Origin of the sequence: Amycolatopsis deserti (assembly GCF_014653945.1) — a bacterium.
GTDB lineage: Bacteria > Actinomycetota > Actinomycetes > Mycobacteriales > Pseudonocardiaceae > Amycolatopsis_E > Amycolatopsis_E deserti.
Map to the genome: position 1 here is coordinate 283,357 of NZ_BNAU01000001.1, position 109,222 is coordinate 392,578.

The window sequence follows — 109,222 nt, forward strand, 5'->3', positions numbered from 1 at the left end:
GTCGGCCGGGCCGGACGGGAAGAACCCCAGCGACTGCCGCCCTCGCCGGCCGGGGTAGTCCTGAACGGTGGTCTGGAGCCCGGGATCGATGATCTCCAGAGCGGGAGCGGACCGCCCCGCGGAGCCGCCGGTCACGGCACCTTCACCAGCTCCTGGGCCGCGCACCGGGTCGCCCGCCGCCGTTCGGCTTCGCCCGCGACCGCCGGATCGGCGCACGTCCGCAGGTGATCGGCGACCGCGTACCGGCCCGGTTCGATCTCGTAGTCGTAGCGCCCCTCGAAGACCTGGCGCCGCAGTTCGATCAGCTCGGCCTCGGTGACCGCGGTGAACGTGATGCGATCGCCCGGCTGGATCAGGATCGGGTCGATCCGGTGCGAGCGCGGTTTCGGCACGAGGTCGGAGATCGGCAGCGTCCGGCCGAAGAGCTGGTAGGAGCCGGTCGACTCGATCGGGTGGATGACCAGGCACGGTCCGCCGAGTGCGACCGCGCCCTCCGGGGTCCACCCCCGCGCCGGGTTGTACTTCGGGGCGATGATCTCCGACCGGGGGTCCAACGGCAGGAGCGAGGGGAGGCCCGGGTAGAAGCCGGTGAAGGCGTTCCACCACTCCGTCCGCAGGATGCGGTCGTAGAAGGCTTCCCGGTTCGGCAGCCCGTTGTACCGCACCAGGTAGTCGATGTTGTTGCCGTCCACCACGTTCGGCGCGTCCGGCCGGGTGCTGATCCGGTACCGGTTGACGGCCTCCCGTGAGGCGGAGTCGTCGAAGGCGATGGGCAGCTTCAGCCGCCGGCTCGGCAGGACGATCGAGGCCGGTTCCGGGATGTCGTTGTGCATTTCCTCGAGTGCGGCCACGACGAGGTCCTGGCTGATGGTGCGCGGATCGAAGTAGACCAGGAGCGATCTCAACCCGGGTGCGACCTCGAGCACCCCGCGCACCGGATGGTCGGTCAGGTGCCGCGCGCTGGCGTGGGCGAAGAAGTTGACCCCGAGGTCGACCGGGATCGTGTGGCCGTACTCCACGAGCACCGCGCGGTCACCGGCCGTGCGGTAGGTGACCTTCGGGCGGCCGGCGCGGGGTTCGGCAGTCGTGATGATCGCCGACATCCGAAAACCTCCTCCTCCGCTCGCCGGTTCTCCGCCGGAGTCTTCCCGACCGCGCACTCCCGGTCTGTTCTCCGGTTTGTACATACCGGCGCCCGGTGTTGTCCAGCCCGGCGATTCCGCGTCAGTCCCACCTGGACTTGGCCGTCGTTCAAGCCCCGGCACGGCCGGAGCCGGTTTACGATTCCTCGCCACCACCACACACGGGAGGCGAGGATGCCGCTCACTGTCGAGAACCTTCTGGACCGCCAGGACCTGGATCTGTCCCTGGTCGCCGGTCCGCAGGAGGCCTTGCGCCGAGCGGTCACGTGGGCCCTGATCAGCGAGTTGCCCGACCCGGCGCCCTACATGGACGGCGGCGAACTCGTGCTCACCACCGGATCCCGGCTGGCCCCGGGACTGGCTGAGTGCCGGGAGTACGTCCGGCGGCTGGCCGGGGCGGGCGCCGTCGCGCTCGGGTTCGGGGTGAGCTCGTTCTACCCGGAGGTCCCGGAGGAACTCGTGACCGCCGCCGGGGAGACGGGCCTGCCCCTGCTGTCGGTTCCGCCGGACACCGGCTTCGCCGAGATCAGCCGGGTGGTCGCCGACTTCATCTCCGACGAACGCCGGAAGGAACTCACCTTCGCGGTCGCGGCGCAGCGCGACCTCACGAGGGCTTCGCTGTCCCCGTACGCCGCGCGGGCCATCGTCGAGCGCCTCGCCAAGGCGGTGCGCGGGTGGACGGTGCTGCTGGACGTCGACGGCGCGGTGCGTGCCGGGGTGCCGGCGGGCCGGATGCACGTGCCCCGGCTCCGCATCGAACTGCCGCGGCTGCGGGAGCGGGGAAACTCCTCGAGCCTGAGCATGACCGTCGCCGGTGAAGCCGTCGTCCTGTTGCCGCTCACCGTTCGCGGCCGCATCCGCGGGTTCCTGGCGATCGGCCGCTCCACACCGCTGACCAGCGCCGAACAGAGCATCGTCACCACGGCGGTGTCCCTGCTCTGCGCCGATCTGCACAGTGCGTGGGGCGTGCTGGACAGCGAGCGCCGGCAACGGCTGGCCGTCTTCAAGGCCGCGGTCGAAGGTGACATCCGGCTGGCGGCTTCGATCGGGCAGGCGCTGGGCACCGATCTCCCGGAGGGGGACCTGCGGGTGGCCATCCTCGGCGTGCCGTCGGGGCACGAGCTGGAACTGCTCGAACACGCCGAGGGCGACTACGGGTTGCGGAGCGTCTGCGCGCTGGTGGCGGAGTGGGAGCGCGGACGGGTCGTGGTGCTGATGCCGCCCGCCGAGGGTGACACCCGGACGCTGGAGGCTCTGCTGCGGCGCATCCCGCTCGCGCGGGGAGCGGTGAGCGATCCGACGCCGGCGAAGGAACTCCCCGAGGCGTGGCGGCAGGTCCGATCGGTGTTCAACAGCGCGCCCGGAACGGCGGGCCGGCTCGCCTGCGCCAGTGACGTGGCGACCGCCGGGCTGTTGCGTCACCTGGACACCGACGAGGTCCGTGGCTGGGCATCGGCCCTGCTGGCGCCGCTCACCGAGAAGAACCGCAACTCCAAGGTGGACCTGAGGCACACGCTGCGGACGTTCCTGGCCAACAACGGCCAGTCCGACGCGTCCGCGTCCGCGCTCGGCATCCACCGCCACACCCTCCGGTACCGGATGGGCAAGGTGGCCGAGGCGCTGGGCCGGGAGATCGAGGACCCGACGACGCGGGCCGAGCTCTGGATCGCGCTGCAGCTCGACGACCAGCTCTGACCAGCTCCGATGCCGGCCGGTACTCCCAAGTGGCAGGGCCCGTAGTGGACTTGTCCAAAGTGCGCACTGTCCGCGGGTGCCCGGTTCACCGAGGCTGTTGATCGCAAGACGTTCAACGGTGAACCAGGAGGCGATATGGGCACGTCGCTGCATCCTCCGCAGCTGGTGACCAACTCCCGCACCCTCTACCTCGTGTGGGTGCCCGCGGATCCGGACGCCGTCGCCAAGCTGGTGCCCGAGGGTCTCAGCCCGGCCGGCGACCGGTCCTGCTACATCAACCAGTACGTCGTCGACGGTCCCGACCAGACCTCGGCCGTGGGGCCGGAATCCTTCGGTGCCTACTCCTTGACCTACCTCGGGGTCAACCTGTCCGGTTTGGACACCGAAGCCGGAGTGCCCGGCCGGTGGTGGACCCACTACTACAACAGCTCCGACGTGATGAGCCGGTACGCCCGGGAGCACGGCGTTCCGGCGGGGGAGCCCGGCCACACGACGCTGACGCTCAGTGGTGACACCCTCGTTGCCACCACCCATCTGGACGGCAGGCCGGTCATCCGCACCACCGCGACGGTGACGGTGGGTACGCCCCAGCGGGCCGCCGGGCAACTCCGGTACATCACCCGGCGCGACGGGGAATTCCTCAGCGGGCGCTACGCCTACGTCGCCGATCTGGCCGAACGGTTCGAGGTCCGTTCCTTCGAGTTCCTCGACGAGAACCACCCGACCTACCAGCTGCGGCCGGCGGACCCCCTGCAGGTCACGTTCGGCTTCTACGCGCCCTCCATGACTTTCGTCTACCCCGGCGGCGAAGGGCCGCTGGGATCCGAGCACGGCAGCTGACCCTTCCGGCTGCACCGACAACCCGCAAGGAGCAACAGCATGGCTCTGCTGGAACGCGCGCAGTGGTACGACATCGCGCGCGACACCGAGTGGACACCGCGGTACGTGACCCAGGACGAACTCTTCCCGCCGGAACTGTCCGGCGGCGAGGGACTGCCGGACGAGATCTGGTCGACCTACGACGAGCCCTACAAGATCTCCTACCGGGAGTACGTCGACATCCAGCGGCAGAAGGACGCCGGCGCGTACTCGGTCAAGGCGGCGCTGGAGCGCGCCGACCTGTACCACAAGGCCGACCCCGGCTGGATCTCCATCCTCAAGGAGCACTACGCGGCCGTCGCGCTCGTCGAGTACGGCGCGTCGTTCCAGGAGGCGCGGTTCATCCGCTGGTCGAAGGCGCCGGGCATGCGCAACATGGCCACCTTCGGCATGCTCGACGAGATCCGGCACGGCCAGATCCAGCTCTACTTCCCGCACGAGTACGTGAACAAGGACCGCCAGTTCGAGTGGTCGCACGCGGCGATGTTCACCGACAACTGGGTGACGCTGGGCGCGCGGCACTTCTTCGACGACGTGATGATGACCCGGGACGCACTGTCCACTTCGATCTTCGCCAACTTCTCGTTCGAGACGGGTTTCACCAATCTCCAGTTCATCGGCCTGTCCGGGGACGCGGCCAAGGCGGGGGACTTCACCTTCTCCAAGCTCATCCAGAGCATCCAGTCCGACGAGGCGCGGCACGCGCAACTGGGCACTCCCTTGCTGCAGATGCTGATCGAAAACGGGCAGAAGGACGTCGCCCAGAAGAAGATCGACATCGCGTTCTGGCGGTCCTACCGGCTGTTCACGATCCTGTCCGGCATCCCGATGGACTACTACGTCCCGCTCGAGGTGCGCGAGGCGTCCTTCAAGGAGTTCATGGAGGAGTGGATCGTCACCCAGTTCATGCGGTCGCTGGAGGACCTCGGCCTGTCCAAGCCGTGGTACTGGGACATCTTCCTCCGGGACATCTCCGAGCACCACCACGGTCAGCACCTCGGGACCTACTCCTGGCGGCCCACCCTGTGGTGGAACCCGGCCGCCGGGGTCAGCCCGGAGGAGCGGGACTGGCTGGAGGAGAAGTACCCCGGCTGGAACGACACCTTCGGCAAGGTGTGGGACGTCATGATCGACAACTTCGTCCACGGCCGGACCGACAAGACCGTTCCCGGCACCCTGCCGGTGATCTGCAACGTCTCCCAGCTCCCGATCGTGGGCACGCCGTCGCAGACGTTGCGCGACATCTCGATCGTCCACGAGGGACGCCGCTACCACTTCGCGTCCGAAGTGGACAAGTGGATCTTCGAGGACGACCCGGAGCGCTACCGCCACCACAAGAACCTGGTCGACCGGTTCCTCGGCGGCGACATCCAGCCCGCCGACCTCGGTGGCGTGCTGGAGTACATGGGCCTGGGCACCGTCGGCCCCGGCGGTGACGACGCCCACGGCTTCGCCTGGGTGGACACCTACCGCGAGCAACTCACCAAGGCCGGCTGACCCGGAGGAGAACCAGAATGGCTGTGATCCCACTCGCCGCGCACTTCCACGGCGACTTCGTCATCAAGCTGCTGCCGGTCGACTCGGGCGCCACCATGGACGAGGTCGCCGCCGCGGCGGCCGCCAACTCCGTCGGCATCCACGTCCCGGACCAGCCGGGCCGGACCCTGCGGGTCCGCAAACAGGGCGCGGACGAGGCGTTCCCGCGCACCAGCACGGTCGCCGACTCCGGTCTGGAACCGACCGAATGCGTCGAAATCTACTTCGAGTGAGGAGGACCGGTGAGCGTGACTGATCCCATCATCGATCCGGTCGGCCCGGTCCTCCAGACCGGTGAGGTCGCCAGGGCGGTGGCGGACGCGGCCGTCATCGACAACGCCGGACGGCGGGTCGACGTCCGCGACCGCGGTTCCTACGTGCGGATCGAGGTCGAGGGCGGCGAATGCGTGCTGCGCCGCGCGACCATCGCCGACGAGCTGGGCCGCCCGTTCCGGATGTCCGAGCTCGAACTGATCATGCCGTCCTTCGTCGGGCGGATCGACACCAGCAGCGACGTCTACCGCTTCTACCACGGCCACACCTCGACGCCGGACACCGACCAGAAGGGGGCACGCGCATGAGCGCGCCGCTGAAGCCACTCAAGACCTGGGGCCACCTGGCCGCCCGGCGCCGCAAGCCGAGCGAGTACGAGATCGTCTCCACCAACCTGCTGTGGCACACCCGGGACGCCGAGCAGCCCTGGGACGTCGGGCACACCGGGTTCATGGCGGACTTCTACCGCACGTACCGCAACGGCAGCCCGGTCACCCACCCCGACTGGAACGCCTTCCGCGATCCCGACGAGCTGGTCTACCGCACCTACAACATCCTGCAGGACGGTCAGGAGACCTACGTCGAGGGCCTGCTGGACCAGCACAACGCCGAGGGACACGACAAGGGCCTGTCGCCGGAATGGGTCGCCACCCTGGCGCAGCTGTACACCCCGAGCCGCTACCTGCTGCACACCATCCAGATGGCCAGCGCCTACCTGGTCCACATGGCGCCCGCGAGCACCATCGCCAACTGCGCCGCGTTCCAGACCGCCGACCAATTGCGCTGGTTGTCCACTGTGGCCTACCGGACGGCCGAGCTGAAGCTCGCCCATCCGAACGCGGGGTTCGGCGAGCGGGAACGCGAGCTGTGGGAGGAACTGCCGGCCTGGCAGGGGTTCCGGGAGCTGGTGGAACGCCAGCTGACGACCTTCGACTGGGCGGAAGCGTTCGTCGCGCTGAACGTCGTGGTCAAGCCGGCGGTCGACGAGATCGTCCTGCGGCAGCTCGGGGTGAGCGCCCGCCGGCACGGCGACACCCTGCACGCGCTGCTCACCGAAGCCGCGCTGCGTGACAGCGAGCGGTCCCGCCGCTGGACCGAGGCTCTGGTGCGCCACATGGCCGAAGTGGACGAAAACCTGCCGAAGCTGACGGAATGGGTGGACAAGTGGCAGCCGCTGGCCACCCGGGCGATCCGCGCCTACGGCGCCGAGGTGGCGGAGAACGCGGAAGCGGCGGACAACGCCGTCGGCGCGGTGCGGGCCTTCCAGCGCCAGCTCGGGCTGGGGAACTGAGATCGCGATGAGCACCCCTGCCGAACACCACGTCCTCGTCGACGGGACCGGCGTTCGCTTCTCCTGCACGGAGGGCGATACGCTGCTGCGCGCCGCCCTCCGCGCGGGGGTCGGGCTGAGCTACGAGTGCAACAGCGGGGCCTGCGGCAGTTGCCGGTACGAGCTCGTCGACGGCGAGGTGCGCGACCGGCGTCCGGACGCGCCCGGGCTCAGCCCGCGTGACCGCCGCCGGGGACGGCGGCTGGCTTGCCAGAGCGAGCCGCTCTCGGACTGCGTCGTGCGCGCGGGCAGCCTCGGCGAGGTGACCGCGTACCGGCCCGTCACCCAGACCGCGCGGCTGCGCGCGGTGCGGCCGCTGACCCACGACATGTCCGAGTTCGTGTTCACCGCCGACGAGCACGCCGCGTTCGCGCCCGGCCAGTACGCGATGCTCTACTTCCCCGACGGCCGCGTCGAGCGGGCGTACTCGATGAGCAACCTCGGCAACCGCGACCGGGAATGGAAGTTCGTCGTCAAACGCACCCCGGACGGCCAGGCCACTTCGATCCTGTTCGACAAGCTCGAAGTGGGTTCGGAGGTCGTGCTCGACGGCCCGTACGGTCACGCGTACCTGCGCCCGGAACGCAACCGGGACATCGTGTGCGTGGCGGGCGGCAGCGGGCTGGGCGCGATGATCTCGGTCGTCCTCGGGGCCGCGGCGCTGCCGGACGCGGTGGACCGCACCGCCCACCTGTTCATCGGCGGCCGCCGGGAGGAGGACGTGCACATCCCGGAGGCCGTCCTGGTCGCCCGGCGGCGGTTGCGCGCGCTGCACGTCCACACCGCCGTGTCCGAGGCCGACGGGTGCGACGCGCAGCCGCCGTGCGGCATCCCGCCCTTCCGCGGGTTCGTCCACGAGGCCGTCGTCCGCACCCTGGGTGAGTCGATCACCGGCTTCACCTACTACGCGGCGGGACCGCCGGCGATGACCGACGCGCTCGCGCGGGCCCTGGTGGTCGAGCGCGGCCTGCCCGCGGACCACCTGTACTTCGACCGCTTCTGCTGAGAAAGGAACACCCCCATGGCTTTCGTTCGGGTGTGCAGCCTGGATGACGTCTGGGAGGGCGACATGGAGTCCTTCGAGGTGGGCGACAAGGAGATCCTGGTCGCCCACCTGGACGGCGGCGAGGTCGTCGCGACCCAGGCCATCTGCCCGCACCAGCAGGTCGAACTCGTCGAGGGCGAGCTCGACAAGAAGACCCTGACCTGCAAGAGCCACCTGTGGACGTTCGACCTGGCCACCTGCAAGGGCATCAACCCCGGCCACGCCGAACTCGCGCGCTACCCCGTCAAGCTCGACGGCGACGACATCTACATCGACCCCGACGGCGACACCCCCCGGGTCGCCCACTCCTGACCAGACAAGGAAATCCGACATGGTTGCGATCAACTGCGACATGGGCGAGGCGTACAGCATCTACCGCTGCGGTGACGACGAGGGCATCATGCCCTACATCACGGTGGCGAACGTGGCCTGCGGCTTCCACGCCGCCGACCCGGTCGTCATGCGCAAGACCGTCACCCTCGCCAAGGAGCACTCGGTGAAGGTGGGCGCGCACCCGTCGTTCCCCGACCGGGACGGCTTCGGCCGGCGAGAGATGAAACTGGATCCCGAGGAACTCACCGCCTCGGTGGTGTACCAGGTCGGCGCCCTGAACGGGTTCCTCCAGGCCGAGGGGATGCCGCTGAACCACATCAAGCCGCACGGGGCGCTCTACGGGCTCGCTTCCCGGGACGAATCGGTCGCCACCGCCATCGCCGCGGCGGCGGACGTGTTCGACGTCCCGCTGATGGGCATGGCCAACACGGTGCACGAGAAGGTGTGGGGCCGCCGCCCGCAGGGCTTCATCGCCGAGTACTACACCGACCTGGACTACCGCGACGACGGCTCGCTCATCATCACCCGCGAGCACATCGCCTACGACCCCGCCCTCGCCGCCGAGCGTTCGGTGCGGGCCGTGACCGAGGGCGTCGCCACCTCGGTCACCGGCAAGGACATCCCGATGCGGGCCGACTGCGTCTGCGTGCACTCGGACACGCCCGGCGCGGTCGACCTGGCCAAGAGCGTCTACGAGGCGCTCAAGCCCTATCTCAGCTGATTCCCCAACCCGTCCCCCCCACGAGCGACAGCGAGGTGCTCCCATGACGCGACACGAGGTCCTCTCACCCATCCCCGGGGTCTTCTACCGCAGGCCCGATCCGGACAGCCCGGACTACGTCAAGCCCGGCCAGCAGGTCGCGGCGGGGGAGACGGTGGGACTGGTCGAAGTGATGAAGTCCTTCTACCCGGTCGAGGCCGACGTCGCGGGGACGGTCGTGGAGGTCCCCGCCGCAGCCGAGGCGGTCGTGGACGCCGGGCAGGTTCTCGTCGTCCTCGAGGTCGAGTCGTGAAGCGGCTGCTGATCGCCAACCGCGGCGAGATCGCGGTGCGGATCATCCGGGCGGCGCGGGACCTCGGGGTCGAAACCGTGGCGGTCGCCAGCGACGCCGACACCACGGCGGCGCACGCCCTGCTGGCCGACACGGTGGTGAACATCGGGCCCGCGCCGGCCACGAAGAGCTACCTGGTGCCGGAGGCGATCGTGGCGGCGGCCCGGGACTCCGGTGCGGACGCGGTCCACCCCGGCTACGGGTTCCTCTCCGAACGGGCCGCCTTCGCCGCCGCGGTCGCCGACGCGGGGCTGACGTTCGTCGGGCCCGACGCGGACGTGATCGAGCAGATGGGGGACAAGGTGCGGGCGCGTCAGGTCGCGGCGGCGGCCGGGGTGCCCACCGTGCCCGGCACGCTGGAGGGCGTCGCCCACGTCGGTGACGCCGTCGAGGCGGCCAGGGAGATCGGCTACCCGGTGATGCTGAAGGCGGCCGCCGGCGGCGGTGGCCGCGGTATCCGGGTCGTGGCCGACGAGGCCGAGCTGACCGCCGCTTTCCCCCAGGCCTCCGCGGAGGCGGCCAGCGCGTTCGGGGACGGCCGGATGTACCTGGAGCGGTTCGTCCGGCACGCCCGCCACGTCGAGGTGCAGGTCCTCGGCGACGGCTCGGAGGCGATCCACGTGTTCGAGCGGGAGTGCTCCCTGCAGCGGCGCCGGCAGAAGGTCGTCGAGGAGGCGCCCTCCCCGGGGATCGACGAGCGGATCCGGGCGGAGATGACGGCGGCGGCGGTCCGGCTGTGCCGTCAGGTCGGCTACCGCAGCGCCGGAACCTGCGAGTTCCTGGTCGACGACGAGTCCGGCGAGTTCTTCTTCATCGAGATGAACACCCGGATCCAGGTCGAGCACCCGGTCACCGAGCTGATCACGGGCATCGACCTGGTCGCCGAGCAGCTGCGGATCGCGGCGGGGGAGAAGCTCGGCCTCCGGCAGAGCGACGTGACCGCCCGCGGGCACGCCATCGAGTTCCGCGTGTGCGCGGAGAACCCGGACAAGAACTTCATGCCCGGTCCCGGCCGCATCGGCGACGTCCACCTGCCCGGCGGGCCGTGGGTGCGCACCGACACCTGGCTCAGGCCGGGCAGCCAGGTGTCGCCGTTCTACGACTCGCTGGTGGCGAAGGTCGTGGTGTGGGGGCACGACCGGCCGACCGCGCTGGCGCGGTCGCGGCGGGCGCTGTCCGAACTGGTCGTCGACGGCGTGCCGACCACCACGAGCCTGCTGCTGGAGCTGCTGGACCAGCCGTGGTTCGCCGAGGGCCGGTTCGGCACCGGCACGCTCGAGCAGTGGCTCGTCCAGCGCGCGGCGGGGGTGAGCGCGTGAGCGGCGACGCGGCGCGGTACAGCTGGGGCGGCGACGAGCACATCTTCGTCGAGCTCGCCGAATCGATGAGCCTGCGGGCCAACTTCCGGGCGATGGCCATCACCACCTCGCTGCGTGAGGACCGGCCCGACGGCGTGCTGGAGATCTGCCCGGCCAACGCCTCCTACCAGGTGCGCTACGACCCGGACGTCATCGAACCCCGGGAGCTGCTCGAGCACCTGCGCGACATCGAGAAGAAGGTCGGCGACGCCTCCGACTTCAGCCTCGCCACCCGCGTGGTCGAGATCCCCGTGCTGTACCAGGATCCGTGGACCACCGAGACGCTCCTGCGGTTCCGGGACCGGCACCAGGACCCGGAGGCGACCGACATCGAGTACGCGGCCCGGATCAACGGTCTCGCGGACGCCGCGGAGTTCATCCGGGTGCACTCCGGCTCCCCGTGGTTCACCTCGATGGTCGGGTTCGTCGCCGGGCTGCCGTTCATGTTCCAGATGGTGCCGCGGGAGCGCCAGCTGGTGGTCCCGAAGTACCTGCGGCCCCGCACCGACACTCCGAAGCAGACGGTGGGCCACGGCGGGTGTTTCGGGTGCATCTACTCGGTGCGCGGCGCCGGCGGGTACCAGATGTTCGGTATCACCCCGGCGCCGATCTACGACCCCTCGCAGTCCACCCCGGACTTCGCGGACTTCCTGGTCTTCTTCCGCCCCGGGGACATCGTGCGGTTCGCGCCGGTCGACCGCGACCACTACGACGACCTCGTCCGGGAGGTCGAGCGCGGCACCTTCCGCATCCGCTCGCGGCCGGTGGAGTTCGCGCTGCGGCCGTTCCTGGACGACCCGGACCAGGTCAACACTCGCCTGCTGGAGGTGCTCCGTGCCGATTGAGGTGCGCAAACCCGGCCTGTCCACGACCATCCAGGACACCGGCCGCAGCGGCTACTACGACGTCGGGATCCCGCCGTCCGGCGCGCTCGACCAGTACTCGCTGATGGTCGCCAACCGTCTCGTCGGCAACGACCCCGGAGCCGCCGCCCTGGAATGCGTGTACCTGGGGCCGGAGCTGGTGTTCACCGAGGACGCCGTGGTGGCGGTGGCCGGCGCGGACCTGCCGCCGCGGGTCAACGGCGAAGACCGGCCGCTGTGGGAGGCATTCGCCGTCGAAGCGGGCGATGTCCTCGACTTCGGTTACGTCAAACGCGGAGCGCGCGCCTACCTGGCCGTGGCCGGTGGCATCGACGTGCCGCTCGTGCTCGGCAGCCGCTCGACCTACGGCCTCGGCAAGCTGGGCGGGGTGTCCGGCGGCCCCCTGGTCCCCGGCGACGTCCTGCCCCTCGGCCCGGGCCGGGGGACGCCGGGACGGTCGGTGCCCGAGCAGCTGCGGCCGGCCCTGGGCAAGGAGATCGAGGTCAGGGTCGTGATGGGCCTGTACGACCACGTGCTGACCGAGGCCGGCCGGGCGAACTTCCTCTCGACGACCTGGACCCTCACGCCGGTCGCGGACCGCGTGGGGTTCCGCTACCGCGGCGGCGAGCTGGAGACGGTCGGCCGCACGCCGCCGTTCGGAGCGGGACAGGACCCGTCGAACATCGTCGACGCCCCGTACCCGATCGGATCCATCCAGGTGCCCGGCGGGGTGGAGCCGATCATCCTGCACCGGGACGCCGTCTCCGGCGGCGGCTACATGATGATCGCCACGGTGATCAGCTGCGATCTCGACCTGGTCGCCCAGTCCGCGCCCAACACCCAGACGCGGTTCGTCGAGGTCACCCTCGACGAAGCCCTCGCCGCCCGCCGGGAGTACCGGCAGCGGGCGCACCGCGTCGCCGATCTCCTCGCCTAGAAAGGAAAACACACCATGCCGCACGTCCGCATCGACTGGTTCCCCGGCCGCACCGTGGAGCAGAAACGGGAACTGGCGGAGGTCCTCACCCGGGAGATCTGCCGGATCGGCAAGTGCGCCCCGGACGCGGTGGGCATCGTCTTCACCGACGTGGACACACAGAACTGGGCCCGCGCCGGCAAGCTCTTCTCGGACGGCTGAGCCATGGCGACACTGCGCTCGCACGTCCTGGTCGACGCCGCGCCGGACGCGGTCTGGAAGGTGGTGGCCGACACGGCGAACATCGCGGACTGGTTCCCCGCGATGGCCGCCTCCACCGGCGACGACAGCCGCCGCACCGTCACGTTGCGGGACGGGGCGGTGCTGGAGGAGGTGGTGGTCACGCGGGACCCGGGGTCGCGGAGGTTCCAGTACCGCGTGGTCGGCGGTGACCTGCCGGTGGAGTCGCACCTCGGGACGGTCGACGTCATCGAGGTGCCCGGCGGATCGCTGGTGGTGTACAGCACGGAGATCGAACCCGCGTCGCTGGCGGGAGCCTTCGAGGAGGCGATCTCCGCGGCGGTGGCCGGCCTGCCCGCTTTCCTGCGGTGACCCCGCCGCGCAGGCCGCCCCCGGTGATCGGGCATGCTGTGCTCACCGCGTGACAGATCGGGGAGGACGGCCATGGCCGAGCTGCCGGAGCTCGTGGTGCCGGAGCGGGTCGAGAGCCCGGTCCGGCCGACGGCGCCCTCGACCGGGCTGGGCCGGTGGCTGCTGCAGCACCGCGTCCAGCCGGTGGGCCCGGCAAGCCACGAGCAGCACGCGCGACCGCAGGCGTGGTGGAAGGTCATGTGCCTGACCGGCGTGGACTACTTCTCCACGTTGTCCTATCTGCCCGGTATCGCGGCGCTGGCCGCCGGCGCCCTCTCGCCGCTGGCCACCCTGCTGATCGTCGCGCTGACGCTGCTGGGCATGTTGCCGATGTACCGGCGCGTGGCGAAGGAGAGCCCGCACGGCCAGGGCTCGGTCGCGATGCTGGAGGACCTGCTGCCGTTCTGGCGCGGCAAGCTCTTCGTGCTGGTGCTGCTCGGGTTCGTGGCCACCTCGTGGATCATCACGATCACCCTGTCCTCGGCCGACGCCACCGTGCACGCCCTGGAGAACCCGCACGTCCCGGCGTTCCTGCACGGTCACGAGGTGCTGGTCACCGTCGTGCTGCTGCTGGTCCTGGGCGGGGTGTTCCTGCTCGGGTTCTCCGAGGCGGTCGGGGTCGCCATCCCGCTGGTCGCGGTGTTCCTGCTGCTCAACGCCGTGGTCGTGGCCGCCGGGGTGGCCGAGGTGCTGACCACGCCCGCCGCCCTGGACCGCTGGGTGGACGCGCTCACCTCCGGCGGCGGCGGGATCACCGGGGTGGTCGGCCCGGCGGTCCTGGCGTTCCCGCTGCTGGTGCTGGGCCTGTCCGGGTTCGAGACCGGGGTGAGCATGATGCCGCTGGTCGCCGCCGACGGCGAAACCGCCGGGCAGCGGCTGGCGAACCGGATCCGCAACACCCGCAAGCTGCTCACCACCGCCGCGGTCATCATGTCCGTCTACCTGATCGCGACCAGCTTCGTCACCACCGTGCTCATCCCGCCGGAGCAGTTCGAGGCCGGCGGGCAGGCCAACGGCCGCGCCCTGGCCTACCTGGCCCACGACCTGCTCGGCGAATGGGTCGGCACCGCCTACGACATCAGCAGCATCCTGATCCTGTGGTTCGCCGGCGCCTCGGCGATGGCCGGGCTGATCAACATCGTGCCGCGCTACCTGCCCTCCTACGGCATGGCGCCGGAGTGGACGCGCGCCGTGCGGCCGGTGGTGCTGGTCTACACCGCCATCTGCGTCGTGGTCACGATCATCTTCGGCGCCGACGTCGACGCGCAGGCCGGCGCCTACGCCACCGGCATCCTGGCGATGATGGTCTCCGCGTCGGTGGCGGTGACGATCTCCGCGGTCCGCGCCCGCCGGCGCCGGGCCGCCACCGGGTTCGCGATCCTGACGTTGATCCTGCTCTACGCCCTGGTGGAGAACGTGATCGAGAAGCCGGACGGCCTCACGATCTCCGCGTTCTTCATCCTCGGCATCATCGTGGTGTCGCTGGTGTCGCGCGTCAGCCGGACCACCGAGCTGCGCGTGGAGCACATCGAGTTCGACGACACCGCACGCCGGTTCGTCACCGACTCGATCGCCCACGACGGCGCGCTGACCATCATCGCCAACCGCAGGCAGGCCGGTGACGTCGCCGAGTACCAGGCCAAGGAAAGCGAGCAACGCGGCATGAACCCCGTGCCCGGCTCGGCCGACGTGCTGTTCCTGGAGATCGAGGTCGTCGACCCGTCCGACTTCAGCGACGTGCTGCAGGTGCGCGGCGTCGACATCGGCGGATTCCGGGTGCTGCGCGCGGAAAGCCCCGCCGCCCCCAACGCCATCGCCGCGATCCTGCTGGCCCTGCGGGACACCACCGGCGTCCGCCCGCACTGCCACTTCGAGTGGAGCGAGGGCAACCCGCTGGGCCACCTGTTCCGCTACCTGATCCTCGGCCGCGGCGACACCGCACCCGTCGTCCGGGAGATCATCCGCACCAGCGAACCCGACCCGTCCCGCCGCCCCGGCATCCACGTCGGCGGCTGAGGGCTCGGCGGCCGACGTTCGGGCGAAACCCGGCCGGTTCCGCGCCGTCCGGGAGGGGATGCGGCACCGTCGACGGTCGTGCGGCTCGCGCTGCTCGTCCTCCTCGTGCTGCCCGGCGTGACCGGACGCCTCAATCGCCTCGTCCCGCTGCCGGCGGTCGGCCCGGGGTGATGCCGAGCAGGTCGGCGAATTCCGAGCGGTCGGTGGTGCCCAGTTTGGCGGAAGCGCGGTACAGGTGGCCTTCGATCGTGCGGACGGACACCACCAAGCGGTCGGCGATCTGGCGGTTGGACAGTCCCCGGGCGGCCAGGCTGACGATCTCCCGTTCGCGGTCGGTCAGCGGCAGCGGCCGCGCCGCCACGGCCAGGGCGGGCGTGGTGGCGCCTTCGCAGGCACCGGCCAGTGCGTGTGCCCGCGCGGCCGCGGTGTGGCCGGCACTGCGGCGATCCCCGGCGAGGTGGCGGACCGCGGCTTGGGCGGCGGCGTCGGCGGCGGACAGCAGGTCGCCGGTCTCTTCCAGCGCGAAGGACGCCGCCAGCATCGCGTCGCCGTCGTCGGCGGCGAGTGCGGCGGCGTGCGCGGCGGCGGCCGGCGCGCGGGGACCGGTCACCTGGCCGGCCAACGTGGCGAGCCGGCCGGCCACCGAGCGGTCGCCGAACCGGGCGGCCGTGTGCAGCGCCAGGACGACGTGAGCGAGCTGGCCGCGGCGGCCGGCCAGTTCCGCCGCCTCGTGAGCGAGCTCGATGCCCCGGGTCACGGCGCCATCGGCCGCGGTGACCCAGGCCCGCGCGAGAACCATCTCGGGATCGAGGAAGGCGAGCCCGGGATGCCGGTGGTTGTCCAGGTCGGCCAGCGCCTCGTGAGCACCTTCGACGTCGCCGGCCAGCGCCAGCGCCCGGGTCAACGCGATGAGCGTGGCATACCGCCAGCCGCCGGTGTCGCCGAACCGCTCGATGCCTGCGCGTCCCTCACGCAGCCAGCGCACCGCCGTCCGCACCCGGCCCAGGGCGAGTTCGGTCTCGCCGACCAGGTAGCAGCCGATCTGGGCGCCGATCGGGACGTCCTTGATCTGCGCCCGGCAGTCCAGGGCGATCCGGGAGGCATCGCCGAGATGGCCCGCCAGGCGCAGGCCGGTGATCTGCAACGCGACCAGCGGTAGGCGGAAGTCCGCGCGCTCGGTGGACCGCGTGGCCGCTTCGGCGCCGCGGGCGACGTGCGGGCCCATCTGGTCGGCCCGGCCCGTCACGGCCAGTGCCGCGACCAACCCGCAACACGCCATCAGGACCGCGTCGTCGGTCGCACCGCCGGACCGCAAGACGCTCAGCGCGGCCTGTTCGGCTCGCTCCGGCCGCCCCAGCTGACCGTCGATCATGGCCCGCAGGGCGACGAGCGGCATCCCTGCCCCGGCCGTCACCACCTGCGCCGCCGCCTCGTCGAGGACGACTTCGGCTTGCTCCACGCGAGCGAGCATCCAGGTGAGGAACGTGGCCCGGTTCACCGCTGCCCGCACCAGCTCGGCGTCGTCGCCCGCGAGCCGGGTCAGGGTGGCCAGTTCGGCATCGGCCTCTTCGGCAGGGCCGAGGAAAGCAGTCGAGTTGGCGACGATGGCCTGCGCCGCAAAGCCTCCGCCCGCCACGACCGCCGCCCGGCCGAGCCGGAGCGCGAGCGGCAGGTCACCCAGGTACGACGCCCGCTCGGCAGCGGCGACGAGCAGGCCCGGGTCGGATTCCACATCGGAGTCGAGCGTCAGCACCGCCCGGCGCAGGACGTCGTCCGCCCGGCGAGCACCCGTGTCCGCCAACGCGGTCGCGATCCGGCTTCGCAGACGGCGCGCGCGCAACTGTCCGATCGCGGCCCGCCGCACCTCGCCGTACAGCGGGTGCGCCAGCCGAGCCTGCACGCGCCGCCCGTCGGTCTCGACACTGACGATGCCGCGGTTCTCGGCGTCCTCCACGGCGTCCGGTCCGGTCAGCCCGGTCAGCAGGCCGATGCCCAGCGGCTCGTGCACGGCCAGCACGTCCACCACCTCGCGCACCGCCTCCGACAACGTCCCCAGCCGGGTCGCGACCAGCTCGACCAGTCCGGGGGTGACCCGCGGGGGCTCGGCCAGACGCCACACCCCGCGTTCGCGGCGCAACGCGGCATTCTCGACCGCGCCGTCGACGAGCTGCCGGAGGTAGAGCACGTTGCCCTGGCACATCGCCCACAGCCGGCTCACCGAGGCCTGCTCGACGTGCCCGCCGAGCACGGACTCCAGCAGCGTGGTGACCTCCTGCTCGGACAGGGGCTGAACCTCGAGCCGGTCGAGGTCGCGGTCCTTCCACAACGCTGTCACCGCGTCCGGGGCCGGTTCGCCCGTGCGCACGGTGACCAGCACGGTGGCGGCTCGTCGCAGCACGAGCTGGTGGATCAACGTGGCGGAAAGCTCGTCCAGCAAGTGGGCGTCGTCGACACCGATGAGCACACCGGCCCGGCCGGCGCCGGCCAGCAGCGCGGCGGCGGCGCGAGGCAGCAGCTGCGCCGGTTCGCGTCCGAGGTCGCCGAGCTCGCCGAGCAACCCGCCGAACGCGCCGAGCGGCAACGGCCGCGACGACGAGGTCGCGGTGGCCCACCGGACCGTCATCCCCCGTCGCCCGGCCTCGGCGCGGGCCTCGGCGGCCAACCGGGTCTTGCCCACTCCCGCGGCACCGGCCAGCACCACGCCGCGCGGACCTGAGCGCGACCGCATGGCCGCGGCCACGAAGCGGAGCTCCTCGGCTCTGCCGACCAACGGCCATTCCGCTGCCACGTCGAGATCGTAGAGGCGAAGCCCCTCCCGCGACAGGTGACGGCTCGGCGGACCTCACCCTGGCCCGTCCTCGCCGCCGAGAGCGGCGAGTTTGGCCTCGGCCACCGCGAGCAGGGGACCGACCGCCTCCGGCTCGACGCCCACGCTCTCGGCGATCAGGTGCTCCGGCAAGCCCGCGTCACGCAACCGCAAGGCCAGTGAGTACACCGCGGGCAGCCGTCGCAGAGCCGCTGCCCGTGAATCGTCCGAACCAGACATCCTCCCACCATCGGGGCACCACGCGGCGCGGTCACGAGTAGCGGGCCACTCGTCAACGCCGCCCGCTGTCCGTCGAACGCGGCCGCGATCGAAGTCGAGTAGTCGACTACTCGTGCTGGCACCCGGCCGACGGGAGATCGTGACGAGCCAGGAAGACAACGTGATCAACCCTGGAGGATTCATGAAACGCAAGTCGAAGATCGTCGTCGTCACCGGGGCGGTTCTCGCGCTGACCGCGGGCGGTGTGGCGTGGGCGAGCATTCCCGGCGACGACGGCGTGATCCACGCCTGCTACGCCAAGAACGGGGGCGCGCTGCGCGTCTCCGACACCGGCTCGTGCAAGTCCGGAGAGGTCGCGCTCAACTGGAACAACGTCGGGCCCGCCGGGCTGACGTGGAAGGGCGAATGGGCACCGGGCGCCGCCTACCAGCCGCGCGACGCCGTGCTGTACCAAGGCTCCAGCTACATCGCGATCTTCCCCAGCACCGGCAGCGCGCCGCCGAACAGCAACTGGATGCTGCTCGCCGCGAAGGGGGACAAGGGCGACCAGGGTGAGGCCGGAGCGGTCGGTGCCGCCGGTCCCGCCGGTCCCGCCGGTCCACGGGGCGAGAAGGGCGAGAAGGGTGACCCCGGCACACCGGGCGTGAGCGACGCCTACCAGGCCACCCAGAGCGGCACGACGAACGTCACCACCGCCGACGTGCCGATCGTGTCGCTCAGCCTCCCGGCGGGGAACTACGTGCTCCAGGGCAAGGTTTCGGTGGAACAGGACAACGCGAGCGGCTTCACCTACGGCACCTGCCGCCTGGAGGGCGATGACGGCAAGTTCGACTTCCTCGACGACGACCCCCAGGCCGGCACGGTCAGCTTGGTGACCACACTGGCCGTCACCACGTCCCGGACGGTCACCATCACCTGCACGGTCGCCGGCAGCGGTGTCGATGTCAGCGACGGGCGGATCGTGGCGACCAAGGTGGGCACGTTGCACTGATCCACCTGGCGGCGGGCACCGGCGATCCGGGCGGCGTTCGGTGCGGCGGCGAATGTCGCACTCGCGCACGGTCGGCGGTGACCGCGGGCGCCTGGAGACCACCTAGGATCGGTGGCGCGGCACCGGACCCCCGGGGGAGGAGGGTTGGACAGCGGAAGAGGCCAGGTCGAGGCGGAGTTCGTACGTGCGCTCGGACAGCTCAGCGGCCTGGTGCGGGGCATCGCCCTCGCCGTCCTCAGCGTCTTCGGCGTCCTGTCCACCCCCACGGGCGCTCTGCCGGTGGCCTTCGCCCTGCTGGGGCTCGCGCTGGTCGCCGGCGCCGCGGACTGCTACCACGCGCTGACCGGCAAGGCCCGCGCCCTGGCCTGTGCCCTCACCTGCGGCCGGGCCGTCGCGATCTGCGTGGCGCAGCCCTGGACCGTGGCCGGCCTGTGGGCGCCGAACGTGCTCACGATCACCGGGATCACCGTGCAGTGGCAGTGGCCACCCCGCGTCACGGTGCCCGTCATCACCGGGCTGCTGGCGGTGGAAGCCGCTGTGCTCGGCCTCGGCGAGGCGGCGCCCACGCTGGTCCGGGTCGTGCTGGAGTCGACGCTGGCCCGGCTGGCGTTCGTGCTGTTGCTGCGCGCCACCCGCTGGGGCGAACGAGTGCGGGACCGGCAGGCGGCACTGGAACGGGCCGAGACCCTGGCCCTGGAGCGGCGTCGCCAGGAACGGGAGTACCTCGCGCTGCTGCACGACACGGCGTCGGCGACGTTCCTCATGGTGGCGCTGCACGAAGCCGAACCGGCGGCCGTCGCCGGATACGCGCGGCGTGATCTCGCGCTGCTGACCGGGGAGCGTGGCGGACCGGCGGCGCACGACAGCCTCGTCGACCTCGAACCATCCCTGCGGGGGATCGTGGAGCAGAGCCCGCTCGCGGTCGGGATCGACTGGGAACCGGTGCCGCTGCTGCCGGCGTCCGTCGCCCTCGCGCTGGCCCGCGCGGTGCGCGAAGCGCTGCTCAACGTCGAGCGCCACGCCGGGGTGACCGCGGCGCGCGTCAGCGTCACCCGCGAGCGGCACGGGGCCGTGGTCACCGTCGCCGACGAGGGCGCGGGATTCGACCCGGAGACGGTTCCCGGGCAGCGGCGCGGCATCCCCGGCTCGCTCGTCGGGCGGATGGCGGCGGTGGGCGGCAGCGCGACCGTGACGTCCCGGCCCGGCGCCGGAACCGTGGTGCGGCTGGTGTGGCCGGATGTCTGATCAGGTCCTGCTCGAGCGGGTGCTGGCCGCCATCCGGATCGTGCTGCTCGGCGTCACCGCCGTTCTGCAGACGGCCATGGCCGGACCCGTGCTGTTCGGCAACCGGTCCGGGTACCACCCGGTCTGGCTCGGAGAGGCCGCGTTCGCCGTCCTGGCGCTCGTGATCGCCGTCAGCTCGGGATGGATCCTGCGGGGCCGTCGCGTGCCCGCGGGGGTGGCGCTGCCGGGGGCGGCCGTGGTGCTGGCCGCCGCGGCCGCCGCGGCCACCACCGTGCCCCCCGAGTGGTACCTGCTGCGACAGCACTGGGCGTTCGGCCTCGTCGGCTGGCACCTGCTCGTGCTGCTGCTCGAACGGACCCGGCCGCTGCTGGCGGCCTTCGCGCTGCACGCCGCGCTCGGGGGTGCGCAGTTCCTGCTGGCGGTGCCGCTGGACCGGATCTGGCTCGGCGAGACCGCCATCGCGATCGTCAGCGTGCTCGGTTTCCAGCTCGCGGTCGGGCTGATCGTCCAGCTGGTCACGCGCCGGCTGGGTCAGATGGCCGCGATCGTGGCCGCCCGCGACCGGGCCGCCACCCGGGCCGCGCTCGCGGAGCAATGGGAACACGACCAGCGGACCCGGTTCGCCGGACAGCTCGGCGCCCTCCTGCCGCTGCTGGCGGGGCTCGCGGACCGCACCCTCGACCCGCGCACCGACGACGTGCGGCACCGGTGCGCGCTGGCCGCCGCCCGGCTGCGCCGGCTGTTCGCCGAGAACGACGACGTGCCGGACCCGCTCGTGCACGAGGTCGCCGCCGCCGTCGAAGTCGCCGAGCGGCGGGGCGTGGCCGTGTCCTTCGCCGTCAGCGGGGAGGTCGTACCGGTTCCCACGGCCGTGCGACGCGAGCTCGCCGAACCCGTCCTGACCGCGCTGTCGGCCGCGCGCACCCAGGCCAGGGTGAGCCTGCTGCGCACCGCGGAGGAGGTCCGGCTCGCCGTGCTCGCGGATTTCGCCGTCACCGCCGGGAGCCCGTCACGTTCCCCCCACGTCGAAGTCACGGCTCACACCCACGGGGACCGGACGCGGATGGAGGCGAGATGGCATGTGACGAGCTGACCGCGGTGGTCGTCGACGACCACCCGGCGGTGCGGGCCGGCGTCGCGCACTGGCTGGCCTCGGGCAGCCCGCCGATCAGAACCATCGCGGAGGGCGACGACGTCCGGGTCGCATGGCTCGACGGCGCGGACGCCGACGTGGTCATCCTCGACCTCCACCTCGGCTCCGTGCCCGCGCTCGGCGATCTCCGCCGCCTGGCCGAAGCCGGCCGGCGCGTCGTGGTGTACTCGATGCGCGCCGACGACGAGATCGCGCTGCAGTGCCTCGAGCTCGGCGCGCTGTCCTACCTCACCAAGGCCGAAGGTGCCGAGCACCTCGTCGAGGCGGCCCGCGCGGCCGCCGGCGGCCGGCCGTACACGCCGCCGTCGCTGGCCGGTGCGCTCGCGGGGGACCGATCCGCGAACCGCCCCGCCCTGTCCCCGAGGGAGACCGAGGTGCTCGTCGAGTGGTTCCAGTCGGAGTCGAAGGACTTCGTCGCCCACCGCCTCGGGATCTCCCAGAACACGGTCAACTCGCACCTCGAGCGCATCCGCGTCAAGTACGCGCAGATCGGCCGGGAGGCCCCGACGAAGGCCGCGCTCGTGGCGCGCGCGATCCAGGACGGGCTGATCAGCGTCGACGACCTGTGACGGGTGTGGTGCGAACGGCCCACACCACGTGTCGTCCGCACGGGTTAACGTCCGGGGCGAGGGGGCTCGCCCGACGGGGAGCCGAGGACGTTCAGGGGTGGCCTGTCATGCGGTCGAGGGGTGCGCTGCGGCTGGTCGCCGTGGCCGTGCTGGCGCTGCTGGTGACCTCGTGCGCAGGGGAGGACGAGGAGCCGCAGCGCCCGCGGGCGACGGTCAACCCGGCACTGCCCGCGGCGACCGCGCTCACCGACCTGGCCACTCCGGTCCCGTCGGGCGAGTTCGGCGTGGTCGCGCCGCACAGCACCGGCGACACGCCGCCGGGCAGCGTGCCGGCGATCCGCATCGCGAGCCCCCTCATGAGGATCACCGCGACCGATCCGGCCGCGTTCGTCTACATCGACCGCACGGCCTACCCGGACGGTGACCACGCCGTCCGGTTCGCGGCCTGAGGTCCTTCCACCGCAAGGAGTTCCATGAAGCACGTCCGTTCCGTCCTGCTCGCTGCCCTGGCGGCCCCGGTGCTGTTGACCGCGTGCGGCAGCGACGACGACTCCACGGCCGGCGCCCCGGCGCCGAACCCGGCCAGCGCCACGACCGCGCCCAGCAGCGTGCCGCCGCCGGAGTCGTCCGCACCGGCGACCGCGGCGGCCGGGGGCGCGACGACCGCGCCGGGCACCGAGCTGAAGCTGGGGGAGCGCGCGGTCGTGCCGTTCGAATACGGCAACTCGAAGTCGGGCACCATCGCGATCACCGTCACCGCCATCGAGCGGGGCGACAACGCGGACCTGGCGGCGTTCGGCGACCGAGCCAAGGGCCTCACCCCGTTCTACGTCCGGGCGACCATCGAGAACGTCGGCGGCACCGACCTGTCCTACAGCTCGGTGAGCCTGCGCGGCCTCGGCGCGGACGGGCGGTCGACGGGCGTGATCATCAGCGGTGACACCGACAAGTGCGAGTCCGAAAGCGCCGGCAAGGACTTCACGACCGCCGGCGCGAAGTACCAGACGTGCGTGCTGACCGCCGCCCGGGAAGGCGGCAGCGTGACCGCCGCCGAATTCGACAAGGGCGACGCCTACTCCGGCTCGCCGCTGGTCTGGAAGAGCTGAGCCACCGCCCGGGGCAGCGCGAGTGCCGTTCCGCCGCGGGCCCGCCCGCGCCGACGGCGCGCGCTGCCCCGGGCGCCGGTCCGGGGCAGCCGGGGGACCGGTGCTCCTTCGGTGCCTCCTCGCGCGCGTCGCGGCCGGTCTCGCCGCCCGCGACAGGCATCGCAGGACGGGGCCGGACGCCACAACCGCGCCGCGGTGCGGAGTTCGCGCCGGCACTGGCGCCAGGGCCGGCCGCCACGCGCCGCCCCGAAGACGCGGAGCTCGGTGCGCCGCCGGCCGCAACCGGGACAACGGACCCGCCGGAACGCCCGGCGCACCACGACGGCGGACATGGTTCTCCTCGACGATCGGTTCGGGACGGGTGGTCAGCTGTCGACCGCGACCGCGGCGCGTTCGGTGTTGCGCCGGGTCTTGGTCCACCCGTTGCGGCCGCGCACGAGCCGGGCGAGCGCGCGCCAGGACGTGATGTAGAAGGTGTAGATGTAGAGCGCGTAGGCCAGGCCCATGCCGAGGCCGCGCAGGAAGTTCTTGCTGCGCAGGCACTTCCACTGGTAGATCGGTCCCCACACGACGAACGGCGCGAGACCGAACGTGCCGTAGATGGCGAAGAGGATCCAGCCGCCGTCGGTGAACCAGGCGCCCATCCGGGACGGATCGGTCACGGTCGCTCCCAGGAACACCAGGAACGGGATCGGGTAGATGAGCGAACCCAGCAGCTGCAGCCACGGCTGCGCGAGGTAGTACATCATCTCCGCGGCACCGAAGGTGCTGATGTGCGCGGAGTCCCAGATGCGGCGCAGGTACCGTCCGCACTGCATGGTCCCCTGCCCCCACCGGGTGCGCTGCGTCAGGAAACGCCGCAAGCTGTACAGCGCCTCCTGGGAAACGTGGGTGTCCGCGGTGAACTCGGTGCGCCAGCCCGCGATGAGCAGGTGCACCCCCAGCTCGAAGTCCTCCAGCAGGGAACCGCGCCACGGCTCGAGCTCGGCTCCGCCGATCGAAGCCAGTGCGGACATCCTGGTGAACTGCCCGTTGCCGCCCATGGAGATCGTGCCGGTGTACCGGCGGGAGGTCTGGATCGCCGCGATCGCGGTGCGGAACTCCAGGTCCTGCAACTGAGCCAGTTTCAGGCCGAACATCCGGCCCAGCCGGGACCGCGACGACGGCGGGGTGTCGCGGTTGCTCATCCACACGTCGACCTGGACGGCGCCGACCCGGGGATCGCCGAAGAGGTGGCCGGCCGAGCACACGTCGAGGCAGTCCGGAGCGGGCCGGCCGTCCGCGTCGACCACCACCACGACCACGCGGTCGTAGTCCTCCCGCAGACCTTGGAAGGCGACGAGCTGCGCGTACGCGGCGTTGAGCGCGTCACCCTTGCCGGTGCGGGCGTGGGGCCGCCTGCGGCGCACCATGTGCAGGTTCGGGTCGGCGACACTGTCGCGAACCCGCAGGCCGGTGACGATCTCCGCGGTCCGGTCGTCGGAGTCGTCGTCCACGATCCACACGTGCGCCTGGGGGAAGGTCGACCGCAGGTAGCGGATCGTGTCTCCGATCACCGCCTCCTCGTCCCGGCAGGGGACGAAGAAGTGCCACGTGAACGCCGAGCTGTCCCCGCTGGGGCGGGGCTTTCGGCGTGCGAACGGTACGACGATGACCGCGACGTAGACGAGGAACGCCACGCTCATCATCAGCGCGAACGCCTGGGTGATGCCCAGGACGACCTGGACGGACTCGTCGCTCACGCGGCTCTCCCCCGGCGCAGGCCGATCCAGACGAACAGCACCAGGGCGATCGCGCCGCCGATGACACTGACGAGTGACCCCATCAGGGTGTGTCCCCAGTAGTAGCCCGTGGAGACGCCGAACCAGTCCACCAGACCGACGATGAGCAGCATCCGGAGCTGGTTGACGGCGGCGACGACGAGGGCGAAGACCAGCAGGGACACCAGGAGGCGCCGGGTGTTGGCGGGGCGCAGGTACCCGAGCACGGCGGTCAGCAGGACCAGCGGGACGAGCAGGAACAGCGACGAACACTCCGGCGTCATCTGCAGTCCCAGCGGCTTGTCGCCGCCCAGGCCGAAGTAGACGGTCTGCCGCGCGCCCGCGACGTACACCCCGTCGTCGCCGATCAACCGCAGGATGCCGCCGGTCACCTCGACCTCCAAGGTGCGGTACGCCCGTTCGCACAGCACCAGCACGCCGACGACGGCGAGCATCGCGAGTACGAGCCACCGGACCCGGACACGGCTGGACAACGGGACAGCGTTCGCCGACATCGACCCTCCACAAGAGACCCCCCACGAGCTCGGGTGAGATTACCCAGAGTTCCCAGAGAACTCCTAGGAGTGCTACCCGCCAGGGGGATCTTTCCCGGATTTGTGTGACGCCGGGCGAGCACCGTCGATAGCAAGATCACGAGCCGGCGCGACGCCGACGGGGCGTCCGCGGCCGTGGAAGAAATCGGAGTGTCTCAATGCGAAGAGCAAGACTCGGGCTCGCCGCCGCGATGGCGGCGGGAGTGGTTCTGCTGAGCGCGATTCCCGCGTCGGCGGCTCCCGGGGACGGGTCGGCCTACGGCGCGGACGTCGACGTCTCCCTGCTCGGGCAGCCGGCCGTGCAGGTGGGGCCGCTCGCCGCGGCGTCGACCGAAGGCCCGGCCACCAGCACGCTCGTGGGCATCGACGTGCCCGGGATCGCCAGCAGCGGAACGGTCCAGACCTCGGCCGAGCGGGACGAGACCACGGGTGCGGTGGACAGCAAGGCGACCGTGGAGGACCTGAGCGTCGGCGTCCTCGGCGCGCTCGGCACGATCAAGGCCGACGCCGTGACGGCGGAGTGCCACGCCACCCAGGACGGCAACGCCGGATCGGCGACGCTGGCCGGGTTGAACCTCGGCGTGCTCGGCACGGTCGGTGCGAACCCGGCCGCCAACACGGTCGTCAACGTGGGCGCGCTGGGCGTCAACGTCGCGAGCATCACCTTCAACGAGCAGATCAGCAACCCGGATGGCAGCTTGACGGTCAACGCCATCCATGTCCGGTTGCTCGGTGGGGTCATCGGATCCCTCGGGTCCGGCGACGTCGTCGTGTCCTCCGCGACGTGCGGTCCCGCCGGGCTTCCGGTGCCGCTGGCCTCCGGTGCGGGGATGTGGATCGGGCTCGGCCTGCTGACCGCGATCGGAGTGCCGGCGGGCGTCTGGTTCAGCCGCCGTCGCGCCGACGCGCACGCCGTCTGACGGGCGAGGGCCGATGTACCGGATGCCCGGCGCCGGGATCACCACCGCCGGTGGCACCGCGGGCACCCTCGCCTACACGGGTGCCGACGTCGGCTGGTGGATCGCGCTCGGCGTGATCCTGCTGCTCCTCGGGATCGCGGCGGTCATCGCCGCGACGCGCCGCAGCAGACGGCTCGCCGATTCCCGGAAATGAGGTCCGCGGCCGCCGCCACGCGCGGCGGCCGCGGTCTCCCCACTCGTCAGGAGGATCACATGGACATCATGCTGCTCGCCGGAACCCGCCCGGAAGCCGTGAAGCTGGCGCCGCTCGCGCTGGCACTGACCGGCCATCCCGCCCTGCGTCCCGTCATCGTCCACAGTGGACAACACGACGCCATGGTCGAGCAGGCGCTCGCGCCGTTCGGCCTCCTCGTGGACGAACGGCTGCCGCTTCCGGCGCGTCGCACCGGAACCCAGGCCGAGCTCGTCGCCGGACTGCTGCCCGCCCTGGACGCGGTCCTGCGCGACCGCCGCCCGGCCGCGCTGGTGGTGCAGGGCGACACCACCACGGTGCTGGCCGGCGCGCTCGCCGCGTTCTGGCGCGGAATCCCGGTCGTCCACCTCGAGGCGGGCCTGCGCACGCACGACCTCTCCGCCCCGTTCCCCGAGGAAGGGGTTCGCCAGATGGTCTCGCGGCTGGCGGCGCTGCACCTCGCGCCCACCGAGGCCGCGGTCGCGGCCCTGCGCGGCGAAGGCGTGCCCTCCGATCGGGTCGTCCTGACGGGCAACACGGTCGTGGATGCCGTGGAACACATCACCGCGCGTGCGTGGCCGGCCAAGAACCGAGCCCTCGCGGAGATGGAGCTGAGGTTGCTCGAGGAGGGGCGGCGGCTCGTGCTGGTGACCTCGCACCGCCGGGAGTCCTGGGGACGGCCTTTGCGGCAGGTGCTGTCCGCGGTGACCGACCTGGTGTCGCGGCATCCCGACGTCGAGGTCCTGTTCCCGGCGCACCCCAACCCCGCGGTGCGGCATCACGTCGGCGCGGTGCTCGGCGGGGTGCCCCGCGTGACGGTCACCGGGCCGCTGGAGTACCCGGATCTGATCCGCGCCCTCCGCCTGGCCACCGTCGTGCTCACCGACTCCGGCGGGATCCAGGAGGAGGCACCCAGTTTCGCGACGCCGGTCGTCGTGTTGCGGGACAAGACCGAGCGCCGGGAGGCGGTGGACAGCGGGCACGCCCGGCTCGTGGGGACCCACCCCGCCGCGATCCTCGCGGCCGCCGAAGACGTGCTGTCGGGGCGGTGGCGGCCGGCCGGGTCGGCCAACCCGTACGGGGACGGCAAGGCCGCACTCCGATCCGTGGAAGCGATCGCCGAATTGCTCGCGCTGCCGGCACACGACCCCGTGCTCAGCGAGGCGGAACCCGTGCCCTGACCAGTCCGCTGCGAGAACCGGGAGAACCGATGGGCGCCGATGACGATCCGCTCACCCCTTACCTGACCGCGTGGCGTTCGGCGATCGACAGCGTGCCGTTCCCGGCACCGGTCGACGCCCCGCCGGCGATCATCGACCCGATCTCCGCCATCGGCGAAGACGACCAGGCCGTCGGCCGGTGATTCCCACGGTCCCTCACCGGCGATGGCGCCCTGGGACGGGAGCCCGCCGGCCCGCCGCCGGGGCGGCTGCCGCCGGTCCCGGGGCAGGGGACCGGCGGCAGCCGGGCTCCTACTCGATCCGGGCGATCACCTCGCCCTGCTTGACCACATCCCCCTCCTGCACGAGCAGCCGCAACACGCCCGCGGCCGGGGCCGGCACCTCCACGTCCACCTTGTCGACCGCGACCTCCGCGAGCAGGTCGCCCTCGCCGACTTGGTCGCCGTCGGCGGCGAACCAGGTGGCGAGCACACCTTCGGCGTCGGGCTGGTTGTCGGAGATGTGCGGGAAGGCGATGTCGGTCATGCGTTCACCAGGCCGAGGATCGCCCGGCGGATCCGGTCCGGCGTCGGCAGCACGGCGTACTCCAGCGGGCGGGCGTAGGGGATCGGCACGTCGGGCACCGCGACCCGGGCGGCGGGCGCGCGCAGCAGGCCGGGGTCGCGTTCGGCGACGCGGGCGATGACCTCCCCGGACAGCCCGAACGACAGATAGTCCTCGTCGACGACGAGGAGCCTGCCGGTGCGGGCCACCGACTCCAGGATCGTGTCGGTGTCCAGCGGGACCACGCTGCGCAGGTCCACGACCTCGCAGTCGACGCCCTGCCGCGCGAGCTCCTCGGCCACGTCGAGCGCGTGGTGCACCGACAGCGACAGCGTGACGACGGTGACGTCGCTGCCGGGCCGTACGATGTTCGCTTTCCCGATCGGCACCACGTGGTCCCCGTCGGGCACCGGGCCGACGGACCGGCGGTTCTTGGCCATCCACGGCAGGCCCATGACCCCCTTGTGGAACAGGTAGACCACCGGGTTGTCGTCGCGGATCGCGGCGGTCATCAGGCCTTTGGCGTCGGCGGGGTTGCTGGGCGCGACCACTTTCATCCCGGGCAGGTGCGCGAACGTGCCCCACAGGCACTGCGAGTGCTGGGCGCCGTCGGAGTACCCGCCGCCCACCGCGGCGGTCAGGACCATCGGGACGGTGACGTTGCCGCCGGACTCGAAGTGGATCTTCGCCATGTGGTTGTAGATCTGGTCCATGCACACGCCGAAGAAGTCGACGAACATCAGCTCGACGATCGGCCGCATGCCTTCGACCGCGGCGCCGATGGCCGCGCCGATGAACGCGGTTTCCGAGATGGGCGTGTCCAGCACGCGCCGCGGCCCGAACCTCTCGAGCAGACCGGTGGTGGAGCTGAAGATGCCGCCGTAGGCGCCGACGTCCTCGCCGAGCACGAAGACGTCCTCGTCGCGTTCCATCTCCTGCGCGATGGCCTCGACCATGGCCTTGGCGGTGCTGAGCTTCCGTTGCACGGGGGCGGAGGACGATGCCGAGGCATCCGTGAGCGTCATTGCTGCTTCTCCTCGTCGGTGGTGGGTTCAGGCCTGCGCGAACACGAAGTCCAGGGCGGTGGCCGGGTCGGGTTCCGGGCTGCGCTTGGCGAACGCGACCGCCGCCTCGACGCGGTCGCGGGCCTGCGCGGCGATCGACGACACCGCGGCGTCGTCGAGCACGCCGGCGGCGAGCAGCTCCTTCTCGTAGGTCGGCAGCGGGTCCCGGCCCGGCACTCCCTCCAGGTCGGACCGGTAGCCCTGCGCGTCGCCCTCGAAGTGCCCCGACAGGCGCAGCGTGTGGACCTCGACCAGGCTCGGTCCCTCACCGGCGCGGGCCCGGGCGACCGCCTCGCCCGCGACCGCGTGCACGGCCTCCACCGAGTTGTCCTCGACCCGGTGACCGGGGATGCCGTACCCGGCGGCCCGCAGCGCGTTCGACGTGACGCACGTCGAGGCGCTGCGCGGCACCGAGATGCCCCAGTCGTTGTCCTCCACCACGAACACGACCGGCAGCTTCCACAGCGCCGCCAGGTTGAGCGCTTCGTGGAACGCGCCCTGGTTGGCCGCGCCCTCACCGGTGACGGCGACCGCGACGCGGTCGGTGCCGCGCCGCTGGAAAGCCAGCGCCTGGCCCACGGCCGGCGGATACCCCTCGGCGATGATGCCGGAGCACGAGAAGTGCGTCGCGGGGTCGAACAGGTGCATGTGCCCGCCCCGGCCCCGGCCGAGCCCGTCCACCCGGCCGAAGATCTCGGCGGTCATCTTCTCCAGGTCGACGCCGTGCGCGATGGCGAAGTGGTGGGGCCGGTGGGTCGCGGTGACGGCGTCGTCGGCGCTCAGGTGCGCGCACACCCCGGCGGCGACCGGTTCCTGGCCGGCGGAGAGGTGCATCTCGCCCGGGATGAGCCCGGCGCCGATGTCGAACACGGGTTTCTTGTCCGCGTGGTATTCGCGGAGGATCGTCTCCTCGTAGGTGCGGATCAGGACCATCATGCGGTACAGGCCCAGCCTGTCCTCCGGTTCCATGTGACCTCCCAATCGGTGTGGGAGTCACTGTCGCGGCGTGGCGCGCCGCGGACAACGGTGCGGATTTCAGATGGTGATAAACGCCGGTCTCCGCAGGTCAGGACAGCAGCGCGAAGGCGCGCGACACCCGTCGCGACGCCCGCTGCAGGGCCACCGGCTGCACCGCGGGCAGCCGGCGCGCGGGCAGCGAGATCGCCACCGCGCCGACGACCCCGGGCGCGCGCACCGGCGTGGCCAGACAGGCCGTGCCGAGGAGGTACTCCTCGCGGTCGTTGAAGATCCCGCCGCCCTCGGCCAGCCGCTGCTCGAGCACCCGCGTGTCGGTGATGGTGTGCGGGGTGAGGTCGGCGAGCCGGTACCGCGAGAGGTGGTCGCGCCGTGCCGCGGGGTCCAGGCACGACAGGATGCACTTGCCGAACGCGGTGGCGTGCGCCGCCTCCTGCACACCAACCCACAGGTCCACGGGTGGCAGGTCGGGAGCGTCGACGATGTCGATCAGCTTGATCTCGCCGCCGGAGTACAGCGACAGGTAGGCCGCGCCGCGCACCTCGTCGCGCAGCGCGCGCAGCACGGGCCGGATCTTGGGCAGCAGCGCGTGCAGCGAGTTGTGCCTGCGCAGTGCGCCGACCTGCTCACCCAGCACGTAGCCGTCGTCGAGTTTGCGGAGATAGCCCTCGTGGAGCAGGGTGCGCAGCAGGTGGTACGTGGTCGGCAGCGGGAGCCCGACGCCACGGGCGAGCGCCTTGGCCGTGACCGGCCGTTCGCTCGCGCCGACCGCGTCGAGCAGGTGCAGTGCACGCTGTACGGAACCGATCAGTGTCGGTCCAGCCGCCATCCCGCCTCACCTCCGCCGCCCCGTTGCCGCGCACCCAGGATGCCGGGTCACGCGCGCGGCGGGCAAGGGATCGGGCCCGACCCGGTGACCCCGCACGGCTTGCCACTGGGCGGCAACAGCCGCTTGGCGTCCCCCAGCGGCGCGGGCACTGTGGACCGCGGAACACCGACACCGCAAGGGAGAAACATGCCTCGGGAGACCGTGCGCCTGGATGACGTCGAGCTGGCCTACCGCGTCGAGGGGGATGGGCCGGAACTGGTCGTGCTGGTGCACGGCTGGCCCCAGACGGGGGAGTGCTGGCGTCACGTCGTCGAGCCGCTCAGCCACGGCCGCACCGTCGTCGTCCCGGACCTGCGGGGCTACGGGGCCTCCGGACTGACCGGGACGGGGTACGACAAGCGCGCCACCGCCGCCGATCTCAGCCGCCTGATCCGCCACCTCGGCCACACCTCGGCGCTGGTGATCGGGCACGACCGCGGCGCCAGGGTCGCCCACCGGTGGGCCCTGGACCGTCCGGACGAGGTGGACGCCCTGGTGCTGCTGGACATCCTGCCGACCCGGGTGGTCATGGACACGTTCGACCGCGACTCGGCGAGCGCGATGTGGCACTGGTTCTTCCACCGCAACGCCGATCTCGCCGAGCAGCTGGTCGCCGGCAACGTCGAGGTCTACCTGGGCCACTTCTTCGCCCGGGTGCGCGAAACCGGCGCCGTCGACGAGGAAACGTTCCGCCACTACGTCGACGCCTTCAGCGAACCCGGGCATCTGCGGGCGTCCTTCGCCGACTACCAGGCGGGGTTCACCACGGACCTCGAACTCGACGAGGCCGACCACGCCCGCGGGGTGCGGCTGGCGGCCCCGCTGCTGGTGCTGTGGGGCGCCGAGGGTGGTCTCGCCGGCCGTGACGTGGTGCAGGTCTGGCGAGACCACCACCGCGACCCCTCCGCGGTCACCGGCCACGCCGTCCCGGGCGGGCACTACGTCCCCGAGGAGGCGCCGGCGGAACTCGTGCGGGCCGTGGAGTCCTTCACACGGCGGTGAGGCCGCCGTCGACCAGGATCGCGACCCCGGTGACGTAGGAGGACTCGTCGCTGGCGAGGAACAGCACCGTGTCGGCGACCTCGCGCACCTCCCCGGCCCGTTTCATCGGCACCCCGTCGATCTGCTTGGCCCGCCACACCGGGTCGGCCGAGCCGCGGGAGGTGCGCATCGGCGGCAGCATGCCCGGTGCGACCGCGTTGACCCGGATGCCGTCGGCGGCGTGGTGCACCGCGGCCGTGCGGGTCATCGACTTCACCGCGGCCTTGGACGCGCCGTAACCCAGGTGCACCCCGAGCTGGCCGATCGAGGCCGAGATGGACGACAGGTTGACGATCGAGCCGCCCCCGGTGCGGGCCATGGCGGCGGCGCCGTGCTTGATGCCGAGGAACACGCCCTTCGCGTTGACCAGCATGAGCCGGTCGAAGAACGCGGTGCTGGTGAGGTCGGGGTCGAACGTGCCGCTGATCCCGGCGTTGTTGACCAGCACGTCGAGCCGCCCGAACCGGTCCACGACTTCGTCGACGGTGGCCGCCCACGCGTTCTCGTCGGTGACGTCGAGGTGCACGTAGCAGGCGGTGCCGCCGGCGGCTTGGATCTCCTTGACGGTCGTGGCGCCGTCGTCGTCGACGATGTCGGCGACGATCACCGTCGCGCCCTCGCGGGCGAAGGCTTCGGCGGTGGCCCGGCCCATCCCGCCCGCCGCGCCGGTGATCAGTGCGATCTTGTCCCGCAGTCGCATGGGTGTCCTTTCCTGGTCAGACGCCGACGCCCGCGCGCCGGCGGTCCGGTGTGGACGAGTGCCGTCCCTTGATCGTCACCGCCACGACGCAGAGCGCCGCGGGCAGGAGGAGCGCGAGGAAGACCTGCCGGTAGTGCAGGCCGATCGCGACGAGCACCGTGCCGGCCGCGGCGCCGGCGATGGCGCCGAACCGGGCGATCCCGGTGGCCCAGCTGGTGCCGGTGGCGCGGATCGACGTGGGGTAGAAGGCGGCCGACAGGATGGGGAACCCGGTGCCGACGGTGTTGGTGAACATGCCGAGCACGAAGATCAGGATCCCGAGGACGACCACGTCCTGCGGGGCCAGCGCCACCAGCACGAGCATGACGGCCGCGCAGCCCATCGCGACGGCCACGGTGCGGTGCAGGCCGAAGGAGTCCATGAGCCAGCCGATGCCGAGGTTGCCGATCGTGCCGCCGGCCTGCAGCAGGAGCCCGATCGTCGCGGCGGCGGTCAGCGAGAACCCGACGTCGGTCATCAGGATCGGCAGCCAGCTGTTCATCAGGTACACGATGAAGAACGCGGCGACGAACCCGGCCCAGATGCACAGCGTGCCGGTGCGGAACCGGGGGGCCACCAGCCCGGCGACCGGGACCCGCGCGGCCACGGGCGGTTCGTCGAGCGTGAAGCGGGTGCCGGGCGGGATCTCCTCGGGCACCGCGCGGGCCATCAGCCGGGCCAGTTCGTCGTGGCGGCCGGCGTGGCGGGCGAGGAACTTGGGCGATTCGGGCAGCGCGAGGCCGACCACGACGGCGTAGGCCAGCGGCAGCACCCCGCCGGCGACCAGGGCCCAGTGCCAGCTCGCGACCTGGACGAGCGCGTTGGTGAGGTAACCGGCGACCGCGCCGCCGAGGGTCATGCCGCAGTAGGTCAGCGACATCATCGCGCTGCGCCGCCGCGACGGGGCGAACTCCGACACCAGGGTGGTGGCGTTCGGCAGGGCCGCGCCCAGACCGAACCCGGTCAGCACCCGCAGCACCGAGAACCACAGAACGTTCGTGGCCAGGGCCGTGACCGCGCTCATCACCCCGAAGAACACCAGCGAGGCGATGATCACCCGGCGGCGGCCCAGGCGGTCCGCGAGCGGGCCGGCGACCAGCGAGCCCAGCGCCAGGCCGAGCAGCCCGCTGGTGACGACCGGCCCGAGCTGGGCCTTGGTGATGTGCCAGTCGGCGATGAGCGACGGGCCGAGGTAGCTGACCATCGCGACGTCGATCCCGTCGAGCGTCACCACCCCCAGGCAGAGCAGCAGCACGCGGCGTTGCAGCCGCCCGACCTTGTGCCGGTCGATGACGCCTTGCAGGTCGAGTGTGGGCATGTGTCCTCCGTTGGACAGGCCGGTCAGGCGGGTGGGCGGCCGGTGAGGGCGCCGTCGAGGATGCGGCGCAGAGCGGCTTCGGTGACGGGTGCGGGGTTGGCGTAGGGAGAGGCGAGTGCCTGGTCGATGACGGCGGTCAGGCCGTCCTCGGGGAGCCCGAGGATCTTCAGCGACATTTCGGCGCCGAGGTCCCGCGCGAGGTGGAACAGGTGCCCGGCCGGGTCGGCGGCGCCGAGTGCGGACCGCAGTGCGGCCAGCGCCGCGGGGACGTGCGGCAGGTTGACCGCCAGCACGTGCGGGAGCACGGCGGTGTGCGTTTGCGCGTGCGGCAGGTCGAAGGTGCCGCCCAGGATGTGGCAGAGCTGGTGGTGCAACGACATCGTGGTCGAACCCAGCGCGGCGCCGGCGAGCCAGGCGCCGTAGAGGGCGTCCGCGCGGGCGTCCGGGTTGGACGGTGAGTCGCGCAGCCGGGGGAGCGCGCCCGCCAGCGCACGCACCGATTCGGCCGCGACCAGCGCGGTGACCGGGGAGCAGTCCGGGGCGTAGAGCGCCTCGGCGGAGTGGGCGAGGGCGTTCACGCCGCTGGTGATCGTCAGCGCGGGCGGGAGCGTCACCGTCAGCTCCGGGTCGTAGAGCACGGTGGCGGGCAGCACCTTGGGGTCCCGGCCGGTGGTCTTGCGGCCGTCCTCGCTCACACCCCAGATCGGGGTCATCTCCGACCCGGCGTAGGTCGTCGGCAGGGCGACGATCGGCAGCCCGGTCTCCCGCGCGATCGCCTTGGCCAGGCCGATCGCCGATCCGCCGCCCACGGCGACGCAGCCGTCGGCGCCGGTCTCCCGGGCCCGCGCGACGGCCGCCGCCGCGACCTCGGCGGGCACGTGCATCGCGGCGTGCGGGTGCCGCGCCGCGACCCGGTCGCGCAGCGGCGCGGCGAGTTCCCCGGCGAGTTCGGCCTGCTCCGGGGTGCTGATCACGATCAGGCGGCGCAGGCCGAGCCGCTCGGTCTCCGCGGCGAGCCGGTGCCGCGCGCCCGCGGCGAACACCACCCGGCCGGGACGGGTCTCGTGGACGAAGTCGCGGGTCATGCGCGGACCTTGTCGAGCACGACGTCGAACTCCAGGAGCCGGAACGGGTTGGCGACGCCGAACCGCTCGGCGCGCGCCGGATCGTCCACCTCGGTCACCGGCCGGACCAGCGACTCCTTCACCCCGAACACGGTGTCGGAGTCCAGGTAGGGGCTGCCCTCGACGAAGACGTGCGTGGTGACCGGCACGTGGCCGTCCGCCTCGGCGATGACGTGGATGTGCGCGGGGCGGTTGGGGTGGCGGCCGGTGGCGGCGAGCAGGCGCCCGACCGGGCCGTCGTCGGGGATCGGGTAGTAGCGGGGGACGACCGTGCGCAGCCAGAACCGGCCGTCGCCGTCGGTGGTGAACAGGCCGCGGAGGTTGCGCTCGGGCTGCACGTCCGGCTGCTGGACGTCGTAGAAGCCGGCGCCGTTGGCCTGCCACACGTCGACCCGGGCGCCGGGCAGCGGTGTGCCGTCCGGCGCGGTCACCCGCCCGGCGAACACGCACGGCTCGCCGTTGTGGTCCAGCGAGATGTTCGCGCCCAGCTCCCGCGGCGGCGACTCGACCATGTGGAACGGGCCCAGGACGGTCGTGTCGGTGGCGCCGGCGGGGGTGCGGTGGTTGATCGCGTCGACCAGCATCGACACCCCGAGCACGTCGGAGAGCAGGACGAACTCCTGCCGCGTGGCGTCGCACCGCTGCCCGGTCTCGGTGAGGAAGGCGATGGCCCGCTCCCATTCCGCCTCGGTCGGTTCGACGTCCTTGACGAACGCGTGCAGGTGCGTCACGAGACTCGTCATGATCGCTTTCAGCCGCGGGTCCGGGGTGCCGTCGAAGCTCGCGGCGACCACCTCGGCCGAGGTCTCCTCGGTGAAACCGGTGGTCATCGGGCCTCCTCGAGGTTGGTGTGCCAGGACGGCGCGGGGTAGCCCGCGCGGTCGAGCACGTCGGTGCCCGCGTCGAACGCCAGGCGGGCCGCGTCCGCGGCGGGGAGCGCGTCGAGGTCGTCGGAGAAGACCTCCACCGACACCGGCGCGGTGACGCCGTGCTCGCGCAGGGCGCGCAGCGTGCCGAGCGTGTCCCCGGCGCCCTGCCCGGGAAGCAGCCGGCGGTGCCGCGCCTCCTCGGTCAGGTCGGGCCCCGGCTGGCGCAGGACATCGCACAGCTGGATGGTGACGATCTTCGATGCGGGAATGCCGGTGAGGTCCGGTGGCTGCCCGCCGGAGCGGAACCAGTGCCACAGGTCGAAGGTGATCCCGCCGTTGGGACGGTCCGCGGCGGCGACGACCTGCCACACCTCGCCGAGCGTGCGGACGTGGCTGTAGGGCAGGAATTCGAAGCCGACCAGCACGCCGTGCGCGGCGGCGCGGTCGCACAGCGCCGCGAACGGCTCCACCAGCGCGGGCAGTGGGTGCTCGGCGAACATCGGGACGTTGAGGTGACGCACGCCGATCCGCTCGGCGAGGCGGAACATCGCCTCCTCCGCCGGGTCCACGCCGGCCGCCCAGTCCCAGGTGTGCTCCAGTTCGAAGACCCGCACGCCGTGCCGGTCGAGCAGGTCGCGGACGTCCACATCGGACATGTCCGCACCGAGGTAGTCGCTCACGCGCAGGCCGATGCCGGTGAACCCGGCGGCGGCCGCCGTGGCGACCCGGGTGGGCAGGTCGGCGAACCGCAGGGTGTTCGCGCTGCAGTTGAGGAACATCGAACGCCTTTCAGTGCGGGTCGCCGGGCGTGGCCGAGCCGGCCAGCCACTTGGCGCCCTCGTCGTAGAGCCGCTGAACCGCGTCCCCGGTGAGCCCGGGCAGTCCGGTGCGGACGGTGAAACCGGCCTTGGTCTGCACGTAGCCGAGGTGGCGGTACCCGGCCGGGAAGCGGTCCAGCAGGCCACGGTCCAGCGCGAGCCGGGCGGCCGGGTCGACCGGGTCCAGCCGATCCTTTTCGTAGATGGGCTGGCGCCGCACGATCTTCCACTGCCCGTCCAGCCGGGCGCAGAAGTCGTAGAACCGGCCGGTGCACACCACGTCGACCTCGATCCCGTCGACGCTCGCCCGCTGGTTGATCGTCATCTTCGTCTGGGCCACGGCCCGGTCGTCGGCGACGTCCGCGGTGTGGCCGCCGAGGAAGTGCAGGATGCTGACGCCGCGGTCGAACCCGGCCTTGCTGGCGGCGATGAACTCCGCGGCCGGGCCCTGGAACCAGGTCGCGGTCATCCAGCCCTCGTCCGGGTGCCAGACGGTGGCGAACCGGTCCCAGTCGCCGGCGTCGCGCCACAGCGCCCAGTTGTCGGTCAGCTCCCGCAGGGCGAGCGCGTCTTCACGGTTGATCACCGGTGTGTCCTTCCTGGTGCGTGGTCATGGGATGTGCGGCGCGAGGTGCGTCCCGGCCGTGACGTGCAGGATTTCGCCGGTGATGGCCCCGGCGCGGGCGGAGAGCAGGAACGCCACCGCGTGCGCGATGTCGGCTGGTTCCACGAGCCTGCCCAGCGGTGAGGCGGCAGCGAACCGGCGCGCGTAGGCCTCGACGAACTCCGGGTCGCCCCGCTCCGCGTTCAACGGCGTGCGCATGAAGCTCGGCGCAACGACGTTGACGGTGACCCCGAGCGCGCCGAGTTCCCGGCACGCCGTCCTGGTCAGGCCGACCAGGCCGGCCTTCGACGCGGCGTAGGCGGCGGAGGTGGCGCCTCCGAGCCACACGCGCGAGCCGATCGACACCACCCGGCCGCCGCCGATGCGGCGCCAGTGCGGGATGCAGTGCTTGATCATCAGCGCCGGGCCGGTGAGGTTGACCGCCTGCGTCGCCTGCCAGGTGGCCGGGTCGAGGTCCGCCAGCGTGTGCTGCGGTTCGATGCCGGCGTTGTTGACCAGCGCGTCGATCCTGCCCCACGCCGCGTCGACCTGGCCGACGGCGGCCCGCACGGACTCCTCGTCGGTGACGTCGGCTTCGACGCCCAGCACGTGGGACGGCTCGCCGAGGTGGTCCGCGGCCTCCTTCGCGCCGCGGCGGTCGAGCAGCGCGACGCGGAACCCGTCGCCGAGGAGGACCTCCGAGATGGCCGTGCCGAGCCCGCCGGCGCCGCCGGTCACGATCGCGACGGGCGCGGTCATCCGCGGACCTTCGCGGCGAACCGGGTGATCTCGTCGGCCACGGCCTCCGGCATCGAGAGCATCGGCGAGTGGCCGGCCTCCAGTTCGCTGGTGGAATCGACGCGGGCGGCCATCATCCGCTGCACCTCCGGGGTGCACGCGCGGTCCAGGGTGCACACCACGAAGTGCGACGGCACCGTCCGCCACGCGGCCCGCGACACGATCCCCGACCGGGTGCTGATGTGCTCGGGCGTCAGGCGCCCGGCCGCGCTCGCCGCGTCGGCGGGGGAGCAGTCGTGGTAGAACGCGTGCTTCGCCGTGTCCGCGTCGATGATCAGGTGGTCACCGACCTGGCGGATGTCGTTCACGCCCGCCTGCGAGCCGGCCTCGGCGTCGTTGACCGACGCCACCGATTCGCCCGGTTCCAGGCAGAACGCGCTCACGAACACCATGCCGCGCACGTTCGGCGCGTCGCCGGCCTCGCCCAGCAGCGCGCCGGAGTAGGAGTGCCCGACGAGCACGACGTCGCCCGGGATCCCGGCCAGGACGCCGGCGAGGTGCTCGCAGTGGCCGCGGAAGGTCGGGTCGCCGGGGGCGCGGTCCTGGCCGGGCAGGGTGACGGCCACGCACGGGTGGCCGTCCCGTTCCAGCAGGCCCGCCACGCGGTCCCACGCCCAGCCGCCGTGCCACATCCCGTGCACGAGGACGACGGTCGGTGCTGTTGTCATCGCAGTACCCTTTCCGCCGCGGGGACCACCTGGTCCGCCGCAGTGTTCTTCTTGTCCCGCAGGCAATGGGTGAGCCCGATGCCCGCGACGTAGATGCCGGAGATGACCCAGATCGTGCCCTCGATCCCGAGCGGCCCGGTCAGCCCGGCGACCACCGGCCCCAGGAACTGGCTCACGCCCGCACCCAGGTTGAGGATCGCGACCGCGCCGCCGATGTGCCGCGGCGCCAGCGACGGCAGGATCGCCGACAGTGGCACGAAACCGGCCAGCGCCGCGCCGTACACCACCGCCACGCCGAGCACCGCCCAGAAGTTGGCGCCCACCAGCTCCGGCACGTAGTAGAACGCCGGCACGGTCACGGCGCAGGCCAGGCCGCCGAACCAGGCCACCGTCCGGACCCGGCCGACGCGGTCGGCGACGTAGCCGAACACCGCGTTGGCCAGGACGTTGACCAGCAGCATGGTGCCCCACACCGTCTGCCATTCCGCTGTGGACAGTCCGACGTCCCGCACCATGTGGGTGGTCAGGAACACGACGAACGCGTAGAAGCCGAGCGTGTTGATCACCCGCACGATGCCGCCGATGCCCACTTTCGGGCGGTGCGCGACGATGGTGAACGCGCCGAGCATCGAGCGCAGGCTCGCGCCGAGGTCGGCCGGTTCCCGCCGGCGGGCCCGGACGCCGAGGACCAGGATGATCCCGCCGGCGCCGATGAACACCAGCGACGAGGCGAGTGTGGCGAACTCGCCGATCAGCGGGATCGCCAGGCCCGCGTAGTAGGACCCCAGCACGCCGAGGCCGAGCATGGAGAAGAACCAGTACCAGCCGACGGCCTTGCCCATCACCGCTTCGGGGGTGTCCAGGGCGACCCACACGAGGAAGCCGTAGGCGAACAACGGGTATCCCAGGCCGCGGATGCCGAAGCCGATCAGCATCAGCGTGAAGTCGCCCTGGGCGAGCGCGAACAGGAACGCGATCTCGAACACGACCCAGATGGCGAAACCGGCCAGCATCACCCGGCGGGGGCCGAACGCCTCGGCGAGCGCGCCGGAGAGCCACGCGGCCACGGCGACCACGAACCCGTAGACGCCCCACAGCAGCGAGACCTGGCCGGCGCCGAACCCGCGTTCGTCCAGGAACGGCGACAGGAACCCGGCTTCGATCCCGTCGCCGACCATGAAGAGGGTGAGCGCGACGAAACCCCAGCGCAGGTTCGGGACGATGCCCTGGCGGGCCCAGAAGCCGCTCATCGTCGCGACCGCGCAGTGGCAAGCGGCGCGCTGCCGTCGTGGATGTCGTTCACCGTCGAAACCTCCTCGTTCCGGGCCTGGTGGGTGGTGCTGCCAGCGATCCTCAGGCGCGAACGGCGTTCTCGACCAGTGTTGATTGCCATCCAGTGGCAACGCCGGTTACGGTGGGGACGTGGCCGGCCGCACGAACTCACCCGGGGAAACCGTCTCCCGCCGGCTGCTCACCGTCCTGGACTGCTTCGACGTGGCCCACCCGGCGCTGACGCTGACCGAGATCGCCAAGCGCAGCGGGCTGCCGATCTCCACCGCGCGCCGGCTCATCACCGAACTCCGCGACTGGGGCGGCCTGGAGCGCCTCGCCGACGGCCGGTACCGCATCGGGATGCGCTTGTGGACGATCGGCACGCTGGCGCCGCAGCAGCGCGGTCTGCGGGAGGCGGCGCTGCCGTACATGCACGACCTGTTCCAGGCCACGCAGGAGAACATCCAGCTGACGGTGCTGGAGGGGCACCAGGCGCTGTGCATCGAGAAGATCTCCAGCACCAAGGCGGTGCCGACGCTGACCCAGGTCGGCGGCCGGCTGCCGCTGCACGCGACCGGTATCGGGAAGTGCATCCTGGCGTTTTCCGGCAAGGAGCTGCTGAAGTCCCTCGCCGAGGCCGGCCTGCCCCGGATGACCCCGCACACGATCACCCAGCCCGGACGGCTCGCGACCGCGCTCGCCGAGGTGCGCAAGACCGGCGTCGCCTACTCCTACCAGGAGATGACGCTGGGCGCGGTGTCGGTGGCCGCGCCGATCCTCGCCCTGGACGGCCGGGTGCGCGGGGCGCTCGGCATCGTGGCGCACTCGAGAGCCGCCGTGGAGCGCCTCGCACCCGCCGTCCGCACGGCGGCGCTGGGGATCGCGCGCTCGATCCGCTGAGCGTCAGAACGCGCGCAGCTCGGTGTCGATCGCGGTGAGCAGTTCGGCGTCGTTGGCCAGGGTGGGGTCGATCGCCGCGAGCACACCGCGCGCGGGTTTTTCCGCGCGCGCCAGGGGCACCAGCTCCGCGGCGCGTGCGTCCCGCACCTCGGGGCCGCGCAGGTAGGCCAGCCACGCGGCCAGCCCGGCGACCGCGCTGTGCGGCAGCCGCCCCCGGGCCCGCTCGCGGTGCAGCACCGGGAGGAGCCGGACCGGGATCTTGTGCGAGCCGTCCGCGGCGATCTGGCTCAGCAGGTGCCGGATGCCGGGCGCGGCGAACCGCTTGCGCAGCCGCCGCTGGTAGCCGGTGACCTCGGCGGGGGAGAGCGGCAGGTACGCGGCGGCGGTGTCCCACCAGGACTCCACCAGCCCGCCGAGCGCCGGATCGCCGGCCGCCTCGGCGACGGTGGCGTGCCCGCGGGCGAGCCCGGTGTAGGCGAGCAGCGAGTGCGCGGCGTTGAGGAACCACAGTTTGCGTTGCTGGTACACGCCGATGTCGTCGACGAACCGCGCCCCGGCCCGCTCCCACGCCGGGCGGCCGTGCGGGAAGGACCCGGCGATCAGCCACTCGGTGAAGGGTTCGGTGACCACCGGCGCCAGGTCTCGCAGCCCGGTGAGCTGGTGAACCCGCAACACGTCCCGATCCGTGGTCGCCGGGGTGATGCGGTCCACGACCGTGCTCGCGATGGCGACCTCGTCTTCCACCCACTCGGCGAACGCGGACTCGTCGCACACCTTGCGCAGCACCGCGCGCAGCACGTCCCCGTTGTCGGCGAGGTTGTCGCACGGCACGAGCGTGATCGGGGCGGCGTTGGCGTGGAAGCGCGCCCGCAACCCCGCCACCAGCCGGGACACCGCCGAGTCGGCGCCCGGCTCGGGGACGGTGTAGGCGGCTTCGGTCACCGTGAGCGTGATCAGCGCGACCTCGGGCGAGGCCACGTCCGCCAGCCACTGCCGGGTGTCCGCGCCGGGGTGCGCGCGCGTGATCGAGCCGACCGGTTCCACCCGGTCACCCGCGTCCTCGCGCACGAGCAGGGAGAACACCCCGCCCTGGCGGGTGAGCAGCCGCGGCAGTTCGGTGTTGCGGAACGTGTAGGCGGCGATGCCCCACGTCTCGTCGGCGGCGGTGTACCACGCCTGATGGGCCCGGTGGAACGCGCCGAGTCCCAAGTGGACAGCGCGGACGGGCGCCGGTGCGCCGGCGCGGGCGAGCCCCGGCGTCACAGCCGGAACGCCGTGCGCGGCTGGCGGTCGTTGAGGTCGCGCAGCACGTCGTGGGCGTCGTCCTCGCTGAAGACGTGCTCGGCGACCAGGCTCGCGAGGTGCGCGGCGTCGACCCGGCGCGCGGTGTCGTGGCGGGCCGGGATCGAGCAGAAACTGCGGGTGTCGTCGATGAACCCGGCGCTGCGGTGAAAACCGGCGGTTTCGGTGACGGCGTCCCGGAAGCGGCGCATGGCCCGCGGGGCGTCGAGGAACCACCACGGCGCGCCCAGGTAGACCGTCGGGTAGAAGCCGGCGAGCGGGGCCAGCTCACGCGAGAACACCGTCTCGTCGAGGGTGAACAACACGGTCTGGAACACCGGATGGGTCCCGAACCGCTGCAGCATCGGTTTGAGCGCGTGCGTGAACTCGGCCCGCACCGGGATGTCGTGGCCGGTGTCGGGGCCGAACCGCGCGAAGGTCGGCTCGTGGTGGTTGCGGTCGATGCCGGTGTGCAGCGTGAGCACCATCCCGTCCTCACTGGACATCCGGGCCATCTCGCCGAGCAGGTGCCGCGACAGCAGCCGCGCGTCCCCGGGACCGGCCGTGCCGGCGCGCACCGCGTCGAACAGCCGCGACGCCCGCGCCTCGGGCAGGAACTCTATGCGCGCGTCCGGGGCGCTGTGGTCGGTGGTGGTGGCGCCGTGCCGGCGGAAGAACTCGCGGCGCTGCTCCAGCGCGGCGATCGTGCCGCGGTAGCTGCCGGTGTCGATGCCGCTGGCCTCGGCGAGGCGGTCCAGTGCGGCGGGCCAGCCGGGGTTCGTGGCGTCGAGGTAGCGGTCGGGCCGGAAGGCCGGCACCACGCGGCCACGCCAGGCCGGATCGTCGGCGAGCGCGCGGTGGTGCCGCAGGTCGTCGGCGGGGTCGTCGGTCGTGGCGAGCACGGCGATGTTGAACGACTCGTACAGCTCCCGCGGCCGGAAGCCGGGTTTGGCGAGCCGTTCGGACAGTTCGTCGAACAACGCGTCCGCGGTCGCCTCGGACGGGTGCACCCGCACGCCGAGGACGTCGTGCAGTTCGGCCTCCAGCCACTGGCGGGACGCGGTGCCCAGGAAGAACCGCCAATGCGCGCAGAACGTGCGCCACACCTCGCGCGGCGGGGCCGTGTGCCCGTCCGCGTCGCGCAGGCCCAGGTCACGCAGCGGAACGCCGTGTGCGTGCAGCAGCCTGGTGACGTAGTGGTCGGGGGTGACCAGCAGCTCGGCGGGGTTGTCGAACGGCGTGTCCTGGGCCAGCAGCGCCGGGTCGACATGCCCGTGCGGACTGATCAACGGCAGGTCGCGCACGCTCTCGTACAGCCTGCGCGCGATCGACCGCTCGGCAGGGTCGCTGGGCAGAAGCCGGTCCGGATGGGGTTCGAGTGCGACGCCTGTCGAGCCACGGTGCATTCCCGCAGGCTCTCCGCCGGCGCCGGCCTGGCGCAACTAGTTGCCACCAGTTGCCACCGGCGCGGGTCCGGTCGAGCCGCGGACGACCAGGTGGGCGTCGAAGCTCTGCGCCACCTCGTGCCCGCCGCGCCCGGTGAGCTCGGCGCACAGGGCGTCCACGGCGCAGGCGCCGAGCTTGGCGGCCGGGCCCGCGATCGTGGTCAGCGCGGGCACCGTGAGGTCGGCGCCGAAGATGTCGTCGCAGCCGATCAGGCTGATCTGCTCGGGCACCCGGACCCCGGCCGGCCGCAGGCGTTGCAGCGTGCCGATCGCGACCAGGTCGTTGTAGGCGATCGCGGCCGTCGCGCCGTCGAGGATCAGCGCGTCGGCCGCCTCGTGGCCGCCCCGCTGGGTGGGCGCGAACGGGCCGAGGAAAGCCGCCCGGATGCCGAGCGCGCCGGCCTCCTCCTGCGCGGCGCGCCACCGCCGGCTGTTGACCCACGAGCTGCGCGGCCCGGACAGGTAGGCGATGCGGCGGTGGCCGAGCGCGGCGAGGTGGCGCACGGCCTTGCGCATCCCGCCCGCGGTGTCCACGACCAGGCTCGGCAGGCCGTCGATCTCCCGGTTGACCATCACCAGCGCCCGGTGCTGGGCGAGCTGGCGCACCACGTCGTCGGACAGCCGGGAGGTCGCCAGGATCCCGCCGCTGGTGGCGGCCAGCAGCTGCCGCAGGTTGCGCGCCTCGACCTCGGGCGATTCGTCGCTGTCGGTCAGCGCCAGGGTGAAGTCCCGTTCGATCGCCCGTGCCTGCGCCGCCTTGATCAGCGGCGCGTAGTAGGGGTTGGCGATGTCGGTGACCACCAGCATCAGCGTGCGGCCGCGGCCCGGCGATCCGGCCCGCGCCAGCGGCCGCGGCTGGTAACCGATCGCCCGTGCGGCGGCCCGGACCCGCTCGCGGGTGGCCGCGTTGACCCGCGCCGGGTTGCTGAACGTCCGAGAGACGGTCGACGCGGCGACCCCGCAGTGCCGCGCCACGTCGTAGATGGTGACCCGTCCCTCGTCCACGCCCAGCCCTCCCGGTCGTTGTGGCAACAGCTGGCAACAAATTGTCATGCTACCGGCGGCCTCCTACCTTCGGGCGGTACCTCTTGCCGCCCAGAAGGGAAGCAACGATGCTTCGACCGACCGTCAACACCTGGCGAGATCGCCGCACCCTCAACGGGCTCTGGCGTTTCGCCACCGATCCCGGCGGAGCCGGGCGGGACCAGAAGTGGTGGCAGGCGCCGCTTCCCGGCAGCGTCGAGATGCCGGTTCCGGCCAGCTACAACGACGTGATCCCGGACCCGGCGATCCGCGAGCACGTCGGCGACGTGTGGTACCAGACCGACGTGCCGGTGCCCGCGGGCTGGGCGGGGGAGCGCGTCGTGCTGCGCTTCGACGCCGCGACCCACCGCGCGGTCGTGTGGGTGGACGACGAGCAGGTCGCGGAGCACGAAGGCGGGTACACCCCGTTCGAGGCCGACGTGACCGCTCTGGTGCGGCCGGGGGAGACCAGCCGGGTCACCGTGGTCGTGGACAACCGGCTCAGCTGGGAGTCGATCCCGCCGGGCTACGTCGAGCAGACCGCGGAGGGGCCCCGGCAGCGGTACTACCACGACTTCTTCAACTACGCCGGGCTGCACCGGCCGGTGTGGCTGTACACCACGCCGGTGACGCACGTCAGCGACGTCACCGTCCGGACGGGACTGTCCGGCACGACGGGCACGGTGGACTACGACGTGGCGATCACCGGCGGCGGTGACGTGGAGACGCACGTCGTCCTGCGTGACTCCTCGGGCACCGAGGTCGCGAGCACCACCGGGGCCACCGGCACGCTCACCGTGCCGGACGCGCACCCCTGGCGTCCCGGCGAAGGCTACCTGTACAAAATGGACGTCGAACTGCGGCGGGGCGGTTCGCCCGCCGACCGGTACTCGCTGAACGTCGGGATCCGCACGGTCGCGGTCGACGGCACCCGGTTCCTGATCAACGGGGAACCGTTCTACTTCACCGGTTTCGGCATGCACGAGGACCACGCGGTCCGCGGCAAGGGCCACGACGACGTGTCGATGGTCCACGACTTCGCGCTGCTGGACTGGATCGGCGCCAACTCCTTCCGCACCTCGCACTACCCGTACGCGGAGGAGATCCTCGACTACGCCGACCGCAAGGGCATCGTCGTCATCGACGAAACCGCGGCGGTGGGGCTCAACCTCGGCATCGGCGGCGGCATCCTGCACGGCGCGAAGCAGGCGACGTTCTCCGCCGAGACGGTCTCCGACGCCGCGCAGCGCACGCACCTGCAGGCTATCCGGGAATTGGTCGCCCGGGACAAGAACCACCCCAGCGTCGTGCTGTGGAGCATCGCCAACGAACCCGAATCGCACACCGAAGAGTCCAGGAAGTACTTCGAGCCGCTGTTCACCGAGACGCGCCGGCTGGATCACACCCGGCCGGTCGGCTTCGTGAACATGATGCTGTCGCCGTCGGATGAGTGCCTGGTGACCGACCTGGCCGACGTGGTGATGATCAACCGGTACTTCGGCTGGTACACCCAGACCGGCGACCTGGCCGCGGCCGAGCGCGAACTGGAAGCCGACCTGACCGCGTGGGCGGCCAGGCACCACAAGCCGATTCTCGTCACCGAGTACGGCGCGGACACCGTGGCGGGCCTGCACTCGGTCATCCCGCAGCCGTGGACCGAGGAGTACCAGGCCGAACTGCTGGAGATGTACCACCGGGTGTTCGACCGCGTGGACGCCGTGACCGGCGAGCACGTGTGGAACTTCGCCGACTTCGCCACCTCGGCCGGCGTGTTCCGCGTGGAGGGCAACAAGAAGGGCGTGTTCACCCGCGACCGCAAGCCCAAGGCGGGCGCGTTCACGCTGCGGCGCCGCTGGAGCCGACGATGAAACTGCGCGTGCGACAGCTCTTCGGGTACGCGGCCGGGGATGCCGCCAACAACCTCGCCTTCGCGATGTCGTCGATGTTCCTGCTGCTGTACTACACCGACGTGGCCGGGATCCCGGCCGCCGCGGCCGGCACGATCTTCCTCGTCGTGCGGATCTGGGACGGTTTCGCGGATCTGGCCGCCGGCCGGCTGATCGACCGGACCAGCACGCGGTTCGGGAAGTTCCGGCCCTGGCTGCTGTACGCCTCGGTGCCGCTGCTCCTGCTGAGCGTGGCGACCTTCGCCGTGCCGGACTGGCCGCTGGCGGCCAAGATCGGCTACGCGTACCTGACCTACGCGGCGATGGGCACCGCGTACAGCCTGGTCAACATCCCCTACGGGTCGCTCGCGGCCGCGATGACGCAGGATCCCGTGGAGCGCACGAAGCTCGCCAGTGCCCGTGGGATGGGGGCGGCGGCGACGATGCTGATGCTGATCTTCGTGGTGTCCCCGCAGATCAAGGACTCGGCGAACCTGCAGCGGTCGCTGCTGCTGACCACACTGGCGTTCGTGGCCGTCGGTGCGGCCCTGTACCTGTTCACCTTCGCCACGGCCAGGGAGACCGTGCCGCGCGCCATGGCGAAGGTCGGGCTGAAGGACAGCCTGCGCACGCTGCGTCGGAACAAGCCGCTGGTGATGCTGTGCGTCAGCTCGCTGTTCTTCCTGACCGCGATGGCCTCGATCCAGACGGTCGGCGTGTACTACGCCCGGGACGTGCTGGGCAACCCGAGCTTCTACATCGCGATCTCCGCCCCGCAGCTGGTCCTGATGTTCGTGCTGGCGCCGCTCGTGCCGAAGCTGGTGCGCCGGTTCGGCAAGGTCCCCAGTTACGTCGCCGGGGGTGGGGTGATGGTGGTCGGCGCGCTCGGGGTGTTGTTCGCGCCGGCCTCGGTCCCGTTCGTGTCGCTGGGGTTCTTCCTGCTGATCGGCGCGGGTCTCGGGCTGGTCAACACGCTCATGTGGTCGCTGGAGGCGGACACCGTCGACTACGGCGAGTGGAAGACCGGCGCCCGCACGGAGGGCACGACGTACGCGGTGTTCTCGTTCGTCCGCAAGATCGGCCAGGCGCTCGGCGGCGCCGCGGCCGCGTACACCATCGCCCTCGCCGGGTATGCCGGCGGCGCGCGCGTGCAGAGCGACGGGGCGTTGTGGGGCATCCGCGCGGCCGCCGGCCTGGTGCCGGCCGCCTGCACGGTGATCGCGATCGTGATCATGATCGCCTACCCGTTGACGGAGAAGCGGCTCCGCGAGATCACCGCCGAGGTCGCGGGGCGCCGGAACCAGTTGGTCGAGTCATGAACGGAGAACCAGTGCGTATCGATGGCGCCGAGGTCATTGTCACCAGCCCGGGGCGGAACTTCGTCACGCTGAAGATCACGACCGCGGACGGGGTGGTCGGCTGGGGCGACGCGACGCTCAACGGCAGGGAGCTGTCGGTGGCGAGCTACCTGCGTGACCACGTCGCGCCGTTGCTGATCGGGCGTGACGCCCACCGGATCGAGGACACCTGGCAGTACCTCTACCGGGGCGGTTACTGGCGGCGTGGCCCGGTCACGATGGCCGCGATCGCCGCGGTCGACACGGCGTTGTGGGACATCAAGGCCAAGGTCGCGGGGTTGCCGCTGTACCAGCTCCTCGGTGGTGCCAGCCGGGACCGGTGCCTGGTCTACGGCCACGCCAGCGGGCGCGGGATTCCCGAGCTGTCCGACTCCATTCGCGAGCACCTCGAGCTGGGGTTCCGCGCGATCCGGGTCCAGACCGGTGTGCCCGGCCTGGATTCGGTGTACGGCGTGGCGAGCAGTTCGGCGGCGTCGGTCGGCGGATCCGGCCGGTACGACTACGAACCGGCGCGCCGTGCCGCCTTGCCGGCGGAGGAGTCCTGGGACACGCGGGCGTATCTGCGGCACGTGCCTTCGGTGTTCGAAGCGGTGCGCAACGAGTTCGGCCCCGAGCTGATCCTCCTGCACGACGCGCACCACCGGTTGACGCCCATCCAGGCGGCGCGGCTCGGCAAGTCGCTGGAGCCCTACGACCTGTTCTGGCTGGAGGACGTGACGCCCGCGGAGAACCCCGAGGCGCTGCGCCTGGTCCGCGAGCACACCACGACGCCGCTGGCGATCGGCGAGGTGTTCAACACCGTGTGGGACTATCAGACGCTGATCCGGGAGCAGCTCATCGACTACGTCCGCTCGCCGGTCACGCACGCCGGGGGCATCACGGGGGTGCGCCGGATCATCGACTACGCCGCGATGTACCAGGTGAAGTCCGGCATGCACGGCCCGACCGATGTGTCACCGGTCGGCCTGGCGGCGGCTGTCCACCTTGGACTGGCGGTGCACAACTTCGGGATCCAGGAGTACATGCTGCACAGCCCGGAGACGATGGCGGTGTTCGGCCCGACGTTCGAGTTCGCCGAGGGCGGTCTGCGCCCAGGGGAGGACCCGGGCCTGGGCATCCACTTCGACGAGGACCTCGCGGCGAAGTACCCCTACGAGCCGGCGTACCTGCCGACGAACCGCCTCAGTGACGGCACCGTCCACGACTGGTGACGCGGCCACGGCTGACCCTCTGGTGACGCGGCCACGGCTGGCCCTCTGGTGGGGTGATGGTTGGCCTTCTCGTGGGGCGATGGTTGGCCCTCTCGGGCGGCCACGGCTGGCCCACTGGTGGGGCGATGGTTGGCCCTCTCGGGCGGCCACGGCTGGCCCTCTGGTGGGGCGATGGTTGTCCCTCTCGTAAGACGACGGTTGGCCCTCTCGTCAGGCGTCGAGTGGGCCCTGGTGGGGCGGCGAATGGCCCTCTCGCGCGGCGATGACTGGGCTTCTCGTGGCCGCGGCGCCGCGGCCACCGCTGGCCTCGCCCACCGCTGGTCAGCGGGTTCGCCGCCCTGACGGGCGCGATCGTGCCGCCGCACGGCAGCCGGGGCCGTCTGCCGGCGCACCCTGCGGCCTTCAGCGGCGGACCCGGCCGCCAGTCACCGGCGCACCCGGCCGCCCTCGGCCGCAGGCCCGGCCACCCTCAGCGGCGCACCCTCGACCGCAGGCCGTCCAGCAGCAGTTCCAGTCCCTGTTCGAAATCACCGGCCGAACCCGGCTCCCAGTCGATCGCTCCGGCGCTGGAGGCCTGCAGCGCCGCCTGTTCCTCCGCCGTGTGCCCGAAGACCAGGTGCAGCAACGCGCGCGTGCCCACCTCGACGAGGTCGTCCTCCAGGCCGCCCGCCCGCAGCGCCTCCCGCAGCTGCGTGGCCGGTTCGCTGGCGCCGAGGCCGAACGTGTGCGCCGTCGCGACCACCTCGGCTCCGTCCCGGTAGGCCAGCATCGCGTCGCGCAGTTCGGCGCAGATCTCCACCACCCGCCGGTCCCACTCGGCCGCCCGGCGCTCGCGTCTGCCGCGGTCGAGGATCTCGTCGGCGATCGCGGCCAGCAGCGTCTGCTTGTTCGGCACGTGGTGGTAGAGCGCGCTCGGCTGCAGGCCCAGTTCGGCGGCCAGCCGGCGCATGGTGAGCGATTCCAGCCCGTACTCGTCGAGGACCTCGATCGCGCGCTCGACCACATCGCGCCGGTGGTAGCGCACGCCGACTCCTCCCGTTGACCTGTTCGCCGCGCCCAGTGTACCGTCGGCGCCGCCAACCGAACACCGTTCAGGTTGTAATCGACCAGTCACGCAGAGTCAGGAGAAGTGATGGGCTCCAGGTTCGAGCAGCTCGCCGACGCGGTCCTCGCCGGGGTTCCCGCCGGGCCCGGTGACGCGCTCGCCGTGCTGGGTGCCGACGACGCCGAGGTGCTCTCCCTCGTCGCCGCGGCGGGCAGGCTCCGCCGCGCGCATTTCGGCAACACCGTCAAGGTGAACTACCTGGTGAACCTGAAGTCCGGCCTGTGCCCGGAGAACTGCAACTACTGCTCCCAGGCGCTCGGCTCCGCCGCCCCCATCCTCAAGTACTCCTGGCTGTCCAAAGAGGAGACGCTCAAGCAGGCCTGCGCGGGGATCGCCGGCGGGGCCGCGCGGGTGTGCCTGGTCTCCTCCGGCCGCGGACCGTCCAACCGGGACATCGACCGCGTCACCGAGATGGTCGGGGCGCTGAAGGCGGAACACCCCGAAGTCGAGGTCTGCGCCTGCCTCGGCCTGCTCTCCGACGGGCAGGCCGAACGCCTCGCCGAGGCCGGCGTGGACGCCTACAACCACAACATCAACACCGCCGAGAGCCACCACCACACCATCGTCCAGACCCACACCTACGCCGACCGGGTGGACACCGTGGAGAAGGCGAAGACCGGCGGGCTGTCGCCGTGCTCGGGCCTCATCGCCGGCCTGGGCGAGACCGACGAGCAGCTGGTCGAGGCGCTGTTCGCGCTCAAGGAACTGGACGCCGACTCGATCCCGGTCAACTTCCTGATGCCCTTCGACGGCACCCCGCTGGCGGACACCTGGGAGCTGTCCCCGCTGCGGTGCCTGAAGATCCTGGCGATGGCGCGGTTCGTGTGCCCGGACAAGGAGATCCGCATCGCCGGCGGCCGCGAGATGCACCTGCGCTCGCTGCAGCCGCTCGCGCTGCACGTCGCCAACTCGCTCTTCCTCGGCGACTACCTCACTTCCGAGGGACAGGCGGCGCAGGCCGACCTGGACATGATCCGGGACAACGGGTTCGTCGTGCTGGGGTCCGAAGAGGACCGGGCCCGGACCGAGCCGATCGACCCGGCCATCCGCCGCCGCGGCGCGGGCACCGGCCTCGTCCCCAACGCCTGATGTCCCCGGAGGACCTGCTCGCGTTCGACCGCGGGCACCTGTGGCACCCGTACACGTCGATGACCGATCCGGCGCCGGTGCGGCTGGTCACCGGCGCGTCCGGCAGCCGCATCACCCTCGACGGCGTCGGCGACGTGGTCGACGGGATGGCGTCGTGGTGGTCGGCGATCCACGGCTACCGGCACCCGGTGCTCGACGAGGCGGCGCGCCGCCAGCTGTCGCGGATGTCGCACGTGATGTTCGGCGGCCTCACCCACGAGCCCGCCGTCGAGCTGGCGTCCCGGCTGGTCGACCTGACCCCCGCCGGCCTGGAGCACGTCTTCCTCGCCGATTCCGGGTCGGTGAGCGTCGAGGTGGCGATGAAGATGGCGCTGCAGTACCAGCGCGGCACCGGCCGCCCCGAGCGGACCCGGTTCCTCACCGTCCGCGGCGGCTACCACGGCGACACCTTCGACTGCATGAGCGTGTGCGACCCCGACGGCGGGATGCACGCCATGTGGTCGGGTGTCCTGCCGGAGCAGGTGTTCGGCGCGCGCCCACCCCGGCTCGAATCCGACGTCGCCGCCTGGGCCGCGGATTTCCGCACGCTCGCCGCCGAGCACGCCGACCGGCTGGCCGGGCTGATCGTGGAGCCGCTGCTGCAGGGCGCCGGTGGCATGCACCCCTACCCGGCGAGCTGCCTGGCGGTCTTCCGGGAGGTGGCCGACGAGCACGGGCTGGTGCTGATCTTCGACGAGATCGCCACCGGCTTCGGCCGCACCGGCACGCTGTTCGCCGCCGACGCCGCCGGGGTGGCGCCGGACGTGATGTGCGTGGGCAAGGCCCTCACCGGCGGTTACCTGTCGCTGGCCGCGACCTTGTGCACGAGTGAGGTCGCGAGTGGACTGTCCGCCAGTGATTCCGGTGTGCTCATGCACGGCCCCACGTTCATGGGCAACCCGCTGGCCTGCGCGATCGCGACGGCCAGCCTGGACCTGCTGTCCACTGGGGACTGGCGGGCTGACGTGTGCCGGATCAACACCGGGTTGCAGTCCCTGCACGAGATCGCGGCCGCCGACGTGCGCGTGCTCGGTGCGGTCGGCGTGGTCCAGCTCGACCACCCGGTCGACGTCGACAAGGCGACCGCGGCGGCGCTGGCCGAGGGCGTGTGGCTGCGCCCGTTCCGGGACCTGATCTACACCATGCCGCCCTACGTGTGCACCGACGACGACATCGCCGCGATCTGCCGCGGCATCGCGGCCGCGGCGGCGGTCGCATGAGCTGGGCGGAGTGGTTCGCCGCGCAGCGGTCCGCGCGTGAGGCCGCCGGCCTGCACCGCACGCTGCGCCCGCGGGCGGCCGACGACGACCTCATCGACCTGGCGAACAACGACTACCTGGGACTGAGCGGCCACCCGGCTGTCCGCCGCGCGGCGGCCGAAGCCGCTCTGGTCTGGGGCGCCGGTGCCGGTGCCTCCCGGCTGGTGACCGGCACGACCACCCTGCACGCCGAGCTGGAACGCGAACTGGCCGGCTTCACCGGCCGCGAGGCGGCGCTGGTGTTCTCCACCGGCTACCACGCCAACCTCTCGGCGGTGACCGCGCTGGCCGACCGGGACACCCTCATCGTCTCGGACGCCCACGTGCACGCCTCCCTGATCGACGCCGCGCGCCTGTCCCGGGCCGCGGTCCGGGTGGTCCCGCACAACGACGTCACCGCCGTCCGGGACGCGCTGGCCGCGGCCGGGGGACGGCGAGCGCTCGTGCTGACCGAGTCGATCTTCTCGGTCCTCGGCGACGCCGCACCCCTCGCCGAGCTGGCCGAGACCTGCGCCGACCACGGCGCACTGCTCGTCGTCGACGAGGCGCACGGGCTCGGCGTGGCCGGTGACGGTGGCCGCGGCCTGCTGCACGGCCTCGGCCTGAACGACCACCCGCACGTCGTGATGACCGCGACCCTGTCCAAATCGCTGGGCGCGATGGGCGGGGCGGTCCTCGGCTCCGCCGCGCTGACCGACCACCTCGTCAACCGGGCGCGCCCGTTCATCTTCGACACCGGACTGGCGCCGGCACCCACCGCCGGAGCGTTGGCCGCGCTGCGGATCCTGCGCGGACAGCCCGGCCTGCCGTCCCGGATCCACGAGCGCGGCGCCGAGCTGGCCGACCGGCTGCACGTGCCGCGTTCGGCGGGCGCGGTGCTGTCGGTGCCGATGCCCTCCCCGCAGGTCGCGCTCGCCGCCCAGGCCGGCGCCCTCGCGGCCGGAGTGCGGGTGGGCTGCTTCCGGCCACCGTCGGTGCCCGACGGCGTTTCCCGCTTGCGCATCACAACACACGCCGGGCTGGACGAGGAGAGCTGGGAGCGCGCGATCGGCGTCGTGGCCCGGGTAGCCGAGGAGCACCGGCAACTCGTGTGACGACGGCGCGTTCAGTCCACGAGTGCGCCGGCGGACAGGTTGGCGATCGCCCCGGTCATGGCTCCGGCTCGATCCGACGCCAGGAACGCGGCGGTCTCGGCGATCTCGGACAGCGTCGGCAGCCGCTTCAGCAGCGTTCCCTGCGCCATGGCCCCGTGTTCGAGCATGTCCTCGACCGACTGCCCGGCCGCCGAAGCGGTGTGGCGGAACAGGTCCGCGGTGTAGGAACCCGCGGCCGGCGCGTCGACCACGGCGTGCGGGCGGATGCCGATCACCCGGATGTTGCGCGGTGCCAGCTCCGCGGCCAGAACCCGCGCGAAGGCCTCCTTGCCGGCCGCGCTCACGCTGTGCCCCAGGATGCCGCCCAGCGCCAGTTTGGCGCCCGGCTCGGACAAGGTCAGGATGACGCCGGGCCGCTCGCCGCCCATGTGCCGGGCGACGGCCTTGCTGGTGATGAACAGCGCCCGCAGGAAGCCGTCGACCGGCCGCAGGAACTCCTCCAGCGAGAGGTCCGCCAGCACGGTTCCCTGGTCGTGCATGACGCTCACCGCGTTGAGGGCGATGTCGATTCCGCCGGCCCGCGCCGCGATCGCGCCGGCGTGCTCGTCGACCGCGCGCTGATCGAACACGTCGACCCGCGCGGTCTCGGCGGTTCCGCCCGCGGCGGCGATGTCGCGCGCCACCGCGTCGAGCTTCGCCTGCGTGCGCCCGGCGAGGAAGACCCGGGCGCCTTCCCGGGCGAAGACGCGGGCGATCGCGCCGCCGAGGGCGCCACCGCCGCCGTAGATCACGGCGTTCTTGTCGGGCAGCAGCGATCCGCTCATCGGGGTCCTCCACGGTTCTGGCTCTGGATCTGTTCGGCTATGCGCTTGATGCGGTTCAGCCGCGCATCCCAGGTCTTGCCGACTTCGTTCAGTTGCCGCACGGCGCGGGCGAGCTGCGCCTCGTCGACTTCGTAGCGCCGCTCACGGCCGGTGGGCGTGGCGTGCACGAGTCCCGCGCGATCGAGGACGGCCAGGTGTTTGGTGACCGCCTGGCGCGAGATCGGGAGATGGTCGCTCAGGCTGGTCGGCGTGCCGGCGCCGTGCGCGAGCAGCAGGTCGAGCAGGCGGCGCCGGACCGGGTCGCCGATCGCCGACCAGAGTTCGTCGTCGACGGGCACCGTCATCGCGCCACCACGGTCGGCGCGTAGCTCCGCAGCCGGGGCAGGAACGTGTCCCAGCCGCGCTCGTGGTCGTGGAAGGTCTGTTCGAGCACGGCCGCTTCCCAGCCCTTCTCCCGCCAGCCGCTCTCGGTCAGGCGCAGGATCGTGCCGTCGCCGGAGGGCTCCAGCTCGAAGGTGACCAGGAGCGAGTTGCCCACCCCGGGCAGTTCGCCGTCCGGCGCGATCCACCGGATGGCGAACCGGCGGGGCGGATCCACGTCGACCACCGTGATCGACTCGGCCGCGCCGTGGTGGCCCCAGCTCAGTTCGCCGGCCGCGCCCGGTGCCGGCTCGAACGACGCGTCGTCGGACCACCACCTGCTGATGTGCTCGGGACGGCTCACCACGTCGAACACGATCTCCGGTGCCGCGTCGATGCGGATCTCGCGCTCCAGTTTTCCGAACTCCACGCCGGACCTCCCATAGGCAACCATTGGTTGCGTATGACGCTAGCCCGCGGGTGGCGAATGTGCAACCTTTTGTTGCGGTTCAGCCCAGCCCGTCCAGCAGCAGATCCGCCACCGCCTGCGCGGCCAATGGTGGTCCGCCGGGCGCGACCGAACTGGCCGAGGAGGTCGCCACCAGCATCCGCGCCGCGGCGTGGTGGCGGGGCGTCGGCTCGCGGTGGCCGGTCACCCGCGCCAGATACGCGCTCACCGCCGTGGTGATGGAGTCGTGGATCTCTCGCGCGCGGGTCCGCAGCTCGGGGTGGTGCTCGCTCTCCCGGAACACGATCCGGTGCATCGGCGTCTGCTCGCCCAGCAGGCGCGACAACCGCGTCCACAACTCGACCACGGCGGCGCGCGGATCGGCCGGCGCCGGGGACGGGACCAGATCGGCGAGGGTCCGCGTCGACCGTTCCCGGATCAGCGCCAGCAGCAGCCCTTCCTTCGTGCCGAAGTGGTAGAAGATCAGCCCCTGCGGCACCCCGGCGGCCGTCGCCAGGCGGGCGGTCGACGTGCGGGCGTAGCCGCGCTCGGCGAACAGCTCCTCGGCCGCGGCCAGGATGCGGTCGCGGCCGGAGGAGTGGGGTCCGGTCACGGGGCTCAGAACTCGGTGACGCCGGCGTCGGGGGCCAGCTCGTGGGCGGTGACGTACTTCGATTCGTCCGAGGCCAGGAACAGCACCGTGTCCGCGACGTCCTCGGGCTCGGTGATCGCCACCGGCAGCAGGTTCGTCAGCATCCCGGCCAGCTTCGGGTCCCGCTCGAACCCCTTGGCGAACGCGGCCTGCAGCCCCTCGCCGGTCATCCCGGTGTTCACCCCGGTCGGATGCACGCTGTTGACGCGGATGTCGTGCCGCGCCAGCTCGGTGGCGAACGCCTTCGCCATGCCGCGCACCGCCCACTTGCTCGTCGTGTAGGGCACCAGGAACGGCTGAACCTTCATCCCGGCGGCCGAGCTGATCAGGATGATCGACCCGCCGCCCCGCTCGACCAGGTGCGGCGCGCCGGCCATGACGGTGTTCCACACGCCGCGCACGTTCACGCCGATCGTGTCGTCGAAGATCTCCTCGGTGACGTCGTCCCAGGTCGACGGCACGCAGATCCCGGCGTTGGCGACCACGATGTCCAGCCCGCCCAGCTCCGCGACACCGGCGTCGACGCCCGCGCGCAGCTTCGCCAGGTCCCGCACGTCCGCCTGCACCCGGACCGCCCGCCGCCCGGTCTTCTCCACCAGGCGCACGGTCTCGTCCAGGTCCGCGGGCGTGGGGGAGGCGTAGGTGACGCTGGGCAGCGTGCCGGCGATGTCCACCACGATCACGTCGGCGCCCTCCTGCGCCAGCCGCACCGCGTCCGCCCGGCCCTGACCCCGTGCCGCGCCGGTGATCAACGCGACCTTGCCCGCAACCCGTCCCGCCATCGTCTGAGTCTCCTCGTCTCCCGCGCCGTCGCGGGTCACCGCCGAGACTGCCCCTGAGTGAGTACTCAGTCAAGAGCCTTGACGGGTCCGGGCCGCGATGCCATCCTTCGTCGGCATATCAGAGGCTCTGATGATTGGTGGTTCGATGACGCACCAGCAAGCCCTCTCCGCACAGAGCTCCGGCACCCGCGACGCCCGGCGGGTGGCGGTCGCGAGCTTCGTGGGCACCGCGATCGAGTGGTACGACTTCTTCCTCTACGGCGCGGCCGCCGCGCTCGTCTTCGGGCCGCAGTTCTTCCCCTCCGGCAACCCCGCGGTCAGCCAGCTCGCGTCGCTGACCACGTTCGCCGTCGGGTTCCTGGCGCGGCCGGTCGGCGGGATCGTCGCGGGCCACTTCGGCGACCGGATCGGCCGCAAGCGGATGCTGGTGATCTCACTGCTGATCATGGGCACGGCCACCGTGCTGGTCGGGCTGCTGCCGACCTACGACCAGATCGGCGTGGCCGCGCCGATCCTGCTGGTGGTCCTGCGCCTGGCGCAGGGTGTCGGGGTGGGCGCGGAATGGGGCGGCGCGGCGCTGATGGCCGTCGAGCACGCGCCACCGTCGCGTCGCGGGCTCTACGGCGCCGCGCCGCAGCTCGGTGTCCCGGCGGGCGCGATCGCCGCGAACCTGGTGCTGCTGGTGGCCTCCACGTCCACGCGCGAGGCGTTCGTGGAGTGGGGCTGGCGGCTGGGCTTCCTGGTCAGCTTCGTGCTGGTGATCTTCGGCCTGGTGATCCGCCGCCGCCTCACCGAGAGCCCGTTGTTCGAGGAGGCGGCCCGCAAGCGCCCGGCGCGCGTGCCGCTGCTGGAGGTGCTGCGCGACCACCCGCTGGCCGTGGTGCGGTCGGTGTTCGTGACCGGCGCGTCGACCGCGATGGGCTACATCATCCTCACCTACATCCTGTCCTACGGCACCGCCGAGGTCGGCTACTCGCGCAACGCGCTGCTGGTCGTCGTCATCCTCACCAGCGTGGTGCAGCTCGGCGCGATCTACGGGCTGTCCGGGCTCGCGGACCGCTTCGGGCGGCGGAAGGTGATCGCCGCGGGGGCGATCGCGCAGGCCGTGGCGGCGCTGTTGTTCTTCCTGGTGTTCGACACCGGCGTGTTCGTGCTGGCGCTGGTGGCGTGCGTGGTCGCGGTGATCACGGTGTCGGCCCAGTACGGGCCGCTGCCCGCGCTGCTGTCCGACCAGTTCCCGACCCGGATCCGCTACAGCGGCGTGTCGCTGGGTTACCAGCTGGGCAACGTGGTCGGCGGCGGGCTCGCGCCGGTGGTGGCGACCGCGATCTTCACCGCGTCCGGCAGCTCGCTGCTGGTGGGCGTGTACCTGGCCGGGATGGCCGTGCTGGCACTGGTCGCCGTCGCGCTGACCCCGCGGGGGAACGCGTGATGCGCGGTGCTGCTGGCACTCGTGCTCGCCGGCGAGCGCGGCGACCCGTCTGAGCGGCACGCTGCCGGATGGCGTGACCTGGATCGCGGACGTGCCGGCCGCCCGCGCAGGGGTTTCCTGCGCCGGCCGGCCCGCGGTGGTGAGCGCGTCGATGGACGCGGCGGCCTCGCGCCCGGAGCGGCTGCCGGAGGGGGCCGCCTCGATCGGGGACGCGGCGTTCGTGCGTTACTCGCCGCCGCCGTTCGTCAACGCGCGCTGAGCGTTGGCGTGCGAGGCGAGCATGCCGTAGCCGTCCTCGAGGCCCTGCCGGAAGGCGGCGCGGCTGGTCTCGTCCATGCCGGACAGCATGCGGTCCTCGAGCCGGCGCACCAGCGGGGTGCACTCGTCGAGGACCTGCCGTCCGCGCTCGGTGAGGGTGGCGAGGAGGACCCGGCGGTTGGCCGGGTCCTCCGCACGCTCGATGAGCCCGTACTTCTCCAGCGTGAGGACCATGGTGTGCATGGTCTGCGGCCGGACGAACGAGCGGCGCGCCAGCTGCGCCGACGACAGGCCGTTGCGGTGCCGCAACGCGGTCAGCGCGGTGTACTGCAGGGTGGTCAGCCCGAACGGTCGCAGCGCGTCGTCCATCAGCGAGCGGATCACCAGCTCCAGCCTCTTGACCAGGTACAGGGTCAGCGGGGCGTCGTCGGCGTGGTGTTCGGTCACCACCCCATGCTGCCACGGTCCGGTGTGGACTCCCCGGTCAGCTCGCTCCTGACCTCAGCCGAGGAGTTTGAGCAGCTCAGCGGCGAGCGGGGCCGACGAGGCCGGGTTCTGTCCGGTCACCACGGTGCGGTCCACCACCACGTGTGGCGCGAACGGCTCGCCCGTCTCGACTTTCAGGCCCGCCTCCGTCAGGCGGTCCTGCAGCAGCCAGCGCGCCTTGGCGGCGTTGCCGGCCATCTCCTCCTCGGCGTTGCTGAACGCGGTGATCCGGTACCCGGCGAAGGCGTTGCCGCCCTCGTCGGTGGCGGCCAGCAGCGCGGCCGGGCCGTGGCAGACCACGCCGAGCGGTTTGCCGTCCCGCAGCGCCCGGGTCAGGAGCCGCCCTGAGTCGGCGTCGGCTGCGAGGTCCTCCATCGGGCCGTGGCCGCCGGGCACGTAGACCGCGTCGAAGTCGTCCGGCCGCACGTCGGCCAGCGCGACCGGGTGCGCGAAGGCGGTGGACGCGACCTCGCGAAGCCGGGCGGCGGTCTCGGCGCCCCCGGCGGCTTCGGGGCTGAGGCTGGCCTCGTCGACGGGCGGCACCACACCGCCGGGCGTGGCCACGGTGACCCGGTGCCCGGCCGCGGTGAACGTCTCGAAGGGGACCACGGCCTCCTCGGCCCAGAATCCGGTCGGGTGCTGGGTGCCGTCCGCGAGCGTCCAGCGGTCGGCACCGGTCATCACGAAGAGAATGTTCGCCATGTCTTCGACGGTAGGCGCGCAGCCATCGGAAATCGAATAGAAGTGGCGATCGGTTCCATCGGTTTTCCGATACCTTGGCGGACGTGGACCTGAACCTGTTGCGCACGTTCCTCGCCGTCTACCGGTCGGGCTCGTTCACCGCGGCCGCGCCGCTGCTGGGACTGTCCCAGCCGACGGTGACCGCGCAGGTGCGCGCGCTCGAACAGCAGCTGGGCCGCGCGTTGTTCACCCGCCTCCCGCGCGGTGCCGAGCCGACCCACCTGGCGCACGAGCTGGCGGGACGCGTCGCGGGGCCGGTCGACGCCCTGGCCGCGGTCGCCGGGACGGCCACCGTCCACTCCGGACCGCCGGAGCCGGTGTACCTGGCCGGCCCGGCCGAGCTGCTGTGCGTGCGTGTGATGCCCGCGCTGGCGCCGCTGGTCGCCGGGGGCGTGCGGCTGCGGGTCGCGACCGGGCTGACCGATCCGCTACTCGAGCAGCTGCGGGCCGGCCACCACGACCTGGTGATCTCGACCCGCCGTCCCCGTGGCCGCGCGCTGGTGGCCTACCCGTTGATGGACGAGGACTACGTGCTCGTCGCGGCGCCGCCGGTGGCCGCGCGCGCCGGCGAGGACGTGTGCGGCACGACGGCGGACCTGCCGCTCGTGACCTACGCCGAGGACCTGCCGATCGCGCGCCGGTACTGGCGGGACGTCTTCGGCAAGCGGCTGACCGCCGAGGCGGCGGTGACCATGCCCGACCTGCGCGGGGTGGTGGCCGCGGTGGCCGCCGGCGCCGGGTACAGCGTGCTGCCGCGGTACCTGTGCGCCGCCGAGCTGGCCTCCGGCGCGCTCGTCCCGCTGCACGAGCCGGAGGAGGCGCCGTTCAACACGGTCTTCCTGGTGCAGCGGCCGGGCGCCGGGGCGAATCCCGCGGTCGAGCGCGTGCGGGACCTGCTGCTGCGCGAGGCCCGCACCTGGTAGGTCAGTAGACGATGCCGCGTTCGCGGACCACGTCCCAGGTCTCCAAGGGCAGCTCGGTGAGGGCGAAGACGTCGTCGACCGCGGCGAACCGCGCCCCGGCGCGGGCGTCGACGATCCGCTGGGCGACGGCCGGGTCGATGCCGCAGGTCTCGGCGATGGCCGAGGCCGGGGCGGCGTTGAGGTCGACCAGGCCGCCGTCGTCGTAGTCGCGGGACAGGTCGGGGCGGCCGATGCCCAGCTCGCGTGCCATCGCCGGGTCGTTCGCGGCCAGCTCGCGGGCTTGGCGCCGACGTTCCCGCGCCGCCCGGACGCGCGCCACGGCCGGGTCCTCCTCGGGCCGGGGCGCGGTGCGGGTGCGCCGCAGGAAGAACTGCTGCACCGACGCCGCACCGACGATCGCCAGGATCATCGCCACGCCGATGTTCGCCCGCGTGTTCTCGGCCGGGGTGGGCGTTTCGGTGTAGGGCGGCAGGGTCACCAGGACGAACACCATCAGCGCGAAGTACAGGACGGCCCACAGGTGGATCCGCGGCCGGCGCAGCCGCGCGGCGGCGTGCACGAACGGCACCCACGTGAGCAAGCCGAGCGACAGGATGGTCAGCGGCAGGTACCACCAGCCGGTGAAGTGACGTTGCGTGCGCTGGGTCATGGCAGCCGTCCTTCCGTCATCGCAGCTTCGACGCACGCCCGCGGCGGTCGGTTGCCACCCCGGGTGACGTCGAGGGGATGCGGCAGCCGGATCCCGCTCGCTAGCCGCGGGCGCCGGCTTCTCGACGATGATCCGCCGCGTCGTCACGGTGTAGCGGCCGTGGGTGAGCCTCCCTCGCGCCCACAGCGCTCCGGCGGCAGCGTGCCGGGGCCCTGCTGGCCACCGGTTTCGTCCTCGGCAGCGCGACGGCCCACGCGGCCGCCGAGGACCCGCGCGCCACGCGGTACGACGACGACAACGCCAGCACCTGCGCCGACGCCAAGCTCGCCGGCACCACCCTCACCGCGGACGACTACACCCACACCCGCGGCAAGCTCGACGACGACCAGTACCTCGACATCGTCTCCGTGTCGCCGGACATCACGGTGACCGGCATCGTCGTCAAGGGTGGCCACGCCTTCAACGTCTACGAGCCCGGCAAGCTCGGCCTGTCGACCACCCCGCCGTGGACGGACCTGCGCGCCCCGGTGACCGGCCAGAACGACAACATCCCGCAGCTGAGCCACTGGTTCGTGTGCGGCGTCGAGAAGACGACCACCACCAGCACGACGGTCACCACCACGTCGCGGACCCCGGCCACCACGACCACGGCCACCACGTCGCCGACCTCGGTGGGCACGACCGCGCCGGAGTCCAGCGCCGGCGCCGGCAGCAGCTCCCCGGCCGCCGGCGGCGCCGTCGCGACCACCCCCGAAACCCCGAAGGCCGTCTCGCAGAACGCCGCCAACCTGGCCCACACCGGCTTCGACGGCGGCTGGCTGATCGGTCTCGGCGCGGCCCTCGTGCTCGGCGGTGCGGCGCTGGTGTTCCTGGTGCGCGCCCGCCGCAAGGCCTGACCACCCGCCCGGCAGACTGGTCGCCATGAAGGTGATCGGTCTGCTGGGCGGCATGAGCTGGGAGTCCTCCCTGGAGTACTACCGGCTGGTCAACGAGCGGGTGCGGGCCGCACTGGGTGGTTTCCACTCGGCGCGCACCGTGCTGTACTCGGTCGACTTCGCCGTCATCGAGGCGATGCAGGCCGCCGGGCGCTGGGACGAGGCGGGCGCCGAACTCGCCCGGGCGGCGCGGGCGCTGGAGGCGGCGGGCGCCGACGTCGTCGTGTTGTGCACCAACACCATGCACAAGGTCGCCGGGGCGATCACGGACGCGGTCGCGATCCCGTTGCTGCACCTGGCCGACGCCACCGCCGCCGCGATCACCGCCGCCGGGCTCACCCGCGCCGGCCTGCTCGGCACGCGCTTCACCATGGAACAGCCCTTCTACCGCGACCGCCTCGCCGCGCACGGGCTCGACGTGCTGGTGCCCGGCCCGGCCGACCGCGACCTGGTGCACCGGATCATCTACGACGAGCTGGTGCACGGCGTGGTGCGGGAGGAGTCCCGCGCGGCCTACCGCGGCGTGATCGAACGGCTCGTCGCGGCCGGCGCGGACGGCGTCGTCTACGGCTGCACCGAGATCGAGCTGCTGGTCGGCCCGGCCGACAGCACCGTGCCGACGTTCCCCACCACCCGCCTGCACGCCGAGGCCGCGGCCGACTTCGCGATGGGCGTCCGGCCGCTGCCCGCCGCGCCGGTCAGCTGACCCCCGCGGCCCGCGCCCACTCGGCGATCTGCGTCCGGTTGGCCAGGCCCAGCTTGGTCAGGATGCTGCGCACGTGGCTTTCCACCGTGCGTTCGGAGAGCACCAGCCGCTCGGCGATGGCCCGGTTGGACAGCGCCGCGGCCAGCAGCCCGGCGATCTCCCGTTCCCGCGCGGTCAGCGGATCGGCCGCGCGCAGGCGGTCCAGCAGCTCCGAGGCGCGCCGGACGGCCCCGGGCATCCCCAGGCGGCGCGCTTCCGCCAGGGCTTCGCGCGCCAGCACCGCCGCGCGTGCCGGCTCGACCAGCGCGGCGAGCGCGAGCCGGTTCAGCACGACGTAGGGGCGGGCGCCGGTGCGGGTGTCGATCGCGATGGCCTCGTCGAACCAGCGCCGGGCGTCGGCGTCCCGGCCCAGCAGCGCCGCGGCACGCGCCCGCCAGGCCACGAACGCGTCCGAGCAGAACACCCCCGCCCCGCCGGAGACCACCGGCGGCAGCGTGGCGAGGTGATCGGCCACCAGCGCGGCCATCTCCCGGTCGCCGACCTCGGCCGCGAGCGGGAGCAGCTGGAACGCGGTCGCCGGGTTCTGGGCCAGGAAAGCGCGGTCCACCACGGGCCGGACCGCTTCGTACCGGGCCGCCGCCTCCGCCCGCCGCCCGCGCAGCAGCTCGACCACCGGCCGGGACGCCACCGCGATCGCCAGCGACGGCACCTCGTCGAGCACGTCGTCCCCACCGTCCGGGATGTCGCCGGGATCGCCGGTCACCTGGGCCAGCTGATGCCGGAAGGCGAACGACATCCCCACGGCCGTCCGGTCCTCCGCCAGCTCGGTCGTCGCCACCTCGGTCGCGAGCTCGTCCAGCTCCCGGGCCTGCGCGAACGCCCCGCGGTAGGCCAGCACCGACGCGCGCAGCCGCAGTTCGTGCCAGCGCACCAGCGGCAGCCGGGTGGTGCGGGCGAGTTCGGAGATGGCGGACAGCTCGGCGTCGACCGCGGTCATCGTGCCGGCCTCGAACGCCGCGTCCAGGCGCCACTTGTGCGCCCACAACGCCAGCAGCGGCTGATCGGTGCGGGCGGCGAGGTCGATCGCGAGCGTGGCGAGCCGGAGCCGTTCCGGCAGCGGCAGCTCGATCGGCCACACCTTGAACCGCGCCCGCACCGCGTCCACGAGCGCTTCGGCGTCCCCGCAGGCCTCGGCGAGCGCGAGCGCCTCGGACGCGAGTTTCGTGGCCTCCGCCCTGTTCCCGGTCTCGGCCGCGAGGGACGCCGACTGCGCCAGAAGACGGGACCGCAGCGCGGGATCGGCGTCCGCACCGAGGCGGCCGAGCGCGGTCGCGGCCAGCTCGGCAAGGCCGGGCACCAGATCCGGCGCGGCGATGTCCCGCACGACCAGGGCGGCCGCGGCGGCGAGGTCCGGACGCTCGCGCGCGGCCTCGCGGGCGTGCTCGAACGCCTGGCGGAAGCGGCCCGCCCGGTATTCGGCGGTGGCGAGGTCGATCAGCAGCCCGGGCACGCGGGACACCTCGCCCGCCCGGCGCAGCGCGTCGCACGCGAATCCCAGGAACCGGGCCGCTTCGGCGAAAGCGAGCGACCGCGTGGCCTCCCCGGCCGCGCGCCGGGCCCAGTCCGCGGCCCGGGACAGCGTGGGCCCGTCGGCGGCGGCGCGCAACCAGTGCCCGGCGACCACCCCGGCCAGCGCCGGATCCCGCCGCGCCCGCTCCTCCAGTGCCCGCGCGGCGCGGGCGTGCAGCGACTCGCGGACGCTGGGATCCAGCCCCGCGTAGATCCCGTCACGCACCACGGCGTGCGCGAACCGGCGCAGCCCGGCGCCCACCGGTACCAGCACGCCCGCCCGCACCGCGTGATCCAGTGCCTGCGCCACGTCGTCCACTCCGGACACTCCCGTGAGGACGGTGCTGTCGACCTCCTCGCCCAGCACCGCGGCGATTTCCAGCAGTTCCCGCACCGGAGCGGGGAGCGCGGCGACCGTCGAGCGCACGAGGTGTGCGAGCGGGAGACCGTCGCCGGAACGCGCGATCGCCCGCAGGTACAGGGGATTGCCACCGGAGCGCCGCAGCGCGTGCCGGGCGTCGAGCGGGCACCCGTGGTGCGACAGGAACTCCCGCACCTCGCCCTCGGACAGCGGCGGCAGGGTGATGCCGTGCGCGCCCGGCCGGCCGAGGAGGTCCGGCAGCACCGCGTCGAGGCGCCCGGGCTCGGTGTCCCGGTAGGTGGCCAGCACGGCGAGCCGGGACCGGCGCAGCTCGCCGGACAGGTGCCGCAGCAGCCGCAGCGACGTCTCGTCCGCCCAGTGCAGGTCCTCCAGCACGAGCACCAGGCCGTCCGGCTCGGCGGCGGCGATCAGCGCGTCCGCGGCGGCCGCGACGAACCGGAACCGCGCGGCGAGCAGGTCGCCCGCGTGGTCCGGTTCCGGCACACCCAGGCCGTCCAGGACGCGGCGCCACGGCCACAACGGCGGCGCGCCCGGGTCGTCCACGCAGCGGCCCCAGCGCACCGGCGCCGGGACGTCCGCGGTGGCTTCCTCGCAGAGCCGGGTCTTGCCGATGCCGGCCGGGCCGGCGACGAGCAGCAGTCCACCCGAGCCCGCGGTGGCGTCGCCGAGCAGGCGCGCGATCTCGCCACGCGCCGCGGCGCGCCCGACGAACGGCTCGGTCCCCACCCCAGGAGTATCGCCCGCGCGGAGGTCTGCGTGACGCGAATCAGTGCTGCGGATCGGTGCCGGCACTGATGTGGCGGGGCCGCCGCCGGGCGGACAGTCGTGCGGTCACCACCGTGGGGAAAGGAGAACCCGATGTACGCCACCGTCCACCAGTTCCGGCGAGCGATGCGCGGGGAACGCGAGAAGTGGGGCACCGCCGGCCCCGGCTGCCTCGGCGGATGCGTCCTGGTCCAGGTCGCCGGCATGGCCGGGGTCGTGGTCACCTTCTGGCCGGACCAGGACAGCGCGGCCGCCGCCCGTCCGGAGTGCGAGCAGACCTGGCTCGACTCCCGCGTCTACCGGGTCGAGTTCAGCCTCCACGCGCCGGGCGAGCCGCGGTTCGCGCAGGCGACCTGGTTCGACGGGCCGCGCCGGGAGGAGGTCGCCGACGCCGAGCGGCGCGCCGGGCGCGACCGGATCTGGCCCGCCGTCCGGGACCTGCCCGGGCTCGGCACCTGCTACGTGCTGGCGGGGGAGGACCGGGCGAGCGTGGTGCTGGGTTTCGCCGACAGCGTCGAGACGATCGAGGCCGTGCAGCGGGCCGTGATGACCACCGAGCTGCTGCCCGGCGAGGACGAGGCGCTGCTGCCCGGCCCGGACCGCGTCGACCTGCACCGCGTGCTGTACGCGGACCTGCCCGCGCCGGTGGGTGATCCCCGATGACCGCCGTGCGCAGCGCCAACTGGACCGTCGTGGCCGAGGGCACCACCGCGCGCTTCCGGGTGCGCAACTTCGGGCTGAACCGGGTGACCGGCACGATCCCGGTCCGCGGCGGCGCGGTCCAGGGCACGGCCGTGCGGGCCGAGCTCGACCTGGTGGCGCTGGACACCGGCAACCCGAAGCGCGACGCCGACCTGCGGAAACCGAACCTCCTCGACAGCGCGGCCCGTGCCACGCTCCGCTTCACCGGAACCGCGGTCGACGGCGGGCTCGTCGAAGGCACGCTCGCACTGCGGGGCACGACGTGCCCGATCACCCTGACGGTCCGCCCGGCCCCCGACGACCGCCCCGACGCGCCACACCTGGTGGCGACCGGGGTCCTCGACCGGACGGCGCTGGGAATGCGCGTGCCGCGGTTCGTGATCGGCAGGCACATCGAAGTCACCGTGGACGCCCGGCTCGCGCCGGCTCCCTGAACCAGTTCATCCGGCACGGGTGGTGCGCCCGGATGCGGGCGCACCCCCCGTGACACGCTCGTAGTGCCCGGCATGAGGGTCCTGCGGGTGCGGCGTGCCGCGGATATGTTCCTCGACGCGGATCGTCGCGTGGAGTGGCCTGCGGTGGCGGTGTTGCGTGAGGCGGGCGTGGCGGCGGATGCCGAGCTCACCGCCTGCGGCCGCCTCGGCGGTCATCGCGGCGCCTTCCGTTGCAGGCCTCCCTGTGGCGGCGGGCCGTTCCTCACCGCCGGGGTGACCAGCGGGCGGGCGGCGCCGAGGTCAGGGCTTCGGCGCGGTGCCGCCCAGGTGGGCGGGCAGCCACCAGAGGTCGTCCGGGCCGGCGGGCTTCTCCGGGTACTCCGCCTGGGCCCGGTCGAGCAGCACGCTCATCCGGTCGCGCAGCTCGCGGGTGACGGCGTCGGCGTCGGCGTCCGGGCCGGGGCGCAGCGGCTCGCCCATCAGGATCGAGATTGGCACGTGGCGCTGGGTGAGCCGGCGCGGCCGGCCCTTCGTCCACAGCCGCTGCGAGCCCCACACGGCCATCGGGATCAGCGGCACCCCGGCCTGGGCCGCCATGCGCGCCGCGCCGGACTTGACCTCCTCGACGGTGAACGACGGGCTGATCGTGGCCTCCGGGAAGACGCCCACGACCTCACCGGCGCGCAGCCGGGCGACCGCCTCGTCGTAGGCGCCGCGCCCGGCGGCGCGGTCGACCGGGATGTGCCCCATGCCGCGCATCAGCGGGCCGGAGATCCGGTGGTCGAAGACCTCCTTCTTGGCCATGAACCGCACCAGCCGCTTCGCCGGCTGGGCGCCCAGGCCGCAGAAGATGAAGTCCAGGTAGGACACGTGGTTGCAGGCGATGACCGCGCCACCCCGGGCGGGGATGTGCTCGCTGCCCTCGACGCGCAGTTCCAGGTCGAGAACCCGGAACATGGTCTTCGCGAACAGGACGACGGGTGGGTACACGAGCTCTGCCATCCCGTCAGGTTACGGGACCGTAGGTTACTTCCCCGTAGGGTCGCGATGTGACGTTCGTCCGGTCCCCGGCGGTGGCCCCGGCCGTGCCACCGGGGCCACCGCGGAAGCTCAGGAAACGGCCGCGGCCTTCTTGGCCCGCGCCGCCTCGACGCGCTCGGCGTGGCTCGGCGGGTTGGCCGGCACGTGCGCGGGCCGCTTGGCCTCCATCTCCTTGCGCAGCACCGGGACGACCTCCTCGGCGAGCAGGTCGATCTGCTCCAGCACCGTCTTCAGCGGCAGGCCCGCGTGGTCGAGGAGGAACAGCTGGCGCTGGTAGTCGCCGACGTCCTCGCGCATCGCCGCGTACCGGTCGATCACCTGCTGCGGGCTGCCGACGGTCAGCGGGGTCGTCGCGGTGAAGTCCTCCATCGACGGGCCGTGGCCGTAGACCGGGGCGTTGTCGAAGTACGGGCGGAACTCGTTCCACGCGTCCTGGGAGTTCTTGCGCATGAAGACCTGCCCGCCGAGCCCGACGATCGCGGTGTCGGCCGGGCCGTGGCCGTAGTGCTCGAAGCGCTGCCGGTAGAAGTGGACCATCTTCTTGGTGTGCGACATGGGCCAGAAGATGTTGTTGTGGAAGAAGCCGTCGCCGTAGTAGGCGGCCTGCTCGGCGATCTCCGGGCTGCGGATCGAACCGTGCCAGACGAACGGCGGAACCCCGTCGAGCGGGCGCGGGGTGGCGGTGAAGCCGCGCAGGGGGGTGCGGAAGTTGCCCTCCCAGTCGACGACGTCCTCCTCCCACAGGCGGCGCAGCAGGGCGTAGTTCTCGATCGCCAGCGGGATGCCCTGGCGGATGTCCTGGCCGAACCACGGGTAAACCGGGCCCGTGTTGCCGCGGCCCATCATCAGGTCCATCCGGCCGCCCGAGATGACCTGCAGCATCGCGTAGTCCTCGGCGATCTTCACCGGGTCGTTGGTGGTGATCAGGGTGGTCGAGGTGGACAGGATGATGTTCTCGGTCACGCCGGCCAGGTAGCCGAGCAGGGTCGTGGGGGAGGACGGGACGAACGGCGGGTTGTGGTGCTCGCCGGTGGCGAAGACGTCGAGCCCGGCCTGGTCGGCGTGCTGGGCGATGGTCAGCATCGACCGGACGCGCTGGGTGTCGTCCGGAGTTTCGCCGGTCGTCGGATCCGTGGTCACGTCGCCGACGGAGAAGATCCCGAACTGCATGACAGCCTCCTGCTGATCTGGTGTTCGGCCGGTAAAACGTCTCGCGCGGAAGAATATTCCAGGCAAGATTATCGGCCGGTCCAGCGGCGGTGGGCCTCCGGGTCCACGTTGCCCCCGCACACGATCGTGACCACGTGCCGCCCGGCGAAGCGCTCGCGGTCCTCCAGGATGGCCGCCACACCGAGCGCGGCCGACGGCTCGACGACCAGCCCGGCGTGGTCGAACAGCATCCGCATCCCGGCGATGATCGACGCCTCCTGGACCAGGACGGCGTCGTCGGCGACCTGGCGGAGGTCGTCCAGCACGGCCGGGATGGGGCGCCGCGCGGCGACGCCGTCGGCGATCGTGTTGGTCGACTCGGTGGTGACGACCTGCCCCCGGCGCCACGACAGCGTCATGGCCGGTGCTCCCAGCGGCTGGACGCAGATCACCTCGGCCCCGGGCACACAGTCCTTCACCACGTGCCCCACCCCGGTCGCCATCGCCCCGCCGCCGAGGGCGATCAGCACGGCGTCGAACGGCTCGGCCGCCACCAGTTCCAGGCCGATGGTCGCCGCGCCCTCGCACGTCTCGATGTCCAGGCTGTCCTCGACCAGCCGGATCCCGTCGTGCCGCGCGATGTCCACCGCCCGCTCGCGGGCCAGCTCGAAGTCGCCGTCCACCAGCTCCAGCCGCGCACCCAGGGCGCGGATGCGGTCGAGCTTGGTCGCAGGCGCGAACCGGGACGCCACGACGGTCACGTCGAGCCCCCGGTTGCGGCCGGACCAGGCCAGCGCGTGGCCGAGGTTGCCCGCGCTGGCGCACACCACCGCGCCCGAGCCGAGTGCGCTCGCGATCACCTCGGTGCCGCGGCCCTTGAAGCTGCGCACCGGGTTCGCCGTCTCCAGCTTGACGCTCACCGCGCAGCCGAGGGCGGCCTCCAGCGCCGCGCAGCGATAGAGCGGGGAGTCCAGGAACACCGGGTCGATGACGTCGCGGGCGGCTCGGATCCGGGCCGTGTCCAGGCGCGTGGTCAGCACGCGCGCACCAGGTCGAGCACCACGTCCCGCAACCCGGGGGCCAGCGCGATCGTCGACGCCGAGGACACGGTGTGGTCGCTGCCGTCGGCGTCCAGGACCAGCCCGCCGGCCTCCCGCACCAGCAGCACGCCCGCCATGGTGTCCCACGGCAGGTTCGACAGGATGATCGTCGCGTCGAGGCGGCCGTGCGCGACCCACGCCAGGTCGGCCGCGGCGGTGCCGATCATCCGCACCCGCTCCGCCCGCGCGCCCAGATGTTCCAGCAGCGACAGGCGCAGCCGGTTCTTCGGCCCGGCGTCCTCGCCCACCGCGAAGTCGCCCAGGGAGACCATCGCCTCGGCCAGCGCCGACGCCCCGGACACCCCGATCCGCGTGTCCCCGGCGTGAGCGCCGTGGCCCTCGGCCGCGGTGTAGACGGTGTCCAGGAACGGCAGATCTATCGCCCCCACCACGCTGCGCTCGCCGGACACCAGGGCCAGCGAGATCCCGGTGAGCGGGATGCCGCGGGCGAAGTTCGCGGTGCCGTCGACCGGGTCGAGCACCCACCACAGCGCGCCCCGCTCGCCGCCGCGCTCCTCGCCGACGACGCCGATCTCCGGCGTCTCGCGCCCGAGGAACTCCCGCACCGCCTCCTCGACCGCCAGGTCGATGTCGGTCACCAGGTCGCGTTCGCTCTTCTGGGTGACCGATCGCGGGGCGCGTGAGGTGATGATCCGCCGCCCGATCGCCACCGCCTCGCGCGCCACCGGCAGCAGGCTCAGGTGGTCCACGTCAGGACTCCGCCGCGTCGAAGTTGTCCACCTGCGGCAGGACGTGCCCGAGGCGGTCGCGCTTGGCGGTCAGGTACCGGATGTTGTCCGGGCTCGCCGGCGCCAGCAGCGGCACCCGCGCCGACACGCGGATCCCGTGCGACTCCAGCGCGGCGATCTTGTCCGGGTTGTTGGACATCAGCCGCACCGACCGGACGCCGAGGTGGTGCAGCACGCGCGCGGCGGGGCCGTAGTCGCGCACGTCCACCGGCAGCCCGAGGCTCGTGGCCGAGTCGACCGTGTCCAGCCCCTCGTCCTGCAGGACGTGTGTGCGCACCTTCGCGACCAGGCCGATCCCGCGCCCCTCGTGCCCGCGCAGGTACACCAGCACGCCGCTGCCCTCGCCCACGATCGCGTCCAGTGCCGCGTCCAGCTGTTCCCCGCATTCGCAGCGCACCGCGCCGAACACGTCGCCGGTGAGGCACTCCGAATGCACGCGCACCAGCACGTCGTCGCGCCGCAGCCGGCCGTGGGCGAGCGCCAGGTGCTCGGCGCCGTCGCGGAAGGCCACGCTGCGGAACGTGCCGCGGCGGGTGACCAGTGTCGATTCGGCGATGTCGGCGATGTCCATGGGTTCCCCTCGTCGTCGATCGGGAACTTGCCCTCCCCGGTATACCTGAACCGATGAGTTCGCTGCCGCCCGACACGACCGACGACGTGCGCGACCGCGGGGCCGCGGTGGCGGTGCTGCCCGTCGGAAGCCTCGAACAGCACGGCCCGCACCTGCCCCTGACCACCGACACCGTGATCGCGTGCGCGGTCGCGTCCCGCATCGCCGGGGAGCACGGGTTCCGGCTGCTGCCTCCGGTCACGGTGTCCTGCTCGCACGAGCACGCCGCGTGGCCGGGCACGGTGAGCATCTCGGCCGCCACGCTGATCGCGGTGGTCGAGGACATCGCGTCGTCGCTGCGTGCCGGCGGCGTCGGGAAGCTGGTGCTGGTCAACGGGCACGGCGGCAACCACGTCCTGGCCAACGTCGTGCAGCAGGCCGGCGGCGCGATGGTCCTGTTCCCGACGTACGGCGAGTGGCAGGCGGCGCGCGCGGCGGCGGGGGTGCGGACCTCGAACGACGAGGACATGCACGCCGGCGAGCTGGAGACCTCGATCCTGCTCTGCACCGCCCCGGAGCTGGTCAGGCCCGGGTACGAGACGGCGGACTCGGCACCCGGCGATCTGCGCCACCTCCTCTCACTCGGACTGGCCCCGTACACGAAGTCGGGCGTGGCCGGTCATCCGTCACTGGCTTCGCCGGACAAGGGCCGGGCGGTGCTGGACGCGCTGGCTGACGCGTTCCGGGCGCACCTGCCGGTTCTCGAGCGCTGAGCGCCCGGGTCGTCACGCCGCTCCGATCGCGAGCAGGTCGGTGTGGTGCACCACCACGCGCAGGTCACCCGCGGCGCAGGCGTCGAGCCGGCGCCGGAGGTAGGCCGCGGTGTCCAGCCGCGGCTCCTGCCTGCGTGCGGCGGCGACCCAGCCGCGGAGCCACTGCCCGGTCAGCTCACGCTGGCCGGGGCCGAGCCGCCACGGGCTGGGCGCGTGGTGGACCACCGCGCCGCGCCGTTCGAACGCCCGGGTGGCGACGGCGATCGCGTCCGGGCCGAGCAGGTTCCCGCGCCGCTGGTGGGCGTTGAAGGCGGCGGTGATGTGCGCGTCGAGCGGGTCCGCGGGCGTCAGCTCGACCCGCCCGGCGACCGAGAGCGTCAGCAGCGCCGCACACCCGGCGGCTGCGCAGGCCTCGGCGATCGTGTCCACTTCGGACGCGGTGAGCAGGTCGAGCAGCGCGGAGGCGGTCAGCAGCGCGGTGCCGGTGAGGTCGAGCCCGGTCAGGTCGCCGATGTGGGTCTCGAAGCTCGCGCCGGGGACCGCGGCGCGGGCGAGCAGCCCGGGATCGCGGTCGTGCAGGACCCAGTGCTGCGGAAGGCCCAGGCGGGGCGCGAGCCAGCGGGCCATCGACCCGGTGCCGGAGCCCAGGTCCCGGATGACGAGGGGAGCCGTGTCGCCGGGCGGGGACCCGGCGGCCGGGCGATCCGGGGCACCGCCGGCGAGGCGGCTGTTCAGGTGCTCGCGCGGCTGGGCGGGCGGCTCGGTGCCCGGGTTGGGGCCGCCGAGCTGGGCGCTGCGGTGGTGCCCGGCCGCGCCGCGGCCGCTCGAGTGCTCCCGCGGCGCGGCGAGTGGCTCCGTGGCCTGGCTAGGTGCGCTGGGCGCGCTGTCGGGGCTCTGGGTCGGGCCATGGCCGCTCGGGTGCTCCTGCGGCGCGGCGGGTGGCTCCGTGGCCTGGGTGGGTGCGCTGAGCGGGGCGCCGTCGGGCCTCCGGGCCGCGCCGCGGCCGCGCAAGTGCTCCCGCAGCGGGCCGAGCAGCTCCGTGGCCCGGGCGGCCGCGTCGGCGGGCTCGCGCAGCGCCAGCCACTCCGGGGCGCAGCGGGTCGTCTCCAGGCGGCCGGGCTCGCCGGGGCCGGCGCCGTCCCAGGGGTCCACATTCATCTCACGAAACGCCACCCCGTTCCGGTTCATCCAGGATCCGCTCCATCACCCGCGCGGCGGTCCGCCACGTCACCAGCTCACCCCGCCGCGAGCGGGCCGCCCGGCGCAGCACCGACCGCCACTCCGGCGACGTCAGCCACCTCCGCAACGCCCGGGCCAGCGCATCGACCTCGCCCGGCGGCACGACGATCCCGGGCACGGAACCATCGGCCGCCCGGCCCAGCGCCTCGGTCTCCACCGACGTCAGCACCGGGATCCCACGCGCCAGCGCCTCCGTCACCACCATCCCGTAGGTCTCCGACCGCGACGGCAGCACCAGCAACCCGGCCCGCTCATAAGCCTGCGCCAGCGGCGCCCCCACCAGCGGCCCGGTGATCGTCACGCGACCGGCCAGCCCGCGCCGCGCGACCAGCTCCCGCACCCGCGCGGCGAACGCGGGGGAGCGGCGGACCGGCCCCACCAGCCGGCACGTCCACTCCAGGTCCGCCACCGCGGCCAGCGCCTCGACCAGCACGTCCTGCCCCTTGTGCGGGGTCAGCGACGCCACGCACAGCAGCTCCTCACCCGACGACAGCGGCGCCGGATCCGTGCCCGGCGTGACCACGTGCACCCGCTCCGGCGGCAACCCGTGGTGCCGCACCAGCCGCGACGCCGTCCGCGCGCCCGGGGTCACCACCGCCGACGCCGCGCGCAGCGTCGCCCGCTCCAGCGCGTCCAGCGCGACAGACGCGCCGGTCTCGTCGGCCAGCGGCATGTGCACCAGCACCACCAGCCGCAGCCGCGCGGCGTGCGGCACCACGATCTCCGGCACCCCGCACGCCACGAGCCCGTCGATCACCACCAGCGAGCCCGGCGCGGCCGATCCCAGCGCCCGGTCCAGCGCGGCTCGCGCGGACGCCGACGGGTGCGGCCACGACCCGGCGACCGCGACCTCCCGCACCGGCCGGCCCAGCGCGGCCAGCTCCCGGCTCAACCGCCGGTCGTAGACGTTGCCGCCGCTGGGCAGCTCCGGATCGTCGACGTCACCTGGCAGGATGAAGATCACGGTCGTAGCTCGCCCAGGCGACGTGCGATTCGTGCAGCGTCACGGTGATCCCGGCCAGCCCGCGCGCGCCCTCGCCGAGCGCGCCGTCGTGCACGCGGCCGGCCAGCCGGTCGGCGATCACCTTCGCCAGGAACTCCGTCGAGGTGTTGATCCCGGCGAACTCGGGCACGTCGTCGAGGTTGCGGTAGTTGAGATCGGCCAGCACCGCGCCCAGCTGCTGGGTCGCCAGACCGATGTCGACCACGATGTTGTCGGCGTCCAGCTCGGCGCGGCGGAACGTCGCGTCCACCACGAACGTCGCGCCGTGCAGGCGCTGCGCCGGCCCGAACACCTCGCCGCGGAAGCTGTGGGCGACCATCAGGTGGTCGCGGACGGTGACGCTGAACAAGGCCCCTCCTAGCGGTAGACGACGCGGTGGCACAGCGCGGGGATCTCGCCCGAGGCCAGCCCGCCCATCACCGACGGCAGGTCCTCGAACGCGCACTCGCCGGTGATCAGGATGTCGAACGCCGGGTCGGCGAGCAGCTCCAGCGCGAGCGCGAGCCGGTCGCGCAACGCCCGCCGCGACCGCCGCGCCGGGGCGACCATCCCGACCTGGCTGCTCCGGATCGCCAGCCGCCGCGAGTGGAAGAACTCCCCGAGCGGCACGGCGACGCGCCGGTCGCCGTACCAGCTCAGTTCGACCACCTCACCCTCCGGTGCGAGCAGCTCCAGCGCCCGGGCCAGGCCCGCTTCGGTCGCGGAGGTGTGCACCACCAGGTCGCAGCCGTCCGAGGCGTCCTCCGGCAGCGCGAACTCCACGCCCAGCGCCGAGGCCACTTCTGCCCGCGCCGGGTCCACGTCGACCAGCTGCACCCGCGCCGCCGGGAACCGCGCGAGCAGCGCGGCGACCGCGCACCCGACCATGCCGCCGCCCACCACCGCGACCCGGTCGCCGAGCAGCGGCGCGGCGTCCCACAGCGCGTTCACCGCCGTCTCCACGGTGCCGGCCAGGATCGCCCGCCCGGCGGGCACCGCGTCCGGCACGGGCGTCACCGCGCTCGCCGGGACGACGAACCGCGTCTGGTGCGGGTAGAGCGTGAACACCGTGCGGCCGGCCAGCTCCGGCGGCCCGTCCTCGACGACGCCGACGTTGAGGTAGCCGTACTTCACCGGGCCCGGGAAGGCGCCGTCCTGGAACGGCGCGCGCATCAGGTCGTGCTGACTCGCCGGCACGCCGCCGCGGAAGACGAGCGTCTCGGTGCCCCGGCTGACGCCCGAGAACAGCGTCCGGACCTCGACCTCGTCCGGCCCGCGGGCGGGCAGCGGGACCGGCCGGACCTCACCCGGCCCGGGCGGGTTGAACCAGAACGCCCGTGCGGCACGTGTCATGGGCATACCTCCGGCGAAGGGACGTGGTCTGCGATGATCGTCCGGACCCAGCCTGGCACGATTCCCGCCCGCCAGGAACAGGCCGTCGCGGCGTGCGGCCTGCTCGTGCTGCTGACCGTGCTCGCGATGACCGTCGGCCTGCACCCGATCGGCTGGCTCGCCGCAGCCGCGTACGGCGCGGGCCTGTGGGTGCTGCTCGACGCCGCGCTGCGCCGCGGCGGCCGGTCCGCGCTGGGCCCCGCCGACCGGGTCACGCTGGCCCGCGCGACGCTCGTCGGCGGGGTTGTCGCACTGGTCGTCACCGGCATGTCCGGGCCGGTGCTGGTCGCGACGGCGGCGGTCGCGCTCACGCTGGACGCGGTCGACGGCCCGGTCGCGCGCCGCACCGGGACGGTGTCGCCGCTGGGGGCGCGGTTCGACATGGAGGTCGACGCGTTCCTGATCCTCGTGCTCTGCGTGCCGGTCGCCCTGACGATGGGGCCGTGGGTGCTGCTGGCCGGCGCGATGCGTTACGCGTTCGTGGCGGCCGGGTGGTTCGCGCCGTGGCTGCGCGGAGCGCTGGCGCCGAGCCTGGCGCGCAAGGCGGTCGCGGCCGCGCAGGGCGTCGCGCTGGTCGTGGTGATCGCCGGTGTGCTGCCTCCGCCTGCGGCGGTGGTTGTGGCCGGGGGCGCGCTCGCGGCGCTGGCGTGGTCGTTCGGGCGCGATGTGGGGACGCTGTGGCGCAGCCGGTGACCGTGCGGCGGGTGGCGGCGGACGTGCTCGCGTGCGGGCTCGTCGTCGCCGCGCTCGTCGCACCGGACGACCCGGCGCGGCTGGGGCCCGCGGCGTTCCTGCGGATCCCGGTGGAGGCGCTGGCCGGGGTCGCGCTGGTGCTGGTCCTGCCGGTGCGGGCGCGCCGGATCGTGGCCGCGGTGGCGGGTGCGTTCCTCGGGGTGCTGACCCTGCTCAAGATCGCCGACCTCGGCTTCCGGCAGGCGTTCGACCGCCCGTTCAGCCTGGTGTTCGACTGGAGTTTCGCCGGGCCCGCGCTGAGCCTGCTCGGCGGGGCGGCACGCGTGGCCGTCGTGGCGGGTGCGGTGCTGGCCGTCGTCGCGTTGGTGCTGCTGACGACGTGGGCGGCTGTGCGGCTGGCGCGGGTCGCGGCGGACCACCGCACGGTGTCGGCGCGGGTCGTCGCGGTGCTCGCGGTCGCGTGGATCGCCGCCGCGCTGACCGGGCTACCGCCGGCGTCACGCACGACCGCCGCGCTGGCCTACCGCGAGGTGCGCGCGGTCGCCGCGGACCTGGCCGACCGGCGGGAGTTCGCCGCCCAGATGGCCGCCGACGCCTTCCGCGACACCCCGCCCGATCGAATGCTGACCGCGTTGCGCGGCAAGGACTTCCTGCTCACGTTCGTCGAAAGCTACGGCCGGGTCGCCCTGGACGCCCCCTCGGTGACCGCATTGCTCGACTCCGGGACGGAGCGCCTGCGGGCCGCCGGGTTTAGTGCGCGCAGCGCGTTCTTCACCTCGCCCACCAGCGGCGGCGGCAGCTGGCTGGCACACTCCACAGTGGAATCCGGGCTGTGGGTGGACAACCCGCAGCGCTACCGCACCTTCGCGGGCAGCGACCGGCTGACCCTGTCCGGCGCGTTCGCGCGAGCGGGGTGGCGGACGGTCTCCGTGCAACCGGAGAACAGCGCGGACTGGCCGGAGGGCCGCGTCTACCGGTTCGGGGACATCTACGACAGCCGCAACCTCGGTTACCGCGGCCCGGCCTTCTCCTACGCGGCGATGCCCGACCAGTTCACGCTGTCGGCGTTCCACCGCCTGGAGATGACGCCGGGGCATCCACCGCTGATGGCCGAGATCGACCTGGTGTCCAGCCACTGGCCCTGGGCGCCGCTGCCCCGGCTGGTGGACTGGACCGCCGTCGGCGACGGCTCGTCGTTCGCGCCGACCGGTCCGTCGGTGGACGAGGTGTGGTCGTCGCCGGAGCGGGTGCGAGCCGCGTACGGGGACGCGGTCGAGTACTCGCTGTCCGCGCTCATCTCGTACGCGGAAACCTTCGCCGACGACAACCTGGTGCTCGTCTTCCTGGGCGACCACCAGCCGAACACGTCGGTCACCGGCGAGGGAGCCGGCCGCGAGGTGCCGGTGACGGTGCTGGCACGCGATCCCGCCGTGCTGGCGCGCATCAGCGACTGGGGCTGGCCGGAGGGCCTCCGCCCCACCGAAACCGCCCCGGTCTGGCCGATGAACACCTTCCGCGACCGGTTCCTGACCGCGTTCGGGCCGGAGGTCAGCGCCGGGCTGGCTCCAGGAGCAGGACCGGGATGACGCCCTCGGTCCGCTCCTGCTCCGCGATCACGAGTGGAGTGATTCCCGGATCGCCGGTTCGGCGAGGGTCTCGTGCATGAACTCGGTCAGCCAGTGCTGCGCCGGGGTGCGGGCGTGGCTGTGCCGGGCGTACACCGAGACCTGCGCGGGCTCGATGTGGAACGGCAGCTCCAGCAGCCGCACGCGGTGGTCGGCCGCGAAGACGTCCGCCACCAGCCTCGGCACCATCGCGACCAGTTCGCTGTCCTGCACCAGGTAGGGCAGCGTGGAAAACCGCGTCACCTCCAGCACCACCCGGTCCAGCAGGCCGCGCGCCTCCAGCGCCCGGCGCGGGCCGTGGTGGCCGGTCGGGCCGAACACCGTGATGTGCCGCTCCGCGGTCAGCTCCGCCAGGGACACGGCCGCGCCCCGCAACCGGGGGTGGTTCTCGGCGACCATGCCGACATAGCCCTCCGAAAACAGCGGGATCCGCGCCACCCGCTGCGAGCTGATCAGCGGTGAGGCCACGAACGCGTCGATCTCGCCGCGGCCGAGCTGGTCCACCGCGCTGTCCACGTCCAGCGGCCGCACCGTCAGCGTCACCCCGGGCGCCCGCGACGGCAGCGCCGCCATCAGCCGGGGCAGCAGCGACACCTCGCCCAGGTCCGACAGGCACAGCGTGAACCGCGCGCACGCCGTCGCCGGGTCGAACGAGTGCGCGCCGCTGAGCGTGGACTCGATCTCGGCCAGCGCGTGGTGCAGCGGCGGGTACAGCGCCTGCGCGGTCGTGGTCGGCGCCAGGCCGCCGCCGGTGCGGCGGAACAGCTCGTCGGAGAACCGCCGCCGCAGCTTCTGCAGGCTGTAGCTCACCGTCGGCTGCGTGACGTGCAACGACTCCGCGGTCGCTGTGACGCTGCGCGTCTCGTAGAGCAGCACGAACGTCCGCACCAGGTTGAGGTCGAAGTCGCGCATCATCGATCCTGTCTATGCGGGCGGTCGGCAACATTGATTGGAGCACGACCGGATGATCTGCCACCCTCGGGGCACCCCGTTGTCGAGGAGGACACCGAGCATGCCGACCGTCCGGAAGATCGCCCACGAGTTCCTCGAACGCCGTGGCCTCACCACGATCTTCGGCAATCCCGGCTCGAACGAGCTGCCGTTCCTGGCCGACCTGCCCGCGAGCTTCTCCTACGTGCTCGGTCTGCACGAGGGCGTCGTGGTCGGCATGGCCGACGGGTACGCCCAGGCCACCGGCCGCCCGGTGCTGGTCAACCTGCACGCCGCCGCCGGGTCGGGCAACGCGATGGGCGCCCTCACCAACGCCGTCTACTCCCGCTCGCCGCTGGTGCTGACCGCGGGCCAGCAGGTCCGCTCAGCGATCGGTCTGGAGGCGATGCTCGCCAACGTCGACGCCACCTCCCTGATGCGCCCGCTGGTCGGCTGGTCCGGTGAGCCCAGTTGCCCCGGCGACGTGCCGCGCTCGCTGGCGCAGGCGGTGTTCGAGGCCGAACTGCAGCGCCGCCCGACCTACCTGTCGGTGCCCTACGACGACTGGTCCGCCGAAGCCGAGGACAACCCGGTCCTGGACCGCACCGTGCGCCGCGGCCTGTCGCCGGACAGCGACCAGCTGGACGAGCTCGCCGAGCGCCTGAACGCCGCGCGGAACCCCGTGCTGGTGCTGGGCGGCGACATCGACGCCCTGGGGCTCTTCGACCGCGCGGTCGCCTTCGCCGAGCACTTCGCCTTGCCGGTGTGGGTGGCGCCGTCGCCGCACCGGCTGCCGTTCCCCAACCGGCACCCGCTGTTCCGCGGCGTCCTGCCCGCCGGGATCGGCTCGGTGTCGGCGCGGCTCGACGGGCACGACCTGATCCTGGTGCTGGGCGCGCCGGTGTTCCGCTACCACCAGCACGTGCCCGGCCCGTTCCTGCCCGACGGCGCGGCGCTGGTCCAGGTCACCGACGACCCGGGCGAGGCGGCGCGCGCGCCGATGGGGGAGTCGCTGGTCGCCAGCGCCGGCCCAGTCCTGAACGGCCTGCTCGCCCGGCTGCCCGCGCGCGAGGCGGGGGAGACCGCGTTCGTGCCCAACCCGGAGGCGGCCACCGGCGAGCGGGCCCTGCACCCGGAGCAGGTGTTCGCCGCGCTGCGCGAGACCCAGCCCGCCGACACCGCCTACGTCGTGGAATCCACGTCGACCAACTCCGCCTGGTGGCGGCAGATGGACCTGCGCCGCCCCGGCTCGTACTTCTGGCCCGCCGCGGGCGGTCTCGGGTTCGGCATGCCCGCCGCGGTCGGGGTCGCGATGGGCCTGCCCGGTCGTCCGGTGGTCGGCGTGATCGGCGACGGCTCCGCGAACTACGGCATCACGGCGCTGTGGACCGCGGCCCAGTACCGGGTGCCGGTGACGTTCGTGATCCTGCGCAACGGCACCTACGGCGCGCTGCGCTGGTTCGCGAACCTGCTGGGCACCACGGACGTGCCGGGCACCGAGATCCCCGGCCTGGACTTCACCGCGATCGCCGCCGGCTACGGTGTGCCGGCCACCACGATGTCCGATGTGGACGATCTGCGGGCCCAGCTCAAGACGACCCCGGCCGGGCCGCGCCTGATCCAGGTCGACACCGAACTCACCACTCCCTGATTCCCCCACCCTCCCAAGGAGAACGGCAATGACGACGTCTCCCGCCCGCTCGGTCTGGACGGCGGTGCTGTGCTGGCTGACCGTCCTGCTCGAGGGCTACGACCTGGTCGCGCTCGGCGCCACCATCCCGACGCTGCTCAAGACCGGGCACCTCGGGTTCACCGCGGCCGGCGCGACCGCCGTGGCGACCGTGTCGCTGATCGGCGTCGCGGTGGGCGCCGCGGCGCTCGGCCCGCTGACCGACCGGTTCGGCCGCCGCATCATGCTCATCGGCTCGGTGCTGCTGTTCTCGGTGTTCACGCTGGTGCTGCCGCTGGCGCCGAACGTCGCCACCTTCGGCGTGTTCCGGTTCGTCGCCGGGCTCGGGCTGGGCGCGTGCATGCCGGTCGCGCTGACCGTCATGTCGGAGAACCTGCCCGCGCGGCGCCGGGCCAGCGCGTCCACCTTCACCATGACCGGCTACCACGTCGGCGCGGTGCTCACCTCGCTGCTCGCGCTGGCCGCGGTGGAGAACTGGCACGTGCTGTTCTACGGCGGCGGCATCGCCGGGCTGCTCGTGGTGCCGATCATGTGGTGGCGGCTGCCCGAGTCGGCCGCCTACCTGGAGGCCAAGCAGGACGCCGAGAAGTTCGGCTTCCGTGACCTGCTCGGCCCGAAGTTCCGCCGCATCAGCATCGCCGTGTGGACCGGCTCGTTCATGGGCCTGCTGCTGGTGTACGGGCTGAACACGTGGCTCCCGCAGCTGATGCGCACCGCCGGCTACCCGCTGTCCACGTCGATCACGCTGCTGCTGGTGCTCAACATCGGCGCGGTGATCGGGCTGGTCCTCGCCGGCACCATCGCCGACCGGTTCGGGATCCGGCCGATCGCGCGGATCTGGTTCGGCGCCGGCGCGGTGCTGCTGGCGCTGCTGAGCCTGAAGATCGGCAACTCCTTCGTGCTCAACGGGCTGGTGCTGCTGACCGGGGTGTTCGTGTTCTCGGCGCAGGTGCTGATCTACGGCTACGTCGCGCACGCCTTCCCGGCGCGGGCGCGCGGCACGGCGCTGGGCATGACCTCGGCGATCGGCCGGCTCGGCTCGATCCTGGGCCCGTTCGTCACCGGGGCGCTGGTGACGGCCGGGGTGGCCTACCCGTGGGGCTTCTACTTCTTCGCGGTCGTCGCCGCGCTCGGCCTGGGCGCGATCCTGCTGCTGGGCTCGGGCAAGCGCGAGGCGCCGTCGGCGGCTCCGGCGTCACCGGCGCAGGAAGGGCTCCAGCACTGACAGCAGTTCCGCCGCCCGGTCCAGCGGGATGATGTGCCCGCAGTCTTCGATGAGGTGGCTGGTCAGGTCGTCGGTGACCGGCCGGAGCTGGCGGGCGAGCGCGTCGCCGACCGGGTGCGCGCCGACCGCCAGCGTGGGCACGGTCAGGCGCCGTTCCCGCACGGCCGCCTCGATCTGCCGGGCGCTGCGCGGCAGCTCCCGGTAGTAGGAAAACGCGCGGCGCAGGGCGTCGGACCCGGTGTAGGCGGCGACGACGGCGTCCCGGATTTCGGCCGGGACGCCTCGCCCGCGCGTGCCCGCGGCGAGGAACCAGCCGACGTAGGCGGCCTCGTGACCGGCGAGGACCTCCTCGGCCAGGCCGGGCACCGCGTGGAAGCCGAACCACCACGGCAGCCCGGCGGCGAGGAAGTCCGCCGCGCCGGGCAGGGTGCCCAGCAGCGACTCCATGACGGCCAGGCGGCGGACCCGGTCCGGGTGCCGCAGGGCCAACAGGGTCGCGGGCGGGGTGCCCGCGTCGATGCCGACCACGGCGGCCGTCTCTTCGCCGAGGGCGTCCAGGATGCCTAGCGCGTCATCGGCGAGCGTCCCGGCGTCGTAGCCGTCGGCGGCGTCGCTGCCGGCCCAGCGCATGTCCGGCGCGATCACCCGGTGACGCGCGGCGAGCGCGGGAACGACCTCCTGCCACACGTGCCGGGTGTGCGGGAAGCCGTGCAGCAGCAGGACGGCCGGGCCGTCCCCGGCGGTCGCGACGGTGGTCTCGATGCCGTTGGTGCGGACGCGGTGCAGGTCCACGAGCTCCTCCTGGGGTTACTATTGGTGACCACGTCAACGTAGGTAACCGGCGGTGAGCCGGGAAGACCGCACTTTCGGCACAGGTGGTGAGTTCGAGGTGACCACGTCTCCCCGAGGCGATCTGTTCGATCCGGGCTGCCCGACCCGCGGGCTGCTGGACCGGATCGGCACGAAGTGGACGTCGATGGCGGTGAAGGTCCTCGCCGAGGCGGCGCCGGGGGAGGTGCGCTTCGCCGAACTCCGGCGGCGGATGCCCGGCGTCTCGCAGAAGATGCTGTCCACGACGCTGCGCAGCCTGGTGCGTGACGGCCTGGCCGAGCGGCGGGTCGAGCCGACGGTGCCGCCCAGCGTGCACTACCGGCTCACCCCGCTGGGCCTGTCGCTGGAGGAGGCGCTCGCGGTGGTGCGCGACTGGGCGGAGACGCACATGGCGGAAATCGACCGCGCCGCGTCGGAACACTCTTGAACGCCGTTCGTGCCCGGTTCGTGTCCAGACTGTGGCGAACCTGCCATTCCGCAGGTAGACCCGCCAAAGAGCACCCGGATGCGGGCCCTTGAGGTTGCCCATTCCCGCCCCATCGGTAACGGTAGGTCGACCAATGATTTAGGTTTGACCCGTTCGGGTTACCGCACCGGAAAGGAGGCCGCGCCCCTCGCGAAGGCGCGTGCGTATGTCTGCTGACTCTGAAGCCGAGGCCCGCGCAAGAGTTCCCGAGGAGACCGGTATCGCCGGGCACCTCCCGGACGAGCACGTGCCTCCGGTCGGCGCGGCGGGCGAGCCGCCGCGGACCGATCGCACGGTGTTCGGGGTGGCCGCCGCGCTCGCGCTGGCGATCATCGCCTGGGGGGTCGCCTCGCCGACCAGCCTGGCAGGCGTCGCCGACACCGTGCTCAACGACGCGGTGATCCCGTACGGCGGGTGGGCGTTCGTGCTGGCCGCGAGCGGGTTCGTGGTCTTCGTCGTCGCGCTGGCGGTGAGCCGCTACGGGCGCATCCGCCTGGGCCGCGACGACGAGAAGCCCGAGTTCCGCACCGCCTCGTGGATCGCGATGATGTTCAGCGCCGGCATGGGCATCGGCCTGATGTTCTTCGGCGTGTACGAGCCGGTGTCGCACCTGGCGAGCCCCCCGCCGGGCACCGCGGCCCCCAACTCCGACGAGGCCGTGCACACCGCGATGGCCACGACCCTGTTCCACTGGACCGTCCACCCGTGGGCGATCTACGCGGTCGTCGGGCTCGCCATCGCCTACAGCACCTTCCGCCGCGGCCGCAGCCAGCTGATCAGCTCGGTGTTCGCGCCGCTGCTCGGCAGGCGCCGCACCGAGGGGCCGCTGGGCAAGGCGATCGACGTGATGGCGATCTTCGCGACCCTGTTCGGCTCGGCCGCCTCGCTCGGCCTGGGCGCGCTGCAGGTCGGCGGCGGCATGGCCTCGGTCGGCTGGATCGACAACCCGGGCACCGGTCTGCTGGTCGGGATCATCGCGATCCTCACCGTCGCGTTCATCGCCTCGGCGGTGTCCGGTATCGCCAAGGGCATCCAGTGGCTGTCCAACATCAACATGGTGCTCGCCGCGCTGCTCGCGGTGTTCGTGCTCGTGGTCGGCCCGACCGTGCTGATCCTCAACCTGGTGCCCAGCGCGATCGGCGACTACTTCCGCGAGCTGGCCGAGATGTCCGGCCGCTCCGGGGTCACCGGTGGCGCGGAGATGCAGACCTGGCTGTCCGGCTGGACGGTCTTCTACTGGGCGTGGTGGATTTCCTGGACCCCGTTCGTCGGCATGTTCATCGCCCGCATCTCGCGTGGCCGCACGATCCGCCAGTTCGTCCTCGGCGTCATCGCGGTGCCGAGCGTGGTGAGCCTGGTGTGGTTCGCGATCTTCGGCGGCGCGGCGATCCAGAAGCAACGGTCCGGTGTGGACATCGCGGGCGCGGGCAGTTCCGAGTCCGCCACGTTCACGCTGCTGGAGCACCTGCCGTGGTTCGTGCCGATGGCGATCCTGGTGATGATCCTGGTGTCGATCTTCTTCGTCTCCGGCGCCGACGCCGCGTCCGTGGTGATGGGCACGTTGTCGCAGAAGGGTTCGGTGAACCCGCACCGCAACGCGGTGATCTTCTGGGGTGTGCTGACCGGGGCGGTCGCGGCGGTGATGCTGCTCGTCGGCGGCGAGGACGGGCTGACCGGCCTGCAGAACCTCACCATCCTGGTGGCGGTGCCGTTCGTGGTCGTGATGATCGGGTTGTGCGTGGCGCTGTACCGGGACCTGCGCACCGATCCGCAGGTGATCCGCGAGCGCGAGATGCTGCGCTCGCTGGCCGAGATCCACGAGGAGCGCACCGGCGACGAACGCAGGCGCCGCCGCCTGCGCGCCCGCCGCACCTGACGCGACGCCGGCCACCCGGATTCCCCCGGGTGGCCGGCTTTTTCGTCAGTCGAGGCCCAGCACTTCGAGCGTCCGGGCGGCCATCGCGGCCTCGCCGCGGGCGTTCGGGTGCACGACGACCGGGTTGGTGCCCTGCAGGACCGGTTCGATCCAGCGGACGCCCAGCGCCTGGCACGCGTCGTGGCCTTCGGAGGCCGCCGACATGTCGACGTAGGTCACGCCGGTTTCCCCGGCCGCGCGCTCGACGGCGTCGTTCAGGGTGGCCTGCAGGCTGCGCAGGTAGGGCACATCGCCGGTGGCGACGGGCATCTTGTCGAAGCAGCCGCCGGTGGCGGGCAGGATCCACGGGTAGCCGAGGATCGCGACCTCGGCGTCCGGGGCCTTGTCCCGCACCGCCCGCAGCGCGTTCACCAGCGCCGGGTAGGTCTTGGTCCGGACGGTGTCTTCGAAGCTGGAGCCGTAGGTGTCGCGGCACGGGCTGCCCTGGCCGAGCGTGAGGACGCCGGCCGAGCCGCACGCGAGGATCGCGGAGATGAACACGCCGCTGTCGTTGCCGCCGATGGTCATGGTGACCAGGTCGGCGTCCGCGCCGACGGCGTCCAGCTGCGGCGGCACGCCCGGGTACTGGGCGGTGGTGAAGTGCTTGGTCTCCGCGGCGCCGCAGGTGACGTCGGTGAGGTCCGCGCCGATCTCGGCCGCGAGGACGTGCGGGTAGTTCCGGCTGGAGCGCAGGCACAGCGGTGAGGCGGCCGGATCGGGCGGGAGCACCCCGGAGGCGGCGCTGTAGGAATCGCCCAGCGCCACGTAGTCGAGGGCGTCGGCGTGGGCGGCGGGTGCGGCGACGAGGGTGGCGGCCGCGGTGGCCGCGGCGAGGGTGACGGCGAGACGGCGAGGCATGGCTTCTCCCGGGCGTCGTTGGCGGGTGCCGAATCTACTGACGAGTAGGTAGGTGATCGTCGGGCATCCGCGAAACGCTTGTCAAGGAGGCCAGCCGCGGGAGGCGGGCGGGCGCTCACTCCCCGTCGGAGACCTTCGCGTCGGCGCGGTCGCGGGCCAGGAGGCCGCGCAGGGCGGTGAGGACCTCCTGCGGCGCCTTCTCCATCACGAAGTGCCCGGCGCCGTCGATCAGGGTGAGTTCGGCGTGCGGGATCCCGGCGGCGAGTTCCTCGGCGATCGTGGTGCGCAGGTAGTCGTCGCCGGTGCCCCACACGATCGCCGTCGGGCAGGGGATGCGGCCGAGGCCCTCGGCGAGATCACGGCGGGCGGGGACGCGGTACTCGCTGAAGTAGTGCAGCAGCCAGCGGGCGCCGTCGGTGCCCGACATCCAGCCGAGGTAGTCGTCAAGGGTGTCGGGGTCGATCACGCCCTCGCGCAGCGGCTTGCGCAGGCCCGCGCGGTTGATCGCGGCGACGGGCAGGATCTTGGCGAAGGTGCCGGCGAGCGGGCCGCGGCCGAGCAGGCCCACCAGGTTGAACACGGCGTACCAGGCGGGCACGAAGGTGCGGTGGGCGCGGCTGTTGAGGATCGCCAGCCGCCGCACCCGGGCCGGGAAGCGCTGGGCGAACCCGAGGGCGAGGAAGCCGCCGTAGTCGTGGCCGAAGAGGTTGCACTCGCCGATGCCGAAGGCGTCCAGGACCCGGGCCAGGCGGGCGACCTCGGTGTCGTAGTCGAACCGCAGGTCGGTTCGTCGTTCCGAGGCGCCCCAACCGAGCCAGTCGAGGGCCAGCACGCGGTGGTGCGCGGCGAGCGCGGGGATCTGGTGGCGCCAGGAGCGGTGGTTGGCGGGATAGCCGTGCAGCAGCACGACCGGTTCCGCGGCGGGATCACCGAGATCCCGGTAGGCGAGCCGGGCGCCGTCGACCCGCACCGACCGCATCTCAGCGGGCTGGGACATGGGTCCTCCCGCGTCGGGAACCGCCGGGCTTCCAGGAGATGTCCCGGGCCATGCCTGCCTCCCTAGTTCTTGCAACCGTTACAAGAGTGCGTTCACGGTAGCAGCCGCGGGGAGTTCTTACAACGAATGCAGGAACGCGTAGGGTGGCCGGCATGCCCACCGGGAACGTCAAGGCACGCGATCCGCGCAAGCAGCGCACGATCGACGCCCTGCTCAAGGCCGCGGAACAGGTCTTCGCCCGCCGCCCGGTCGACGAGGTGACGGTCGAGGAGATCGCCGAGCGCGCAGGGGTCGCGGTCGGCTCGATCTACAACAACTTCGGCTCGAAGGCGGGGCTGCACGCCGCGGTGGTCGACCGGGCGCTGGACGTGGACCGCGAGTACATGGACCGCGCCTACACGCCGGACCGCTCGCCGATCGAGCAGCTCGAGGCCGCCGCCGAGCAGTACCTGCGCTTCTACCTGGAGCAGCCGGAGTTCTTCCGGATGCTGGCCTTCCCCGCGCCGCTGGGCAACTACGAGGCCGCGGCCGAGACCGCCGCGCGGCTGGCGCACCGGGTGGACGAACAGAACGCGCGCATGATCGACGCGATCGAACGGGGCATCGCCGACGGGACGATCCGCCCGCTGGACGCGCGCCAGGCGGCGAAGGTGCTGTGGGCGAGCTGGAACGGCGTGATCAGCCTGGCCTGGCGACCGGACGAGCTGCGCGAGGACGAACGGGGGCTGGCGGAACTGCTGGCGCTGGCGGCGGACCTGGTGGGCTGGGGCTTGCGGCGGGTCTAGGCGTCGCGGTGGAGGTCCCGGCGCTGCGGGAGCTGCCGGAAGCCGGCCGAGCGGTAGGTGGCGACCGCGGCGACGTTCGTGCTCGGGGTGCAGACCAGCGCGCTCGACGAGCCCAGCTCGCGGAGTGCGGCCGCCGCGGCGAGGGTGATCGCCCTGCCGTGGCCGTGGTGCCGGTGGTCCCGGTGCACGCCCATCGGCTCCAGCAGCCCGCGCCTGCCGGGGCCGGCCGACCAGACCGCCACCGCAGCCACCGCCGTGCCCTGGTGGTGGGCGAGCAGGCAGCGGGCGTCGGCGAACGGTGCGCCGGCCGCCATCGCGTGCCAGCGCTGCTCGGTGAACGTCGAGCCGTCGAAGGACGCGCGCAGCACGCCGGCCCACACGGGCGCCTGCTCCGGCCCGATTACCTCGATCCGCAGGCCGGGGTCGGCCACCGGCTCGGTGAGGTCGCGGACCAGCGGCGTCCACGCCTCGCCGGCGCGCCAGCCGTCCTCGGCCAGCAGGTCGCGGACCAGCGCACCGGGCGGGGCTTCCAGGGACACCTCGCCCGGCGGCAGGACGCCGTGCGCCAGGTCTTCGGCCAGTTGCCGGGCGAGCTCCTCGTCTCTGAGGGCGTCCGGCGCGACTGTGAGCCGCAGCAGATCCGGTTCGTCGAGCAGCCCGACGGCGACGATCCGCCCGTCCCGGCGCCAGGTCCGGACCGCCGCGGCCGTGGCCTGCGCGCCGGCGCGCCAGAACCAGCCCAGGTCGCCCGGGTGCAGCTGCACCGGCGCGTCGTCGTGCTGCCACTCCCGCAGCGCGGCCACGGCCTCGGCCAGGATGCTCATGCCGCTGATCACACACCACCGGGTCAGGGGAGGGCACCCGGTTTTCCGCCGGCGCGTGGTTAGGCTGCGGCGCATGGACCTCTTCGCCGGGATCGCGGTCAGCGACTTCGCCGCCGCGCGCGAGTGGTACGAGCGGCTGTTCGGCGCGGTTGCCTTCGAGCCGAACGACGTCGAGGCGGTGTGGGAGCTGGCCGAGCACCGCTACGTCTACATCGAGCACCGGCCCGAGCACGCGGGCCACGCGCAGCACACGATCTTCGTGGACGACCTGGACGCGGTGGTCGCCGGGATCGCCGAGCGCGGACTGGAACCGGCCCAGCGGGAAACCTACGACAACGGCGTCCGCAAATTCACCTTCCGCGACGCCGACGGAAACGAAATCGGCTTCGGCGGCGCTCCCGAGGGGTGAGGGCCGGATCGAAGCCTGTTGTGCGGTGTGTTAGTGGCTTCGCGGTCGCCGAGCGCCGTGCCGAAGCCGCCCAGGAGACCGCCGACTGACCCGGCTGGGCGGTCGTCGATCCGGTGCTGCCCGGCGCGACGATGTCCGCCGGGCTGTCGCCCGGTGAACGGGCCTGCCTGCGATGGCCCGCGCTACAGCATCCCGTAGGCGCGGAACAGCCGGTCGTAGATCGCGCGGATCGTCGCCTCCTTGCGGGCGTTGTAGTCCATCACGGTGCCGCCGAAGAGGCGGTGCCGGATCGCCTCCGGGCAGTCCGGCCCGAAACACGTGCAGGTTCGCCCGCGGCCCTCCGCGCCGGCACGTGGTCGTCCTCCGCACACGCGTCGGCGACAGCGACAGATGACGCCCGTCGTGGCCAGCCGATGATTTTCCGATGCGCGAGGCAGTCCCAGCTGTGGAGCAGGATCGGCATGGCCGTCGGCCACCGCCCCGAAGCTAGCAGCCCCAGATCCGGCCTTCCAGCGCGTCACCGGCACCGCCTGGGTCGCCGGCCGCCATGGCGATCGCTGTCATCGCCGCGTCGAAAGCGTCCTCTGTGGACGCCGCGATAGGCCGGAAGCGTTCGGGCAGCGCGGTGACGGCGCGGGCTCGGGCGGCCCGGTCGCTCTTCGTGACGCCGCCGGTGAACATCCGCGGGTACACCTCGGCCACGAACGGCGGCCGCGGCGGGTCGAACGGCCACACCCGGAACCCGGCGGCCGCGAGCCGGTGCAGCGCCCGCATCCCGTGCAGCGAACCGCGGCCCACCTGACCCGCCCCGACGAGCTGGAACACCGACTTCGCCGGATACCCCGCGGCGCGCGCGACCTCCTCGGTGCGCCGGAACTCCTGGCCCGGGCGCAGCCCCGAGTCGGCCTTGCGGGTGCGCCAGAACGGCGGCTCCGGCTCGGCCAGCCACCGCGCCAGGCCGCGCTCCCGCATCACGGGCGTGAGCGCCTCCCCGGCCAGCGCCGCCCACAGCCCGCGCGCGGTCAGCCCGCGCTCCCGCAGGTACCAGGCGGGCAACGAGAACGCGAAGTCCATCCCCACGACGAGATCCGGCGTGGCGGTCGCGATCAGCCAGTCGACGACCTCGTCGCGGGTGCGCCCGTTCTCCAGGCGCACCAGCTCGCCGCCGGCCACCTCGGCCACCCAGATCACCCGCCGCTGCCCGGCCCCGCTCCGCCCGGACCAGTCGACAGCGACGACGCGTCCCATGTCCAGATCGTGGCACGCCGCACCGCGCGCACTCCCAGGTAGGCCAGCAACCCGAACGGCGACAGCAGGATCGTCAGCACCAGGATCGGCGCCAGGAACGCGTGCCGCACACCCCGCTCCCGCGCGTCGAAGTACATCCAGCGGCCGATGAACAGGTCGAAGGCGATCAGGTGCGCCCAGATCGCCGCCGCGCCCCCGGGGGTGCCCAGGAACGCCCGCAGTGTCTCCAGGTCCGGGCGGCTCACCACCGACCACAGCGTGCCGAAGTCGCCGACCGCGAACACGGTGTAGATCGCCAGGGGCGGCAGGACGATCCACGGTGAGGCGATGATCCGCCGTGTCACCGACCACCCCGGCGCGAGGATCATCAGCGCCCAGAACGGCGCGGCCAGGTAGAAGGTGATCTGGAGCAGGCCCGTCGTGCTCACGCGACGCTCACCTCCGCACGCCGGCGCTCGCCGGCCAGCGACCAGGACGCGCCCGCCGCGACGGCGACGACCAGCCCGGCCAGCGCCAGCAACGTCCAGCCGTCGGGGTGGATCAACGGCTGCCCGCGCAGCGCCTGCCAGGTCACCAGCGCGACCACGCCGGCATAGCCGAACCCCGCCACGGCCACCAGCCGCGTCCGCACGACGCCGGACCGCAGGCGGACGAACCGCCGGGCCAGCACGGTCAGCAGCAGCGCGAACAGCGGCAGCACCTGCAGCGCGTGCATGCCGACGAAGTGGGGGATCCGCAGGTCGCCCCCGGTCGTGCTCCACCCGGTGATCGGCATGCCCGGCCCGCCGTCGGCCACGCCCACGCTGTGCGCGCCGACGAAGCCTTCGAACGTGCCGTCCCGCATCGACCGCGCCTGCTCGTCGGTCGGGCCGACCATCAGCGCGCCGAGCCCGATCCCGGCCAGCGACACGACCGCGCCGAGCCGGATCGCCCACCGCGCCGCGGGATCGGCGATCTCCGTGCGCAGCAGCAGGATCGTGAGCACGAGCGTGGCCGTCCACAGCGTCGCGATCGAGACGCCCATGATCGTGAACAGGGTGGCGTCGAACGCGGTCGCGGCGTTGAAGTGGCTCGCCCGGCCGCGGATCACCTGCAGCACGATGATCGCGTACTCGGCCAGCACGATCATGGCGATCGCGGTGGACACGAGGGCGGCCAGGCGCCGTCCCCGGCGCAGGAGCGTGAGCAGCCACGCCCAGGTCACGCAGTACACCGCGATCGAGATCGCGAACTTCAGCGGCTTGAGCCAGATCGGCGCGCCGAGCAGGACCCGGTCGTCGAGCACCAGGCCGGCCAGCGACACCGCGGTCATGTCGGCCATGAGCCCGGCGGTCCACATCATCGGGCGGTGCCAGGCCGAGACCCGGTCGAGCAGGGTTGTCATGGTTTCTCCTCCCAGTCGGATAGCTTCACTATCTACTATGGGAAGCTACGCTATCCATACTGAGGGAGTCCACAGGAAAAACCGGTCAGGGCAGCAGTGCCTCGCCGAGTTCGCGCCAGTACGGCCGCGCCGTCGAGCCCGGCGCGACGCCGATGACCTGCACCGCGACGTGATCCGCGCCCGCCGCCACGTGCCGGCGCAGCTTGTCGACGATGGTGGCGGTGTCGCCCCAGAACACCAGGTCGTCGACGATCCGGTCGCTGCCGCCGCCGGCGAGGTCGTCCTCGGTGTAGCCCAGCCGCCGGAACTTCGCGATGTTGTACGGCGTGGTCAGGTAGGTGTGCAGGTGTTCCCGCGCGACCGCCCGGGCCGTCGCCGGGTCGGTCGCGAACAGCACGGCGTGCTCGACGGCGAGGAACGCGTCCGGGCCGAGGATCTCGCGTGCCTGGGCGGTGTGCTCGACGTTGACGTGGTAGGTCTGCGCGCCCGCGGCCCGGTCGCGCGCGAGCTCCAGCATCTTCGGCCCGTAGGCGGCCAGGATGCGGCGGATCGGGGCCGCGGACTCCCGCGCGTCCAGCTCGTCGAGGTACTCGCGCAGGGCGGCCAGCGGTTTCACGCCCGGGTGGGGCGTGCCGCCGAACCCGAGGCCGAGAACGTGCCGGCCGGGATAGGCATCGGCCAGCAGGGCGGCCGCGCCGTGGGCCGAGGCCGCGGGGTGCGACCAGATCTGCGCGATGCCGTTGAGGACGCGCAGCCGCTCGGTGGCCGCCAGCAGGACGGCGGCCTGTGTGAACGCCTCGCGCCCGCCGACCTCGGGAAACCAGACGGCGCGCCAGCCTTGTTCCTCCAGTTCCCGGACGGACTCGCGCATCACCGCGGCCGGCTGGTGTTCGAAGTCGAACGTGTAGATCCCGAAGGTGCCCAGGTCATTCATGGATCGAAGTATCGCAGATTTTCGATATGACTGGCGAGCGGCCTCCCGTGCGGGGGAGCGGGGGTGTCGCTAGAGGGTCTGGCCGAGCATCGCGACCAGCTCGGCGATGCGCTGCTCGTCGCGCTTGTAGTGGGTCCACTTGCCGACCCGGGTGGCGCGCACCAGGCCGGCGCGCTGCAGCTCGGCCAGGTACGCCGACACCGTCGACTGCGCCAGCCCCGCCTTGGCCTGGATGTGGCTCACGCACACCCCGACCTCGGCCGGATCGGCGATCGCCTGGTCCATCGGGAAGTGCCGCTCGGGCTCGCGCAGCCAGGACAGCAGCTGCAGGCGCACCGGGTTCGACAGCGCCCGCAACGCGCGGACGACGTCGGGGTCCGGGGTGACCGCGGCTTCCGTCATGACGTCCAGGTTATCCGGCGCCACCGTCATCCCGGGCCATCGGGATGGGCCAGGTCGTAGGCGCGGGAGAGCTTCTGGGGGACCACCATCCGCCACGCGTCCACGACGAGCTCGCGGGCCTCGGCCGGCTCCAGCGCGGCGAGCTCGGCGCCGACCCAGTTGAACCGCATGTCCGACGCCGACGGCAGCCGGAACTTGTGCGGCTCACCGGCGACGAGCGCGGCCCGCTCCTCCTTGGGGAACGCGAACTCCATCACCGTCTCGTCGAGGGAGAACGCGACGTAGACGATCTGCCCGACCCGGAACTTCAACCGGCCGCGCACGTAGACCGGATAGGAACGCTCGAGCTGCGAGCCCAGCGCGCGGACATCGTCGAGCACCGCCATCGGCACCTCCCTCACCCGACGACACCAGTGTGCCCCCGATCCGGAACTACGCCGGCGCGGGCGGGTTCCGGCGCGCCTTGATGCGCGCGTGCGGCAGCTCCGGCGCCGGCAGCCGGGACACTGCGCCCCGGTAGCCCTCGACCCGGCCGAACTGCTCGGACTCCGCCTGCCAGGCCTCCCGGTAAGCGGCGATCTCCTCGTGGCTGCGGCCCACGAAGTTCCACCACATCACGATCTCCTCGGCGAACGGCGTGCCGCCGAGCAGGAGGACCCGGGCCGGGCCGCTGCCGTCGTTGACCAGCTCCAGCTCGGCGGCGCCGGGCGCGAGGTAGGCCAGGTCGCCGTTGCCCAGCTTCGTGCCCGCGACGGTGACCCCGCCGAGGTCCTGCAGCACACCGTGCTCGAAGGCCGGGTCGACGTCCAGCACGACGCGCGCGCCGGGGTCGAGGGTCAGTTCGGCGCCGAGCAGGGGCGTGAACGCCGGGACCGGCGAGGTGCTGCCGGCGAGGCTGCCCAGGAAGACGCGCACGGCCGCGCCGGGCAGCTCGACCACCGGGGGCGCGTGGTGGCGGAAGTCCCGCGCGGTGTGCCGGTGCTCGTCCGGCAGCGCGATCCACAGCTGGACGCCGTGCAGCGTCGTGGTGTCCGGTGTGGACACCTCCGAGTGCGCGATGCCGTGCCCGCCGGTCATCAGGTTCAGCTCGCCGGGCCGGACCAGCGCGTGCGTGCCGAGACTGTCCCGGTGCTCGATCTCGCCGCTGAACAGCCAGCTCGCCGTCTGCAACCCGGTGTGCGGGTGCGGCGCGACGTCCATCCCGCCGGTGGCCGTGACGTCCTCGGGGCCGTAGTGGTCGGCGAAGCACCACGCGCCGATCAGCGACCGCTGCCGCTGCGGCAGCGTCCGGCGCACCCGTATCGCGCGCGGCCCGCCCAGCGGGACGTCCCGCGGCGTCAGCACGGTCACGGTGCGCGCCGCCGCGGGACGGTCCCCGCACACCAGCTCGGCGGGGTCCGCCTCGACGTTGCTCATGGCCTCATCCTGCCACCCGCGGCGCTCAGCGGGCGTCGGCGCGGGGACGGCCGGCCGAAAGCGGGAACAGGCCGAGCACGATCATCCCGACGCCCAGGCCCAGGTGCAGCCAGTTGTCGGCGCTGTTCACCGGCACGAAGTTGGCCGCCGAGCCGTGGTCGATGAGCAGGCCGTAGAGCCACAGCGCCAGGTAGACGACCCCGCCGCCGAGGAGGAACGCGCGGGCGCCGCGCGCGGTGCGGGCCAGCACCAGCCCGGCGATGCCGAACAGCAGGTGGACCAGGTTGTGCAGCACGGACACCGCGAACACGCCGAGCAGCAGCGCGCCCGAGTGGTGGCCGGCGAAGCCGAGCCGGTCGTAGTTCGTGGTCAGCCCGGGGATGAACCCGGCGATCCCGACCAGCAGGAACACCACGGCGACGACCGCGGCGAGGATCTGGGTGACGGTGCGGGCGGTGCCCGCGGCGGTGGGGGTGTGCGACATGGTCCGGCCTCCCGGCGGTGGGTTCGCGGGGTGGCTTCCCGGCCGCGCGCGGTCTAACCGTCGGCGAGGGCGCGCAGGCCGGTGTCGAAGGTGCTCAGCGCTGCCCCGACGGCGGCGGCGACGGTGACCTCGAAGATCTCGTCCTCGGTGGCGGGCAGCTTCGCGATGTCCGCGTCGGTGATCCGGTGGGAGGCCTCCCGAACCAGGGCCGTGTAGGGGCGCCACGGTTCGGGTGCGCCGACCTCGGCGGCCAGCCGCAGCGACGGCGGGGTGACGGCCGGCGCCTCGAACACCGCGTGCCGCAGGTTCGCGACCGGCTCGCCGAGGTCGGTGCGGTCGCCGCCGGCCAGGAGGAAGGCCGGGAACCGGTAGCCGAACCGATGCAGCGCACGGGTCCCGGTGTGCAGCTGGTCGCCACGCAGCACGAACCCGAACGCGTTCGCCAGCCGGTTCACGATGTTCCACACCAGATCGACGTGCAGCGCCTCCCGCACGGCCTGCTCCGGCAGTGCCGGACGGGCCGCCTCACCGGTCTGCGTCCGGTCGAGGAACGCGCGAACCCGTGCCAGCTCGGGTCGCGGGTCCACGGGTTCGCCGTCCCCGGCGATGCGGACCAGCTCGGCGTGCGAGTCGAGGCAGAACGGGCAGCGGTGCAGGCGGGCGGTCGTCATCGCGAGGTACTCCCGCTCGGCGGGGGTCCAGAAGGACGGGCCGCGCATCGCGGGGGCGGTGATCGCCAGCAGGGGACGGGCGAAGAAGTCCGGCCGGTACAGCAGGGTCCGGACGATGTCCGGCGCGTCCCGCCCGGTCGCGGCGAAGAACAACCGCGCCCGCAACCGGTGGCCGTGGTCGAGGATGGACAGTCTCATGTGGACTCCGGAGTGTCGAGCCCGGCCAGCCGGGCGGCCAGGAAGCGGCGGTCGGCCGGGTTGGCGGCCAGTTCGTGTGCCCGCCGGTAGGCCGCGGCGGCTTCGGTGGTGCGGCCGAGCCGGCGCAGCAGGTCCGCGCGCGCGGCGTGGAACAGGTGGTAGCGGTCCAGCCCGTCGATGCGGTCCAGCAGCGCCAGCCCGGCCGCCGGCCCGTCGGTCATCGCGACGGCGACCGCGTGGTTGAGCGCCACCACCGGCGACGGCGCGACCCGCAGCAGTTCGGTGTAGAGCGCGGCGATCCGCGGCCAATCGGTGTCTTCGGCCGACGGCGCCTGGGCGTGCAGGGCCGCGATCGCCGCCTGCAGCTGGTACGGGCCGGGCGAGCCGTGTCGCAGCGCGCGGTCCAGCACGCCGACGGCCTCCGCGATCGCGGTGTGGTCCCAGCGGCCGCGGTCCTGGTCGGCCAGCAGGACCACCTCGCCGGTGGGGGAGTGGCGCGCGGCGGTCCGCGAGTCGTGCAGCAGGAGCAGCGCCACCAGCCCGAGTGCTTCCGGCTCGTCCGGCATGAGGGCCGCGACCAGCTTGGCGAGCCGGATCGCCTCGGCCCGCAGCGTGCCCGCGTCCGCGGGCGCGGCGGTGTAGCCCTGCGTGAAGATCAGGTACACCACCGACAGCACGCCGGACAGCCGCTCCGGCAGCAGGTGGTCGGCCGGCACGGCGAAGCTGATCCCGGCGTCGTGGATCTTGCGCTTGGCCCGCACGAGCCGCTGCGCCAGCGTCGCCTCCGGCACCAGGAACATGCGCGCGATCTCCGCCGCGGTCAGCCCGGCCACGGCCTGCAGCGTGAGCGCGACCCGGGCCTCGGGCGCCAGCGCCGGGTGGCAGCAGGTGAAGATCAGGCTCAGCCGCTCGTCGCCGATGGCGAGCAGGCGCTCCTCGCGCGGCTCGCTCATCGGGGGCCACCCGGCGCCGGCCCGCTCCTCCTTCTCCCGGCCCGCCCGGTCGCGCCGCAGCCGGTCGACGGCCCGGTTGCGGGCGGCGGTGAGCAGCCACGCCACCGGATCGGCGGGCACCGTCTCCCGCCAGGCGCGCAACGCCAGCGCGCACGCGTCCTGCAGCGCGTCCTCGGCCAGCTCGAAGTCGCCGAGCACGCGAACCAGCGCGGCGAGCATCCGCGCGCGGTGCTCGCGGTAGACGCGCCCGACCGCGTCAGCCGGCACCGGCGGGCGCGGGGCTGTTGTCGACGCCGGGCACGTGCGCCAGCGGCCGTACCTCGATGGTGCCGGTCTCGGCGAGCGGGCACCGTGCGGCCAGCTCCAGCGCCTCGTCGAGGTCGCGGCAGTCCAGCACGTAGTAGCCGCCGAGGTGTTCGTGGGTCTCCACGAACGGCCCGTCGGTGATCAGGGTGCGCCCGTCGCGCACGGCCACCGTCGTGGCGGTGTGCACGTCCTGCACCGGGTCGCCGGCGACCAGCACCGCGCGCCGCCGCAGCTCGTCGGCGAACGCGTTCACCCTGGCCAGGGCTTCGGCGAAGCCCGGATCCGACGGTTCCGGCCGCTCGCAGTTGTAGATCATCAGCAGGTAGCGCATCCGTCCTCCCGGTCGTCCTCATCCGAAGATGACGAACGGGATGCCCCTGGCTCGACAGCCCGCCGGGAGATTTTCGCCCGGATCCGCGAAAAGCACGAGGGCACGGCCGGCGGCCGTGCCCTCGTCGTCCCGTGCGCTCAGCGCGGGGTGTAGGTGAGGCAGTTGGCGGCGTGACCTCCGGAACCCGGCCCCACGCGGACGCCCGAGGCGGTGCACTCGAGCGACGAGTTGTAGGTGCAGTCGGTGCGCGAGCAGGCGCCGACCTGCGCGACGACCCGGTCCAGGCCGCCCTTGGTGTTCAGCGGCACGAAGGTGCCGCAGTCCGCCGAGCCGTTCTCGCCCATGACGGTGATCGCGAACGCGTGGCATCCGTCGTGGTTGTACGAGCACCCGGTGACGGTGCACTCGGCCACAGCGGGCATCTCGGTGCTGGTGGTCATTACCGCTCCTCACGACAGGTGGTGGGATATCGTTCGGTACCCCGGACAATGCCACCGCCGGGCGGGCGCGGCAATTCGCCGGGATTTAGGTGAGCCTTCCTTGAGGGTGGGGTTTGCGCAGGTGGGAGGGCAGGCGAGAATTGCGGAACGGTGCCCCCGGAAATGATTCCCGCCCCTTCGGGTGATTGTCCGTACCACTCCCGGCCGGCCCGGTCTGGGTCCACTGTGGACGTTCAGCGCGCCGGAGAATTCCCAACCATGATCACCGGGTTCCCGTGTGAAAGATTCTCGGATTTTTCGTCCCCATGATCCGGTTCCTCACGTAGGCTCCTCGCGTTTGTGTTCGCGTCACCGAGGAGTTCGCGTGCGCCCGCGTCACTGGGGTTCGTTGTTGTCCGTCATCGCGGCCGCCGTGGTCGTGGTGTCCGCGCCCGCCGCGGCCCAGCCCGGAGCGGGTCCGGTCGAGCCGAAGGCCACAACGGTGGGGCTCGCGACCGTGCCCGAGGTGGCGCCGGGCGCGCGCGAGGTCCCGGCGCGGGAACCGTTTTCCCTGGCCGGGCTGACCTGGCGGGGCGCGGCGCCGGAGAAGGTGTCGGTGCGGTGGCGGTCGCAGCGTGGCGCGTGGAGCGACTGGCGCGTGGTGGACCGGCAGGACTCGGGCCGCGACGGCGCGGCGGCGCCGGCCACGACCGAGCCGATCTGGACCGGCCCGGCCGACCGGCTGCAGGTGCGCGCCGAACGCGGTGGTGTGCCGGTGACCGGCGAGCTGTCCGCGGTGCTGGTCGACCCGGGGACTTCCCCGGCGGACGCGATGGTGGCGCAGGCGTCGGGGGTGCCGTCGATGCCGGCCGTCGTGACACGCGCGCAGTGGGGCGCCGACGAATCGCTGATGACCTGGACGCCGGAGTACGCGCCCACCGTCAAGGCCGTGACGCTGCACCACACCGACAACAACAACGACTACACCTGCGACCAGTCGGCGTCCCTGGTGCGGGGCATCTACTACTACCACGCGGTCACCAACGGCTGGGGCGACATCGGTTACAACGCCCTGGTCGACAAGTGCGGCACCGTGTTCGAGGGCCGCGCGGGCGGGCTGAACCTGCCCACGATCGGCGCGCACGCGGGCGGGTTCAACACCTCCACGTTCGGCATCGCGATGATCGGCACCCACAGCACGGTCGCGCCCACCGAGGCGACGCTGGACGCGGTGGCGCGGATGACCGCGTGGAAGCTCGGCAACGGCTACACCGACCCGTCTGGGTCGACCACGCTGGTCAGCCGCGGTGGCGGCACGTCGAAGTACCCGGCGGGCACCGAGGTGACGCTGCCGGTGGTGTTCGGACACCGGGACGTGGGCGCCACCGAGTGCCCCGGCGACTCCGGATACGCGCAGCTGCCCGCATTGCGCACGCGCGCCACGGAACTGGCCGGGGACTGGCGGTCCAGCGCGGTGCACCAGAAGTGGGTGGCGGTCGGGACGGCCGCGGCGGGCCCGGTGTACGCGGTCGAGACGGACTGGCCGGGCGGGGGCCGGGCGACGACGTTCGGTGGCGGCGGGTCGACCATCGCGTGGCGGTCCGACCTGGGTGCCTACTGGGTGCACGGCGCGATCCACGGCACGTTCACCGCGCTGGGCGGGCAGTCGCTGTTCGGGTACCCGACGACGGACGAACGGGGCACGCCCGACGGGGTGGGCCGCTACAACCACTTCAGCGAGAACGCCTCGATCTACTTCACCCCGGACACCGGCGCGCGCGCCATCCACGGGCCGATCCGGGAGAAGTGGGCCGCGCGCGGGTGGGAGACCGGGCTCGGGTACCCGCGCACCGACCAGAAGGTCACGCCGGACGGCGTCGGCCGCTACAACCACTTCACCGGGAACGCGTCGATCTACTGGACCTCGGACACCGGCGCGCAGGCGATCCAGGGCGCGATCCGGGACACCTGGTCGGCGCTGGGCTGGGAGGCGGGCCCGCTGGCCTACCCGACGACCGACGAGCGGGTGACGCCGGACGGGGTGGGCCGGTACAACCACTTCACCGGCAGCGGTGGCGGGTCGATCTACTGGACGCCGGGCACCGGCGCGTGGGCGATCTACGGCGCGATCCGGGCGCGGTGGAGCGCGCTGGGCTGGGAGGCGGGCCCGCTCGGCTACCCGACGACGAACGAGCTGGTCACGCCGGACGGGGTGGGGCGGTACAACCACTTCAACGGCAGCGGTGGCGGGTCGATCTACTGGACGCCGGGGACGGGCGCGCACGCGATCTACGGCGCGATCCGCTCCCACTGGGCGTCGCTGGGCTGGGAGACGTCCTGGCTGGGCTACCCGAAGAGCGACGAGTACGCCGTCGCAGGCGGCCGCCGGAGCGACTTCCAGGGCGGCTACATAGTCTTCTCGTTCACCACCGGCAAGGCGACGGCGTACCGCTACTGAGAGGTGGGGTGGCCGCGGCTTGGCGGCGGGGCGGCCGGGTGCCGCCGCTGAGAGGTGGGGCGGCCGGGTGCCGCCGCTGAGCGGCGGGCCCGCGCGGGGCGGCTCCCGCGCCACGGCGCCCTCTGGTTCAGTGCCGGCCTGTGGCCGAGCGGTTCAGCGGCTGCTGATCGCGCCGTCGTGGGATGGTGGCGCGCCTGCTTCGCGGTTCAGCTTCGACCCGCGCTGGCGGGCGATGTGGCCGCGCCTGCTCCCCGACGCCTCGGGTTAGCTTCCGCCCGTGGCTCCCGGAGATTCAGCGGCTTCCTCGCGCGCCACCGGTTCCGCCCGGGCCGCGTCGTCGTTCAGCTGTTTCCACTACGGAGCTGCCGGTTTCCGCTCGCGCGGTCTCGACGTTCAGGTGCCCCCAGTCCGAGCCACCGTTGCCGGCGGATTGAGCCTTCCTGCCCGGGCAGCGGGGATGAACCACGCCGCTTCCGGCGCCGGTGGGATCACGTCTTTCGCTTTTAGCGGTGCTAGCGCTTCTGTGATCGACTCGCTAGTAACGATCACCATCAAGGGGCTGCGCGACGGCGGCTACGGCCTGGCCCTGCTGGCCTTCGCCGGACCGCTGGCCGAGGCCTGGTTCATGCTGGTCGTCGCGCTGTTGCCGCTCGGCGACACGCTCGTCGTGCTGCGCAACGGCGGGACCAGGGCGGTCGCGTTCGGTGTGCACTTCGCGACCGCCGTCGCCGTCCTGCTCAGCGCCGCTCTGCTGTTCCTGGTTTGAACGGCACGACCTGCCCGAACCGCACCAGCTCGCCGTAGTGCTCGGGCTTCACGGGCTCGAGCGCGAGGTCCAGCAGGGCGGTCGCGGCCGTGGCGGGTGTCGGCGCGTCGCTGACGTCCCACCACAGCGCGGAGGTCGGCGTGTTCAACATCCCGGGGCAGACCGCCGCCAGCAGGATGCCGCGCTCGAGGTCGCTGTCCCGGCGCTGCGAGGCGAGGGCGCGCACCGCCGCGACCTGTCCGATCTTCGACGGGATGTTCACGAACCCGGGCCAGGCGCCGGAGCGGGCGCTGCCGTCCTTGACCGCGTCCCGCCACGCGGCGACCTGCTCGTCCACCTCGTCGAGCGTGGTCAGGCCGTCGAAGCGGCGGTGCAGCACCGGCGCGAGCTGGTTCAGCGTGCCGAGCGTGCTGGCCACCACGATGAGCCTGCCGTCGTCGCGCACCAGCGGCGCGAACGCCCGCAACAGGCGGGTGGTGCCGAAGTTGTTGACCTGGGTGTAGGTGTCGATGATCGCGCGCGGGTCGTCGTCCGGGCCGACGCGCATCACGGCGTTGCCGAAGACGATGTCGACGCCGCCGTGCCGCTCCCGCACCAGATCGGCGAACCGGGCGGCGGCGTCGGGCTCGCCCACGTCGAGGACCTCGCCGCGGACCTGGGCGCCGCCGGCGGGCAGGGCCTCGACGGCCTGGCGGACGCGATCGTGGTCGCGACTGGTCAGATACACGGTGTCCCCAGTGGACAGTCGTTGCGCGAGACCTTCGACCAGCGCGAGGCCGAGCCCCTGGGTGGCGCCGGTGACAACTGCGACTCTGTTCATGTCTCCGACGTTAGGAGCCCCGCAGCTATCCGGGTAGCGGAAGTTCCGCACCTGGGGTATTCCTGTTCGTCATGGCCTTCACCGATGCCTCGCTCACCGCGCTCCGGGTTTTCCGGGAGGTGGCCGAGCGGGGCACCCTGACTGCCGCGGCGGCCGCGCTCGGGTACACGCAGTCTGCGGTGTCCCGGCAGATCGCGTCGCTCGAACGCGCGGCCGGGTCGCCGCTGCTGGAACGGCGGCACGACGGCGTGCGGCTGACCTCCGCCGGGCGGGTGGTGGTGCGCCGCGCGGCGAGCGTCATCGACCAGATCGACGCGACCGCCCGTGAGCTGGCCGGCCTGCCCGACGAGCACAGCACGGTGCGGCTCGGCTGGTTCGCCAGCGCCGGGTCCGGAGTGGTGCCGCAGGCGCTGACCGCGTTGCGCGAGACCCATCCGGCGATCACGGTGGTCACCCGCGAGGGCAGCACCCCGGCGCTGGTGCGCGCGTTGCGTGCCGGGACGCTGGACCTCGCGCTGATCGCCTCCGCGCCGCCGTTCCGCCCGCCGGACAGCGAAACGCCGGCACTGGTGCTGCGGACGCTCGTCGAGCGCGGCCTGTGCGTCGCCGTGCCCGCGGCGCATCCGCTGGCACGCGGGGACTTCATCGATATCGCGGACCTGCAGGGGCAGCGGTGGATCGCGGGCGCGGGCGGCGACGGGGTGATGGGGGTGTGGCCGAGCCTCGACGAGCGGCCCGAGATCGCCCACACGGCGCGCGACTGGCTGGCGAAGCTGAACCTGGTCGCGGCGGGCTGCGGCATCACGACGGCGCCGGCCTCGCTCGCCCGGGTGGCACCGGCGGGCGTGCGGATCCTCCCGGTGCACGGCGGCCCGTCCGAACAGCGGCGGGTGATGCTCGCGCGGTTGCCCGGAGCACTGCCCGAGGCGGCGGCGCGGGTGGCGGAGGCACTGCGCCTGGCGGCGGTGGAGACGCGCGCCCCGTCGTGAGATGGCGGCGGGTGTGGTGGGTGGTTGCCGCTGGCGGGTGGCCGGTCGCGGCGGCTGCTGCGGGCTATGTGCGGTGCTGGCGGGTGGGGGGACTGTCGTGAGGTGGCAGTGGGTGTGGTGGGTGGTTGCCGTTGGCCGGGTGGCCGGTCGCGGCGGCTGCCGCGGGCTATGCGTGGTGCTGTCGGGTGAGGTGGACTGTCGTCAGGTGGCGGCTTGCTGGTGGGTGGGCGGTTCAGCGGCGGTGGTTCCGCAGGGCGATGCGTTGCGCGGCCCGGTGGCCGGAGTGGGGCGAGGCGGCTGGGCTGAAGGCGGCTTCGCTGCAGTGGTGAGCGGTCGCGGCGGTTGCCGCTGGCGTTGAGTGGCGCTGGGCCGGTGGCGGAGGTGCGGTGGGGGCGGACGCGGCGGTTGCCGCGGGATGTGCGGCTCTGGGCGGGTGGTGGATGCGGGCGCTGCCGTGAGGGGGCGGCGGGCTCGCTGCAGTGGTGGGCGGTCGTGATTGGGGGCTTCCGGCTTGGTGACGGCGGTGAGCGATCGGTGATGCGCCTAGGCTGCTCCCATGAGCGTGCCACCTTCCGACCTCGCTGCGACGCGGGCCTTCTTCGGGCCGCGGGCGGCGGCCTGGGAGTTGAAGTTCCCCGACGACGGGCCGCGCTACCGGCGCGCCGTCATGGAGTTGGCGCCGCCGGTGGGTGGGGCGGTGGCCGACATCGCTTGTGGCACCGGGCGCGCCTTGCCGGAGTTGCGGGACGCCGTCGGTCCGGAAGGGACGGTCGTCGGCGTTGATGTGACGCCCGAGATGCTCGCCGAGGCGGCCGCGCGCGGGCGTCATCGGCTCGCGGCGCTGGTGCTCGGGGACGCGTTGCACCTTCCGCTGAGGTCCGGCGCGCTGGACGCGGTGTTCGCCGCGGGGCTGGTATCGCACCTGGGCGATCCGGTGGCCGGGCTGCGGGAGCTGGCCCGGGTCTGCCGGCCCGGCGGGCGGCTCGCGTTGTTCCACCCGGTCGGCCGCGCGGCGCTCGCGCGGCGGCACGGCCGCGAGCTGACCCCGGACGACCTCCGCGCCGAGCCGAACATCCGCGCCGCCCTCACCGCGGCCGGCTGGCGGCTCGACACCATCGACGACGGCGACGATCGCTACCTGGTCCTGGCCACCGCGCACCCGCAGCCGGGGTGATCGCTTCAGGGCAGTGACCACAAGGGCGCCGGTGGCGGGCGAACCAGGCGGCGCGCTGGCTGGCGATCACCGTGGCGACGAGCAGAGCCGTTCAGCGGTGCGCCTGTGTTGGGGGCGCGCCGGTGGTGGGCGAACCAGGCGGCGCGCTGGCTGGCGATCACCGTGGCGACGAGCAGAGCCGTTCAGCGGTGCGCCTGTGTTGGGGGCGCGCCAGTGGCGGGCGAACCAGGCGGCGCGCCGGCCGGCGAACACCCCGGTGATCAAGCAGAGCTGCTCAGCGGCGCGCCTGCGCCGGGGACACTCCATACCGCCGGCGGTAGGCGGCCGCGAATCGGCTGGCGCTGGAGAAGCCCCAGCGGGCCGCCACCTCGCTCACCGTGCAGCCCGACGAAGCCAGGTCCGCGTCGGCGCGTTGGAGGCGGATTCCCAGCAGGTACTCGGTCGGGCTGCAGCCCACCCACTGCCGGAACCCCTCCTGCAGCCGCCGGACGCTGGTGCCCGCCACCTCCGCCATGTCGGCGGCCGTCCACGCCCGGCCGGGGTCGTCGTGCAGCCGGTCCAGCACCCGGTTGATCGCGCGCGGCCGCGGCACCGGGCCCGCGCCCGCCTCCGGGCACCCGGCCAGCAGGAAACTCGCCGCCAGCGCACCCGCCAGCTGCTCCCGCACCACATCCCCGAGCAGCCCGGGCTCGTGCAGGTTCGCCGCCAGGCTGCCCACCAGCTGACGCCACGCCCGCCCCTGCCCGGCGCCCAGTTCCAGCTGGTCGGGCAGCTCCCCGCGCAGCGTCACCCGGTCACCGCCGAGCACCCGCTCGGCCTCGCGATCGAGCCACGCGCTGTCGAACTTCACGCCCAGCACCGTGCAGGTCGCGTCCCAGTGGCTGATCAGCGACGGCGTGTCGGCGCGGAACACCGTCGCCTGCCCGGCCACCGACACCACCGGCCCGTACCGGCCGCGGCTTTCCAGGTGCCCGGTCAGCGGCATGTTGATCTCGTAGGCGCCCGGGTACTCGCACCCGATCCGCACGTCGGCGCCCCACCCGACGTGCCCCACCAGCACCGGGCCGAGGTCCAGCGTGCGCAACGTCAGGCGCGGGTCGCGGCCCCCGCCGAGCGGCTGCAGCTCGTGCGGGAAATAGGCCTCCGCCACCTTCCGGGAGGCCTGGTGCCAGTCCCGGGGCGGCGCACTACGCCGTGCGGGCATGCGCAGGAGGCTACCAGAGACGCAGGTCACGAATCCGCCGCGCGATCCGTGCCATCGCCGCGCGAAGCGTGTCGCCGCGCAGGTCAGCGCTGCCTAGCCTCCCGTGTCATCCCGGACAACGATGTGGGAGGACACCGCGATGACGACGACCGAACGGCCCGACCTCGCCTGGCTCGACGAGGTCACCATGACGCAGCTCGAGCGCAACCCGTACGAGGTGTACGAGCGGCTGCGGGCGGAAGCCCCGCTCGCCTTCGTGCCCGTGCTGGGCTCCTACGTCGCCTCGACCGCCGAGGTCTGCCGCGAGGTCGCCACCAGCCCGGACTTCGAGGCCGTCATCACCCCGGCGGGCGGCCGCACCTTCGGCCACCCGGCGATCATCGGCGTCAACGGCGACATCCACGCCGACCTGCGCTCCATGGTCGAACCCGCCCTGCAGCCCGCCGAGGTGGACCGCTGGATCGACGACCTGGTGCGGCCCATCGCGCGCCGCTACCTGGAGCGGTTCGAAAACGACGGGCACGCCGAACTGGTGTCGCAGTACTGCGAGCCGGTCAGCGTCCGCTCGCTCGGCGACCTGCTCGGCCTGCAGGACGTGGACTCCGACAAGCTGCGCGAGTGGTTCGCCAAGCTGAGCCGCTCGTTCACCAACGCCGCGGTCGACGAGAACGGCGAGTTCGCCAACCCCGAGGGCTTCGCCGAGGGCGACCAGGCCAAGGCCGAGATCCGCGCCGTGGTCGACCCGCTGATCGACAAGTGGATCGAGCACCCCGACGACAGCGCCATCTCGCACTGGCTGCACGACGGCATGCCGCCCGGCCAGACCCGCGACCGCGAGTACATCTACCCCACGATCTACGTCTACCTGCTCGGCGCGATGCAGGAACCCGGCCACGGCATGGCGTCCACTTTGGTCGGCCTGTTCAGCAGGCCCGAGCAGCTGGAGGAGGTCGTGGACGACCCCGCGCTGATCCCGCGGGCGATCTCCGAGGGCCTGCGGTGGACCTCGCCGATCTGGTCGGCCACCGCCCGCATCTCCACCAAGCCGGTGACCATCGCCGGGGTCGACCTGCCCGCCGGGACGCCGGTGATGCTGTCCTACGGCTCGGCCAACCACGACACCGGCAAGTACGAGGCACCGTCGCAGTACGACCTGCACCGCCCGCCGCTGCCGCACCTGGCCTTCGGCGCCGGCAACCACGCGTGCGCGGGCATCTACTTCGCCAACCACGTCATGCGCATCGCGCTGGAGGAGCTGTTCGAGGCCATCCCGAACCTGGAGCGCGACACCCGCGAGGGCGTGGAGTTCTGGGGCTGGGGCTTCCGCGGCCCGACCTCGCTGCACGTCACCTGGGAGGTCTGAGGTGACGTTCGCGGTCAGCGTCGGCGGCAGGCGGGTGGAGTGCGCCCCCGGCCAGACCCTGCTCGAGGCGTTCCTGCGCGGCGGGGTGTGGATGCCCAACTCGTGCAACCAGGGCACCTGCGGCACGTGCAAGCTCAAGGTGATCACCGGCGAGGTCGACCACGGCGCCGCGCCGGAGGACACCCTCAGCGCCGAGGAACGCGCCGCGGGTATGGCGCTCGCCTGCCAGGCCCGGCCGCTCGCCGACACGGAGGTCAGCAGCGCCGCCGACGCCGGGCGCACCACGCACCCGCTGCGCGACCTGACGGCCACCGTGCTGGAGGTCGCCGACATCGCGCGGGACACCCGCCGGGTGCTGCTGGGCCTGTCCGAGCCGCTGGCGTTCGAGGCCGGGCAGTACGTCGAGCTGGTCGTGCCCGGTTCCGGCGCGCGGCGGCAGTACTCGCTGGCCAACACGGCCGACGAGGACAAGGTGCTGGAGCTGCACGTCCGGCGCGTGCCGGGCGGCATCGCCACCGACGGCTGGCTCTTCGACGGGCTCGCGGTCGGCGACCGGGTGGAGGCGACCGGCCCGCTCGGCGACTTCCACCTGCCGCCACCGGAGGAGGACGACGGCGGCCCGATGGTGCTGATCGGCGGCGGCACCGGCCTGGCGCCGCTGGTCGGCATCGCCCGCACCGCGCTCGCGCGGCACCCGGAGCGGGAGGTGCTGCTGTACCACGGCGTGCGCGGCGCGGCCGACCTGTACGACCTGGGCCGGTTCGCCGAGATCGCCGAAGCGCACCCGGGTTTCCGGTTCGTGCCGGTGCTTTCGGACGAGCCCGACCCGGCGTACCGCGGCGGGTTCCCGACCGACGCGTTCGTCGACGACGTGCCCAGCGGGCGCGGCTGGTCGGGCTGGCTGTGCGGCCCGCCGGCGATGGTGGAGGCGGGCGTGAAGGCCTTCAAGCGGCGCCGTATGTCGCCGAGGCGGATCCACCGGGAGAAGTTCACGCCGGCCTCGTGAGGGGTTCGAGGGTGATGCTCGCGGTGTCGCCCGGGTGGAGGCCCTCGGCTTCCCGGACGGCGCGTTTGACCGGCAGCACGTAGCAGCCGCGCGCCTTGTCCGGGAAGACCGAGGTCGTCCAGGTGGTCGCGCCGACGCGCACGCGCACCCGCACCGACCCGAAACCCGGCCGGCCGCCCTCGGTGAGGTCGCTGATCTCGTCGGAGGCGTCGGCGGGCAGGCTCACGAACGTCCAGGTGTCGGCGCGCCGCGCGTCCCACACCCACAGTTCGGCGTCGAAAGCGATGTTCACGCGGTCAGACTGCCACGGGGCACCGACAGTTTCGGGCCGCTCGACCGGCGGTATCCGCGCGTCGTGATCACGCACGAGTACACCGACGCGGCCGGTACCCGGATCCACGCCGAGGTGACCGGACCGGCCGGGGCGGCGGAGGTGGTGTGCGGGCCGCGCCGGCTGCTCGCCACGGTCCGGTACCTGCGTGGCGACCCCGTCGAGACCAAGCTGCCCGCGGTGGTGGTGCGCGGCAGCCGGGACCCGATCGTCCCCGGGCGCGGGAGATGGCGGCGCGGCTGCCGGCGGGCCGGTTCGTCGAGGTGCCCGGCCGGGCGCTCGCACTGAACCATTCGGCGCCCGGAGCGGTTGGCGCCGATCGTTCAGGCCTTCGCGGGCAGCGCCCGGGCGTAGGACACGCCGCGGTCGACCCAGGCGCTGAGCTGGTCCGGGGTGCGGAGGGCGGTGGCGCCGACGCGGAGCCAGCCGGGCATCTCGCGCCCGCGCATCACCATCGGCTGCACCTCGCCGCCGAGGAGCCGCTCGCCCTCGTCCGGTTCGACCCGCACCAGCAGCCCGCCCTGGGAACTGGCGGCGACGGCCATGTTGCCGTGGACGAGGAACGCCAGCCCGCCGAACATCCGCTTCTCGCTGACGCCGTCCACGCCGGAGAGCAGATCCCGGACGCGGTCGGCCAGTTCGTGGTCGTAGGCCATGCCCGAGTATGGGTGAAGTGCCCCGCCTACGCCATCGAGCTTCTCGCCGAGCTGCCGCGGGTCAGCGGCGCCGTGGCTTGCCCCGCCGGCCGCCGCCCTTCGTGGAGCTCCTCGGCTGGTTCCGGCGCGGCGCGGGCTCGCGCTCCTCCGCGGGGCGCTTCGCCTTGGGCTGTTTCGGGGTGGGTGGCCGGCCGCGCGTGC

At 72.8% G+C, this 109,222-nt stretch carries 121 protein-coding genes (2 of these 121 running past the window's edge); 57 read left to right on the plus strand and 64 right to left on the minus strand.

Annotation, left to right across the window (positions count from 1 at the left end):
• Positions 1-135 carry the beginning of a 5-oxoprolinase subunit C family protein gene (locus IE290_RS01335; protein ID WP_191242636.1) on the minus strand. It extends 873 nt beyond the left edge of the window, so only the first 135 of its 1,008 coding nucleotides appear in the window; it begins with the start codon at positions 133-135; the stop codon falls past the left edge of the window.
• Positions 132-1,103, minus strand: coding sequence for a 5-oxoprolinase subunit B family protein (locus IE290_RS01340; protein ID WP_191242637.1), 972 nt, complete (start codon positions 1,101-1,103; stop codon positions 132-134). The genes IE290_RS01335 and IE290_RS01340 overlap by 4 nt, the downstream gene beginning before the upstream one ends.
• Positions 1,104-1,316: 213 nt before the next feature.
• Between IE290_RS01340 and IE290_RS01345 the strand changes: the two genes are divergently transcribed.
• The 16 genes from IE290_RS01345 (at position 1,317) to IE290_RS01420 (ending at position 15,089) form a co-directional block, all read left to right on the plus strand.
• Complete coding sequence (locus IE290_RS01345; protein ID WP_191242638.1) at positions 1,317-2,837, plus strand: PucR family transcriptional regulator; 1,521 nt, start codon at positions 1,317-1,319, stop codon at positions 2,835-2,837.
• A gap of 135 nt (positions 2,838-2,972) precedes the next feature.
• Positions 2,973-3,677 carry an acetoacetate decarboxylase family protein gene (locus tag IE290_RS01350; RefSeq protein ID WP_191242639.1) on the plus strand — a complete coding sequence of 235 codons (705 nt, stop codon included), beginning with the start codon at positions 2,973-2,975 and terminating at the stop codon, positions 3,675-3,677.
• Between the two features lie 39 nt (positions 3,678-3,716).
• Positions 3,717-5,213, plus strand: a complete 1,497-nt coding sequence (locus IE290_RS01355; RefSeq protein ID WP_191242640.1) for a YHS domain-containing protein — start codon at positions 3,717-3,719, stop codon at positions 5,211-5,213.
• 17 nt (positions 5,214-5,230) lie between these two features.
• Positions 5,231-5,485 (plus strand): toluene-4-monooxygenase system B family protein, encoded by a 255-nt coding sequence (locus IE290_RS01360; protein ID WP_191242641.1) that lies wholly within the window; start codon positions 5,231-5,233, stop codon positions 5,483-5,485.
• Between the two features lie 15 nt (positions 5,486-5,500).
• On the plus strand, positions 5,501-5,833 hold the full coding sequence (locus IE290_RS01365) for an MmoB/DmpM family protein (protein WP_229874028.1): 333 nt from the start codon (positions 5,501-5,503) through the stop codon (positions 5,831-5,833).
• The gene (locus IE290_RS01370) at positions 5,830-6,816 is read left to right on the plus strand and encodes a ferritin family protein (RefSeq protein ID WP_191242643.1); all 987 of its coding nucleotides are present in this window, start codon (positions 5,830-5,832) and stop codon (positions 6,814-6,816) included. The genes IE290_RS01365 and IE290_RS01370 overlap by 4 nt, the downstream gene beginning before the upstream one ends.
• Before the next feature lie 7 nt (positions 6,817-6,823).
• A complete protein-coding gene (locus tag IE290_RS01375) occupies positions 6,824-7,861 on the plus strand; it encodes a 2Fe-2S iron-sulfur cluster-binding protein (RefSeq protein ID WP_191242644.1) in 1,038 nt (345 codons plus the stop codon).
• 15 nt (positions 7,862-7,876) lie between these two features.
• Positions 7,877-8,212, plus strand: a complete 336-nt coding sequence (locus tag IE290_RS01380) for a monooxygenase system ferredoxin subunit (protein ID WP_191242645.1) — start codon at positions 7,877-7,879, stop codon at positions 8,210-8,212.
• 19 nt (positions 8,213-8,231) lie between these two features.
• The gene (gene pxpA, locus IE290_RS01385) at positions 8,232-8,954 is read left to right on the plus strand and encodes a 5-oxoprolinase subunit PxpA (protein ID WP_191242646.1); all 723 of its coding nucleotides are present in this window, start codon (positions 8,232-8,234) and stop codon (positions 8,952-8,954) included.
• A 43-nt stretch (positions 8,955-8,997) separates the two neighbouring features.
• Positions 8,998-9,246: an acetyl-CoA carboxylase gene (locus tag IE290_RS01390; protein ID WP_191242647.1), complete on the plus strand. Its 249-nt coding sequence runs from the start codon at positions 8,998-9,000 to the stop codon at positions 9,244-9,246.
• Entirely contained in the window at positions 9,243-10,604 is a 1,362-nt protein-coding gene (locus IE290_RS01395) for an acetyl-CoA carboxylase biotin carboxylase subunit (protein ID WP_191242648.1), read from the plus strand. Before IE290_RS01390 ends, IE290_RS01395 begins: the two co-directional genes overlap by 4 nt.
• Positions 10,601-11,488, plus strand: a complete 888-nt coding sequence (locus tag IE290_RS01400; RefSeq protein ID WP_191242649.1) for a 5-oxoprolinase subunit B family protein — start codon at positions 10,601-10,603, stop codon at positions 11,486-11,488. The genes IE290_RS01395 and IE290_RS01400 overlap by 4 nt, the downstream gene beginning before the upstream one ends.
• On the plus strand, positions 11,478-12,443 hold the full coding sequence (locus IE290_RS01405; protein ID WP_191242650.1) for a 5-oxoprolinase subunit C family protein: 966 nt from the start codon (positions 11,478-11,480) through the stop codon (positions 12,441-12,443). The genes IE290_RS01400 and IE290_RS01405 overlap by 11 nt, the downstream gene beginning before the upstream one ends.
• A gap of 15 nt (positions 12,444-12,458) precedes the next feature.
• Positions 12,459-12,644, plus strand: a complete 186-nt coding sequence (locus tag IE290_RS01410; protein ID WP_191242651.1) for a tautomerase family protein — start codon at positions 12,459-12,461, stop codon at positions 12,642-12,644.
• Positions 12,645-12,647: 3 nt separating this feature from the next.
• Positions 12,648-13,034 carry an SRPBCC family protein gene (locus tag IE290_RS01415; protein ID WP_191242652.1) on the plus strand — a complete coding sequence of 129 codons (387 nt, stop codon included), beginning with the start codon at positions 12,648-12,650 and terminating at the stop codon, positions 13,032-13,034.
• A 72-nt stretch (positions 13,035-13,106) separates the two neighbouring features.
• Positions 13,107-15,089 (plus strand): APC family permease, encoded by a 1,983-nt coding sequence (locus IE290_RS01420; protein ID WP_191242653.1) that lies wholly within the window; start codon positions 13,107-13,109, stop codon positions 15,087-15,089.
• A 130-nt stretch (positions 15,090-15,219) separates the two neighbouring features.
• On the opposite strand, the gene IE290_RS01425 is transcribed toward IE290_RS01420, so the two are convergent.
• Both IE290_RS01425 and IE290_RS01430 read right to left on the minus strand, forming a co-directional pair.
• Positions 15,220-17,877: a LuxR C-terminal-related transcriptional regulator gene (locus tag IE290_RS01425; protein ID WP_191242654.1), complete on the minus strand. Its 2,658-nt coding sequence runs from the start codon at positions 17,875-17,877 to the stop codon at positions 15,220-15,222.
• 54 nt (positions 17,878-17,931) lie between these two features.
• The gene (locus IE290_RS01430; RefSeq protein ID WP_191242655.1) at positions 17,932-18,135 is read right to left on the minus strand and encodes a hypothetical protein; all 204 of its coding nucleotides are present in this window, start codon (positions 18,133-18,135) and stop codon (positions 17,932-17,934) included.
• Between the two features lie 181 nt (positions 18,136-18,316).
• Here IE290_RS01430 and IE290_RS01435 point away from each other — a divergent pair, with 181 nt between their 5' ends.
• The 6 genes from IE290_RS01435 (at position 18,317) to IE290_RS01460 (ending at position 23,199) form a co-directional block, all read left to right on the plus strand.
• Positions 18,317-19,126, plus strand: coding sequence for a hypothetical protein (locus IE290_RS01435; protein ID WP_191242656.1), 810 nt, complete (start codon positions 18,317-18,319; stop codon positions 19,124-19,126).
• Positions 19,127-19,270: 144 nt separating this feature from the next.
• On the plus strand, positions 19,271-20,371 hold the full coding sequence (locus tag IE290_RS01440) for a sensor histidine kinase (RefSeq protein WP_191242657.1): 1,101 nt from the start codon (positions 19,271-19,273) through the stop codon (positions 20,369-20,371).
• On the plus strand, positions 20,364-21,464 hold the full coding sequence (locus IE290_RS01445) for a hypothetical protein (protein ID WP_191242658.1): 1,101 nt from the start codon (positions 20,364-20,366) through the stop codon (positions 21,462-21,464). The genes IE290_RS01440 and IE290_RS01445 overlap by 8 nt, the downstream gene beginning before the upstream one ends.
• Entirely contained in the window at positions 21,446-22,093 is a 648-nt protein-coding gene (locus IE290_RS01450) for a response regulator (protein ID WP_191242659.1), read from the plus strand. The genes IE290_RS01445 and IE290_RS01450 overlap by 19 nt, the downstream gene beginning before the upstream one ends.
• A 107-nt stretch (positions 22,094-22,200) precedes the next feature.
• Positions 22,201-22,542, plus strand: a complete 342-nt coding sequence (locus tag IE290_RS01455) for a hypothetical protein (RefSeq protein WP_191242660.1) — start codon at positions 22,201-22,203, stop codon at positions 22,540-22,542.
• 24 nt (positions 22,543-22,566) lie between these two features.
• On the plus strand, positions 22,567-23,199 hold the full coding sequence (locus IE290_RS01460) for a hypothetical protein (protein WP_191242661.1): 633 nt from the start codon (positions 22,567-22,569) through the stop codon (positions 23,197-23,199).
• Positions 23,200-23,564: 365 nt separating this feature from the next.
• Here IE290_RS01460 and IE290_RS01465 read toward each other — a convergent pair whose 3' ends face one another.
• Together IE290_RS01465 and xrtP are read right to left on the minus strand one after the other, a co-directional pair.
• On the minus strand, positions 23,565-24,941 hold the full coding sequence (locus tag IE290_RS01465) for an XrtP-associated glycosyltransferase (protein WP_505606740.1): 1,377 nt from the start codon (positions 24,939-24,941) through the stop codon (positions 23,565-23,567).
• A complete protein-coding gene (gene xrtP / locus IE290_RS01470) occupies positions 24,938-25,474 on the minus strand; it encodes an exosortase P (RefSeq protein ID WP_191242662.1) in 537 nt (178 codons plus the stop codon). Before xrtP ends, IE290_RS01465 begins: the two co-directional genes overlap by 4 nt.
• A 197-nt stretch (positions 25,475-25,671) precedes the next feature.
• Here xrtP and IE290_RS01475 point away from each other — a divergent pair, with 197 nt between their 5' ends.
• The 4 genes from IE290_RS01475 to IE290_RS01490 are packed head-to-tail and all read left to right on the plus strand — an operon-like array spanning position 25,672 to position 28,028.
• On the plus strand, positions 25,672-26,433 hold the full coding sequence (locus IE290_RS01475; RefSeq protein WP_191242663.1) for a choice-of-anchor protein CoaP: 762 nt from the start codon (positions 25,672-25,674) through the stop codon (positions 26,431-26,433).
• Between the two features lie 13 nt (positions 26,434-26,446).
• Positions 26,447-26,626 carry an LAXTG motif-containing small protein gene (locus tag IE290_RS01480; RefSeq protein ID WP_191242664.1) on the plus strand — a complete coding sequence of 60 codons (180 nt, stop codon included), beginning with the start codon at positions 26,447-26,449 and terminating at the stop codon, positions 26,624-26,626.
• A 59-nt stretch (positions 26,627-26,685) separates the two neighbouring features.
• Entirely contained in the window at positions 26,686-27,846 is a 1,161-nt protein-coding gene (gene wecB, locus IE290_RS01485) for a non-hydrolyzing UDP-N-acetylglucosamine 2-epimerase (protein WP_191242665.1), read from the plus strand.
• A gap of 29 nt (positions 27,847-27,875) precedes the next feature.
• Complete coding sequence (locus tag IE290_RS01490; RefSeq protein WP_191242666.1) at positions 27,876-28,028, plus strand: hypothetical protein; 153 nt, start codon at positions 27,876-27,878, stop codon at positions 28,026-28,028.
• Between the two features lie 109 nt (positions 28,029-28,137).
• On the opposite strand, the gene IE290_RS01495 is transcribed toward IE290_RS01490, so the two are convergent.
• The 4 genes from IE290_RS01495 to IE290_RS01510 all read right to left on the minus strand — a co-directional run bounded on the left by IE290_RS01495 (position 28,138) and on the right by IE290_RS01510 (position 31,257).
• On the minus strand, positions 28,138-28,371 hold the full coding sequence (locus tag IE290_RS01495) for a biotin/lipoyl-containing protein (protein WP_191242667.1): 234 nt from the start codon (positions 28,369-28,371) through the stop codon (positions 28,138-28,140).
• The gene (locus IE290_RS01500; protein ID WP_191242668.1) at positions 28,368-29,414 is read right to left on the minus strand and encodes an alpha-ketoacid dehydrogenase subunit beta; all 1,047 of its coding nucleotides are present in this window, start codon (positions 29,412-29,414) and stop codon (positions 28,368-28,370) included. The genes IE290_RS01495 and IE290_RS01500 overlap by 4 nt, the downstream gene beginning before the upstream one ends.
• 27 nt (positions 29,415-29,441) lie before the next feature.
• Entirely contained in the window at positions 29,442-30,422 is a 981-nt protein-coding gene (locus IE290_RS01505) for a thiamine pyrophosphate-dependent dehydrogenase E1 component subunit alpha (protein ID WP_191242669.1), read from the minus strand.
• Between the two features lie 97 nt (positions 30,423-30,519).
• Complete coding sequence (locus IE290_RS01510) at positions 30,520-31,257, minus strand: IclR family transcriptional regulator (RefSeq protein WP_191242670.1); 738 nt, start codon at positions 31,255-31,257, stop codon at positions 30,520-30,522.
• A 186-nt stretch (positions 31,258-31,443) separates the two neighbouring features.
• Between IE290_RS01510 and IE290_RS01515 the strand changes: the two genes are divergently transcribed.
• The gene (locus tag IE290_RS01515) at positions 31,444-32,298 is read left to right on the plus strand and encodes an alpha/beta fold hydrolase (RefSeq protein WP_191242671.1); all 855 of its coding nucleotides are present in this window, start codon (positions 31,444-31,446) and stop codon (positions 32,296-32,298) included.
• Here the strand turns inward: IE290_RS01515 and IE290_RS01520 are convergent.
• Genes IE290_RS01520 through IE290_RS01560 form a run of 9 tightly spaced genes read right to left on the minus strand, consistent with a single transcriptional unit; the run spans position 32,285 to position 40,525 of the window.
• Positions 32,285-33,037 (minus strand): SDR family NAD(P)-dependent oxidoreductase, encoded by a 753-nt coding sequence (locus tag IE290_RS01520; RefSeq protein WP_191242672.1) that lies wholly within the window; start codon positions 33,035-33,037, stop codon positions 32,285-32,287. The genes IE290_RS01515 and IE290_RS01520 overlap by 14 nt on opposite strands.
• Before the next feature lie 16 nt (positions 33,038-33,053).
• A complete protein-coding gene (locus IE290_RS01525) occupies positions 33,054-34,394 on the minus strand; it encodes an MFS transporter (protein ID WP_191242673.1) in 1,341 nt (446 codons plus the stop codon).
• Positions 34,395-34,417: 23 nt separating this feature from the next.
• Entirely contained in the window at positions 34,418-35,479 is a 1,062-nt protein-coding gene (locus IE290_RS01530) for a maleylacetate reductase (RefSeq protein ID WP_191242674.1), read from the minus strand.
• Positions 35,476-36,348, minus strand: coding sequence for an intradiol ring-cleavage dioxygenase (locus IE290_RS01535; protein ID WP_191242675.1), 873 nt, complete (start codon positions 36,346-36,348; stop codon positions 35,476-35,478). Before IE290_RS01535 ends, IE290_RS01530 begins: the two co-directional genes overlap by 4 nt.
• Entirely contained in the window at positions 36,345-37,166 is an 822-nt protein-coding gene (locus IE290_RS01540; RefSeq protein WP_191242676.1) for a sugar phosphate isomerase/epimerase family protein, read from the minus strand. The genes IE290_RS01535 and IE290_RS01540 overlap by 4 nt, the downstream gene beginning before the upstream one ends.
• A 10-nt stretch (positions 37,167-37,176) precedes the next feature.
• Positions 37,177-37,791 (minus strand): nuclear transport factor 2 family protein, encoded by a 615-nt coding sequence (locus IE290_RS01545; RefSeq protein WP_191242677.1) that lies wholly within the window; start codon positions 37,789-37,791, stop codon positions 37,177-37,179.
• Between the two features lie 24 nt (positions 37,792-37,815).
• Positions 37,816-38,568 carry an SDR family NAD(P)-dependent oxidoreductase gene (locus IE290_RS01550; protein ID WP_191242678.1) on the minus strand — a complete coding sequence of 251 codons (753 nt, stop codon included), beginning with the start codon at positions 38,566-38,568 and terminating at the stop codon, positions 37,816-37,818.
• Positions 38,565-39,275, minus strand: a complete 711-nt coding sequence (locus IE290_RS01555) for an alpha/beta fold hydrolase (RefSeq protein ID WP_191242679.1) — start codon at positions 39,273-39,275, stop codon at positions 38,565-38,567. The genes IE290_RS01550 and IE290_RS01555 overlap by 4 nt, the downstream gene beginning before the upstream one ends.
• Entirely contained in the window at positions 39,272-40,525 is a 1,254-nt protein-coding gene (locus IE290_RS01560; protein ID WP_191242680.1) for an MFS transporter, read from the minus strand. The genes IE290_RS01555 and IE290_RS01560 overlap by 4 nt, the downstream gene beginning before the upstream one ends.
• Before the next feature lie 172 nt (positions 40,526-40,697).
• Between IE290_RS01560 and IE290_RS01565 the strand changes: the two genes are divergently transcribed.
• Positions 40,698-41,447, plus strand: a complete 750-nt coding sequence (locus IE290_RS01565) for an IclR family transcriptional regulator (protein ID WP_191242681.1) — start codon at positions 40,698-40,700, stop codon at positions 41,445-41,447.
• Positions 41,448-41,450: 3 nt separating this feature from the next.
• On the opposite strand, the gene IE290_RS01570 is transcribed toward IE290_RS01565, so the two are convergent.
• From IE290_RS01570 to IE290_RS01580, 3 genes are read right to left on the minus strand one after another with little or no spacing between them, the layout of a single operon-like run.
• Entirely contained in the window at positions 41,451-42,656 is a 1,206-nt protein-coding gene (locus IE290_RS01570; protein ID WP_229874029.1) for a mannitol dehydrogenase family protein, read from the minus strand.
• A gap of 50 nt (positions 42,657-42,706) precedes the next feature.
• Entirely contained in the window at positions 42,707-44,134 is a 1,428-nt protein-coding gene (gene uxaC, locus IE290_RS01575; RefSeq protein ID WP_191242683.1) for a glucuronate isomerase, read from the minus strand.
• 36 nt (positions 44,135-44,170) lie between these two features.
• The gene (locus IE290_RS01580; RefSeq protein ID WP_191242684.1) at positions 44,171-45,178 is read right to left on the minus strand and encodes a LacI family DNA-binding transcriptional regulator; all 1,008 of its coding nucleotides are present in this window, start codon (positions 45,176-45,178) and stop codon (positions 44,171-44,173) included.
• Between the two features lie 107 nt (positions 45,179-45,285).
• On the opposite strand from IE290_RS01580, the gene uidA reads away from it, so the two are divergent.
• The 3 genes from uidA to manD are packed head-to-tail and all read left to right on the plus strand — an operon-like array spanning position 45,286 to position 49,651.
• Positions 45,286-47,064 carry a beta-glucuronidase gene (gene uidA, locus IE290_RS01585; RefSeq protein ID WP_191242685.1) on the plus strand — a complete coding sequence of 593 codons (1,779 nt, stop codon included), beginning with the start codon at positions 45,286-45,288 and terminating at the stop codon, positions 47,062-47,064.
• Positions 47,061-48,401, plus strand: a complete 1,341-nt coding sequence (gene uidB, locus IE290_RS01590; protein WP_191242686.1) for a glucuronide transporter — start codon at positions 47,061-47,063, stop codon at positions 48,399-48,401. The genes uidA and uidB overlap by 4 nt, the downstream gene beginning before the upstream one ends.
• 11 nt (positions 48,402-48,412) lie before the next feature.
• The gene (gene manD, locus IE290_RS01595; RefSeq protein WP_191242687.1) at positions 48,413-49,651 is read left to right on the plus strand and encodes a D-mannonate dehydratase ManD; all 1,239 of its coding nucleotides are present in this window, start codon (positions 48,413-48,415) and stop codon (positions 49,649-49,651) included.
• Between the two features lie 469 nt (positions 49,652-50,120).
• Here the strand turns inward: manD and IE290_RS01600 are convergent, their stop codons facing one another.
• Positions 50,121-50,675, minus strand: coding sequence for a TetR/AcrR family transcriptional regulator C-terminal domain-containing protein (locus IE290_RS01600; RefSeq protein WP_191242688.1), 555 nt, complete (start codon positions 50,673-50,675; stop codon positions 50,121-50,123).
• A 108-nt stretch (positions 50,676-50,783) separates the two neighbouring features.
• On the opposite strand from IE290_RS01600, the gene bioB reads away from it, so the two are divergent.
• From bioB to IE290_RS01615, 3 genes are read left to right on the plus strand one after another with little or no spacing between them, the layout of a single operon-like run.
• Positions 50,784-51,845 (plus strand): biotin synthase BioB, encoded by a 1,062-nt coding sequence (bioB, locus tag IE290_RS01605; RefSeq protein ID WP_191242689.1) that lies wholly within the window; start codon positions 50,784-50,786, stop codon positions 51,843-51,845.
• Positions 51,845-53,104, plus strand: a complete 1,260-nt coding sequence (locus tag IE290_RS01610; protein ID WP_191242690.1) for an adenosylmethionine--8-amino-7-oxononanoate transaminase — start codon at positions 51,845-51,847, stop codon at positions 53,102-53,104. The genes bioB and IE290_RS01610 overlap by 1 nt, the downstream gene beginning before the upstream one ends.
• A complete protein-coding gene (locus tag IE290_RS01615) occupies positions 53,101-54,237 on the plus strand; it encodes an 8-amino-7-oxononanoate synthase (protein WP_191242691.1) in 1,137 nt (378 codons plus the stop codon). The genes IE290_RS01610 and IE290_RS01615 overlap by 4 nt, the downstream gene beginning before the upstream one ends.
• Before the next feature lie 11 nt (positions 54,238-54,248).
• Here the strand turns inward: IE290_RS01615 and IE290_RS01620 are convergent, their stop codons facing one another.
• The 5 genes from IE290_RS01620 to IE290_RS01640 form a co-directional block, all read right to left on the minus strand.
• On the minus strand, positions 54,249-55,061 hold the full coding sequence (locus IE290_RS01620; protein WP_191242692.1) for an SDR family NAD(P)-dependent oxidoreductase: 813 nt from the start codon (positions 55,059-55,061) through the stop codon (positions 54,249-54,251).
• Positions 55,058-55,405 (minus strand): ArsR/SmtB family transcription factor, encoded by a 348-nt coding sequence (locus IE290_RS01625; protein ID WP_191242693.1) that lies wholly within the window; start codon positions 55,403-55,405, stop codon positions 55,058-55,060. Before IE290_RS01625 ends, IE290_RS01620 begins: the two co-directional genes overlap by 4 nt.
• Positions 55,402-55,851, minus strand: coding sequence for an SRPBCC domain-containing protein (locus IE290_RS01630; protein ID WP_191242694.1), 450 nt, complete (start codon positions 55,849-55,851; stop codon positions 55,402-55,404). Before IE290_RS01630 ends, IE290_RS01625 begins: the two co-directional genes overlap by 4 nt.
• A 79-nt stretch (positions 55,852-55,930) precedes the next feature.
• On the minus strand, positions 55,931-56,482 hold the full coding sequence (locus IE290_RS01635) for a TetR/AcrR family transcriptional regulator (RefSeq protein WP_191242695.1): 552 nt from the start codon (positions 56,480-56,482) through the stop codon (positions 55,931-55,933).
• Between the two features lie 5 nt (positions 56,483-56,487).
• Entirely contained in the window at positions 56,488-57,303 is an 816-nt protein-coding gene (locus tag IE290_RS01640) for a mycofactocin-coupled SDR family oxidoreductase (protein ID WP_191242696.1), read from the minus strand.
• A gap of 145 nt (positions 57,304-57,448) precedes the next feature.
• Here IE290_RS01640 and IE290_RS01645 point away from each other — a divergent pair, with 145 nt between their 5' ends.
• Together IE290_RS01645 and IE290_RS01650 are read left to right on the plus strand one after the other, a co-directional pair.
• Positions 57,449-58,735, plus strand: a complete 1,287-nt coding sequence (locus IE290_RS01645; RefSeq protein ID WP_191242697.1) for an MFS transporter — start codon at positions 57,449-57,451, stop codon at positions 58,733-58,735.
• A gap of 73 nt (positions 58,736-58,808) precedes the next feature.
• Positions 58,809-58,994 carry a hypothetical protein gene (locus tag IE290_RS01650; protein ID WP_191244009.1) on the plus strand — a complete coding sequence of 62 codons (186 nt, stop codon included), beginning with the start codon at positions 58,809-58,811 and terminating at the stop codon, positions 58,992-58,994.
• Here IE290_RS01650 and IE290_RS01655 read toward each other — a convergent pair.
• On the minus strand, positions 58,961-59,443 hold the full coding sequence (locus IE290_RS01655; protein ID WP_191242698.1) for a MarR family winged helix-turn-helix transcriptional regulator: 483 nt from the start codon (positions 59,441-59,443) through the stop codon (positions 58,961-58,963). The two genes, IE290_RS01650 and IE290_RS01655, sit on opposite strands and share 34 nt — an antisense overlap.
• 51 nt (positions 59,444-59,494) lie before the next feature.
• Positions 59,495-60,181, minus strand: a complete 687-nt coding sequence (locus IE290_RS01660; RefSeq protein WP_191242699.1) for a type 1 glutamine amidotransferase domain-containing protein — start codon at positions 60,179-60,181, stop codon at positions 59,495-59,497.
• Between the two features lie 83 nt (positions 60,182-60,264).
• Between IE290_RS01660 and IE290_RS01665 the strand changes: the two genes are divergently transcribed.
• A complete protein-coding gene (locus tag IE290_RS01665; protein ID WP_191242700.1) occupies positions 60,265-61,143 on the plus strand; it encodes a LysR family transcriptional regulator in 879 nt (292 codons plus the stop codon).
• 1 nt (position 61,144) lies between these two features.
• Here IE290_RS01665 and IE290_RS01670 read toward each other — a convergent pair whose 3' ends face one another.
• Positions 61,145-61,792, minus strand: coding sequence for a ComEA family DNA-binding protein (locus IE290_RS01670; RefSeq protein ID WP_191242701.1), 648 nt, complete (start codon positions 61,790-61,792; stop codon positions 61,145-61,147).
• A 407-nt stretch (positions 61,793-62,199) separates the two neighbouring features.
• Between IE290_RS01670 and IE290_RS01675 the strand changes: the two genes are divergently transcribed.
• Complete coding sequence (locus IE290_RS01675) at positions 62,200-62,688, plus strand: LPXTG cell wall anchor domain-containing protein (RefSeq protein WP_191242702.1); 489 nt, start codon at positions 62,200-62,202, stop codon at positions 62,686-62,688.
• A 25-nt stretch (positions 62,689-62,713) separates the two neighbouring features.
• The gene (locus IE290_RS01680) at positions 62,714-63,433 is read left to right on the plus strand and encodes an aspartate/glutamate racemase family protein (RefSeq protein WP_191242703.1); all 720 of its coding nucleotides are present in this window, start codon (positions 62,714-62,716) and stop codon (positions 63,431-63,433) included.
• Here the strand turns inward: IE290_RS01680 and IE290_RS01685 are convergent.
• The gene (locus IE290_RS01685; protein WP_191242704.1) at positions 63,426-66,110 is read right to left on the minus strand and encodes an ATP-binding protein; all 2,685 of its coding nucleotides are present in this window, start codon (positions 66,108-66,110) and stop codon (positions 63,426-63,428) included. The two genes, IE290_RS01680 and IE290_RS01685, sit on opposite strands and share 8 nt — an antisense overlap.
• Before the next feature lie 132 nt (positions 66,111-66,242).
• Between IE290_RS01685 and IE290_RS01690 the strand changes: the two genes are divergently transcribed.
• The gene (locus IE290_RS01690) at positions 66,243-66,812 is read left to right on the plus strand and encodes a hypothetical protein (protein ID WP_191242705.1); all 570 of its coding nucleotides are present in this window, start codon (positions 66,243-66,245) and stop codon (positions 66,810-66,812) included.
• Positions 66,809-67,285, plus strand: coding sequence for a YceI family protein (locus tag IE290_RS01695; RefSeq protein ID WP_191242706.1), 477 nt, complete (start codon positions 66,809-66,811; stop codon positions 67,283-67,285). The genes IE290_RS01690 and IE290_RS01695 overlap by 4 nt, the downstream gene beginning before the upstream one ends.
• 300 nt (positions 67,286-67,585) lie before the next feature.
• Here IE290_RS01695 and IE290_RS01700 read toward each other — a convergent pair whose 3' ends face one another.
• The 5 genes from IE290_RS01700 to IE290_RS01720 all read right to left on the minus strand — a co-directional run bounded on the left by IE290_RS01700 (position 67,586) and on the right by IE290_RS01720 (position 71,895).
• Positions 67,586-68,287 (minus strand): lysophospholipid acyltransferase family protein, encoded by a 702-nt coding sequence (locus IE290_RS01700; RefSeq protein ID WP_191242707.1) that lies wholly within the window; start codon positions 68,285-68,287, stop codon positions 67,586-67,588.
• Positions 68,288-68,395: 108 nt separating this feature from the next.
• Positions 68,396-69,496, minus strand: coding sequence for an LLM class flavin-dependent oxidoreductase (locus IE290_RS01705; RefSeq protein ID WP_191242708.1), 1,101 nt, complete (start codon positions 69,494-69,496; stop codon positions 68,396-68,398).
• A gap of 68 nt (positions 69,497-69,564) precedes the next feature.
• Complete coding sequence (locus IE290_RS01710; protein ID WP_191242709.1) at positions 69,565-70,515, minus strand: threonine ammonia-lyase; 951 nt, start codon at positions 70,513-70,515, stop codon at positions 69,565-69,567.
• A complete protein-coding gene (locus IE290_RS01715; protein WP_191242710.1) occupies positions 70,509-71,285 on the minus strand; it encodes an inositol monophosphatase family protein in 777 nt (258 codons plus the stop codon). The genes IE290_RS01710 and IE290_RS01715 overlap by 7 nt, the downstream gene beginning before the upstream one ends.
• A gap of 1 nt (position 71,286) precedes the next feature.
• A complete protein-coding gene (locus IE290_RS01720; protein ID WP_191242711.1) occupies positions 71,287-71,895 on the minus strand; it encodes a GTP cyclohydrolase II in 609 nt (202 codons plus the stop codon).
• 53 nt (positions 71,896-71,948) lie between these two features.
• On the opposite strand from IE290_RS01720, the gene IE290_RS01725 reads away from it, so the two are divergent.
• On the plus strand, positions 71,949-72,647 hold the full coding sequence (locus IE290_RS01725; protein ID WP_191242712.1) for a creatininase family protein: 699 nt from the start codon (positions 71,949-71,951) through the stop codon (positions 72,645-72,647).
• A gap of 12 nt (positions 72,648-72,659) precedes the next feature.
• Here IE290_RS01725 and IE290_RS37595 read toward each other — a convergent pair whose 3' ends face one another.
• Genes IE290_RS37595 through IE290_RS01750 form a run of 4 tightly spaced genes read right to left on the minus strand, consistent with a single transcriptional unit; the run spans position 72,660 to position 76,221 of the window.
• The gene (locus IE290_RS37595; RefSeq protein WP_229874030.1) at positions 72,660-73,835 is read right to left on the minus strand and encodes a hypothetical protein; all 1,176 of its coding nucleotides are present in this window, start codon (positions 73,833-73,835) and stop codon (positions 72,660-72,662) included.
• Positions 73,807-74,850, minus strand: coding sequence for a glycosyltransferase family 4 protein (locus IE290_RS01740; protein WP_191242713.1), 1,044 nt, complete (start codon positions 74,848-74,850; stop codon positions 73,807-73,809). Before IE290_RS01740 ends, IE290_RS37595 begins: the two co-directional genes overlap by 29 nt.
• On the minus strand, positions 74,828-75,238 hold the full coding sequence (locus IE290_RS01745) for a 6-pyruvoyl trahydropterin synthase family protein (protein ID WP_191242714.1): 411 nt from the start codon (positions 75,236-75,238) through the stop codon (positions 74,828-74,830). Before IE290_RS01745 ends, IE290_RS01740 begins: the two co-directional genes overlap by 23 nt.
• Before the next feature lie 8 nt (positions 75,239-75,246).
• Positions 75,247-76,221 carry a zinc-dependent alcohol dehydrogenase gene (locus IE290_RS01750; RefSeq protein WP_191242715.1) on the minus strand — a complete coding sequence of 325 codons (975 nt, stop codon included), beginning with the start codon at positions 76,219-76,221 and terminating at the stop codon, positions 75,247-75,249.
• Between the two features lie 33 nt (positions 76,222-76,254).
• Here IE290_RS01750 and IE290_RS01755 point away from each other — a divergent pair, with 33 nt between their 5' ends.
• Both IE290_RS01755 and IE290_RS01760 read left to right on the plus strand, forming a co-directional pair.
• On the plus strand, positions 76,255-76,953 hold the full coding sequence (locus IE290_RS01755) for a CDP-alcohol phosphatidyltransferase family protein (RefSeq protein WP_191242716.1): 699 nt from the start codon (positions 76,255-76,257) through the stop codon (positions 76,951-76,953).
• Positions 76,938-78,539, plus strand: coding sequence for an alkaline phosphatase family protein (locus tag IE290_RS01760; RefSeq protein ID WP_191242717.1), 1,602 nt, complete (start codon positions 76,938-76,940; stop codon positions 78,537-78,539). Before IE290_RS01755 ends, IE290_RS01760 begins: the two co-directional genes overlap by 16 nt.
• 27 nt (positions 78,540-78,566) lie before the next feature.
• On the opposite strand, the gene IE290_RS01765 is transcribed toward IE290_RS01760, so the two are convergent.
• Positions 78,567-79,493 carry a LysR family transcriptional regulator gene (locus IE290_RS01765; RefSeq protein ID WP_229874034.1) on the minus strand — a complete coding sequence of 309 codons (927 nt, stop codon included), beginning with the start codon at positions 79,491-79,493 and terminating at the stop codon, positions 78,567-78,569.
• A gap of 97 nt (positions 79,494-79,590) precedes the next feature.
• Between IE290_RS01765 and mdlC the strand changes: the two genes are divergently transcribed.
• Positions 79,591-81,159, plus strand: a complete 1,569-nt coding sequence (gene mdlC / locus IE290_RS01770) for a benzoylformate decarboxylase (protein ID WP_191242718.1) — start codon at positions 79,591-79,593, stop codon at positions 81,157-81,159.
• 28 nt (positions 81,160-81,187) lie between these two features.
• Positions 81,188-82,423, plus strand: a complete 1,236-nt coding sequence (locus IE290_RS01775) for an MFS transporter (protein ID WP_191242719.1) — start codon at positions 81,188-81,190, stop codon at positions 82,421-82,423.
• Here the strand turns inward: IE290_RS01775 and IE290_RS01780 are convergent.
• On the minus strand, positions 82,394-83,215 hold the full coding sequence (locus IE290_RS01780) for an alpha/beta fold hydrolase (protein ID WP_191242720.1): 822 nt from the start codon (positions 83,213-83,215) through the stop codon (positions 82,394-82,396). The genes IE290_RS01775 and IE290_RS01780 overlap by 30 nt on opposite strands.
• A 97-nt stretch (positions 83,216-83,312) precedes the next feature.
• Between IE290_RS01780 and IE290_RS01785 the strand changes: the two genes are divergently transcribed.
• Complete coding sequence (locus IE290_RS01785; protein WP_191242721.1) at positions 83,313-83,681, plus strand: winged helix-turn-helix transcriptional regulator; 369 nt, start codon at positions 83,313-83,315, stop codon at positions 83,679-83,681.
• A 205-nt stretch (positions 83,682-83,886) separates the two neighbouring features.
• Positions 83,887-85,596: a BCCT family transporter gene (locus IE290_RS01790; RefSeq protein WP_229874035.1), complete on the plus strand. Its 1,710-nt coding sequence runs from the start codon at positions 83,887-83,889 to the stop codon at positions 85,594-85,596.
• Positions 85,597-85,641: 45 nt separating this feature from the next.
• On the opposite strand, the gene IE290_RS01795 is transcribed toward IE290_RS01790, so the two are convergent.
• Both IE290_RS01795 and IE290_RS01800 read right to left on the minus strand, forming a co-directional pair.
• Positions 85,642-86,493, minus strand: a complete 852-nt coding sequence (locus tag IE290_RS01795) for an SGNH/GDSL hydrolase family protein (protein WP_191242722.1) — start codon at positions 86,491-86,493, stop codon at positions 85,642-85,644.
• Between the two features lie 115 nt (positions 86,494-86,608).
• Positions 86,609-87,490 carry an alpha/beta fold hydrolase gene (locus IE290_RS01800; RefSeq protein WP_191242723.1) on the minus strand — a complete coding sequence of 294 codons (882 nt, stop codon included), beginning with the start codon at positions 87,488-87,490 and terminating at the stop codon, positions 86,609-86,611.
• Between the two features lie 152 nt (positions 87,491-87,642).
• Here IE290_RS01800 and IE290_RS01805 point away from each other — a divergent pair, with 152 nt between their 5' ends.
• Complete coding sequence (locus IE290_RS01805) at positions 87,643-88,275, plus strand: TetR/AcrR family transcriptional regulator (RefSeq protein ID WP_191242724.1); 633 nt, start codon at positions 87,643-87,645, stop codon at positions 88,273-88,275.
• Here the strand turns inward: IE290_RS01805 and IE290_RS01810 are convergent.
• On the minus strand, positions 88,272-89,099 hold the full coding sequence (locus IE290_RS01810) for a GNAT family N-acetyltransferase (protein ID WP_191242725.1): 828 nt from the start codon (positions 89,097-89,099) through the stop codon (positions 88,272-88,274). The genes IE290_RS01805 and IE290_RS01810 overlap by 4 nt on opposite strands.
• 73 nt (positions 89,100-89,172) lie before the next feature.
• On the opposite strand from IE290_RS01810, the gene IE290_RS01815 reads away from it, so the two are divergent.
• Positions 89,173-89,508 (plus strand): VOC family protein, encoded by a 336-nt coding sequence (locus IE290_RS01815; protein ID WP_191242726.1) that lies wholly within the window; start codon positions 89,173-89,175, stop codon positions 89,506-89,508.
• A gap of 182 nt (positions 89,509-89,690) precedes the next feature.
• Here IE290_RS01815 and IE290_RS01820 read toward each other — a convergent pair whose 3' ends face one another.
• The 13 genes from IE290_RS01820 to IE290_RS01880 all read right to left on the minus strand — a co-directional run bounded on the left by IE290_RS01820 (position 89,691) and on the right by IE290_RS01880 (position 98,275).
• Positions 89,691-89,879 (minus strand): GrpB family protein, encoded by a 189-nt coding sequence (locus tag IE290_RS01820; protein ID WP_229874036.1) that lies wholly within the window; start codon positions 89,877-89,879, stop codon positions 89,691-89,693.
• A gap of 115 nt (positions 89,880-89,994) precedes the next feature.
• The gene (locus IE290_RS01825) at positions 89,995-90,756 is read right to left on the minus strand and encodes a hypothetical protein (protein ID WP_191242727.1); all 762 of its coding nucleotides are present in this window, start codon (positions 90,754-90,756) and stop codon (positions 89,995-89,997) included.
• Entirely contained in the window at positions 90,696-91,184 is a 489-nt protein-coding gene (locus IE290_RS01830; protein WP_191242728.1) for an ABA4-like family protein, read from the minus strand. Before IE290_RS01830 ends, IE290_RS01825 begins: the two co-directional genes overlap by 61 nt.
• Positions 91,181-92,140, minus strand: a complete 960-nt coding sequence (locus IE290_RS01835; RefSeq protein WP_191242729.1) for a hypothetical protein — start codon at positions 92,138-92,140, stop codon at positions 91,181-91,183. The genes IE290_RS01830 and IE290_RS01835 overlap by 4 nt, the downstream gene beginning before the upstream one ends.
• An 85-nt stretch (positions 92,141-92,225) precedes the next feature.
• Positions 92,226-93,074: a TIGR03620 family F420-dependent LLM class oxidoreductase gene (locus tag IE290_RS01840; RefSeq protein ID WP_191242730.1), complete on the minus strand. Its 849-nt coding sequence runs from the start codon at positions 93,072-93,074 to the stop codon at positions 92,226-92,228.
• Between the two features lie 69 nt (positions 93,075-93,143).
• Positions 93,144-93,476, minus strand: coding sequence for an ArsR/SmtB family transcription factor (locus IE290_RS01845; protein ID WP_191242731.1), 333 nt, complete (start codon positions 93,474-93,476; stop codon positions 93,144-93,146).
• 26 nt (positions 93,477-93,502) lie between these two features.
• Positions 93,503-93,862, minus strand: a complete 360-nt coding sequence (locus IE290_RS01850; protein WP_191242732.1) for an MmcQ/YjbR family DNA-binding protein — start codon at positions 93,860-93,862, stop codon at positions 93,503-93,505.
• Positions 93,863-93,908: 46 nt separating this feature from the next.
• On the minus strand, positions 93,909-94,892 hold the full coding sequence (locus IE290_RS01855) for a pirin family protein (protein ID WP_191242733.1): 984 nt from the start codon (positions 94,890-94,892) through the stop codon (positions 93,909-93,911).
• A 25-nt stretch (positions 94,893-94,917) separates the two neighbouring features.
• Positions 94,918-95,376: a DUF4383 domain-containing protein gene (locus IE290_RS01860; RefSeq protein WP_191242734.1), complete on the minus strand. Its 459-nt coding sequence runs from the start codon at positions 95,374-95,376 to the stop codon at positions 94,918-94,920.
• 53 nt (positions 95,377-95,429) lie between these two features.
• Positions 95,430-96,245 carry a carboxymuconolactone decarboxylase family protein gene (locus IE290_RS01865; protein WP_191242735.1) on the minus strand — a complete coding sequence of 272 codons (816 nt, stop codon included), beginning with the start codon at positions 96,243-96,245 and terminating at the stop codon, positions 95,430-95,432.
• Positions 96,242-97,465, minus strand: a complete 1,224-nt coding sequence (locus IE290_RS01870; protein ID WP_191242736.1) for an RNA polymerase sigma factor — start codon at positions 97,463-97,465, stop codon at positions 96,242-96,244. The genes IE290_RS01865 and IE290_RS01870 overlap by 4 nt, the downstream gene beginning before the upstream one ends.
• Positions 97,455-97,835: a YciI family protein gene (locus IE290_RS01875; protein WP_191242737.1), complete on the minus strand. Its 381-nt coding sequence runs from the start codon at positions 97,833-97,835 to the stop codon at positions 97,455-97,457. Before IE290_RS01875 ends, IE290_RS01870 begins: the two co-directional genes overlap by 11 nt.
• A gap of 137 nt (positions 97,836-97,972) precedes the next feature.
• Entirely contained in the window at positions 97,973-98,275 is a 303-nt protein-coding gene (locus tag IE290_RS01880) for a DUF1540 domain-containing protein (protein WP_191242738.1), read from the minus strand.
• Positions 98,276-98,639: 364 nt separating this feature from the next.
• On the opposite strand from IE290_RS01880, the gene IE290_RS01885 reads away from it, so the two are divergent.
• Positions 98,640-100,712, plus strand: a complete 2,073-nt coding sequence (locus IE290_RS01885; protein WP_229874042.1) for an N-acetylmuramoyl-L-alanine amidase — start codon at positions 98,640-98,642, stop codon at positions 100,710-100,712.
• 523 nt (positions 100,713-101,235) lie between these two features.
• Positions 101,236-101,478 (plus strand): DUF4267 domain-containing protein, encoded by a 243-nt coding sequence (locus IE290_RS01890; protein WP_373300368.1) that lies wholly within the window; start codon positions 101,236-101,238, stop codon positions 101,476-101,478.
• On the opposite strand, the gene IE290_RS01895 is transcribed toward IE290_RS01890, so the two are convergent.
• Positions 101,450-102,298 (minus strand): SDR family NAD(P)-dependent oxidoreductase, encoded by an 849-nt coding sequence (locus IE290_RS01895; RefSeq protein ID WP_191242739.1) that lies wholly within the window; start codon positions 102,296-102,298, stop codon positions 101,450-101,452. The genes IE290_RS01890 and IE290_RS01895 overlap by 29 nt on opposite strands.
• A gap of 71 nt (positions 102,299-102,369) precedes the next feature.
• Between IE290_RS01895 and IE290_RS01900 the strand changes: the two genes are divergently transcribed.
• Together IE290_RS01900 and IE290_RS01905 are read left to right on the plus strand one after the other, a co-directional pair.
• Complete coding sequence (locus tag IE290_RS01900) at positions 102,370-103,287, plus strand: LysR family transcriptional regulator (RefSeq protein ID WP_191242740.1); 918 nt, start codon at positions 102,370-102,372, stop codon at positions 103,285-103,287.
• Between the two features lie 556 nt (positions 103,288-103,843).
• On the plus strand, positions 103,844-104,461 hold the full coding sequence (locus tag IE290_RS01905; RefSeq protein ID WP_191242741.1) for a class I SAM-dependent methyltransferase: 618 nt from the start codon (positions 103,844-103,846) through the stop codon (positions 104,459-104,461).
• A 274-nt stretch (positions 104,462-104,735) separates the two neighbouring features.
• Here the strand turns inward: IE290_RS01905 and IE290_RS01910 are convergent, their stop codons facing one another.
• Positions 104,736-105,665 (minus strand): AraC family transcriptional regulator, encoded by a 930-nt coding sequence (locus tag IE290_RS01910; protein WP_191242742.1) that lies wholly within the window; start codon positions 105,663-105,665, stop codon positions 104,736-104,738.
• Between the two features lie 139 nt (positions 105,666-105,804).
• Here IE290_RS01910 and IE290_RS01915 point away from each other — a divergent pair, with 139 nt between their 5' ends.
• Positions 105,805-107,028, plus strand: a complete 1,224-nt coding sequence (locus IE290_RS01915; RefSeq protein WP_191242743.1) for a cytochrome P450 — start codon at positions 105,805-105,807, stop codon at positions 107,026-107,028.
• Between the two features lies 1 nt (position 107,029).
• Positions 107,030-108,034 carry a 2Fe-2S iron-sulfur cluster-binding protein gene (locus tag IE290_RS01920; RefSeq protein WP_191242744.1) on the plus strand — a complete coding sequence of 335 codons (1,005 nt, stop codon included), beginning with the start codon at positions 107,030-107,032 and terminating at the stop codon, positions 108,032-108,034.
• On the opposite strand, the gene IE290_RS01925 is transcribed toward IE290_RS01920, so the two are convergent.
• Positions 108,018-108,326 carry a DUF1905 domain-containing protein gene (locus IE290_RS01925; RefSeq protein ID WP_191242745.1) on the minus strand — a complete coding sequence of 103 codons (309 nt, stop codon included), beginning with the start codon at positions 108,324-108,326 and terminating at the stop codon, positions 108,018-108,020. The two genes, IE290_RS01920 and IE290_RS01925, sit on opposite strands and share 17 nt — an antisense overlap.
• Positions 108,327-108,389: 63 nt before the next feature.
• Here IE290_RS01925 and IE290_RS01935 point away from each other — a divergent pair, with 63 nt between their 5' ends.
• Positions 108,390-108,653 (plus strand): hypothetical protein, encoded by a 264-nt coding sequence (locus tag IE290_RS01935; RefSeq protein ID WP_229874046.1) that lies wholly within the window; start codon positions 108,390-108,392, stop codon positions 108,651-108,653.
• Between the two features lie 35 nt (positions 108,654-108,688).
• Here the strand turns inward: IE290_RS01935 and IE290_RS01940 are convergent, their stop codons facing one another.
• Together IE290_RS01940 and IE290_RS01945 are read right to left on the minus strand one after the other, a co-directional pair.
• The gene (locus IE290_RS01940; RefSeq protein ID WP_191242747.1) at positions 108,689-109,021 is read right to left on the minus strand and encodes a TfoX/Sxy family protein; all 333 of its coding nucleotides are present in this window, start codon (positions 109,019-109,021) and stop codon (positions 108,689-108,691) included.
• A 61-nt stretch (positions 109,022-109,082) separates the two neighbouring features.
• On the minus strand, positions 109,083-109,222 hold the 3' portion of the coding sequence (locus IE290_RS01945; RefSeq protein WP_191242748.1) for a LysR substrate-binding domain-containing protein. Its footprint extends 589 nt past the window's final position; only the last 140 of its 729 coding nucleotides appear in the window; the start codon falls outside the window, past its right edge; it ends in the stop codon at positions 109,083-109,085.

Bases quoted from the DNA above. Each gene is read 5' to 3' on its own strand.
- IE290_RS01510 (WP_191242670.1), bottom strand. From the start codon at position 31,257: ATGGCGGCTGGACCGACACTGATCGGTTCCGTACAGCGTGCACTGCAC.
- IE290_RS01700 (WP_191242707.1), bottom strand. From the start codon at position 68,287: ATGGCAGAGCTCGTGTACCCACCCGTCGTCCTGTTCGCGAAGACCATG.
- uxaC (WP_191242683.1), bottom strand. From the start codon at position 44,134: ATGCACCGTGGCTCGACAGGCGTCGCACTCGAACCCCATCCGGACCGG.
- IE290_RS01640 (WP_191242696.1), bottom strand. From the start codon at position 57,303: ATGGCGGGACGGGTTGCGGGCAAGGTCGCGTTGATCACCGGCGCGGCA.
- IE290_RS01910 (WP_191242742.1), bottom strand. From the start codon at position 105,665: ATGCCCGCACGGCGTAGTGCGCCGCCCCGGGACTGGCACCAGGCCTCC.
- IE290_RS01940 (WP_191242747.1), bottom strand. From the start codon at position 109,021: ATGGCCTACGACCACGAACTGGCCGACCGCGTCCGGGATCTGCTCTCC.
- IE290_RS01855 (WP_191242733.1), bottom strand. From the start codon at position 94,892: ATGAGCAACGTCGAGGCGGACCCCGCCGAGCTGGTGTGCGGGGACCGT.
- IE290_RS01375 (WP_191242644.1), top strand. From the start codon at position 6,824: ATGAGCACCCCTGCCGAACACCACGTCCTCGTCGACGGGACCGGCGTT.
- xrtP (WP_191242662.1), bottom strand. From the start codon at position 25,474: ATGTCGGCGAACGCTGTCCCGTTGTCCAGCCGTGTCCGGGTCCGGTGG.
- IE290_RS01860 (WP_191242734.1), bottom strand. From the start codon at position 95,376: ATGTCGCACACCCCCACCGCCGCGGGCACCGCCCGCACCGTCACCCAG.
- IE290_RS01815 (WP_191242726.1), top strand. From the start codon at position 89,173: ATGGACCTCTTCGCCGGGATCGCGGTCAGCGACTTCGCCGCCGCGCGC.
- IE290_RS01490 (WP_191242666.1), top strand. From the start codon at position 27,876: ATGGGCGCCGATGACGATCCGCTCACCCCTTACCTGACCGCGTGGCGT.
- IE290_RS01845 (WP_191242731.1), bottom strand. From the start codon at position 93,476: ATGACGGAAGCCGCGGTCACCCCGGACCCCGACGTCGTCCGCGCGTTG.
- IE290_RS01620 (WP_191242692.1), bottom strand. From the start codon at position 55,061: ATGAGCGGATCGCTGCTGCCCGACAAGAACGCCGTGATCTACGGCGGC.
- IE290_RS01695 (WP_191242706.1), top strand. From the start codon at position 66,809: ATGACCGCCGTGCGCAGCGCCAACTGGACCGTCGTGGCCGAGGGCACC.
- IE290_RS01390 (WP_191242647.1), top strand. From the start codon at position 8,998: ATGACGCGACACGAGGTCCTCTCACCCATCCCCGGGGTCTTCTACCGC.
- IE290_RS01355 (WP_191242640.1), top strand. From the start codon at position 3,717: ATGGCTCTGCTGGAACGCGCGCAGTGGTACGACATCGCGCGCGACACC.
- IE290_RS01810 (WP_191242725.1), bottom strand. From the start codon at position 89,099: ATGAGCATCCTGGCCGAGGCCGTGGCCGCGCTGCGGGAGTGGCAGCAC.
- IE290_RS01725 (WP_191242712.1), top strand. From the start codon at position 71,949: ATGAGTTCGCTGCCGCCCGACACGACCGACGACGTGCGCGACCGCGGG.
- IE290_RS01480 (WP_191242664.1), top strand. From the start codon at position 26,447: ATGTACCGGATGCCCGGCGCCGGGATCACCACCGCCGGTGGCACCGCG.
- IE290_RS01550 (WP_191242678.1), bottom strand. From the start codon at position 38,568: ATGACCGCGCCCGTCGCGATCGTGACCGGCGGCGCCGGCGGGCTCGGC.
- pxpA (WP_191242646.1), top strand. From the start codon at position 8,232: ATGGTTGCGATCAACTGCGACATGGGCGAGGCGTACAGCATCTACCGC.
- IE290_RS01505 (WP_191242669.1), bottom strand. From the start codon at position 30,422: ATGGAACCGGAGGACAGGCTGGGCCTGTACCGCATGATGGTCCTGATC.
- IE290_RS01875 (WP_191242737.1), bottom strand. From the start codon at position 97,835: ATGCGCTACCTGCTGATGATCTACAACTGCGAGCGGCCGGAACCGTCG.
- IE290_RS01475 (WP_191242663.1), top strand. From the start codon at position 25,672: ATGCGAAGAGCAAGACTCGGGCTCGCCGCCGCGATGGCGGCGGGAGTG.
- IE290_RS01525 (WP_191242673.1), bottom strand. From the start codon at position 34,394: ATGCCCACACTCGACCTGCAAGGCGTCATCGACCGGCACAAGGTCGGG.
- IE290_RS01535 (WP_191242675.1), bottom strand. From the start codon at position 36,348: ATGACCACCGGTTTCACCGAGGAGACCTCGGCCGAGGTGGTCGCCGCG.
- IE290_RS01895 (WP_191242739.1), bottom strand. From the start codon at position 102,298: ATGAACAGAGTCGCAGTTGTCACCGGCGCCACCCAGGGGCTCGGCCTC.
- mdlC (WP_191242718.1), top strand. From the start codon at position 79,591: ATGCCGACCGTCCGGAAGATCGCCCACGAGTTCCTCGAACGCCGTGGC.
- IE290_RS01380 (WP_191242645.1), top strand. From the start codon at position 7,877: ATGGCTTTCGTTCGGGTGTGCAGCCTGGATGACGTCTGGGAGGGCGAC.
- IE290_RS01795 (WP_191242722.1), bottom strand. From the start codon at position 86,493: ATGCCTCGCCGTCTCGCCGTCACCCTCGCCGCGGCCACCGCGGCCGCC.
- IE290_RS01705 (WP_191242708.1), bottom strand. From the start codon at position 69,496: ATGCAGTTCGGGATCTTCTCCGTCGGCGACGTGACCACGGATCCGACG.
- IE290_RS01670 (WP_191242701.1), bottom strand. From the start codon at position 61,792: ATGACCCAGCGCACGCAACGTCACTTCACCGGCTGGTGGTACCTGCCG.
- bioB (WP_191242689.1), top strand. From the start codon at position 50,784: ATGGGCTCCAGGTTCGAGCAGCTCGCCGACGCGGTCCTCGCCGGGGTT.
- IE290_RS01420 (WP_191242653.1), top strand. From the start codon at position 13,107: ATGGCCGAGCTGCCGGAGCTCGTGGTGCCGGAGCGGGTCGAGAGCCCG.
- IE290_RS01900 (WP_191242740.1), top strand. From the start codon at position 102,370: ATGGCCTTCACCGATGCCTCGCTCACCGCGCTCCGGGTTTTCCGGGAG.
- IE290_RS01445 (WP_191242658.1), top strand. From the start codon at position 20,364: ATGTCTGATCAGGTCCTGCTCGAGCGGGTGCTGGCCGCCATCCGGATC.
- IE290_RS01430 (WP_191242655.1), bottom strand. From the start codon at position 18,135: ATGTCTGGTTCGGACGATTCACGGGCAGCGGCTCTGCGACGGCTGCCC.
- IE290_RS01765 (WP_229874034.1), bottom strand. From the start codon at position 79,493: ATGATGCGCGACTTCGACCTCAACCTGGTGCGGACGTTCGTGCTGCTC.
- IE290_RS01450 (WP_191242659.1), top strand. From the start codon at position 21,446: ATGGCATGTGACGAGCTGACCGCGGTGGTCGTCGACGACCACCCGGCG.
- IE290_RS01790 (WP_229874035.1), top strand. From the start codon at position 83,887: ATGTCTGCTGACTCTGAAGCCGAGGCCCGCGCAAGAGTTCCCGAGGAG.
- IE290_RS01840 (WP_191242730.1), bottom strand. From the start codon at position 93,074: ATGAATGACCTGGGCACCTTCGGGATCTACACGTTCGACTTCGAACAC.
- IE290_RS01530 (WP_191242674.1), bottom strand. From the start codon at position 35,479: ATGACCCGCGACTTCGTCCACGAGACCCGTCCCGGCCGGGTGGTGTTC.
- IE290_RS01520 (WP_191242672.1), bottom strand. From the start codon at position 33,037: ATGCGACTGCGGGACAAGATCGCACTGATCACCGGCGCGGCGGGCGGG.
- IE290_RS01915 (WP_191242743.1), top strand. From the start codon at position 105,805: ATGACGACGACCGAACGGCCCGACCTCGCCTGGCTCGACGAGGTCACC.
- IE290_RS01500 (WP_191242668.1), bottom strand. From the start codon at position 29,414: ATGACGCTCACGGATGCCTCGGCATCGTCCTCCGCCCCCGTGCAACGG.
- IE290_RS01460 (WP_191242661.1), top strand. From the start codon at position 22,567: ATGAAGCACGTCCGTTCCGTCCTGCTCGCTGCCCTGGCGGCCCCGGTG.
- IE290_RS01680 (WP_191242703.1), top strand. From the start codon at position 62,714: ATGAAGGTGATCGGTCTGCTGGGCGGCATGAGCTGGGAGTCCTCCCTG.
- IE290_RS01690 (WP_191242705.1), top strand. From the start codon at position 66,243: ATGTACGCCACCGTCCACCAGTTCCGGCGAGCGATGCGCGGGGAACGC.
- uidA (WP_191242685.1), top strand. From the start codon at position 45,286: ATGCTTCGACCGACCGTCAACACCTGGCGAGATCGCCGCACCCTCAAC.
- IE290_RS01750 (WP_191242715.1), bottom strand. From the start codon at position 76,221: ATGACACGTGCCGCACGGGCGTTCTGGTTCAACCCGCCCGGGCCGGGT.
- IE290_RS01865 (WP_191242735.1), bottom strand. From the start codon at position 96,245: ATGAGACTGTCCATCCTCGACCACGGCCACCGGTTGCGGGCGCGGTTG.
- IE290_RS01435 (WP_191242656.1), top strand. From the start codon at position 18,317: ATGAAACGCAAGTCGAAGATCGTCGTCGTCACCGGGGCGGTTCTCGCG.
- IE290_RS01555 (WP_191242679.1), bottom strand. From the start codon at position 39,275: ATGACAACAGCACCGACCGTCGTCCTCGTGCACGGGATGTGGCACGGC.
- IE290_RS01755 (WP_191242716.1), top strand. From the start codon at position 76,255: ATGATCGTCCGGACCCAGCCTGGCACGATTCCCGCCCGCCAGGAACAG.
- IE290_RS01660 (WP_191242699.1), bottom strand. From the start codon at position 60,181: ATGGCGAACATTCTCTTCGTGATGACCGGTGCCGACCGCTGGACGCTC.
- IE290_RS01560 (WP_191242680.1), bottom strand. From the start codon at position 40,525: ATGAGCGGCTTCTGGGCCCGCCAGGGCATCGTCCCGAACCTGCGCTGG.
- IE290_RS37595 (WP_229874030.1), bottom strand. From the start codon at position 73,835: ATGAACCGGAACGGGGTGGCGTTTCGTGAGATGAATGTGGACCCCTGG.
- IE290_RS01415 (WP_191242652.1), top strand. From the start codon at position 12,648: ATGGCGACACTGCGCTCGCACGTCCTGGTCGACGCCGCGCCGGACGCG.
- IE290_RS01410 (WP_191242651.1), top strand. From the start codon at position 12,459: ATGCCGCACGTCCGCATCGACTGGTTCCCCGGCCGCACCGTGGAGCAG.
- IE290_RS01835 (WP_191242729.1), bottom strand. From the start codon at position 92,140: ATGACAACCCTGCTCGACCGGGTCTCGGCCTGGCACCGCCCGATGATG.
- IE290_RS01610 (WP_191242690.1), top strand. From the start codon at position 51,845: ATGTCCCCGGAGGACCTGCTCGCGTTCGACCGCGGGCACCTGTGGCAC.
- IE290_RS01350 (WP_191242639.1), top strand. From the start codon at position 2,973: ATGGGCACGTCGCTGCATCCTCCGCAGCTGGTGACCAACTCCCGCACC.
- IE290_RS01345 (WP_191242638.1), top strand. From the start codon at position 1,317: ATGCCGCTCACTGTCGAGAACCTTCTGGACCGCCAGGACCTGGATCTG.
- IE290_RS01825 (WP_191242727.1), bottom strand. From the start codon at position 90,756: ATGGGACGCGTCGTCGCTGTCGACTGGTCCGGGCGGAGCGGGGCCGGG.
- IE290_RS01360 (WP_191242641.1), top strand. From the start codon at position 5,231: ATGGCTGTGATCCCACTCGCCGCGCACTTCCACGGCGACTTCGTCATC.
- IE290_RS01800 (WP_191242723.1), bottom strand. From the start codon at position 87,490: ATGTCCCAGCCCGCTGAGATGCGGTCGGTGCGGGTCGACGGCGCCCGG.
- IE290_RS01905 (WP_191242741.1), top strand. From the start codon at position 103,844: ATGAGCGTGCCACCTTCCGACCTCGCTGCGACGCGGGCCTTCTTCGGG.
- IE290_RS01805 (WP_191242724.1), top strand. From the start codon at position 87,643: ATGCCCACCGGGAACGTCAAGGCACGCGATCCGCGCAAGCAGCGCACG.
- IE290_RS01775 (WP_191242719.1), top strand. From the start codon at position 81,188: ATGACGACGTCTCCCGCCCGCTCGGTCTGGACGGCGGTGCTGTGCTGG.
- IE290_RS01880 (WP_191242738.1), bottom strand. From the start codon at position 98,275: ATGACCACCAGCACCGAGATGCCCGCTGTGGCCGAGTGCACCGTCACC.
- IE290_RS01625 (WP_191242693.1), bottom strand. From the start codon at position 55,405: ATGACGGTGCCCGTCGACGACGAACTCTGGTCGGCGATCGGCGACCCG.
- IE290_RS01720 (WP_191242711.1), bottom strand. From the start codon at position 71,895: ATGGACATCGCCGACATCGCCGAATCGACACTGGTCACCCGCCGCGGC.
- IE290_RS01340 (WP_191242637.1), bottom strand. From the start codon at position 1,103: ATGTCGGCGATCATCACGACTGCCGAACCCCGCGCCGGCCGCCCGAAG.
- IE290_RS01370 (WP_191242643.1), top strand. From the start codon at position 5,830: ATGAGCGCGCCGCTGAAGCCACTCAAGACCTGGGGCCACCTGGCCGCC.
- IE290_RS01615 (WP_191242691.1), top strand. From the start codon at position 53,101: ATGAGCTGGGCGGAGTGGTTCGCCGCGCAGCGGTCCGCGCGTGAGGCC.
- IE290_RS01540 (WP_191242676.1), bottom strand. From the start codon at position 37,166: ATGTTCCTCAACTGCAGCGCGAACACCCTGCGGTTCGCCGACCTGCCC.
- IE290_RS01850 (WP_191242732.1), bottom strand. From the start codon at position 93,862: ATGGCGGTGCTCGACGATGTCCGCGCGCTGGGCTCGCAGCTCGAGCGT.
- IE290_RS01645 (WP_191242697.1), top strand. From the start codon at position 57,449: ATGACGCACCAGCAAGCCCTCTCCGCACAGAGCTCCGGCACCCGCGAC.
- uidB (WP_191242686.1), top strand. From the start codon at position 47,061: ATGAAACTGCGCGTGCGACAGCTCTTCGGGTACGCGGCCGGGGATGCC.
- wecB (WP_191242665.1), top strand. From the start codon at position 26,686: ATGGACATCATGCTGCTCGCCGGAACCCGCCCGGAAGCCGTGAAGCTG.
- IE290_RS01495 (WP_191242667.1), bottom strand. From the start codon at position 28,371: ATGACCGACATCGCCTTCCCGCACATCTCCGACAACCAGCCCGACGCC.
- IE290_RS01515 (WP_191242671.1), top strand. From the start codon at position 31,444: ATGCCTCGGGAGACCGTGCGCCTGGATGACGTCGAGCTGGCCTACCGC.
- IE290_RS01455 (WP_191242660.1), top strand. From the start codon at position 22,201: ATGCGGTCGAGGGGTGCGCTGCGGCTGGTCGCCGTGGCCGTGCTGGCG.